This window comes from Rhodococcus sp. IEGM1339, assembly GCF_050321925.1.
Classification (GTDB): Bacteria; Actinomycetota; Actinomycetes; order Mycobacteriales; family Mycobacteriaceae; genus Rhodococcus; species Rhodococcus pyridinivorans.
Genome location: NZ_JBNQFT010000007.1, coordinates 1 through 115343 on the forward strand (window position 1 = coordinate 1; position 115343 = coordinate 115343).

Consider the following 115343-nt stretch of genomic DNA (forward strand, 5'->3'; position numbering starts at 1 on the left):
TCGTCCTGAGCCAGGATCAAACTCTCCGTTGAAGACTCACAATCACCCCCAAAAGGGGCAATCAGTCAAAGACAAAAGAGTCAAATCACTAGCAAAAAACTCAAACTAGCTCAAAAACACTGACCATCCCAGACGGAAGAATGAGACGATCAGCAAATACCCACCCCATCGAAACGATGGAGCGGAGTACCAAAAATATTTGGCACTGACATTCATCGGCACACTGTTGAGTTCTCAAAGAACACGCACACACCATCGCTCCCGAACCTTCCGGTTCGTTCACTCCGGGGTGACTGTTCATCCGAGGGCCTTCCGGCTCTCGGGCACGGCTCCAAACCTTACCAGAAGGTTTCGAACCAGTGAAATCTGCAGGCGCCTTCGTCCAACCTCGTTGTCCCGTTCCTCTCGGCCCGGGTCGGTGTCCGTGTCGCTCTGACCTGGAATAAGTTACGCGAACATCTCCGAGAACACCAAATCGCCAGGTCAAAGCTGGTTTATCGACTTACGAAGCGTCGTTGTGAGGGTGTTCAGGGGACCCAGTACTTCGCCGCGAGGTGCTGGACGATCGGATCGTCCTCGCCGGCCTGCTCCAGCATCGCGAGGTCGCTGCGGAGATCCATGAGGCGAGGGTCGTCCCCTTCGGCGTCGCCGATCGGCCGGCCTCCGTCCTCGGCGCGCTGCCGCAGGATCTTCTCCCGAACCCGGTCCTTCAACGACTCAGCCATGAGAGAAGCATGCTGCGCGGTGACGGGGTTGTCGAGGATTTCGGCGCCGTGTCCGAGACCGCTCTCGTGCGCGCCGATAGTCGCGGTCGCTTCGCGTCAACGGTCCTTGTCCCGGAAGACCCGGACGGCCATGGGCAGCACCACGGCGAGAGCACCGATGATCAGGACCAAGGAGAACAGTTCCATCAACATGTCTCCATCATCCGTGCGAATCGCACAGCGCGCAGAAACGTCGAAGGCCCCTCACCGTGGTGAGGGGCCTTCGTGGAGCTGCCTGTCGGAATCGAACCGACGACCTTTTCATTACGAGTGAAATGCTCTACCGACTGAGCTAAGGCAGCGAGCCTTTCGGCGTCCGAAGTCTAGCGGACTACCCCCACCCCGACGCAAACCGGCACTTCGGCTACCGGAACGCCGAGCTCAACCGGGCTGCGAGCGCCGCGAGAGCGAAGCGGGGTTTGACGTTCTGGGCGAGCGCCTCCCGGCAGTCGAGGATGGCCTCGATGCACTCGAGCAGCGACTCCGGCCGGGTCCTCGACGCGAGGTCGACCGCACGATCCGACATGTCGGGATGGTTGAGCGTGACCCGCGATCCGAAGGCGTGCACCAGCGCGTCCCGATACAGACCGGCGAGATCGATAAGCGCTCTGTCCATGATGTCGCGCTCGGTTCGCGTCTTCCGCGACTTCTGAGTGCGTTCGAGTTCCTTGAGGACCCCGGCCGAACCGCGAAGCGCACCCGCAGCCCCCTTGCCGGTACCGCCGGCACCGAGAGCGGTCCTGAGCTCTTCGGTCTCGTGCTCGTCGCGCTCCGCACTGATCTCCTTCGCCTCGGTCTCGGCACTGCGTCCGAGATCGTCGGCTGCGGAGTAGGTGGTGGCGGGGCGCAGGACCGCGCCGGCGACAGCGAGGGCACGTGTCCGGTTGTCGCGGGCGCCCTCGTCGGTGGCCAGCCGTCGGGCCCGACCGACGTGGCCTGCACTGACGGATGCAGCCCACTGCGCCGTCTTCGGATCGATGCCGTCGGTGGCCTCGAGGACGCGCGCGATGGCGTCGGCGCTGGGAGTGACCAACCCGACGTGACGGCAGCGCGAGCGCAGCGTCACCGAGATGTCCTCGGGATCGATCGACGGCGCGCACAGGAGGAAGACCGTTCGCTGCGGCGGTTCCTCGACCACCTTCAGCAGCGCGTTCGCGGCTCCCTCGGTGAGGCGGTCGGCATCCTCGATCACCACGACCTGCCATCGGCCCGTGCTGGGACGCCGCGACGCGACCTGCACGATGTCGCGCATCGACTTGACGCTGATCGTCAGTCCCTCGGGCACGACCCGCCGTACGTCGCCGTGGGTGCCTGCCATAGTGGTGGTGCAGGCGTGGCATCGCCCGCAACCGGGAGGCTCCTCGTCGGTGCACTGCAGAGCGGCTGCGAAACACAGCGCCGCGACCGAGCGACCGGACCCGGGAGGACCGGTGAACAGCCACGAGTGCGTCATCGCCGACCCGGTGTCGCCCCGACGGGCAGCTACCGCGGCCGCGACGAGTTCGGTCTCGACATCGCGTTGACCGACGAGACGATCGAAGACCCCGGACATGCGCTCAGCCTAACGACCGGGTCCGACGGGTCCGGATCACGTGTCCGAAACGTTCAAGACGGCCGCACGTGCTCGGCCTCGACCTGCCCACCGAAGCACCCGAGGTACCGCACTTCGAGGTCACTCTCCCCGGTGGTCTGCGCCTGATGTGGGACACCGTCGAGTCCGTCCGCAGCTTCGATCCGGAGTTCGAGCCGTCGTCCGGAAGCACAGCGGCACTCCCCTTCGACTGCGGTTCCCCCGAAGCGGTCGACGCGACACTTGCAGCGTTGGTCGAGGCCGGTGCACTTCGACGAAGACACCCTGGGACGCGTTCTGGGGACAGCGCTACGCGAGCGCGATCGATCCCGACGGAAACGCAGTACCCGCGACAACGTCTTCGGTCCGTATCCGTAGGCCCGGGCCGAGCGACGACGCAGTGTCCTGTCGCTCCAGCCGAGGGTCGCGGCGACTTCCGAGACGGCCGTGCCGGAGGCCGGCGCCAGCGCGAGGGCGGCCATCGGATCGTGTGCGTCGACCGCACCTCGGACGGCGTCGACCAGTGCAGCGACGGGATCGTCCTCGGCTCGAACCGCGAGGAGCCGCACACGACATGACGGCCACAGATCGTCGAGCGGAACCCGTCGATCGGTCAGCTCGCTCGCGTCGACGCCGAAGAACGGCGGTCCCAGGCCGGGTTCGAACCGGAACGCCGTCAGCGGCGATCGGCCGGAGAACTGTGACGTCGCGTCCGGACCGGCGACGGGGAAGCCGTCGGCGTGCCGGATGAGGTCCATGCATCCGTCCGGCAACACGTGGGTTCCCCCCCACGCAGGCACCGGCCCGGCTCGGATCGCCACAGTGTGACGCCGGGGATCCCCGACGGCAGTTCGCGGTCCACCCCGTGAGGTTATCCGCGTACGCCGACGGGAACCGTCAGTCCGTCGTCTTCTTCGCGGCGGCCTTCTTTGTCGTCTTCTTCGCCGCTGCCTTCTTGGCAGTGGTCTTCTTGGCGGCCGTCTTCTTGGCGGCCGTCTTCTTGGCGGCCGTCTTCTTCGCCGCTGTCTTCTTCGCGGTCTTCTTGACGGGACCGCGTGCCCGACGGTCGGCGAGCAGTTCGGACGCCCGCTCGTCGGTGATGGACTCGACCTCGTCGCCCTTGCGCAGGCTCGCGTTCGTCTCACCGTCGGTGACGTACGGACCGAACCGGCCGTCCTTGATCACCATCTGCTTGCCGCTGACCGGGTCGGTGCCCAGCTCGCGCAGCGGCGGCGTGGCGGCGGCCTGCCGGCCGCGGCGCTTCGGCTCCGCGTAGATCTTCAGCGCCTCGTCGAGCGTGATCGTGAAGATCTGCTCCTCGTTGGTGAGCGACCGCGAGTCGCTGCCCTTCTTCAGGTACGGACCGTAGCGGCCGTTCTGGGCGGTGATCTCGTCGCCGGACTCCGGATCGACACCCACCACGCGCGGCAGCGACAGCAGTTTCAGGGCGTCTTCCAGGGTGACCGTGGACAGGTCCATCGTCTTGAACAGCGAACCCGTGCGCGGCTTCGGACCGGTCTTCTTCGCGGGAGCCTTCTTCGCCGCCTTCTTGGCGACGGCCTTCTTGGTGGCGGCCTTCTTGGTGGCGGTCTTCTTGGTGGCGGTCTTCGTGCCGCCCTCTCCCTCCGAGCCGAGTTCATCGACGGGGATGGGCGTGACGTCCGGCTCCGGTTCGGGCTCGGGTTCCGGATCGGGGATCAGCTCGGTCACGTAGGGACCGAAGCGACCCTCCCGCGCGACGATCTCGTAGCCGGTCGACGGATCGACACCGAGGACACGTCCCTCCTGCGGCGTCGAGAAGAGTTTCTCGGCGTACTCGAGGGTGAGCTCGTCCGGCGGCAGGTCGTCGGGCAGGTTCGCGCGCTGCGAGGTCGGCTCGGCGTCGGGGTTGTTCGGGTCGGTGACCATCCGTTCGAGGTACGGACCGAAGCGGCCCACACGCACGTGGATCTCGCGACCCTCGGAGTCGTCGAACAGGCGGATGGAGTTGATCTCGCGGGCGTCGATGTCCTCGAGGTTCTCCCCCACCAGCTTCTTCAGGCCGCCCTTGCGCGCGACCGACTCCTCGTGACCGTCGTCGCTGCCGAAGTAGAACCGCGTCAGCCAGTCGGTGCGCTGCCGGTGACCGGAGGCGATCTCGTCGAGATCGTCCTCCATCCCGGCCGTGAAGTCGTAGTCGACGAGCTGGGCGAAGTGCGCCTCGAGCAGGCCGATGACGGCGAACGCCACCCACGACGGGACGAGCGCGCTGCCACGCTTGTAGACGTAGCCGCGGTCGAGGATGGTCTTGATGATCGACGCGTAGGTCGAAGGCCGGCCGATCCCGAGCTCTTCGAGCGTCTTGATCAGGCTCGCCTCGGTGTACCGGGCCGGCGGGTTGGTGGAGTGACCGTCCGGATCGAGCTTCGTCGCGGTGACCGAGGCACCCTCGGACAGGTTCGGCAGGCGCGACTCCGCGTCGTCCGACTGACCACCGGCTTCCTCGTCGACACTCTCGACGTATGCCTTGAGGAAGCCCGGGAACGTGATGGTGCGGCCCGACGACGAGAAGGTGCACTCCTCGCCGGTGCCCGCGGTGCCGGTGATGCGCAGCGTCAGCGTGGTGCCCCGCGCGTCGGCCATCTGGGAGGCGACGGTGCGCTGCCAGATGAGCTCGTAGAGCTTGAACTCGTCGCCGTCGAGGCGCGCGTGCAGCTCGCCGGGGGTCGCGAAGACGTCGCCGGCGGGACGGATCGCCTCGTGTGCTTCCTGCGCGTTCTTGACCTTGCGGGTGTACTGGCGCGGCGTCGGATGGACGAACTCGGCACCGTACAGCTGGGTGGCCTGTGCGCGGGCCGCCGCGATCGCCGACTCGGACAGCGTCGTCGAGTCGGTACGCATGTAGGTGATGTAGCCGTTCTCGTACAGACGCTGCGCGGTGCGCATGGTGCGCTCGGACGAGAACCGCAGCTTGCGGCCCGCCTCCTGCTGCAGCGTCGACGTCATGAACGGCGCGTAGGGCTTGCGGGTGTACGGCTTGCTCTCGGCCGACGACACCGTCAACGCGACACCGGCGAGTGCCTCCGCGAGGCGGCGGGCGCGGTCCTCGTCGAGGACGACGACACCGTTCGACTTCAGGTTCCCGTCGGGCCCGAAGTCGCGACCCGAGGCGACACGGGAACCGTCGACGTTGACCAGGCGGGCACCGAACGACCGGGGGCTCGCGTCGGCGCCGGCGTCCATCGTGGCCGCGATGTCCCAGTACTCGGCGGACTTGAACGCCATGCGCTCGCGTTCGCGCTGCACGATCACGCGGGTCGCCACCGACTGCACACGACCCGCCGACAGACGGGGCATGACCTTCTTCCACAGCACGGGACTGACCTCGTAGCCGTAGAGACGGTCGAGGATGCGGCGGGTCTCCTGCGCGTCGACCAGGTCGTTGTCGAGGTCGCGGGTGTTCTCGGCGGCCGCGCGGATAGCGGGCTCGGTGATCTCGTGGAAGACCATGCGCCGGACCGGCACCTTGGGCTTCAGGGTCTCGAGCAGGTGCCAGGCGATGGCCTCGCCCTCGCGGTCGGGGTCGGTGGCGAGGTAGAGCTCGTCGGCGTCCTTGAGCAGGCTCTTCAGCTCCGAGACCTTGGTCTTCTTGTCGGCGCTGACGACGTAGAGGGGTTCGAAGTCGTGATCGACGTCGACACCGAGGCGCGCCCACGACTCGCCCTTGTACTTGGCGGGGACGTCCGCGGCACCGCGCGGCAGGTCGCGGATGTGACCGACCGATGCCTCGACGACGTAGTCGCGGCCGAGGTAGGGGGCGATCTTCCTCGCCTTGGTCGGGGACTCGACGATCACGAGCCGACGCGTGCCCGACGAACCGCCCGCAGTGCTCTTCTCCCGTGCTGCCACCGTGCCGCCCGCACCTTCCCTCATTGCCGACATGTCGCCTTGTTCGAAGACATGTATACCGACCCGTTCCCCAGACGCGGCCATACACAGGGTCGCACATCCTCGGGGAACGGCTCTTCACAAGTGATGATCACCCGGTTCCACGTGCGGCCAGATCCGTCGTGCCGCGTCGGCGTCCGGAGGTGCACCGATGTTCTCGACGAGCCTCCTCAGACGCCTCCGGCCGGAGATCCTCAACCCCGGTCCACCGGTGCCGTGCGTACCGATCAGGGTCGGTGCGATGCCGGCGCGCATGAGCGCCTGCGCCAGAACTGCATGAGTGTCGGGAGCCGTCGCATCCAGACCGAGAACATACTGTGCTCCCTCGACCTCCATGCGACTGGACGCGAGGAACCACGCCCGCTGGGCCCGCGAGGACGGGACCCAGCCGGTCGGGACCGTCTTGCCGTCGTCGCTGCTTTACTGGGTCGCGAGCGGGACGAGAGCGGGGTCGACGGATGCGCTGACGGTGAACAGCTCGCCGTCGACGGCGATGTCCGCCTCGACTCCCGTGTCGGTCACGAGCTGCCCGATCGCACGGGCGCGCCATTCGGCGTCGACCTCCACGGTCAGCACGGCGCCGTCGTCGGTGAGACGCGCACGTCCGTGTGCCGCGAGCAGGCCGCTCAGGTCGGCCAGGGCCGGCGGCATCGTGTCGGCCCCGAAGAAGGACAGTTGACTCACGGGTCCTCCTCTCCCGGCTCCGTGAGCGCGACGAGGCGGTGAGGTCCCACGACCGGTTCGCGCACACGTCCCGGAAATGCATCGTCCCCCATCACCTGAGGCGACGGGGGACGATCGGGCGAGGTGGTTGACCTTGCCCGGTTGCTCGCTCGAGCGGGTGGATCAGAGTGCGCGCACGCCGGTGGCCTGCGGGCCCTTGGTGCCCTGACCGACCTCGAACTCGACTCGCTGGTTCTCCTCGAGGGTGCGGAAGCCGGAACCCTGGATCTCGGAGTAGTGAACGAACACGTCGGCGGAGCCGTCCTCAGGAGCGATGAAGCCGAAGCCCTTCTCCGCGTTGAACCACTTCACAGTGCCCTGTGCCATGCTTTTCCTTCTCTTTCTAACACCGGATTCGACGAACCGCCGGGTACGCGATCCGCCAGGTCCCGGTTCCGACCGCTGTACTTCTCGAGTCCCCCGTTGGAAGAGCTAAAGCACCGCGCTCGCAACCATCGATCCTGCGAGCGTGCACTTTTCCAAGTCTACGAACACAGAAGCTGCGACCGGGTGTCAGTCAACCACGTTCTGGGCACGCGCAACAGTAGGAATGGGCACAAACGTGCCAATTCCCTGATCTTGTTCATGTCTCGGTAGCATTACCCACGGGTAGCTGTTGCTCCCATGTTACGGGAGGCCACTGTGGCCCCACTCGTCCCGGACCCGGGTCTCCCGCATCCGACACAGCCTCGCCGTATCCGACACGTTCCTATCCGACAGACGTTTTCGACAGACACCTCGTCCGACCCAGCGGAGTACTGCGTGACCGGCTCGCCCTTCCTCCACAACGGCGACGCCACCGCCCCCACCTACGGTCGCGAGCTGCTCGACCGGCTGCTCGCCGGCTCCCCGACGGGCGAGTCACCGCTGACCCACGTCGCAGAGATCCCGGCCCGGCCCGCCCACCACAGCGACTGGCCGCAGTGGGCGCACGAGGACGTCGTCCGGGCCTTCCGCGACCAGGGCGTCGAGCGTCCCTGGCACCACCAGGCGAGCGCCGCCGACATCGCGGCCGGCGGGGAGAACGTGGTGGTGTCCACCGGCACCGCGTCGGGCAAGTCGGTCGCCTACCAGCTGCCCGTCCTGAGCGCGCTCGCCGACGACCCGCAGGCCACCGCTCTCTACCTGTCGCCCACCAAGGCCCTCGGCGCCGACCAGCTGCGCGCGGTCACCGAACTGACCTCCGACATCGACGGCCTGTCGACCGTGTGCGCGTGTGCCTACGACGGCGACACCTCCACCGAGATCCGGCAGTGGACGCGCCGGCACTCGCGCTGGATCTTCACCAATCCCGACATGCTGCACCTGTCGCTGTTGCCCGCCCACGCACGATGGGCCCGGCTGTGGCGCCGCCTGCGGTACGTCGTCGTCGACGAATGCCACTCCTACCGGGGTGTGTTCGGCTCGCACGTCGCCCTGATCCTGCGTCGGCTCCGGCGCGTGGCCCGCCGGTACGGCGCCGATCCCGTCTTCGTCCTCGCCTCCGCGACGACCGCGGAACCGGGGGCAGCGGCGTCCCGGCTCATCGGAGCACCCTGCCGCGAGATCACCGAGGACGGCTCGCCGCACGGACCCCGCACGGTCGCGATGTGGGAGCCGCCCCTGCTGCGCGAACTCACGGGCGAACACGGCGCCCCGGTGCGGCGGGCCGCCGGGACCGAGGCCGCGCGCCTTCTCGCCGACCTCGTCGTCGAGGGTGCCCGCACCCTGGCGTTCGTCCGGTCGCGTCACGGCGCCGAGCTCACGGCCATGGGTGCACGTCGGCTTCTCGCCGAGGCGGCACCGGATCTCGTCGACCGGGTGGCGGCCTACCGGGCGGGCTACCTCGCCGAGGACCGGCGCGACCTCGAGGCCGCGCTCTCCGACGGCCGTCTGCTCGGCGTCGCCAGCACCAACGCCCTCGAACTCGGCGTGGACATCGCCGGTCTGGACGCGGTGATCGTCGCCGGATTCCCGGGCACGGTCGCGTCCTTCCGTCAGCAGGGCGGTCGCGCCGGTCGCCGCGGGCAGGGTTCGCTCGTCGTGCTGGTCGCGCGGGACGATCCGCTCGACACCTATCTCGTGCACCATCCGCAGGCACTGCTCGACCGGCCGGTCGAGGCGACGGTCACCGATCCGAACAATCCGTACGTGCTCGGGCCCCAACTTCTCTGCGCCGCATCGGAACTGCCGATCAGCGATGCCGAGGTCGAGGAGTTCGGCGCGCTCGACGTCCTCACGGACCTCGCGGAGCAGGGACTGATCCGCCGCCGCCCGCACGGCTGGTTCGTCACCCCGGGAACGCAACCGCACGGTGATGTCGAGATCCGCGGCGGGATCGGCCGCCAGGTCTCGATCGTCGAGGGTGACACCGGTCGCATGCTCGGCACCGTCGACGCCGCCCGCGCCCCCGCGACCGTCCATCCCGGAGCTGTGCACCTGCACCAGGGTGAGACCGTCGTCGTCGACGAGTTGTATCTCGAGGACGGCATCGCCCTCGTGCACGCCGAGGACCCGGAATGGTCGACGAGCGCACGCGAGATCACCGACATCTGTTGCATCTCCGTCGACGAACACCGCGAGTTCGGACCCGTCACCGTCGCGTCCGTGGGGGTCGAGGTGACGCACCGGGTGGTCGGCTATCTGCGCCGCCTGCCGTCCGGAGAGGTGCTCGACCAGATTCCCCTCGACATGCCCGAGCACACGCTCGACACCCGCGCGGTGATGTACACGATCGACCCCGACCTGCTCGACCGGATCGGGGTGACCCCCGATCGCGTGCCCGGGGCACTCCACGCCGCCGAGCACGCCGCTATCGGCCTGCTCCCCCTGCTCGCGACGTGCGATCGGGGCGACATCGGCGGCGTCTCCACCGATCTGCACCCCGACACCGGGCTGCCCACCGTCTTCGTCTACGACGGACAGCCCGGCGGCGCCGGATTCGCCGAACGCGGATACCACCGGATCACCAAGTGGCTCAGCGCGACCCGCGATGCGGTCGCGGCCTGCGAATGTGCCGCCGGATGCCCGTCGTGCGTGTACTCCCCCAAGTGCGGGAACGGCAACGATCCGCTCGACAAGTCCGGGGCGGTCGCCGTCCTCGATGCCGTCCTCGCTGCGATCGAGGGGTGACGGCGATTCAGGCCACCGGCGCGCCTACTCGGCCGGATCCGGGACGGGAACGGCTGCCAGCAGCCGCTTCGTGTACGGGTCGGGCGGCAACCGCTGGATGCGAGCACAGGCAAGCAACGAGCGCGAATGCGCTGGATACGGCCGCGAGCGACCGCCGACGGGCCTCATCGGGCAGGACCGGCTCGCGCGACGGCCGTCGCCTCCTTGCCGCCGAAGAGAGCCGACACCTCAGCGGTGACCTCGACGAGCGCATCCCACTCTTCGATCTCGCAGCGCCGCAATCGCACTCGCATCCGTGTGGTGATCGCCTCGCTCGCCTCGCAAGCCTCCACGACCCCGCGGTCCAGTGCCGAGGCGACCGCCACCGCCGCCAGGTCGGCCGCCGCCTGCGCACGATGACGTGCGACGACGACCGACCCGACGTGCAGCAACGTGGCCGTGATCGCGATGAGTCCGGCCATCACGGCGCAGCCGATCACACTCGCGCTCCCGTCGTCGCCGAGGAGGGACGGGCCCGACCTCATCGCGTTCCTTCCGGCTCGCGCACCGCCACCGCCTCGGCCGTGAGGGTCAGCAACGGGAGCAGCGGACTCTCCGCAGTCACGACCGCCACGATCAGATCTCCTTCCTCGCGTACCGCCACGCGTGCGTCCGGAGGCGCGACTCGCGTGGCCACATCGACCGCCCTCGCTTGATCTCCCCGCGCGGCGAGGCGGGCGGCTTCACGGGCGGCGTCATGGCACCGCACCTGGTACGCGATGCCCAGCACCGCGCCGAGGCACAGCACGAGCACCGTGACCAGGCTTGCGACGGCGAGAGCCGCTTCGACGGTGACCCCGCCTTCGTCCTCACGAACGAAAGCGCGTAACCAGCGTCGTCCGAGCATCTTTCGCATGCGTCGGTATCACACCGCCGTGTTCAGGGCACGCTCGACGATGCCCGTCAGCGCGGACACGATCGAATCGCCGGTCACCACGGTGTACAGCACCGCCCCGAAAGCCGCCGCCGCAATGGTCCCGATCGCATATTCCGCCGTCGACATGCCGTCGTCCTGCACGACGAGCCCGCCGAGGCGACCACGCAGACCGTGTGCGAACGCTTCGGTCACTGTTCGTTTCCCCATCTTCCGTCCCTCCCATCCGAGCGGCGCGGACCGTCCGCGCCGACGTTCACATCAGCCCCGCACCCAGGACGTCCCGCGCCAGGCCGACGACGACCGGCACGATGCCCAGGCACACGAAGGCAGGCAGAAAGCACAGACCGAGCGGCCCGCTCACGAGTACTCCGGCCCGATCGATGTCGGCGGCGACCCGGTCCTCCGTCTCGGCGCGATGCCGGACCGCGAGTTCGGCGACGGTGTCCGACAGGGGCGCACCGGATTTCGCGGATCGTCTTGCCGCGCGGGCGAAATCGTCCAGCGCGTCGACCGCTCCCGAACCTCCCCACGCATCGGCCGGATCGGCTCCGAGCGCCAATCGGTCGGCACCTCTCCGCAACGCCGCCGCGAGGTCGGGCGGAGCGGATTCCGCGACGACCCGCGCCGCAGAACCGGCGGGCATCCCTGCGCGCAGGCACGCCGCGAAGAGATCGAAGGCAGCGGGAAACGCGTGCGGGTCGGTCTTGGGTTTAGTTGTATCCGACACGGCAACAAGGGTTCTCGTGGAGAACAAGCGGGTGGTTCCACGAGGGGTCGGTGCGACGACGAGAGAGGCCGCTCCCAGCAACACCGCCCACGTCGCGCTCATGCCCTCACCCGTGCCGCGATCCGGTCCGTCCACAGCAGACCCACACAGACCAGCGCAGTGCCGACCACGAGCATGACGCCGCCGAGCCCACCGGCGAGGAGGATGCCGAGCGGAGCAGCGCCCATGAGTTGCCCGAGACCCACCCCGAGCACCGGCAGTCCCGCCAGAACCGTCGCCGTGGCCCGAGCACCGGCAAGTCCGGCCTCCGTACGGGCACGGATCCGCATACGCGCGGCCAGATCGATACGCGCGGCCCCGAGCAGTTCGGCGAGGGCGAGACCGTGGCGGTCGGAGACGGCCCACGCATCGGCGACACGACCCAGACTGTCGGCGACACCATTCGAGGATGCTGTGGCCGAACGTAGTCCGTGTGCCGCCGACCCGCCGAGTCGCGCCCGGGCCGCAGCGACCCGGAAGGCATCGGCGACGGACCCGGCCGTCTCCCGGGCCGCCGTCTCGCACGCGTCGGCGGGATGCGTCCCCACCCGCAGATCGGCGATCACGGTGTCGAGTCCCGACAGCAACATCCGTCGTTGCCGATCGAGCTCAGCAGCGCGGCGCCGGGCTCGGCGACGCCACACCGCGGTCGTCGCGACGGTCGCGCCGGCCACAGCCGGTGTGATTCCCGCCCACACCACAACCGTCGCGAGCACGACGACCATCACCCCGACGACTAGGGCGCGCGGTATCGGGCGCGGCGCCGCGTCGGGCACCCCGCGTCGCAGTCGACGGCGGGCCGAGGACGACGGCAGGACGAACAGCGCCGCCGCGAGGCACAGGATCGTCGCGTTCACGGCGCATCCCGTCGACGCAGGATCCGCTCGAGGGCGTCCATGCCGTGCTCGTCGCCCCTGTCGTGGGTCCATGCCGGTGTGACGATCACGCCTGCAACGGGGTCCCGCTCGACCACGCCGATCCCCACGAGACGTCGCGCTCCGTCGCTGCCGCGGTGGACGTGCAGGATCACCTGCACCGCGGCGACGAGCTGGCTGTGCAGCGCCGCTCGATCGAGGCCGCCGAGTGCGGCGAGAGCCTCGAGTCGCGCGGGCACCTCGTCGGGCGAATTGGCGTGCACGGTCCCTGCGCCGCCGTCGTGACCCGTGTTCAGCGCGGTCAGAAGATCGACGACCTCGGCGCCTCTCACCTCGCCGATGACGATGCGGTCCGGTCGCATCCGCAGCGCCTGCCGCACGAGATCGCGGACGGTGACCTCGCCGACGCCCTCCACGTTGGGTGCCCGTGCCACGAGGCGCACCACGTGCGGATGGGCCGGGACCAGTTCGGCGGCGTCCTCGACACAGACGATGCGTTCGGTCGGATCCACCGCGCCGAGCAGCGCCGCGAGCATCGTCGTCTTGCCCGCACCCGTGCCGCCGACGACGAGGAAGGCCAGGCGCGCGCGGACGATGCGCAGCAGCAACCGATAGGCGACCTCGGAGACCGCACCGCGATCCCGCAGTGCTTCGAGTCCCTGGGTCGTGGGCCGCAGGACCCGCAGTGACAGGCACGTCCCGGCCTGCGCGACCGGGGAGAGCACCGCGTGCAGCCGGACACCGAACTCACCGTGCCCGGGCAACCTGCCGTCGACCCACATCTGGGCGTCGTCGAGCCGACGCCCGGCGAACAGCGCCAATCGCTGCGCGAGTCGTCTGACCGCGGCCTCGTCGGGGAAGGTGACCTCGGTCAGGTGCAGCCCGTTGCCACGATCCACCCAGACGCGATCGGGCGCGGTGACGAGCACGTCGGTCACGGCCGGGTCTGCCAGCAGATCCTCGAGCGGGCCCGCACCGGTCAGTTCGGTCTGCAGATGCCGCAGTGCCGCAAGCAGATCGGAGTCTCCGAGTACTCCACCGGATTCCGCGCGCAGGGCTGCGGCGACGCGGGTCGGAGTGAGCTCCCCGGTCTCGTCGGCCAGCCGGTCGCGGACCCGCGAAAGGAGGTCGTCCCCGAGGGTCCCGGTCATGCCGCACGTCCCGGGCCGGCGCGGTCGGCCCCGACGGCCGCCAGCACGTCGTGCGCCGCACCGAGCAACGGCGAGCGTGACCGCAGCCGCAGGCCCCCGCGTTCGAGCATCTCGCTCAAGCCCGGCTCGGGACGCATCGAGGTGAGCACGTCCAGGCCCACCGCGTCGGACACGTCGACGGCTCGCAAGCCACCGGGTGCGGGCCCGCGGACGACGACTCCGGCCGGTTCACCCCGCGCCGCGAGCGTGCGGGCGACCCGGGTAGCGGAGAGCACCGCACCGATCCGGGCCGGCACGACGACGACGGTGAGGTCGGCCAGTGCGATCACCGCGTCGGCGACCGGGTCGAAGCTGCGCCCCACATCGCAGACGACGGTTGCTCCCGCTCCGCGCACCCCGTCGACGACCGACTCTGCGGCGACGGCGGTGAGCCGATCGGTGTTCTCGCGGTCGGTGGACAGGACGCCCACCCCGGATGCCCATACGGGTACGGCGTCGCGCAGGGCACGCGCCGAGACCCGTCCACCGTCGACGGTGAGACCGGACCACCGCACTCCCGGACACTCCTCGAGACCGGTCAGGACGTCGAGTCCCGCGCCGAACGGATCGGCGTCGACGAGCAGGGTGTCGCGTCGTTCGTCGTTCCCCGCGGCCCAGGCGAGTGCGGCGGCGAAGGTCGACGCGCCCGCTCCCCCGCATCCTCCGACGACCGCGAGGACGGTGCCGGCACCCGTCGAGGGCTCGTCAGCGGCCGCGAAGATCGAGAGCAGTTCCACCTCCTCGGACGGGAGGGCGAGGACGTGTTCGGCGCCGACGGTCGCGGCGGCCTGCCAGTCCGCCAGGCCGGCCGTCCCGCTGCACACGAGGATCACGCCGGGGCGGCGGGGATATCCGGCCGCGCATGCCGCTGCGGCGGACGCATCGAGGACGACGATCGCCGCGTCGGTCCACGCCCTGCGGGGCACCGGCACGGACATCTCGTGCAGTGTGCGGTCGGCCGCCGCGACCACACGATGGAGGTCGGCGACCAGCGCGGGATCGTCGACCAGTCCGAGGATGTCGTTCATGCCCGACAGGCTGCACCGCTACGGGGTCGTGAGTGTCGCGGAAACGGCCTCGGAAGCCCCGCCTGTGGATGGATCAGGGGCCTGTGGACAACCCGGCCGTGCGCACCCTCGTCGCACCTGTGCGCAGGTCGGCGGGTGTAGAAGACAGTACGGAGACGTGCGGAAAAGGCCTCGGACAAAGCGACAGCCCTCGCCAGGGGGGAGGAGGCGAGGGCCGTCTGTGTTCAGCCCCGGGGGGTCGGGCTGAACACAACCCGAGTATCGACCCGGGCATTCGCGATAGTACACCGCTAGGCGCGACTGCTTGCAACTTCAAACACCGGCGCGGCGCGCCCCTATTGTGGTGGTCGTGACCGATACGTCCGTGAATCCGTCCCGACCGGCCCCGTCGACGGGGGGCTCACCGGACTCGGCTCGCATCGCAGCGTTCTTCGATCTCGACAAGACCGTCATCGCCAAGTCGAGCGTGCTGGCGTTCACCCGGCCGTTCTTCGAGGAGGGTCTCCTCAGCCGCCGGGCCGTGCTGCAGAGCACCTACGCCCAGCTCCTCTACCTGTTGTCGGCGGCCGATCAGGCCCGGGTGGACCGGATGCGAGAACACATCGCGCACATGTGCAAAGGATGGGATGTCGAGCAGGTCGGATCGATCGTCGAGAAGACCCTGCAGGACGTCGTGACACCGCTCGTCTACGCGGAGGCGAAGGATCTGATCGCCGATCACCGGGCCCGCGGTCACGACGTGATCATCGTGTCCGCATCCGGCCAGGAAGTGGTGACTCCGATCGCCCGGACACTCGGTGCCTCCCACAGCACGGGGAGCCGGATGCGGATCGTCGACGGCCGCTACGCCGGCGAGCTCGAGTTCTACTGCTTCGGGGAGGCGAAGGCGGTCGCGATCCGCGAGCTCGCCGAGCAGTACGGTTACGATCTCTCCCGCAGCTACGCGTACTCCGATTCGGCCACCGACCTGCCGATGTTGCTGGAGGTCGGCAATCCGCGCGCGGTCAACCCCGACCGCCCGCTGCGCCGGGAAGCAAACGAAAACGGTTGGCCTGTTCTCACTTTCGTCCGGCCCGTACCGCTCGGACGTCGTGCCCGTCCGTCGCCGCGCGCCCTGGCGACGCTCGCCGCGACCCTCGGAGCGACCGCACTGATACTGGGTGCCACCCGCCGACTGGCCAAGCGCCGGATGCGTTGACACTCAGGGTCACTCGCCGCGAAATCGAGAACAAACATTGCCGTCGGGGGCTTGCCGACATCTCACGGACGGGGTAGAAAGGAGTTACGGAAGGACGGAAGGCCAAGACCGAATCGGAAGAGAAGATTCGATCTCCCGACTGTTCTTCCCAGCACGGACACCGAGTACCCACGCGAAGCCGATGCCACTATAAGGGCACGAGTGTTGTGGGCCTGCGAGTTCCGGATTTTCGAAGACGAGTACCCCGCACCCGTTGCGAGGACGAATCGACGATACCCGGATCATCGCCGAGGCCGTTGAATCACAACCCATTTCAGCACGCATGGTAACTCGGACCGCCCGTGCTAGCGGGTGGCGGAATCGATCTCGATCGATATGCCACCCGCTTTCGCGTGCAGGGGGTTTCGCGTACAGGCCGCGATTCGGCCGGCGAAGCCCCGCCCGGCACTCAGCCGGCGAACGCCTCGGCGATCGAACCGGCCTCACGAGCCCCGGCCTCGAGCGACCCACAGCAGAAGAGCACCCAGCCGCCGACGCCCTCCACGGTTCCCGCCCCGAATCCGGCGACCCCGTCGCGGTAGGCCTGCAACCGGCGCATCCAGTGGACCTCCGGTACGCCCAGATTGCGCGTATCGAGTCCGGACGCGACGCACACGAGCCGGGACGCGGCCCGCGCCACGATGCCGTCGGCGACCCCGAAGGGCTTCAGGACGGACAGTTCACCGTGCACGACCGCAGCGAGAACGGGCGCCGGGGCGTTCGTCCCCCCGGTGACGAGTTGCGCGAGCCCGTCGAGACGCTCGGCGACCCCCGGCTCCGTCCGCGGACGACCCAGCTCCTCGGCGTCCTCCACGAGATCCGCGGCAGCGAGAAGGTGCAGGCGGGCCAGTGCCTGAAGCGGGGCACGTCGCCACGTCGCGACCATGTTGTCGAGCGCGTCGCCGTCGAGCGACTGCGCGACCCGCAGCGCTCCGGCCAGGATCGGATCGCCACTCTCCCCCGGCTGCGGAAGTTCCATCGACCCGCCGTCGATCGACGCCGAGGCGCGGGCGGCCCGCACCGATGCCTCCGCGGCGGTGTTCGCCCAACCACGCCGATTGGTTCGATGACGATGCACCTCCGCGAGCGCGTCGCGGGCACGGTCGGCGGCGTCGCGTACGCCCGGAAGGTCGACGAGAGGCTGAAGAGGGTCGGTCACGCCGACGACGGTACCGGCGCGCACGCGGTGGACGGACGAGAGGTTCACCGGTCGTGCCCGAATGCCGTTCGTCGCGCGAATTCGACCGATGAGCGAAAGTGACGGGGTTGCATATCGATGCAACGGTGCGGCGCCGGTCACAGATGATTACGCTCACAAGAGCCCGAATGGAACCATCCCGGAAAGAGGCCCCGCACCATGACGAGCGCAGCCCAGGAGCACGAATCGAAGGCGTACCCGCCGAGCCCGGAGTTCACCGCCACGGCCAACGCCGGTCCGGAACTGCAGGCCGCGGCCGACGCCGATCGGCTCGGATTCTGGGACGAACAGGCGAAACGACTCGACTGGGCGGAGCCCTGGACGGAAGTGCTCGACTGGTCGAACGCTCCGTTCGCGAAGTGGTTCGTCGGCGGCAAGCTCAACGTCGCCTACAACTGCGTCGACCGGCACGTCGAGGCCGGTAACGGCGATCGGGTCGCCATCCACTTCGAGGGCGAGCCCGGCGACAGCCGGTCGCTGACCTACAACGACCTCCTCGCCGAGGTCTCCCGCGCCGCGAACACCTTCACCGAGCTCGGCCTGGTCGCCGGCGATCGCGTCGCGATCTACATGCCGATGATCCCCGAGGCCATCGTCACCATGCTCGCGTGCGCGCGCCTCGGCCTGACCCACTCGGTGGTGTTCGGCGGCTTCTCGTCGTCGGCGCTGCGCTCGCGCATCGACGACGCGCAGGCCAAGCTGCTCGTCACCGTGGACGGGCAGTGGCGGCGCGGCCAGGCCGCGCCGCTCAAGAACGCCGCCGACGAGGCCGTCGCCGACGCAAAGTCGATCGAGCACGTGCTGGTCGTCGCGCGCACCGGCATCGACGTCGAATGGACCGAAGGGCGAGACCTGTGGTGGCACGAGACCGTCGAGAAGGCCTCCCCCGAGCACGAAGCGCAGCCGTTCGACTCCGAGCACCCGCTGTTCATCCTGTACACCTCGGGCACCACGGGTAAGCCCAAGGGCATCATCCACAGCTCGGGTGGCTACCTGACGCAGGCGTCGTACACCCACCACTACGTCTTCGACCACAAGCCGGGCAAGGACGTCTACTGGTGCACCGCCGACATCGGCTGGGTCACCGGCCACAGCTACATCGTCTACGGCCCGCTGAGCAACGGTGTCACCCAGGTCGTCTACGAGGGCACCCCCAACTCTCCGAACGAGCACCGGCACTTCGAGATCATCGAGAAGTACGGGGTGTCGATCTACTACACCGCCCCGACGCTGATCCGCACGTTCATGAAGTGGGGTCGCGAGATCCCCGACGCCCACGACCTGTCGTCGATCCGTCTGCTCGGCAGCGTCGGCGAGCCGATCAACCCGGAGGCGTGGCGCTGGTACCGCGAGGTCATCGGCGCGGATTCGGCCCCGATCGTCGACACCTGGTGGCAGACCGAGACCGGCGCGATCATGATCTCGCCGCTGCCCGGCATCACGGCCACCAAGCCCGGCTCGGCGATGGCGCCGCTGCCCGGTATCTCGGCGAAGATCGTCGACGACGAGGCCACCCCGCTCGGCGCGGGCGGTAACGGCTACCTGGTGCTCGATCAGCCGTGGCCGGCGATGCTGCGCGGCATCTGGGGCGACGAGCAGCGTTACCGCGAGACCTACTGGTCGCGCTACGCCGAGCAGGGCTGGTACTTCGCCGGCGACGGTGCGCGTTACGACGACGACGGAGCGCTGTGGGTGCTCGGCCGCGTCGACGATGTCATGAACGTCTCCGGTCACCGCATCTCCACCTCGGAGGTCGAGTCGGCGCTCGTGTCGCACCCGTCCATCGCCGAGGCCGCGGTCGTCGGCGCGGCGGACGAGACCACCGGTCAGGGCATCGTCGCGTTCGTGATCCTGCGCGAGCACGTCGAGAACACCGGCGACACGCTCATCAAGGAACTGCGCGATCACGTCGCGGTGGAGATCTCCCCGATCGCCAAGCCCCGTCAGATCACCGTTGTGCCGGAACTGCCGAAGACCCGGTCGGGCAAGATCATGCGCCGCCTGCTGCGCGACGTCGCCGAGGGCCGCGAGCTCGGCGACACCTCGACGCTCGTCGATCCGGCCGTCTTCGACGCGATCCGCGGCAAGTAGCCGAACGACGAAGGCCCCTTCCGGATCGGATCCGGAAGGGGCCTTTCGCGGTCGGTACGACTACACCTCGTCGAGCGACCGGTCGCGGGTCTCCTTGACGACGAGCAGCGCGACGAAGGTCGTCGCCGCGGCGATCAGCAGGTAGATGCCCACCCAGCCGACGCCGTAGCTCGTGGCCAGCCACGTCGCGATGAAGGGGGCCACCGCGGCACCGAGGATGCTCGACACGTTGTACGAGATTCCGGAACCCGTGTAGCGGACGTTGGTCGGGAACAGCTCGGGCAGGATCGCACTCTGCGGCCCGAAAGTCAGACCCATGAGCAGCATGCCGACGATGAGGAAGAACAGCATGCGTCCGGAGCTCATGCCGTCGCTCGACAGCAGGAACTGGAAGCACAGGCCGAACACCATGATCGCGCCCGTGACGACCAGCAGGGTCGAGCGGCGACCGTAGCGGTCGGCGAGCCACCCGGCGACGGGAACCGCCGCGGCGAAGAACAGCACCGCGACCAGCTGCAGCACGAGGAAGTCCGCGTACTGGAAACCGGCACCGTGGCCACCTTCCTCGGGGGTCTTGCCCGTTCCGAAGCTCAAAACCCAGGTGGTCATGATGTAGAAGAGCGTGTACGTCGCGAGCATGACGAAGGTGCCGATAATCAGCTCACGCCAGCTGTTCTTGAACACCTCGGCGAGAGGCGTCTTGACCTTCTTGCCCTCGGCGACGGCCTTGGCGAAGACCGGCGTCTCTTCGAGCTTGAGCCGCACGTACAGCCCGATGATCACCATGATCGCGCTGAGCAGGAACGGAATGCGCCAGCCCCATTCGAGGAAGGCGCTCGACAGGTCGGGGTCGCCGTTGTCGTGGCCGAGCGCCAGCGTGATGATCAGGAACAGGCCGTTGGCGCCGATGAAGCCGATGGGTGCGCCGAGCTGCGGCCACATCGCCGCCCAGGCGCGCTTGCCGGGTTCGGCCGTCTCGGTGGCGAGCAGCGCCGCACCCGACCACTCCCCACCGAGACCCAGGCCCTGGCAGAAGCGCATGAGCGCCAGCAACGCCGGTGCGATGAGCCCGGCCTGGTGATAGGTCGGCAGCAGGCCGATGAGGAAGGTCGCGATGCCCATCGTCAGGAGCGAGCCGACGAGCGTGACCTTGCGGCCGATGCGGTCGCCGAAGTGCCCGAAGACGACGGATCCGACCGGGCGGGCGACGAAAGCGATACCGAAGGTCGCGAGGGAGGCGAGCAGCGCGGTCGTGCTGTTGCCCTGCGGGAAGAACAGGTGCGGGAAGACCGAGACGGCGGCTGTCGCATAGATGTAGAAGTCGTAGAACTCGATGGACGTGCCGACCATGCTGGCGACGACGATGCGCCGGCGCGGAACGCCTGCGACGAGCGAGGAACCCCCGTCCTCGACTCCGACCGATGTGCTCACTGAACCATCCCCACTACCCCACTCACATTCTGAGACCAGATCCCACTTACTAGGAAAGTGAACACCCGAGTTTCCGCCCACCGCAAATCGGACACCCCTACGGACGCCCTCCGTCCGGCGTTAGACTCTTCCCCGGTGTGCCGGGAAGTCTGGTCGGCGACGGTTCGCCCGTGCCCGTATCCGCCCAGCGAAAGACGCCCGTGTCCGACACCTCCTCACCCACCTGGACCGCACCTCTGGGTCGCTTCCTCCGCACCGAGACGGTCGGCGGTTCACTGCTGCTCATCGCCGCAGCGATAGCGCTGATCTGGGTCAACTCCCCCTTCGGCGACTCCTATCTCGCTCTGCGGGACTTCGAGATCGGCCCGGAGTTCCTGCACCTGCACCTCTCGGTCGGCGACTGGGCCAAGGACGGCCTGCTCGCCGTCTTCTTCTTCGTCGCGGGCCTCGAACTCAAGCGCGAACTCGTCACAGGCGAACTCGCCGATCGCAGGAAGGCGATCCTGCCCGTGATCGCCGCATGCGGCGGCGTGATCCTTCCTGCCGTCATCGCAGCCGTCGTGGGCTGGGGTGCGCCGGGAATGGACCGGGGTTGGGCGATCCCCGTCGCGACCGACATCGCCTTCGCTCTCGGCGTGCTCGCCCTCACCGGTTCGCGCATCCCCACCAGCGCCCGGGTGTTCCTGTTGAGCCTGGCGGTCGTCGACGACCTCATCGGCATCGCGCTCATCGCGATCCTGTTCACCTCGGGACTCGCCGTCGCGTGGCTGCTCGCCACAGTGGCCGCAGCGGCGGCGTACTGGTTCGCGCAGCAGAAGCGCATCACCACGCCGTGGTTGTATGTGCCGCTCGCACTGTTCACCTGGTACGCCATGCACAACGCAGGCATCCACGCGACCGTCGCCGGGGTCCTCCTCGGCCTGTTCACCCGTGTCCGCACCGATCCCGGGGAGGACTACGCACCCGCCGAGCGGCTGGTCCACCACATCCAACCGTGGTCCGCCGGTCTGTGCGTCCCGCTGTTCGCCCTGTTCGCATCCGGTGTACCCATCGGTGCGGAGATGCTCGGCCAGGTGTTCACCGATCCTGTCGGCCAGTCCGTCGTCCTCGGACTGCTCCTCGGCAAGACCGTCGGGATCTTCGGCGCCACCTGGATCTCGATCCGGCTCGGTCTCGCCACCCGCCCGACCGGGCTGATGTGGGGAGACGTGCTCGCGCTCGCCGTGATCGGCGGCATCGGGTTCACGGTGAGCCTGCTCATCGCCGAACTTTCGCTCGGCGACATCCACGGTGGCGAGCCCGCCGAGATCGCCAAGGCCGCCGTGCTGGTGACATCATTGATCGCCTCTGTCCTCGGGTCGGCGCTACTGTTACGGCGTGGGCGCGCCCACCGCCAACGGAACGAACCAACCGAAGGGGTCGAGTAGTGAGCGTGACGAACGCGAATCGTCCGGAGAACGGAGTCCCGTCGAGCATTTCGGGCATCCCGTTGACGAAGGTGGACGCTCCGACACCCCGCGATGCCAGTGTGGGCGAACTGGTACGCGACGCAGCGACACAGCTGTCCACACTGTTCCGCGCCGAAGTCCAGCTCGCCAAGGCCGAGGTGACCGGCGAGGTCAAGAAGGGCGTGCAGGGCAGCCTGTTCTTCATCCTCGCGCTCGCCGTGCTGACCTTCAGTTCGTTCTTCTTCTTCTTCTTTCTCGCCGAACTCCTCGATGTCTGGGTGGCGCGCTGGCTCGCCTTCCTCATCGTCTTCCTGATCATGCTGGTGGTGACGGGCCTGCTGGCCCTGATCGGCTATATGCGGGTCCGGAAGCTGCGCGCACCGAACAAGACCATCGACTCGCTCAAGCAGACCGCGTCGATCCTCCCGAGCAGCCAGGACGGACACGATGCGGACGGCCCGCGCCACGCCGCGCCGCGCCGCGTCACCCGCTGACGAACCGGAACAGCCAGTGCCCGTCCCCGACCCGTCCACGGTCCGGTATCCCGGACCGTGGACGCATCGAGACATTCACGCCAACGGCATCCGCTTCCATGCCGTCGAAGCCGGTCCGCACGACCCGGACACACCTCTCGTGGTGTTCGTGCACGGCTTCGCCGACCTGTGGTGGTCGTGGCGTCACCAGCTCACCGCCTTCGCCGATCTCGGCTACCGGGCGGTCGCGGTGGACCTGCGTGGTTACGGCGACACGGACAAGCCGCCCCGCGGATACGACGGCTGGACGCTCTCGAACGACATCGCGGGACTGATCCGCGCGCTCGGGCACACCGAGGCGGTCCTCGTGGGCCATGCCGACGGGGGCCTCGTGTGCTGGGCGACCGCGGTGATCCATCCGCATGTCGTGCGGGCCATCGCGGTCGTCGACTCCCCGCACCCCATCTCGCTGCGCGACGCGACCCTGCGCGACCGCGCGCAACGCAAGGCTCTGGTGCCGACCTTCCTCGCCTACCAGCTGCCGTGGCGTCCCGAACGGAAGCTGGTTCGCGACAATGGCCTGGAGATCGAACGGCTGATGCGTGTGCGGTGCGGCCCGGACTGGCGACGCACCGACGAGTTCGCCGATGTCGTCGACCGGCTGCGCACCGCGATCCGCATCCCGGGCACGGCGCACCTGACCCTCGAATACCAGCGCTGGGCGTTCCGCAGCCAGTGGCGTCCCGACGGTCGCCGCTTCATGAAGGCCTTGGACGTCGAGCTCACCCTGCCGATCCTGCAGCTGCACGGCGCGCTGGATCCCTACGTGCTCGCCGCGACCCTCCGACGCTGCGTGCGGCACGCCCCCGGACGGATCCTGAAATTCGTCGACGGGGCCGGCCACTACGCCCATCAGGAGAAGCCCGAAGCGGTGACGGCACTGCTCGCCGACTTCGTCCGCGGACTCGACTGATCTGCCCGTCCGCCGGACGGGCAGACGTCAGACGATGCAGGCGCCGGTCGCAACCGGCTGATTCACCCCGGCCATCTCCAGCTGCCGGCTCACCTCTGCACCGGTGAGAACGAAACCGGTGTCGGTGTTGTCGACCGCCGCGCCGAAGACCATGCCGAGGACATCGCCGGACGGATCGACCAGCGGACCCCCCGAGTTGCCCTGCCGGATCGTGCCGCGCACCGTGTACACCTCGCGTTCGACGGTGCCGCCGCGGTAGATGTCCGGGCCCTGCAGGTCGAGCGTCTCGCGGATCCGCGCCGCGCTCGCCGTGTACGGACCGCCGCCCGGGTAGCCGAGCACGATCGCGTCGTCACCCGACTCCGCCGGCTCCGGGGCGAAATCCAGCGGCTGCGCGGTCAGTCCCGGCACCGCGAGGATCGCGACGTCCACCTCCGGATCGAACAGCACGACGGTCGCTTCGAGCGGGCCGCCGTCCGTATCGACGGTCACCGCTGCGGTTCCGGCCACGACGTGCGCGTTCGTCATCACCCGTTCGGGGGCCACGACGAAACCGGATCCTTCCAGTGCCTTCCGACAGCTGGGTGCGACACCGTTGATGCGCAGCACGCTCGTCTGCAGCCGGGCCGGGACCGATCCTTCGAGGAGACCGCCGTCGGGTGCCTCCACCTCGGCGATCGGGGTACGCCCGAACGGCCCGATCACCTCGGGCAGACCCGAGGTGTCGAGCAACGCCGAGAACTCGTTGGGGATCGCACGCATCCAGTCGGGGGCGACGTCGTCGACGGTCCCGAGCACCTGGGATCCCCGCACGGCTGCGGAGACGGCGGGCTGGGTCGTGGCGGTCAGCGGGATGGCGAGCAGCCACGCGGCGACGAGCACCGCGACCGATTGCAGACCGGCACCGACGACGCTGTCGACCGCCCGCGCACCCGGACTGTGGATGCCGCTGCGCGCGGCACGTCCGAGCACCATGCCGGCCACCTCGCCGATCACCACCAGCACCACGATCAGAGCGATGCCGGCGAGGATGCGCATGCGCGCATCGTCGATGTGCACGAGCACGTGCGGGGCGATGAGGATGCCCGCGACCGCACCGAGCAGCACACCCAGGAAGGCCAGCGCCGAGGCGACGGCGCCCTGCCGGAGCCCGGAGGACGCGGCGATCAGGACGATCACCACGATGATCAGATCGATCCAGCCCGATCCGGTCATGATTCGACCACCCCCGTCTCCAGTTCGGCGAGTACGACGTCGAGATCACGGACGTCGTGGTGATCCCACTCGATCTCCCACCCCGATACCGCGAACAGACCCGCGAGCACACCCGCGGTGAAACCCCAGACCAGCATCCCGTCCACCTGGAAGGCCGGGCCCTGATAGCCCAGACGGTGCCGGACCTGGAAACGGTTGTCGGGGTCGAGCAACTCGTGCAGCGACACCCGGACCACGCGGGTCGCCTCCTTCGGATCGACCACTCCGACCGGGCTCGGGGTCTCCCAGTAGGCGACCACGGGAGTCACGTCGAAGCCGGAAGGCGGGATGAACAGTTCGGGGAGCACGGCGAGCGGCCGGATCCCGGACGGATCCAGGCCGGTCTCCTCCTCCGCTTCACGAAGTGCGGTGTGGATGGCGCCGTAGTCCTCGGGGTCGGCGGCGCCTCCGGGAAAGGCCACCTGCCCGCTGTGCTGCCGCAGCGTCGCGGCGCGCTGGGTGAGCAGGACGTCGGCGTCGGCGGGAAGTCCGCCGCGGGCCATCGGATCGGCCTCCGGCGACCCGCCGAACAACACCAGCACCGAGGCCTGCCGCACCCGCGCGTCGCGCGGGGCGCGACGGTTCAGGATCGGGTTGAGACCGTGCGGGTCGGTCGGCGACACCGAGGCGACACGCCGGAGCCATTCGGGGATCATGCGGCCACCCCCAGATGCTCCTCGACGACCGAGGCGACCTCGTCGGCCGACCGGAACGGGATGGGGAGCACGGCGGCGACCGACCCGTCGGCGCGGAGCAGCACCGTCACGGGAAGGACGGCGGGCGCGCCGACCGCGGCCTGTACGCGACCCGAGCCGTCCTGCACACCCGGCAGGTGCACGTCGTAGTCGGCGAGCCGGCCGAGGGCGTTCGACTCGTTCGGGTCGGTGTGGACGGTGACGACGGTGACCTCCTCGCCCACCCGGGCGGCGTAGTCCTGGAGGACCGGCAGTTCCTCGGCGCAGGGAGCGCACCACCAGGCCCACAGGTTCACCACGGCGGGCCTTCCGGCGAGGGCGGCCGCGAGGTCGACGGAGGATCCGTCGCTCACGCACTCGAAGACCAGACCGGCGAGCGGACCGGCGGGAGCAGGCGTGGACCCGCCCGGCTGCGGGCACGGATCGAGTGCGGCGGTCTCCCGCAGCGGAGCGAGGGCCTGCGCGCCGTCCTGGGGCCGGCGGTCCACGGGTGCGGTCGAGGGTGCGGCCGGTCCCGGGCCGGTGGCCGGCGGAGGGTCGCTGCGGTCGCGCGGCCAGATGGCGACGATCAATGCGATGACGACGACGAGAGCTGCCAGGCTCCAGCGGCCTGCTGTGGAAGGACGCACTCCGTCACCGCCCGGCCAGCTCGAGCAGGTGCTCGGTCTCCGGTCCCTTCACCAGCGTGGCCGCGGTCTGCGGATCGGTGGGCCCGGTCCCGTAGGAAGGGCAGTCCTTCGCGAGGACACACACCCCGCATGCCGGCTTGCGTGCGTGGCACACGCGCCGACCGTGGAAGATCACGCGATGGGACAGCAGCGTCCATTCCTTGCGCTCGATGAGCACACCCACCGCGTGCTCGATCTTGACCGGGTCGGTCTCGTCGGTCCATTCCCAGCGACGCACGAGCCGCTGGAAGTGGGTGTCGACCGTGATACCCGGCACATCGAAGGCGTTACCGAGGATGACGTTGGCGGTCTTGCGGCCGATGCCGGGCAGCGCGACGAGATCCTTCAGCCGGGCCGGAACCTCGCCGTCGTGCCGCTCGAGCAGGGCCTGGCCGAGACCGATGAGCGAGTTGGCCTTGTTGCGGTAGAAGCCGGTCGAGCGGATGTACTCCTCGAGCTCGGCGCGGTCCGCCTCCGCGTACGCGCGGGCGTCGGGATACCGGGCGAACAGAGCGGGGGTCACCTGGTTGACCCGCACATCCGTGCACTGCGCCGACAGGATCGTGGCGACGGCGAGCTCGAGCGGATTCGTGAAGTCCAGTTCGCAGTAGACGTGCGGAAAAGCCTCGGCGAGGCGCCGGTTCATCCGTCGCGCGCGACGGACGAGGGCCAGTCGCGACTCCGGTCCGCGAGCCTTTCCGTTCGCTCGGCGCGGGGCAGTCTCGGGGCTCTCGGACTGGGAGGCATGCACCTGATCCACTCTACGTAAACACTCTCCCCAGGATCCGGCCCCGTGTCTCTTCCGAGACCTTGCGGGTGTTTACTTCCGGGTATGCAAGCTCTTGCTGTGGTCCTCTTCCCGGTGCTGCTCATGTTGTTCGCACTGTCCATGGAACGTGTCGAAGCGCGCTTGAGCCGGTTGTCCGTCCGTGAGCAGGAAGTGGAAGAGTTCCTCGACAAAGCGGACCAGGCCGATGTCGCGGCACTCGCTCGTGAAGGTTTCCCCGGGGCTTTGGCCCGCTTCCAGCGTCGCCGCCGCCGCGGACCGAGCACCGACGGAGCGGACGATTCGGACGGTCATCTGCGCGCGCGCCGCGCCAGCTGAACGACTACTTGCCGGTAGCCTCGAGGTACCGATGATCGGGTTCGTCGATCGTTTCCGTGGTATCGGTCACTCACTCGTGCAGCGCGCACGATAGACTGGGCGCTCGTACGCCTGACAGGTGACCTGCCCAGGAAGTCCGTCGACGTGCAGACCCGGCAGTAGATGACGAATCATTCCCAAAAGGAGCGCACGTGGACGAGGTCCTGGCCAGAGCAGGCATCTTCCAAGGAGTCGAGCCCTCGGCGGTTGCGGCGCTGATCAAAGAGCTTCAGCCTGTAGATTTCCCGCGCGGCCATGTCATCTTCAACGAGGGTGAGCCCGGCGACCGGCTGTACATCATCGTTTCCGGCAAGGTGAAGCTCGGACGTCGTTCGCCCGACGGTCGCGAGAACCTCCTGACGATCATGGGCCCGTCCGACATGTTCGGCGAGCTGTCGATCTTCGACCCGGGTCCGCGCACCTCCACCGCCACCACCGTCACCGAGGTGCGAGCCGTGAGCATGGACCGCGATGCGCTCAAGGCGTGGATCGACCAGCGCCCCGAGATCGCCGAGCAGCTCCTCCGCGTGCTGGCCCGTCGTCTGCGTCGCACCAACAACAGCCTCGCCGACCTGATCTTCACCGACGTCCCCGGTCGTGTCGCCAAGGCACTGCTCCAGCTCGCCCAGCGTTTCGGCACCCAGGAGGCCGGCGCCCTGCGTGTCACGCACGACCTGACGCAGGAAGAGATCGCGCAGCTCGTCGGCGCGTCCCGCGAGACCGTGAACAAGGCCCTCGCCGACTTCGCGCACCGCGGCTGGCTGCGTCTCGAGGGCAAGAGCGTGCTGATCTCCGACTCGGAGCGTCTGGCGCGTCGCGCTCGCTGACCCACGCACATACGAAAGGCCGGGACGCTCGCCGCGTCCCGGCCTTTCGTATGTGCGTATCCCAGCCGTAGCTGCTTCGACCCAGCCGTCCGGCTACTTCGACCCAGCCGTCCGGCTGCTTCGACTCAACCGTGGCTGCGCAGGTACTCCAACTGCACGTTGACGGACTTCTCCGCCGCACCCCACAACGAGGGGTCGACGTCGGCGTAGACGTGCTCGACGACCTGCCGTGCGGTGGCTTCGGCGCCGAGGGTGCGCAGCGCACCGCGCACCTGCTCGAGCCGACCCTCCCGGTGCGCGAGGTACTCCCGCGCGATCGTCTCGAGGTCGGGCAGCTCGGGGCCGTGCCCGGGCAGCACCGTGTAGCCACCGCCGAGACCGATGAGCGACCTCAACGACCGCAGGTAGTCGCCGAGGTCGCCGTCGGAGTCGTCGAGCACGGTCGTGCCGCGGCCGAGGATGGTGTCGGCAGTGAGAACACTACGGTCCTGCTCGATCACGAACGACAGCGAATCGGCGGTGTGCCCCGGGGTCGCGACGACCCGGATGCGCAGACCCGCCGCCTCGACGACGTCACCGCCGGACAGTTGCTGCCCACCGCCGTGGCGGTGTTCCGGCAGCACTGCGTGCACCGGGCATTCCGCGAGTTGCGAGAAACGCTCGGCACCCTCGGTGTGGTCGAAGTGGCGGTGACTGATGAGGGTCGCCGCCACCGGCACCTGCGCGATCCGCTCGAGATGGCCTTCGTCGAGGGGACCCGGATCGACCACGACGCACTCGTCGCTGCCGGGGGCCCGGAGGATCCAGGTGTTCGTTCCCTCGAGGGACATGATCGAGGGGTTCTCGGCCAGGATCACCGCGGCGTTCTCGGTGACCTGGCGCAGCTGCGCGTAGGCGGGGTGGACCAGCGCCATCACATGTGCCTCTCGTGTCGGATCCGTCGGGAGCCGCCTCCGATCGGGGAGGGTGGCGTCAGCGTACTTCCACCATCAGCTCGACCTCGACGGGAGCGCCGAGGGGCAGTTCGGCGACGCCGACGGCCGAGCGGGCGTGCGCGCCGACCTCACCGAAGATCTCCCCGAGCAGTTCCGACGCGCCGTTGATGACGCCGGGCTGTCCGGTGAAGCCCTCGGCGGACGCCACGAAGCCGACGACCTTCACGACGCTCGCGATGTTGTCGAGTCCGACGAGACCGTCGACTGCGGCGAGCGCGTTGAGCGCGGCGGTGCGGGCCGCGGTCTTCGCCTCCTCCGCTGACACCTCGGCACCCACCTTGCCGGTGTGCGTCAGCTTCCCGTCGGCCAGCGGCAGCTGACCGGAGGTGTAGACGACGTCGCCATTGCGGACGGCGGGTACGTAGGCCGCCACCGGGGCGGCGACCGGCGGCAGGGTGATGCCGAGTTCGGTCAGGCGTTCGCTCCAGGTGTTGTGCGACACCGATCAGCCCTTCGGACGCTTGAGGTAGGCGACGTGCTGCTCACCGGTGGGGCCGGGCAGGACGGTGACGAGCTCCCAGCCGTCGGCACCCCACTGGTCGAGGATCTGCTTGGTCGCGTGCGTGAGCAGCGGCACGGTTGCGTATTCCCATGTGGTGGTTTCACTCATATCCTGACCTTATCCGGCACCGTTCACCGTCCACGACTTATAGGCTCGTGATCGTGGCATCTCCGACATCACATTCCGGCGAATGGCCGGCAGGCGCCGCCCAGGCGCGACTGCACTTCGTGTCCGGCAAGGGTGGCACCGGGAAGTCCACCGTGGCCGCGGCGCTCGCACTGGCGCTCGCCGCCGGAGGTCGCAAGGTTCTGCTCGTCGAGACCGAGGGACGTCAGGGCATCGCGCAGCTGTTCGACGTGCCGCCGCTCCCGCCGGTCGAGACGAAAATCGCGACCGCACCGGGTGGCGGTGAGGTGTCGGCTCTCGCGATCGACATCGAGGCGGCCTTCCTCGAGTACCTCGACATGTTCTACAACCTCGGATTCGCAGGTCGCGCGATGCGACGGATGGGAGCGATCGAGTTCGTGACCACGCTCGCGCCGGGTCTGCGCGACGTCATCCTCACCGGCAAGATCAAGGAGACCGTGGTACGGACCGACGCGTCGGGCGCACCCGTCTACGACGCGGTCGTCGTCGACTCCCCGCCCACCGGCCGCATCGGCAGCTTCCTCGACGTCACCAAGGCCATGGCCGATCTCGCGAAGTCCGGTCCGATCCGGTCGCAGAGCGAGGGTGTGGTCCGGCTGCTGCACTCCGACCAGACCGTCGTCCATCTGGTGACCCTGCTCGAGGCTCTGCCCGTGCAGGAGACGGCCGACGCGGTGGAGGAGCTCGAGGCCGCCGATCTCCGGATGGGGACGGTCATCGTCAACCGCACCGCTCCCGAGCACCTGCCCGAGGAACTCGTCGACGACGTCGCCGCCGGCCGCATCGCCGGGCCCGCGATCCGGACGACGCTGGAGAAGGTGTCCATCAAGCTCTCCGACGACGATTTCGCCGGCCTGCTGACCGAGACCATCGAGCACGCCGCGGTACTCCAGGCGCAACAGGTGAGCGCCGCTCAACTCGACGAAGTGAAGGTGGCACGCATGTCCCTACCGGCCCTCGCCGACGGTGTCGATCTCGGTGGCCTCTACGAACTCGCCGACGTCCTCGCCGAGCAGGGTGTCCGATGAACGCACCGATCCGGAAGGTCCTCGACGTCGCCCGCATCCTGGACGACCGCTCGTCCCGGGTGATCGTGTGCTGCGGGTCGGGAGGTGTCGGCAAGACGACCACCGCCGCGGCGCTCGCGTTGCGCGCGGCCGAGCGGGGCCGTAGCGTCGTGGTGCTCACGATCGACCCGGCGCGGCGACTGGCACAGGCCCTCGGGGTCGCCTCGCTCGACAATTCACCGCAGAAGGTGGAGCTCGGGCCGGAGGCGAAGGGCGAGCTGCACGCGATGATGCTCAACATGCGTCGCACCTTCGACGACATGGTGCTCGAGCACTCGACGCCGGAGAAGGCCCAGCAGATCCTCGACAACCCCTTCTATCAGACCGTGGCGTCGTCTTTCTCCGGCACGCAGGAGTACATGGCGATGGAGAAGCTCGGTCAGCTCGCGCAGAGCGACGAATGGGATCTCATCATTGTCGACACCCCGCCGTCCCGGAACGCGCTCGACTTCCTCGACGCTCCCCAGCGGCTCGGGGCCTTCCTCGACGGGCGGATGATCCGGATCTTCACGGCACCCGGGCGTGGCTTCGGCCGCCTGGTGACCGGCGCGATGGGGCTCGCGCTCAAGGCGGTCTCGACGATCGTCGGGAGCCAGATGCTGTCGGATGCGTCGGCCTTCGTGCAGTCGCTGGACTCGATGTTCGGGGGCTTCCGCGAGCGCGCCAACCGCACCTACCGGTTGCTGCAGCAGCCGGGAACCCACTTCATGGTGGTCGCGGCACCCGAACCCGATGCCCTGCGCGAGGCGTCGTTCTTCGTCGAACGACTGTCGGGCGATCGCATGCCGCTGTCGGGCCTGGTGCTCAACCGCACCCATCCGACACTGTCGGCGTTGCCGTCCGATCACGCCCTCGCCGCGGCGGACCAGCTCGCCGAGGAGGAGGGCGTGGACGCGAAGGCCGCTGAGGCCGTTCTCCGCATCCACGCGCACCGGGCCGTGATCGCCAAGCGGGAGCTTCGGTTGCTACGCAACTTCACCGCGGCGAACCCTGCCGTCCCCGTGGTCGGGGTGCCCTCGCTGCCCTTCGAGGTCTCGGATCTCGAGGCGCTGCGGGCGGTGGGCGAGCAATTGACCCGCGAGGCGTGATGTCTCGCGGGTCATGATCTCGGCGGTTCGTGTACCGGTGAGGTGGTGACTAGACCGCGCTCTGGTGCTGTCGCTGCGCCTGGAAGAAATCGGCCCAGGACTCGACCTCGGGATGCTGCTTGAGGAGAGCACGACGCTGCCGCTCCGTCATGCCTCCCCACACGCCGAACTCGACACGGTTGTCGAGGGCGTCCGCCCCGCACTCGAGCATCACCGGGCAGTGCCGGCAGATCACCGCAGCCTTGCGCTGCGCTGCGCCACGCACGAACAGTTCATCTGGATCGACTTCGCGGCAGCGAGCCTTGGAGACCCAAGCGATACGCGCTTCGGCCTGGTCGACGTCGAGTCGGGTCGTCGGGGTGGTCATGTGCATTCAGTTGCCCCTTTACTTTCCGAACGCCGGTTCGCGGTGTTCGAGGTCTGCACCGTCCGTGTGCCGCAACGGCGCAAAACCTGCCCGTCAAGGTGTTATCTGCGTCACACTGATGTCTCAATCTAGGTAAACTGATGCCCACGCGCAAGGCGAACGAAACCTTTTCTGGTACGCACGTACAAAGTCCCACGTCGGAGGCGTTTTCACCTCGCCCGTCGTGCCACGCCCGCTCCCTGGAAACGGCCGGCCGGTCCCTCGCCACGTAGTGTGTAGGCGTGTCGATCCGAAGAACGGTGGCGAAGCTCGCTGGTTGCACGGCCCTCGGCGGCGTTCTCGTAGCAGGGATGCTCTTCCCGGCCGCGGGTGGTTTCGGGTACGTCTCGAACCGAGCCGCGGACACCGTCGACAACAGTTCCGCAGAGCTCGTCGAAGGTGTCGTCCCAGCCGTGACGACCATGGTCGACAAGGCGGGCGAGCCGATCGCGTGGCTCTACGACCAGCGTCGCTTCGAGGTGCCCAGCGACCAGATCTCCAACGAGATGAAACTGGCGATCGTCTCGATCGAGGACAAGCGGTTCCCCGAGCACCAGGGCGTCGACTGGCAGGGCACCATCCGCGCGTTCCTCACCAACACCACGAGCGGTCAGGTCGAGCAGGGCGCCTCCACGATCGACCAGCAGTACGTCAAGAACTACCTGCTCCACGTGATCGCGAAGACCGACGCCGAACGCCGCGCGGCGATCGAGACGACGCCGGCCCGCAAGATCCGTGAGATCCGCATGGCGCTGACCCTCGACGATCAGCTCACCAAGGACGAGATCCTCACCCGCTATCTGAACCTCGTCCCCTTCGGCAACGGTTCGTTCGGCATCCAGGACGCCGCCCAGACCTACTTCGGCATCGACGCCAAGGACCTGAACATCCCGCAGGCCGCGATGCTCGCGGGCATGGTGCAGTCCAGCTCGGCGCTGAACCCGTACACCAATCCCGACGGCGTGCTCGCCCGTCGCAACATCGTGCTCGACACGATGATCGACAACATCCCGGAGCGCGCCGACGAGATCCGCGCCGCGAAGGAACTGCCGCTCGGCGTGCTGCCCGAGCCCAACACGCTCCCCCGCGGCTGCATCGCTGCCGACGACCGCGGTTACTTCTGCGAGTACGCGCTGCAGTATCTCGAGAACTCGGGCCTGTCGCGCGAGCAGATCGACCGGGGCGGATATCTCATCCGCACGACCCTCGACCCCGAGGTCCAGAACTCCGTCAAAGAGTCGCTCGACCGGTTCACCAGCCCCACCGTCGACGACGTGGCCTCGGTGATGAACGTGATCGAGCCGGGCCAGGATTCGCACAAGGTCCTCGCCATGGGGTCGAGCCGCAAGTTCGGTCTCGACGCCGAGGCCAAGGAGACGGTCCAGCCGCAGCCCTACTCGCTGGCCGGTCACGGCGCTGGGTCGATCTTCAAGATCTTCACCGTCGCCGCCGCCATGGAACAGGGTCTCGGCACCTCCGCCGTGCTCGACGTCCCGTCCCGCTACAACGCCCGCGGTCTGGGCGACGGCGGTGCCCGCGGCTGCCCGGCCAACTACTACTGCGTCGAGAACGCCGCGCCGTATCCGTCGCGACTGTCGGTGACCGACGCGCTGGCACAGTCACCGAACACGGCGTTCGTCAAGCTCATCGAGGCGACCGGCGTCGACGCGGTTGTCGACATGTCGGTGCGCCTGGGTCTGCGGTCGTACCTGCAGCCCCGCACCTCCGGCTTCGGCGACCAGTCGATGGCCGAGATGCAGAAGAACCAGCACCTCGGCTCGTACACGCTCGGCCCGACGTGGATCAACGCGCTGGAGCTGTCGAACGTCGCGGCAACCCTCGCCTCGCACGGCAAGTGGTGCCCGCCCACCCCGATCGAGGGGGTGTTCGACCGCGAGGGCAAGCCCGTGCCGATCACGCAGCAGGCGTGCGAGCAGGCCGTCGAGCCCGGTCTGGCCGACACCCTGACGACGGCGATGAGCAAGGACACCGCCGCCGGCGGTACCGCTTCGGGTGCCGCGGGGTCGGTGGGCTGGAACCTGCCGGTCGCGGCGAAGACCGGTACTACCGAGTCGCACATGTCCTCGGCATTCCTCGGCTTCACCAACCGGTTCGCCGGCGTGGTCTACACCTACGGCGACTCCCCCACTCCCGGCGAGATCTGCTCGGGTCCGGTCCGCCCCTGCTACGACGGCAACCTCTTCGGCGGTACCGAACCGGCGCGGACATGGTTCTCAGCGATGCTGCCGGTGGCGAACAAGTTCGGCCCCATCGAACTGCCCGCCCCCGATCCCCGGTACGTCCGCGGCGCGGGCAACGCCCAGGTTCCGGACGTGACGGGCCTGTCGAAGGACCGCGCGGTGCAGCGACTGCAGGACGCCGGATTCTCGGTCTCGGAGGCGACGATCGCCGGTGAGGAACGCGCCGGAACGGTGACGGGTACGTCCCCGAGCGGCTCGGCCGTCCCGGGATCGACGGTCACGCTGTTCATCAGCGACGGATCGGTCCGCGTCGCTCCCACCACGAGCGCCACCCCGGCCCGCCCGCGCGACCGCGAGGTGCCCGACACGACCCGCCGGTCGACGCCCGCGCCCATCCCGGGACGTGAGCTCGAGCAGAGCGAGTCGAGTCCGCCGGCGGAGGAGGAGTCCACTCCCACGACGACACCGAGCCGCCCCGACAACTGAGCCGCAGGGCTTCCACGGTCGGTTTACAGGCGTGAACGCACGGCTGCGGACAGGCGCTTGCCGTCGGCCTTGCCTGCCGCGATCTCGGTGGCGGCCTTCATCACCTGGCCCATGTTCTTCGGACCCGGCCGCGTGCCGAGTTCCTCCGCAACGCGCGCGAGGGCGGTGTCGACGACGTCGACGAGTTCGGCATCGGTGAGCGGGGTGGGCAGGTACTCGTCGATGATCCGTGCCTCGGCGTGCTCCTTGGCCGCGAGCTCTCCGCGTCCGTTCTCGGTGTAGACCTCGGCGGCCTCGCCGCGCTTCTTCGATTCCTTCGCGAGGACCTGGAGCACCTCGTCGTCGGACAGCTCACGCGCCTCCTTGCCGGACACCGCCTCGTTCCGGATCGCCGCGAGCAGCATCCTGAGGGTCTCGGTCCGCAGCTTGTCCTTGTCCTTCATCGCTGCGGTCAGGTCGGTCCGCAGCCTGGATTCGAGGGAGGATGTGGTGTCGCTCATGCCGGAAACGCTACGCGGGGCAGGCGAACCACGTGCGAGGACCACGCACGGCGGTACGCTGGAGAAGTGCCTGACCTGTCTGCAATTCGCCGCGTAACCCTCGGTGCTGCCGGCGCCGCCGCTCTCGGCCTCGGTTACGCCACGCTGATCGAACGGAACGCGTTCACCCTTCGCGAGGTCACGGTGCCGGTGCTCGCGCCCGGCGCGTCGACACTGCGGGTCCTGCACATCAGCGACCTGCACATGACTCCCAATCAGAAGCTGAAACAGAACTGGTTGCGCGAACTCGACGGCCTCGAGCCCGATCTCGTCGTGAACACGGGCGACAACCTGTCGCACCCGAAGGCCGTTCCGGCCGTCGTCCAGGCCCTCGGCGGACTCCTCGCCCGCCCGGGTCTGTTCGTCTTCGGGAGCAACGACTACTTCGCTCCCGTGCTGAAGAATCCGCTGGCCTACTTCGACAAGGACCACGACCGCGTCTACGGGCCTCCGCTCCCGTGGGGCGACCTGCGTGCGGCGTTCACCGAACGTGGCTGGCAGGACATGACGCACGTGCGCCGCGACATCGAGATCGGCGGCGTGCGCATCGCCGTCGGCGGTGTCGACGACCCGCATCTCGACCGCGACCGGTACGAGACGATCGCAGGTGCGGCCGATCCCTCGGCCGATCTGCGACTGGGCATGACTCACTCCCCCGAGCCGCGGGTGCTCGATCGCTTCGCCGAGGACGGCTACGACCTCGTTCTCGCGGGCCACACCCACGGCGGCCAGCTGTGCTTGCCGTTCTACGGCGCGCTGGTGACCAACTGCGGGATCGACCGGTCGCGGGTGAAGGGCGCGTCGCGCTGGGGTGCCCACATGCGACTGCACGTCTCCGCGGGTATCGGCACGTCGCCGTTCGCTCCCGCCCGGTTCTTCTGCCGTCCGGAGGCCACCCTGCTGACCCTCGTTCCGGCCTCGCGCGACACCGCGCAGCAGGCCAGCGGTGATTCGGCAGAGCGCGCCGGGTTACGTCGCTGACCAGCCGATTTAATCTTCTGCGGACTCTTGTTGTAAGCTGACCGAGGTTCAATACGGGGTGTGGCGCAGCTTGGTAGCGCGCTTCGTTCGGGACGAAGAGGTCGTGGGTTCGAATCCCGCCACCCCGACTCGTGGAAGAACTCGTCAGGGCACTTTCTCCTCACGGAGAAGGTGCCCTGACCGCATTCCGGGGCACTTTGTTCACCTCTCCGGAAAAGGACGTCCCCTCCCATCACAAAAGATTCTTCAAGTCGGTTTTTAGGGATTAAAACAGACTTGAATACCCTAAACTGAAAGGCGGTACCGCACTCGCGAGACGCCTCGGCTCTGGTCGGGCGGGAACGGACTCGGCGGATGACGCGACGACACAGGGCCTCCCGGCAGGACGCACCGGAGAATTCCGGAGGTTCCACACTCACCAGACCACGCACCCGGCGACGACGGTGGCTCGCCGTCCTCGTGCTCGTCGCGTGCGCGTTCATCGCCGCGGGCCTTCCCGTCTACGTGGCCCCGCAGATCGAGATCGAGAACCTCAGCCCGTATCGCCGGGCGGACGCGATCTTCGTCCTCGGCGGTGCGATCTACGAGCGCTATCCCTACGCGCTCGAACTCGCACTCGAAGGCTTCGCACCCGAGGTCGTGGTGTCGAATCCCAACGGCACGAAGGACGTCTGGCTGACGGACCTGTGCGACCACCCGCGCTACGAATTCCCCGTCACGTGCTTCGAACCGGACCCGCCGACCACGCGCGGTGAGGCCATGGAACTGCGTCGTCTCGCGGAGCAGCGCGGCTGGAACAGCGTCATCGTCGTGACGTTCGTGCCGCACGTCTCCCGCGCGCGCTTCATCCTCGACCGATGCTTCGACGGCGAACTCATCATGGCCGCCAGCCCGGCCGACATCGCCCTGTCGTACTGGGCATGGGCGTACGCCTATCAGACCGCCGGCTACATGCGGGCCTTCTCGCACACGGGGTGCTGAGCGAGCCTGCTGCGGCGCATCCGGGTCCTGACGAGCTACTCACGTGCACCGTGAAACATCGGAGCCGTTCCCTTCGATGTGTCCGTAGCGCTCGATATCGCGCGCACGACCGACACTGGAACGAAGGTGCCCCCGATGGATTTCCCGGTTCTCGTCAAGGGGCAGAACATGCCGCTTCCGACAGACGTCTCGCAAGTCGACATCGTCCTGGGCTGGACGGAAGCGGACACCGAGGTCGACGCCTCGGCGCTGCTCCTCGCCGATTCGGGCAAGGTGAGGTCCGACGCGGATTTCGTCTTCTACAACCAGCCGGAATCGGCCGACGGTTCCGTCCGGTTCCTGGGGAACGGAGCGACGGAGGAAGGCGCGCAGGCACGCATCAGCATCGATCTCGCGACGGTGCCCGACGATGTACACACGATCGCCTTGGCAGGCAGCCTCTACGACGGCACGTTCGGCGACCTCGGCAAGCTCACTCTGCGGGTCGTGGATCCGACCGGGCGTCCCGTGGCCGAGTACGTCACTGCGGATGCGGACACCGAGTCCGCATTCGTGTTCGGCGAAGTCTACCGCCGGGACGGCGCCTGGAAGGTCCGTGCGGTCGGACAGGGATGGGCGTCCGGTCTGGCAGGACTCGCACAGGACTACGGCGTGGAGGTGGATGACGGCGGCGAGGTTCAGGAACCGTCCCCGGTCGATCCCTCCCCTACCGACGCGGAGAATCCGGTTTCTGCGCAGATTCCCGAGCCCGCCCCTGTCGCGACGACCGCCCCTACCGCGCGGCAGAAATCCGGCGTACGTACGACCAAGCGAGCTGCCCGGAAGCCGAAGCCGATCACCTTCTCCCAGGCCGAGCAGGAGAGCTGGCAACCCGCCCGTCTCTTCTCCGTGGCCGGAATCGGCGCGGGAGACGAGCAGGAGCGTCGAGCGACTTCCGCGCTCGTCGCGACCATGCAGGCAGTGCCCCCGTTCGCTCGTGCCGTGTGCCTTCGTCTCGGCGCTCCCGCCGGCGCTTTCGAGGGTTACCTGGAGGTGCCGTACGAGCGAGGTGAATCGCGGGTGGTACCCGATGCGGTACTCAAGGTCGCGCGAGGAAGCCGACGGTGGACGGGCCTGGTCGAGGTGAAGACGGGCAACGGCAAACTCAAGCGTGAACAGCTCGAGAACTATCTCGATGTCGCGCGTCGCAAGAAGTACGACGTCGTCGTCAGCATCTCCAACGACATTCCCGCGTCGGCGGGGGAACTGCCCGTCGCAGTGGACCGGCGCAAGCTCGCCAAGGTCTCGCTTCGGCACATCGCATGGGCGGAGATCGCTCACGAAGCACGCATGGTGCTGTCCCACGGCGAACTGGAAAGCGATCTCCAGGACTGGATCCTGCGTGAGTTCCTACGCTATATCGATCACCCTCGCAGCGGGGTCTCGGAATTCGTCGATATGGGACGTCACTGGGTCGCTGTTCGCGACGCCGTCACCGCGGGCACACTCCGGGCCGGTGACTCCAAGGCGCTCGCCGTTGCGAGCACCTGGGTCGCGTTGGCTCGCCACCTGGCACTCCGGTTCACCGCAGAACTCGGGGTCCCGGTGACGCATGTGCTGCCGCGCCGCTTCGCGACCGATCCGGACGCACGGAACGCCCACGTCGCCGACCGCCTCGCGACCGACGGAGTCTTCGAAGCCGTGCTGCGAATTCCGGATACCGCAGGCGATCTCGCGGTCTCGGCGGACCTGCGTACCAACAAGGTCCGCTGTCGCACGACCGTCGATGCGCCCGACGAAGGCACATCACGCAAGCGGGTGTCGTGGCTGGTCAAGCAGTTGAAGACCGCGCCTGGGAACGTGCAGCTCGAAGCGGTGTTCTCCGAGCGTGGCAACGAAGCGTGTGAACATCTCGACACCGTGCGTACCGACCCTCGAGTCCTCACCGAGGGTCGCGTCGGCGACATCGTGTCCTTCACTCTCGAGCAGACGTTCCCGCTGGGCAGTCGCCGCTCGTCCGGTACCGCGACGGGCTTCATCACGAGCGTGACGTCGTCGGCCGACGCCTTCTACGGCGAGGTGGTGCAGCCGCTACGGGTATGGGTTCCCGCCGCTCCCCAGCAGACGGCGCAACCGGGACCGTTACCGATGGACTCCGACGAGGACTGATTTCATCGTTCGTCGACGGTCAGGGCAGCAACCGGTCGAGGAACCGGTTGCTGAACACCCGGTGCGGGTCGTACTGCTCGAAAGCCGCGAGCGCGGCGTCCCAACCCTGCCCGGACGGTAGGCCGGTGCGGTACATGGCCGGCACCGTCTCACCGAGGAAACCGGGGTCGCGGTAGCCGCCCTCGTCGTCGAACGCCCAACCCTTCGACCACTCGGACCGGAAGGTCGCGTAATCGCCCGAGTAGTGGGCGGCCATCCACTGCTCCATCTCGCGGAAGAAGGCCGGCATCCCGGCCGTTCCGGGGATGGAGACGACGTTCATCCAGATCGCGGTGTCCCAGTCGGGCCGGTCGGGGCGGGGACGCACCGGCGACAGGTCGGGCACACCGGCGGCGTCGACGAGCACCTCGTCGGCGTCGTCGACCTTGCACAGACGTACCTCGAACGGCATGTTCACGGGGTACTGCCCGAGCGAGGCGTAGTGCGTCATCCGCTCGTGCAGCCACGTCGTGAACTCGTTGATGACGCGGGCGATGTTGTCGCGTCTCGTCACGACGACACCGCCACCGGCGACCACGCGCAGGGTCGCGGCGCGCAGGTAGAACAGCAGGTCCTTGGACCAGCCCCACAGATCTTTCGTGCCGGTCGCTGCGAGTCCCGCTGCCACCGCACCGAACTGCGACGCACCGAAGGTCGGTGTGACGCCCTGGGCGCCACGCACGACCTGTCCCAGCAGGTCGGTGAGTTCCTCGGGCAGACTGTCCGAGAAGTAGTAGTTGTACGGATCCTGCACCTCGCGGGAGGCGGCGGGCTTCTCCGGGGAGACCGACCAGATCTTGAGCCAGGGTGTCTCGGTGAAGGGGAACCAGATCGCCTCGACCCGCCCGTGCTCCTCGACGTAGCGCTCGAAAGTGCGCCCCGGCGAGCCGGGCGGGGCGAACAGTTCGCGCCACGGGATGTCGGTGAAGCTCTGGCAGCGCACCCGGTAGTTCGCTCCGGCCTGCAGCGTCACCGAAGTGACGAAGGTGCGTCCGAGGTGGGCGAGCAGGGGTCTGATCTCCGGTTCGGCGCGGCGGAACTCGCGGAGTTCGTAGGCAGCGGCCGACGGGTTCCACACCACGGCGGTCAGAGCCAGGACGAGATTGGACAGGGAGCCGAACGACTGGCCGGGGATCACCGTCTCCCCCGCCGCCGGGTAGGTGGCTCCGTGGGCACCGATCGACAGTGCCCCCGCGATGGAGATGTCGCCGATGGCGGGCGAGTTGGCCCAGCCCAGTCCGTTCGCTTCGAGCGTGGTGAGGATGGATTCGATGCTCGCGCCCCCTCCGGCCGTCACGCGCGGAGGTGCGGCGTCCGCGTCGACGACGACCTGGTTCAGCTGCGACATGGTGTCGACCAGCACGACGTTCTCGATGTCCTGTCCGGCCTCGAGGGTGAGCGGACTCCAGCTGTGCATCGATCCGCGGGGACGGATGCGGAAGCCGTGGGCGTGCGCCCAGTTCGCGAGGCGGACGACGTCGTCGGCGGTGCGCGCGGTCGCGGTCCACACCGCGTCGAACCGGATGGTCTTCGCCCAGTTGACGAACTGTTGCTGCGAGAGCGGGATGTCGGCCGGGAAGTCCGGCGGCGCCGGGATCGTGGCTGCCGGGTCGCCGAGCGGTACCGCACCCGCGAGCGTCCATCCCGTGCCTGCAAGGACGGCTGCTCCGGCGGCTGCTCCGAGAAGACCGCGACGGCTGAGGGTGGGACCAGAGGCTCGAGCGCTCACGAGGGCGGGTTCCGTTCTGTTCTGCGGGCGCGGACTCCGCGAAAATAGAACAAGTTCTCTCTATTCTCCAGTACCGCTACCGGTGTGCGGCACCCTCGCTCCAGAACGACAGACCCGACGCCTCCAACGTGCCGAGGATGTGTTCGGGAGCGCCGTCGACCGACCAGACCGCCATCGCGACCGCCGCCACGGTGAGGGCCGGACCGAGGATGCCGAGCTCGAACGGGCCACCCGCACGGATGGACAACGCCGACGGCAGCTTGATCTCCCACCAGCGCGACCCGCGCCAGGGCACGAACGGAGCGAGGAAGGGGATTCCCTCCTTGGTGATGGCGTCGCCGAGACAGTGCGTCGCGCATCCGAGGGCCACCGCGACCCCCAGGCCCGTCGACGCAACCTCCTGAGGGAACCACGTCCACGACAGGATCGACAGCACTGCCGCGCTCAGGGTGACGACCACCCACCCGCGCTTCTTCGCCCACGACCCGAACAACCCGCGCAGTGCGAGACCGAGAGTGACGAACAGGACCCCGATGATCGCTTCCCTGCCGAAGCTCGCGACGAGTGCCGAGACTCCGGCTCCGAGCAGTGCCGCGAACAGCGCGGTGTGCGTCATGGTGCGGTGCCCGCCGCGCCGCTTCCGGTCGCGGCTGCCCTTCGTGAGCGAGTAGTAGCCGAGCGAGACCGCGTCGATGCCCCTGGCGAAGGTCTGGCTCACGGGCCCGAACGACCTCGCGACCGTCGACTGTGCCGTGTCGAGATCCGGAAGCAGGGCCGCCCCCGAACACACCGCCGCGAAGGCGAAGGTCTCCGCGGTGGACGCGGGTCCACCCCAGTCGGTAGGAAGCAGATCTGCGACGACGAGCCCCACCAGCGCCCCGGATACTGCATGGGTAGGACCCATCACCATGTCGGACAACACCTTTCGACGAACGAGCGCGAACCCGACCCGGCGTGACGACGCCGGCCTCGGCTCTCCAACCTAACAACCACAGCCGACACACCTGTCACACGCGTGTTCGAACAGCCGATATGCTCGGCAGACGCCGGCAGGGCCGCCCACCGGAGAGGTGGACGGCCCTGGCGGCTGTGCCGGATTCCTCGTTTGCGAGGAAGATGGAGTTGTCGTCGTCGGATGGAGGGAGAGCGACATGGACACCACGCTGATCGTGCTGGCGCTGGCAGCCCTGATCTACTGGTGGGGACTGCTCTGATCCCGCCGCATCTCCCCCGGTGACGGGTCAGGCTCCGGCGCGCACGCCCGCCTCGACCCGCTTGCCGAGCTCCTCGTCGACGTTGCGCCAGTACTCGAAGATCCGCTCGTAGAGCGCCTCCGAGGTGCCGCCGAGGACGTGTCCGACGATGTTGTTCACGAGGCGTTCGCGCTCCGCGTCGTCCATCACGTCGCGGACGAGGGTGCCCGCCTGACCGAAGTCGTCGTCCTCTGGGTGCTGCACGTAGCCCGCGCGCACGGCCTCGGTTCCGAAGTTCCACAGACCTTCGTCGCCGGCCCGCTCGGGATCGGCATGCGGACCACCGAAGCTGTTCGGTGCGTAGACCGGGGTCTGCGGATCGTTGAAGGTGAAGGCCATGTTGCCCTCCTTGCTGTAGGAGTCGACACGGGCGGCCTTCGCGGAGTTCACCGGCAACTGTGCGTGGTTGACGCCGATGCGGTAGCGGTGGGCGTCGGCGTAGGAGAACACGCGGCCGAGCAGCATCTTGTCGGGCGAGAAACCGATGCCCGGCACGACGTTCGACGGGGCGAACGCGGCCTGCTCGATCTCTGCGAAGAAGTTGCGCGGGTTGCGGTTCAGGGTCATCGTGCCGACCTTGATCAACGGGTAGTCCTTTTGCGACCACACCTTGGTCAGGTCGAACGGGTTGAACCGGTAGTTCTCCGCCTCCGCGACCGGCATGATCTGCACGTGGAGCGTCCAGCTCGGGAACTCGCCACGCTCGATCGCCTTGTAGAGGTCGGCGCGGTGGTAGTCGGGATCCGAGCCGGCGAGGCGGTCGGCCTCGTCCTGGGTGAGGAACTCGATGCCCTGGTCGGTCTTGAAGTGGTATTTCACCCAGAAGCGCTCACCGTCGGCGTTGATCCATTGGTAGGTATGCGAACCGAAGCCGTCCATGTGGCGCCACGTGCGCGGCAGGCCACGGTCGCCCATCAGCCAGGTGACCTGGTGTGCGGTCTCGGGGCGCAGGGTCCAGAAGTCCCACTGCATCGTGTGGTCGCGCAGGCCGGAGCCGGGCAGGCGCTTCTGCGAGTGGATGAAGTCGGGGAACTTGATCGGGTCCTTGATGAAGAAGATCGGCGTGTTGTTGCCGACCAGGTCGTAGTTCCCGTCCTCGGTGTAGAACTTCAAAGCGAAACCGCGCGGGTCGCGCCAGGTGTCGGGGCTGCCCTGTTCACCGGCGACCGTCGAGAAGCGTGCCAGCATCTCGGTTTTCACGCCCGGCCGGAACAGCTTGGCCTTCGTGTAGGCGGAGACGTCCTCGGTGACGACGAGCTCACCGAACGCGCCGGCGCCCTTGGCGTGCACGACGCGCTCGGGCACCCGCTCGCGGTTGAAGTGCGCGAGCTTCTCGACCAGGTAGTGGTCGTGGAGCAGGATCGGCCCCTGGGTGCCCGCGGTGAGCGACTCGTTGTCGCTGGCGACGGGGATACCGACGTTGTTCGTGGTGTAACGGGCATTCGTCATGGTGACCTCCGTATACGGATGTTCCGGGTCTCGGGACACGAAGCCGGTGGTTCGGCCCGCGGAGGGGCCGGACCACCGGTGAAGCGAGTGGGCGCTAGTCGGCGCGGCAATCGGGGCACAGGCCCCAGAAGGTGACCTCTGCTTCGTCGATGACGAAGCCGTGGTCGTCGGACGGTGTCAGGCAGGGCGCGGCCCCGACCACGCAATCGATGTCGACGACCGTGCCGCATGCGCGGCACACGAGGTGGTGGTGGTTGTCGCCGATGCGGGTTTCGTACCGCGCGGGTGATCCGGCCGGTTCGATCCGGCGGAGCAACCCGTTCCCCACGCATGCCTTGAGTACGTCGTACACGGCCTGCGTCGACACCGAGCCGAGTTCGTCGCGCACGTGGGCGGCAATTCCGTCCGCATCGGAATGCGGATGCTCGGCAACGGTTCTCAGTACGGCAACGCGGGGAGCGGTCACCCGCAGACCCACGGAGCGCAGTTGCTCCTTGGGATCGAAGTGATGCTCGTGTCCTTGTTGCATGACACCAAGTATGCCCCTTTTCTGGAACAAGTCAAGAAAAGGATCGGTGCGGTGCCCGTCACGCCTACTTCGGGTCTCCGATCGGATCAGAGGTCGGTGTGGTCGGCGCCCGTCGGCGCCCGGCGCGCCTCGGTCGTCTCTCCGCACGGCCGGATCCTCACCGAGTGTCGAATCGGGAAGTGCGAGCTAGTCTTTCGTCAGGAGATCGGTCCGCACGTATCCCGGTTCGATCAGATTCACCCCGATACCGAGATCGGCGACCTCCGCGGCGAGCGCTTCCGTCAGGGCCTCGAGCGCGAACTTGCCCGCACTGTAGAGCCCCCAGCCCGGGAAGGTCGTGAGCACCAGGATCGACGAGACGTTGACGATGTGCCCGCGACGGTTGCTCCTGAACACCGGAAACGCCGCCCCATCACGTTCAGCACCCCGAAGATCTGCACGTCGAACATCGCGTGTGCGTCGGCATCGGCGATCTCCTCGACGGCGGAGAGACCGGCTGACCTACATGCGCGACACGACTCGCGACGCGCCCGTGGACATCTGCCCGGAGGTGATGACGATGCCGTGGTGGGTGCCCGGGCGCAGCCAGTGGCTCAGCGTCGGCCCCTCCGCCGCGACGGTCACCCGCGCGTAACGGAACTTCCCCCGCAGCCGGGCGGTGGCGCGTTCGACGGCGCCGCCGGGGATCGGCTGGGCGAAGGTCAGTCCACCTGCGATCGGCAGTTCCGGGCCCTTCGGCGCGGCCGAGGTGGCCACGCTCCATCGGGCGCCGGTCGCGGAGAAATCGCCGAGGACGTCGCCGTCGAACTTCGCGAGCACCTTCGGCAGCTTCCAGTGTTCGCGACCACCGTGCACCGACGGCTCGGAGTCGACGGCGATGAACGGCACCGCCATCGCCGGGATCAGGTCGCGGCGCAGCACCGGGCTGGCCAGCACCTCGCGGTACGGCCCGACCGGCGAGTCGAGGTAGTCGACCATCATCGCGAGGGTGATGGGCAGGGTCGCGCCGGTCGGCCCGTACTGGGAGGCGTCCGGGGTGCTGCGATGCCACCACAGGGCGGCCCGCACGGAGGCCGGCCATGGCGGTGGCGGCGAGACCGGATAGTCGGTGCGTTCGTCCTCGCTCTCAGGCACTGTCCAGAGCACGGGCGCTCTCCTTCCGAACGGGGGTGATGGGCAGTCGCAGCGCCGCCGGGGCCTCGACGGGCACGACCGGACGCACGGGCTGCACGGGCTGCACCGGTTCGTAGGCCGACCCGAGCGGAGGCCGGTTGTCCTTCTCCCCCTTGTTCGGCCACAGCGCCAGCGCACGTTCGGCCTGCGCGGTGATCGTGAGGGACGGGTTCACGCCGAGGTTGGCGCTCACCGCGGAGCCGTCGACGACGTGCAGACCCTTGTGCCCGTAGACACGCAGATACGGGTCGACGGTGCCGGTACGCGGCGAATCGCCGATCGCGCACCCGCCGAGGAAGTGCGCGGTCATCGGGATGTCGAACAGGTCGGCGATCGAACCACCGGCGTCGCCGTCGATCTTGTCGGCGACGCGGCGGACCGCTTCGTGGCCCACCGGAATCCACTCGGGCGGCGGAGTGCCCGGCCCCTGCTTGCTGGTCAGGCCCCGGCCGATCGGCGTGCGCCGGGTCGCGAGCTCGAGAGAGTTGTCGTCGGTCTGCATCACGAGAGCGATGACCGTGCGCTCAGACCAGTTCCGGACCGACAGCGAGCGGAGGAAGGCGGCGGGATTCTTCGCGGCGACACCGAAGAACTTCAGCAGTCGCGGCATCCGCGTGCCACCGTCGACGAGCAGCGCCTGGAGCAGACCGATCAGGTTGCTGCCCTTGCCGTACCGCACCGGTTCGATGTGGGTGTGGTCGTCCGGGTGGAAGGACGACGTGATGGCCACGCCCTTCGTGTAGTCGACGACGCGATCCTGCGCGGTCGCGGCGAGCACCGCCTCGGAGTTGGTGCGCACCACGGTGCCGAGGGCCGGAGACAGGTTCGGCAGGTCGCCGGTCTCGCGGCTCGCGAGCAGCAGGCGCGCCGTACCGTAGGTACCGGCCGCGATCACCACCTGGTCGGCGGTGAAGACCTTGCGGCGCTTCCTGATGCCGTTCGTGCTGCGGGTGTGGACCTCATACCCGCCACCGGTACGGGGCACCACACGGGTCACCGTCGTGAGGGCGTGGATGTGCGCGCCGGCCTTCTCCGCGAGGTAGAGGTAGTTCTTGACGAGCGTGTTCTTCGCTCCCACACGGCAACCCGTCATGCAGCTGCCGCACTCCGTGCAGCCGGTGCGGTCGGGGCCGGCTCCACCGAAGAACGGGTCGGGCACCGTCCTGCCGGGCTCGTCGAAGAACACACCGACCGGGGTGGTCGTGTAGGTGTGGCCGACACCCATCTCGTCGGCGACCTGGCGCATCACCTCGTCCGCGGGCGTGATGCTGGGATTGGGGCGGACGCCGAGCATCCGTGCCGCCTGGTCGTAGTACGGCGTCAGTTCCGCTTCCCAATCGGTGATGTGACCCCACTGCGGGTCGCGGAAGAAGGGCGTCGGCGGCTTGTACAGGGTGTTGGCGTAGTTCAGCGACCCGCCGCCCACACCGGCTCCCGCCATGACGAGCACGTTGGGCAGCAGGTGCATGCGCTGTACCCCGTAGCATCCCACCTGCGGCGCCCACAGGTACTTGCGCAGCCGCCAACTCGTCTCGGGGAGCTCGTCGTCCTCGAAACGCCGTCCGGCCTCGAGAACTCCTATCTTGTATCCCTTCTCGGTGGCGCGCAGTGCTGCGACGCTGCCGCCGAATCCGGATCCGATGACGAGGACGTCGTAATGGGTCATGCGCCCGCTCCTGCCGTCGCTCTGCTTCATGCGCCCGCTCCTGCCGTCGCTCGGTGTTCCGTGTAGCTCTCCGGGTCGAACTGCTTGGTCCGCGCCCGGTACTGCCACGTGAAGGTCGGCCACATCACGGAATTGCGGCCCTTCTCGTCGATGTACCAGCTGCTGCAGCCACCCTGGTTCCAGACCGTGTTGTTCAGCGCCGGGTCGAGATCGGCGGTGTAGCGGCGCACCGCGTCGTCGCGCACCTCCACGGCCGAGATGCCGTGACGCTCCATCGTGCGCAGCGCGTCGGAGATGTAGTTGGCCTGGGATTCGAGCATGTACACGATCGAGCTGTGGCCGAGATTGGTGTTGGGGCCGTACATGAGGAACAGATTGGGGAAGCCGGGCACGGTGATGCCGAGATAGGCCGAGGGGCTGCCGTCCCAGGTCTCGGCGAGGGTGCGGCCGTCGCCACCGCGGATATGGTGCGCGACCGGCGGTTCCGTCGGCGTGAAACCGGTACCGAAGATGATGGTGTCGACCGGGTACTCGGTGCCCTTGTCGTCGACGACACCGTTCTCGGTGACCGCCGCCAGACCGGAGGACACCACGTCCACCTTCGGGCGGGTGATGGCCGGGAACCAGTCGTTGGACAACAGGATCCGCTTGCAGGTGATCGCGAAATCGGGGGTCAGGCGCTTGCGCAGCTCAGGATCGCGCACGTTCTTGCGCAACACCTGGCGTGCCCGGACCTCGAACAGCGGCAGGAGGTACTTGCGGGCGAAGGGCTTCGTCATGCCGACGACGTAGATCTCCCTCTGCCCGTACACGAATCCGCGCATGAGCTTCTGAGCCAGGGAGAAGCGCCGGTAGAGCGTGCGGACCGACCGCGCGATGACGTGGTCGTGCTTGGGCATCACCCAGGAGGCCGTGCGCTGGAACAGCGTGAGATGTTCGACGCGGTCGACGATCGCCGGCACGAACTGGATGGCCGACGCGCCGGTACCGATGACGGCGACACGCTCACCCGTGAGGTCGTGGTCGTGATCCCACTCGGCCGAATGGAACTTCTTGCCGCGGAACAACTCCAGGCCGGAAACCTTCGGATGGGTGGGTGTGGAGAGGGCACCGGTCGCGGCGACGAGCACGCCGGCCGTCAGGTCGCCACGGGAGGTGGAGATCCGCCACACGGCACGCTCGGCGTCCCACTGCGCCGCGCGCAGTTCGCACCCGAACATCGTCCGGTCGGTCACGCCCTGCTCACGTGCAACACGGCGGAGGTACGCGTAGATCTCCTCCTGGGTGCCGTACGCTCGCGACCAGTCGGGTTCGGGCGCGAAGGAGAACGAGTACAGCGCGCTCGGAACATCGCATGCGGCACCGGGATAGGTGTTCACGCGCCAGGTTCCGCCGACGTCGTCACCGCGCTCGAGGACGAGGACGTCGGTGTCGGGGTTCTCGCGCAACAGCGTTGCGGTCATACCGATGCCACCGAAGCCCGCGCCGACGACGAGTGTGTGCACGTGATCGGGAAGCAGTGCGAGACTCATTTCATCACCAGCGCCTTCCAGACCGGGAGCAGGCGCTCCCGGAATTCTCGATCGGATTCGGGGGTACGCATCAGGGCCGAGACGGCGAAGCCCCGGGCGATCTCGATGCTGAGGTCGATGTGGTCGGGCGAGACCCGGTCGCCCATGATCTCCAGGCAACCCGTGCGGAGCGCGTCCGACACCTTGCGTTCGAGCGGGATCATCGCCTCGTGCAGGGACGGATCGGTCCGCGCCGCGACCCACAGTTCGAGCGCTGCGGCGAAGAGCGGGCCGGAGAAGGCATCCATGAGCGTTTCGAAGCCGTGCTCCGGGTCGGGTCGTGTCTCGAGGATCTCCTGCAGCCGCCTGTCGACGAGGTGCCCGACCGCCGCGACGACAAGGCTCTCCTTCGTCGGGAAGTGGTGGAGCTGGGCGCCTCGCGAGACTCCGGCACGTTTGGCGATGCCCTGCGTGCTGGTTCCCGAATAGCCATGCTCGACGAGCGAGTCGACCGCGGCGTCGAGCAGCTTGGCTCGCGTCGCGGCTGTGCGTTGCGCCTGGGTGCGACCACCGTTCGGCGCAGTGTCCTGGATCACGCATCGCAGCGTAACGGGAAAACAACAAACAGTCCAGACTGCTTGTAAATATTTCTCGGGTATACCGGATCCGGCCCGAAACGCGACGGAGCGGGTGGACCCGAAGAGGTCCACCCGCTCCGTCGAGAAGGTCGGAAGGTCGCCTAGACGAGCAGCTCAGCGATCTGGATGGTGTTGAGAGCAGCACCCTTGCGCAGATTGTCGCCCGAGACGAAGAGCGCGAGACCGCGGCCCTCAGGAGCACCCGGATCCTGACGGATGCGGCCCACGAGCGAGACGTCGTCGCCCGCTGCGGCGAGCGGGGTCGGCACGTCGACGAGGCGGACGCCCGGAGCGTTCGCGAGCAGCTCCTGCGCACGCTCGACCGACAGCGGCCGCTCGAACTCGGCGTTGATCGACAGCGAGTGGCCGGTCACGACGGGAACGCGCACGCACGTGCCCGACACGAGCAGGTCCGGCAGGCCGAGGATCTTGCGCGACTCGTTGCGCAGCTTCTGGTCCTCGTCGGTCTCACCCGTTCCGTCGTCGACGATCGAGCCGGCGAGCGGCACGACGTTGAACGCGATGGGCGCGACGTACTTGTTCGGGGCCGGGAAGTCGACGGCGTCGCCCGCGTGGACGAGCTTGTCGGCCTCGTCGGCGACGGCACGCACCTGGCCGACGAGTTCCTCGACGCCCGCCAGTCCGCTACCGGAGACCGCCTGGTAGCTCGACACGATCAGGCGCTGGAGTCCGGCCTCGTCGTGCAGTGCCTTGAGCACCGGCATCGCGGCCATCGTGGTGCAGTTCGGGTTGGCGATGATGCCCTTCGGTGGGTTCTTCACCTGCTCCGGGTTGACCTCGCTGACGACGAGCGGAACCTCGGGGTCCTTGCGCCATGCCGACGAGTTGTCGACGACGATCGCACCGGCGGCCGCGAAGCGCGGAGCCTGTTCCTTGGAGAGGGTGCCACCGGCCGAGAACAGCGCGATGTCGATGCCCTTCAGATCCTCGTCGGAGGTCGCCGTGACGTCCTCGACCACGATCTCCTCACCGCGGAACGGTAGCTTCTTGCCGGCCGAGCGGGCCGACGCGAAGAACCGGACCGTGTCGGCCGGGAAGTTGCGCTCCTCGAGCAGGGTGCGCATGACGATACCGACCTGCCCCGTGGCGCCTACGACCGCAATGGTCTTGCCCGTCGCTTCGCTCGCCTGATTGGTGGTCACGATTACCGCCCCGTTCCTGCGTGCACGACGGCCTCTTCGTCGCCGCCGAGCTCGAATGCCGCGTGCAGAGCGCGCACGGCGTCGTCGAGTTCGTTGTCATCCACGAGCACGGAGATGCGGATCTCCGACGTCGAGATCAGGTCGATGTTGATGCCGGCGTCGGCGAGAGCCTCGCAGAACTTGGCCGTGACGCCGGGGTGGCTCTTCATGCCGGCACCGACGAGGGAGACCTTGCCGATGTGGTCGTCGAAGAGGACCTGGGTGAAGCCGATGTCGCCCTGCTGCTTGGTGAGGAGCTCGACCGCGCGCGGGCCGTCACTCTTCGGGCAGGTGAAGGTGATGTCGGTCTTGCCGGTCTCGACCTTCGAGATGTTCTGCAGCACCATGTCGATGTTGATCTCGGCGTCGGCGACGGCGCGGAACACCTTGGCGGCGTAACCGGGGGTGTCGGGGATACCGACGACGGTGATCTTCGCTTCGCTGCGATCGTGCGCAACGCCGGTGATCAGGGCCTCTTCCACAGGGATGTCCTCCATCGATCCGGACACCATGGTGCCGGGCTTGGTGGTGTACGACGAACGAACGTGCACGGGCACGTTGTAGCGGCGGGCGTACTCCACGCACCGCAGCATGAGAACCTTCGCGCCGCACGCGGCGAGCTCGAGCATCTCCTCGAAGGAGACCTTCTCGAGGCGCTGCGCGTCCTTGACGATGCGCGGGTCCGCGGAGAACACGCCGTCGACGTCGGTGTAGATCTCGCAGACGTCCGCGTTCAACGCGGCGGCGAGTGCGACGGCGGTCGTGTCCGAACCGCCACGACCGAGAGTCGTGATGTCCTTGCTGTCCTGGCTCACACCCTGGAAGCCGGCGACCAGCACGATGCTGCCCTCGTCGAGGGCGGTGCGCACACGGCCGGGGGTGACGTCGATGATCTTCGCCTTGCCGTGACTGCCCGTGGTGATCACGCCCGCCTGGGAACCGGTGAACGACCGGGCCTCGGCGCCGAGCGAGTGGATCGCCATCGCGACGAGGGAGTTGGAGATGCGCTCACCGGAGGTGAGGAGCATGTCCATTTCGCGGGCCGGCGGGGCCGGGCACACCTGCTGTGCGAGATCGAGGAGTTCGTCGGTCGTGTCTCCCATAGCCGAGACGACGACCACGACGTCGTTGCCCGCCTTCTTGGTCTCGACGATCCTTTCAGCGACGCGCCGGATCCGCTCGGCCGTCGCGACCGAGGATCCTCCGTACTTCTGGACGACGAGTGCCACGCTGGCCAACCTCCGGGTCTCGGGAACAAGTCCAGTGGCCCAGCTTACCGACCGCGGCTTCCATCGACCCGGGGCGTCTCAGGAAAGTGTCGTGCGCAACAGGATGACGTTGTAGTCGCCCCACCGCGAGGCGGTGAAGTAGAGATCCGTATCCGTGGACCACGGGTGGATGAACGGAGCGTAGAGACCACCGATCTCGCGGTGGGGGACCAGCACGCGGGCCTCGCTCCACGGCCCCTCGGGTCTCGCGGACGTCCTCATCTCGATCGTACCGTTCGCCTCGTTGCCGTAGAGCATGACGAACTCACCGCCCAGGAACTGCACCGACATCTCCCCGACGGCGGGTGGCACGTCCGGTGTGGCAGCTGCTGCACCGTTCGCGGGAGTGCCCCGAGCCGCGGTCCTGATGATCCCGTGCCGGTGATCCCGTGCCGAAGGATCCGGAGCCCGAACCCGAGCCGGGGAGTTCCCGAGTCGCAGGGTTGGGCGTGCGCCGCGGGGGGCGGAGACCGCTATGAGTCCGAGTGCGAGCAGTGCAGGTACCGCTGTCAGGCACCTTCGTATCGATCGGGTCACGACATCACCGCCGCCCGGTCACACGGGACGCATGCGTGTGGGAGGTGCCACTTGGTCGAGGTGGGGTATGGCGCGATACACTGCTGGGCATGCAGCGCGTGCTTCTCCTCGGCCGCCGCGGCGGGATCTGACCAGACCGGCTTCCCGTCGCGGGGTTTCGACGCGCCGGTCGATATTCGATCTGGGCCCACAGGTCCCCTTTTCTCTTTGGAGTTACGTCATGTCACCCGCCGACGCTTTCACCTCCGGCTCGCGCACCATCACGCCGCCGAGCAAGCCGGCCCCGGCCGACCAGCCGTCGTGGAACAAGCAGAAGAACTCGTCGATGCCGACCTACCGGTACCGGCCGTTCGCCGAGGAAGTCGAGTCGATCTCGCTGCCCGACCGCACCTGGCCCGACAAGATCATCGATCGCGCCCCGGCGTGGTGCGCCGTGGACCTGCGCGACGGCAACCAGGCGCTGATCGACCCGATGAGCCCCGCCCGTAAGCGGCGCATGTTCGATTTGCTCGTACGCATGGGCTACAAGGAGATCGAGGTCGGTTTCCCGTCCGCGAGCCAGACCGATTTCGATTTCGTCCGCGAGATCATCGAGGACGGCGCGATTCCCGACGATGTCACCATCCAGGTGCTGACGCAGTCCCGCCCCGAACTGATCAAGCGCACCTTCGAGGCGTGCGCCGGGGCGCAGAACGTGATCGTGCACTTCTACAACTCGACGTCGATCCTGCAGCGGCGCGTGGTGTTCCGCGCCGACAAGGAGACCGTCGAGAAGATCGCGACCGACGCCGCGGAGCTGGTGCTCGAAGAGGCGAAGAACCACCCCGACACCAACTGGCGCTGGGAGTACTCCCCCGAGTCGTACACCGGAACCGAGCTGTCGTACGCCAAGGATGTCTGCGACGCGGTCGTCGAGACCTTGGGCGCGACCCCCGAGAACCCGGTGATCATCAACCTGCCTGCCACCGTCGAGATGGCCACCCCCAACGTCTACGCCGACTCGATCGAGTGGATGCACCGCAACCTGGCGAAGCGCGACTCGATCATCCTGTCGCTGCACCCGCACAACGACCGCGGCACGGGTGTCGCCGCGGCCGAGCTGGGCTACCAGGCCGGTGCCGACCGCATCGAGGGCTGCCTCTTCGGCAACGGTGAGCGCACCGGCAACGTCTGCCTGGTGACCCTGGGCATGAATATGTTCAGCCGTGGCGTCGACCCGCAGATCGACTTCTCGAACATCGACGAGATCCGCCGCACGGTCGAGTACTGCAACCAGCTGCCCGTCCACGAGCGCCACCCCTACGGTGGCGACCTGGTCTACACCGCCTTCTCCGGCAGCCACCAGGACGCGATCAACAAGGGCATCGACGCGATGAAGGTCGACGCCGAAGCCGCCGGTGTCGACGTCGACGACCACACCTGGGCCGTGCCCTACCTGCCGATCGACCCGAAGGACGTCGGCCGCACCTACGAGGCCGTGATCCGCGTGAACTCGCAGTCCGGCAAGGGCGGCATCGCGTACATCATGAAGCACGACCACGGCCTGAACCTGCCGCGTCGCCTGCAGATCGAGTTCTCGCAGGCCGTGCAGAAGGTCACCGACGGTGATGGTGGCGAGGTCAGCCCCAAGGAGATGTGGGACATCTTCCACGAGGAGTACCTGGCCCCGGTCTCGCCGCTCGAGCGCATCCGGCAGAAGGTCACCGCGGCCGAGACCGACGACGGTGAGGACAGCATCGCCGCCGTGCTGAAGGTCGACGGCGTGGAGAAGGAGATCTCCGGCAGCGGCAACGGCCCGCTGGCGGCCTTCGTGGACGCCCTCGAGTCGCTGGGTTACCAGGTGGCCGTTCGCGGTTACGCCGAGCACGCCATGTCCGCCGGCGACGACGCCAACGCCGCGGCCTACGTCGAGGCCGACGTCACGCGTCCCGACGGCACGACCGTCCTGGTGTGGGGCGTGGGCATCGCCCCGTCGATCACCACGGCGTCGCTGCGCGCGATGGTCTCCGCGGTGAACCGCTCGCACCGCTGATCCGTCTCCGAACCGAATGCGGTGGACCCATGAGGGTCCACCGCATTCGTCGTTTTCGGGGATTTTCACCCCGACAATTCATCTCGCAAATACCGTTTCGGGCAATTACCGCACTCTCCGGAAAGATACAGTTCCGAATGTTCGACGAGAACGAACCCGTTCACGGGTGATATCCGTCGAATTCCGCAATTCTCGTCCCGCAGAGTCGTTCTGCTCGAACCCGGAGTGTGCGTATGGAGTTCATGAACATCATCTGGTACATCATCGTCTGCTTCGCATTCATCGCGTACCTCATCATGCTGTGGATGATCATCGGGGATCTGTTCCGCAACCGCGAACAGTCCGGCTGGGTCAAGGCGATCTGGATCGTCTTCCTGTTCGTCTTCCCGTGGCTCACGGGCCTGATCTATCTGATCGTCCACGGCACCGGAATGGCAGAGCGCTCCGCGAAGGAGGCCGCGCAGTACAAGGCCGTGCAGGACGACTACATCCGCTCGGTCGCCGGCAAGTCGCCCGCCGAACACATAGCCGACGCGAAGAAGCTGCTCGACGAGGGTGTCATCGACCAGGCCGAGTTCGACGCACTGAAGGCCAAGGCACTCGCCTGATCCCGCGCGACCACCCGTTCGTTCACATCGACAGCTTCCGTGCCGCTGCGGTCCGGAAGCTGTCGAGCACGGCACCCACGGCTGGCCGTCGCGCCGCTCCCGGGCGGGTGACGAGCTCGTAGATCCGCGCCGCACGTACACCGGCCAGCGGCAGGCGCACCAAGGCGGGATGCAGAACCGAGTACCGCGGCAGCAGGGCCACCCCGTGCCCCGCCGCGACGAGTTCCTCGATGACACGGAAGTCGTTGATGCGGTGCACAACCCGAGCACGGATGCCCGTCACCGCCGCGACGGAGAGCAACACGTCGTCGACGGGGAATCCACCCCGCACGCTGATCCAGCGCTCCCCCACCAGTTCGTCGACCTGCACGCGGTCCTGCGCCGCGAGCCGGTGCCCGGGAGGGAGGACGACATCGATCGGTTCGCGCATGAGCGTCTCGACGTGGACACGCGGCCCGGACAGCGGAGCCGAACGCTCGTCGCGGTGGGTGAGCACCACGTCGTAGTCGGCGAGCAGTGCGGGCGCGGCCGAGGCCGGGACGTCCTCGTCACTCACGTCCAACTCGACGCCGATCGCCCCGGCCGCCTCGAGCACGGCCGGCAGCAGGAGTGCTGCCCCGGAGGGGAACGACGCCACGCGCACCCGTCCGCGGGGCGACCGCGCATAGGCGGTCATCTCGTCGGCGGCCCGGTCGAGGGCGCCGAGCACCTCGTCGGCGCGCACCACGAGCGCACGACCCGCATCGGTGAACCGCAGGCGTCGGCCGTCGGGTTCGAGCAGGGGCACTCCCGCCTCCCGGGCGAGCACCTTGAGCTGCTGCGAGACGGCTGACGGTGTCATCGACAACGCTGCGGCTGTCGCAGCCACGGTTCCGCGGTCGGCGAGTTCGCGCAGTATCCGCAATCGCACGACGTCCATGTAGTAAAACTACACACTTTCTTCAGGAACATTCGCTTGTCCTGATTGTTTCCTGCGCAAAGAATTGACGGCATGTCGTTCCGGGACCGTCTGCTCGCGTTCACCGTCGTGGTGCTCTGGGGATGCAACTTCCTCGCGATCAGACTGGGCCTCGACCACTTCCCGCCGTTCTTCTTCGCCGGACTGCGCTTCGCGATCATCGCCGTCCCGGTCCTGCTGTTCGTCCCACGACCCGCCGTTCCCCTGCGCTGGCTCCTGCTCTACGGCGCCGGGTTCGGCTTCGCCCAGTTCGCCTTCCTGTTCTGGGCGATGGAGGCCGGTCTACCCACGGGCCTCGCGTCGCTCGTACTGCAGTCGTCCGCGCCCTTCACGGTCCTGCTCGCCGTATTGTTCCTGCGCGAACGGCTCGACGGTGTCCGCCTCGCCGGTCTCGTCGTCGCCGTGTCCGGCATGGTGATCGTCGCCGTGGGGCAGGGCGCCGCGGACGCGAGCCTGCTCCCCATGACCCTCGCCGTGCTCGCCGGTCTGTCGTGGGCGGTCGGCAACATCGCGACCCGCAAGGCGGGCGCCGCCGGCCCCATGCGCCTGATGCTGTGGATGTGCGTCGTGCCCGTGCTCCCCTTCTTCGGGATCTCCTGGTTCGCCGAGGGCCCGCAGGCGTGGTCCACCCTCGGCACCGCCGTCACCACCCTGGACGGGGGCCTGGCGCTGGCCGGACTCATCTACGTCGTCCTGGCGGGCACGATCACCGGCACCGGCATCTACGCCTCGCTGCTGTCGCGCTATCCCGCCGGGGCCGTCGCGCCGCTCTCCCTCATGGTGCCGGTCGTCGGGTTCACCGTCGCGTGGATCACGCTCGGCGAGCGACCGGCACCGTCCTCCCTGATCGGCGGTGTGATCGTCATCGTCGGAGCCCTCGCCGCCCAGGGCGGACACCGCAGTGTGACGAGCAGGACGCTCCTCCGGCGACACAACGCTCCCGCGCCTGTGGAACACTCGCCGACGTGGGAACCAGCACAGGAATCACCGCACGCGGACGGCTCGCATTGCGCGCAGCCCGAGCCGCCGCGTGGGCGTCCCAGAAGGCCGGACGCGGTAAGGGCTCGATGATCGGAGGGCTCGTCGCCCTGAAGATCGACCCGGCACTGATGAAGCAGCTCGGCCACGGCCGGCAGACCGTGCTCGTCACCGGGACGAACGGCAAGTCCACAACGACCCGTATGACGGCCGCCGCGCTCGAGACGATCGATTCGGTCGTCACCCAGGCGGACGGCGCGAACATGGACGCCGGGATCGTCGCCGCGCTCGCCACCGATCTCCGGGCGCCGCTCGCCGCGATCGAGGTCGACGAACTTCACACCCCGCACGTCGCCGACGCCCTCGAGCCCCGCGCGATCGTGCTGCTCAACCTCACCCGCGACCAGCTCGACCGGGTCGGCGAGATCAACATGATCGAGCGGAAGCTGCGTGAGGGCCTGAAGCGGCATCCCGACGCCGTGATCGTCGCGAACTGCGACGACGTGCTCGTCACGTCCGCCGCCTACGACAACCCGAACGTCGTGTGGGTCGCCGCCGGCGCCGGCTGGGCCAACGACTCGGTGAGCTGCCCGCGCACGGGCGAGCCGATCGCTCGCGAAGGCGACCACTGGTACAGCACCGGCTCCGACTTCGCCCGGCCGACACCGGACTGGTGGGTCGACGACGAGAACCTGTACGGACCGGACGGCCTCGTCCTCCCGCTGAAGCTGACCCTCCCCGGTCGCGCCAACCGGGGCAACGCCGCCCAGGCGGTCGCGGCCGCCGTCGCCCTCGGTGCCGATCCGGCGAAGGCCGTCGCTGCCGCCTCGGTCGTCGAAGAGGTCGCCGGTCGCTACAAGACGGTGCAGGTCGGACCGCATTCGGTGCACATGCTGCTCGCGAAGAACCCCGCCGGCTGGCAGGAGGCCCTGTCGATGATCGACCCGACCGTCGACGGCCTGGTGATCGCCGTCAACGGTCAGGTGCCCGACGGTGAGGACCTGTCGTGGCTGTGGGACGTCCGCTTCGAACACTTCGAAGGTGTGCAGGTGGTGGCAGCCGGAGAACGCGGCACCGATCTCGCCGTCCGCCTGACCTACGCGGGTGTCGAGCACACGCTGGTGCCGGATCCGCTGAAGGCCATCGCCTCGTGCCCTCCCGGCCGCGTGGAGGTGCTCGCCAACTACACCGCGTTCCGCGATCTCAACACCGCCATCGCCAGGAGAGCTGCCCATGTCTGAGTCGACCGTCCGCATCGGACTCGTCCTGCCCGACGTGATGGGCACCTACGGCGACGGAGGCAACGCCCTGGTGCTGCGCCAGCGCCTGCGGATGCGCGGTCACGACGCCGAGATCGTCGAGATCGGACTGAACGATCCCGTCCCCGAGTCCCTCGATCTCTACACCCTCGGTGGTGCCGAGGACGCCGCGCAGCGACTGGCCACGCGGCACCTGCAGCGTTATCCGGGTCTGCAGCGCGCCGCCGAGCGCGGAGCGCCCGTGCTGGCCATCTGTGCCGCGATCCAGGTGCTCGGCCACTGGTACGAGACGTCCTCGGGCGAACGCGTCGACGGTGTCGGCATCCTCGACGCGACCACCTCGCCGCAGCAGACCCGCGCGATCGGCGAGATCGTCATCCGCCCCACCCTCTCCGGCCTCACCCAGCCGCTGACGGGATTCGAGAACCACCGCGGTGGAACGACTCTCGGGTCCGATGCCACCGGACTCGGCCGCGTCGACCGCGGTGTCGGCAACGGCGTGGGCGACGGACTCGAAGGTGCCGTGCAGGGTTCGGTGATCGGCACCTATCTGCACGGTCCCGTGCTCGCCCGCAATCCCGAGCTCGCCGATCATCTCCTGATGCGCGCTCTGGGAGTCGACTCGCTGCCGCCGCTGGATCTGCCCGAGGTCGATCTGCTGCGGCAGGAACGGTTGCGCGCCTGAGTGATCAACCGTGCGCGGCGATGTGTTCGAGGACCAGCCGCGCGAGCTTCTCCGGCTCCTCGTCGGGAATCCAGTGGCTCGTACCGACGAGCGTTTCCCGTCGGTACGGCCCACTGACGTAGTGGGCCGTCGCGTCGACCCCGGCGGATCCGATCGCCCGCTGGTGAAGAACGAGCGCATGAACGCCGTCGGATGCGGAACGGACACCGCCGTCACGGTGCGGACGAGATCGGGACGATGCGCCGCGAGCACCCCCGCGACGGCAGCTCCCCAGTCGTGGCCGACAACGTGCGCGCGACCACCGGGTACCGACTCGATGAGCGCCGCGACGTCGCCGACGAGCAGGTCGAGGCCGTAGTCACGGCGGCGGGGTGGTGGGGCGCCGGGCGAGTAGCCGCGCTGATCCGGGGGGAAGGTGCGAACCCCGCGGCGTGCAAGTGGGGCGCGACCGCCTCCCAGACGCCCTGTGCAACCCCTGCTGCAGTCGCGGCGATCGGCCGCGAAACCTCCCCTGAACAGGGGTTCGGCCCGGTGATTCGCTTTACGCGTTCTCCGGGCCGGATCTCTGCTTCACGAGCTTCTCTCTGTCGTCCGCGGACGTCTCATAAGCTCGATTCGCACCTTCGATGTTAGCTACGTCACAGTGCGAACGCAAGCCCTTTCACGAGGCCGGCCGGACCGGGGCGAGGGGGAATCCCAGAGTCGCCCAGTCGTGCAGTCCCCCGCGGTAATAGGCGAGCGCGGACGAGGGATATCCGGCATCGATCAGCTTCCGGATCGCATCGGGCGACTGAGGGCACTGGGGACCGTTGCAGAAGACGATCGTCGTCCGGGCGGGGTCGAGCTCACCCCTCCTTTCGACGATATCCTCGTGCGGGATGTTCACGGCACCGGGGAGGCTCACCCCGCTCCGGGAATCGGGCACCCGCGTGTCCACCAGCGCAGCGCCCCGGTCGAGCAGTTCGATCACCTCGAGTTCACCGACGGTCGCCACGCCCGCCACCACCTGCATCGGCTGCACCTCGCCCCAGGTCGTCTCCACCACCGTGCGGTCGGCTTCACCCTCCAGCGGGCGGGGAACGTTCTGGGGATCGCCGTCGCGCGTACGATCGGCACGCCTGATCTGCTGCTCGTTCGTCACGAGCCGGACTCTACGGGAGAGCAGTCGCGCTTCGCGGGATTGCCGGAATCCCACTCCCGCTGGGCGAGCATCGCCGTACCCATCCATCGTCGCAGGTAGCGGCGCAGATCGTCGTCGGAGCGTGGCGGGGTTCCCGGCGAGACGAAGAACGACTGCATCGTGCGCAGCACGTACTCGACCAGCTCCGCGAGGGAGTCGTCGTCGTAGCCGTGTTCCTCCCAGTCGACGTCGAACCGCTTGATCATCGCCATGCCGAACATCCACGCCTCCTCCGAGGCGATCGCTTCGGGATGCGGGTTCGAATAGGTGCTCGACAGCAGGATGCCGAGATGCGGGGTGCGACGCACCTCCGCGAGCGTGTAGACCACACCTTCGGTCATGGCCTCGACCGGATCGTCGAGTCCCGCGACCTGCCGGGTGAGTCGTTCCAGGAATCCTTCGACCGAGGCGATGGCGGCCGCACGCATGAGGGCGTCCGCGCTGGGGAAGTAGCGGTAGACCGTCTGGCGGATCACCCCGAGGGACTGGGCCACATCGGCGATGTTGATCTCCGCGCCGGTCCGGTCGATCAGGTCGACGGCAGCGGCAACGATCCGCTGCGACGCCTCTTCGTCGTCGGCGGGAGGACTCCCACCCCACCCACGTCTACGTGCCACTTCGCGCTTCCTCGAGCCGTCGCCTGGAGAAGGCCCGACGGTAACACAGCCGACCTCGGTGGATGTGGTGCGAAACGGGCTCCCGCGGGCGAATGGGACACCTATCATACACATGACGCATTTCGTGTATGGTCACGCCGATCGGGGCCTCCCGGCTCGTTAGAGGTCCTCCCGACCGTGTCCCGAAACAGGTCCCCAGCCAGCCCGGCGTCGACGAGACGAGGTACCGCCCCATGACGAACCTGCAGGTCCGCAAGATGCGTTTCGCATTCGCGGATTACGACGTGCCGTTCCTGTGGAACGAGGAGAACCCGGCCTTCTCGAGCATGGCCAACGCCGTCTCGTTCCTCGCGATCGGCTTCGAGAAGATGATCGTCAACATGATCCGCGAGATCACCCCGCGCATCACCGATCCCGAGGTCCTCGAAGAGGCCAACGCCTTCATGTACCAGGAGGGGCAGCACTCCACCGCCCACCGGCAGCACGTGAAGGGACTGATCAAGAGCTATCCGGAGTTGCAGGAGACGCTCGACGACGTCATCGGCGCCTTCGACAAGCTCACCGCCGAGACTTCCCCCGAATACCGCCTCGCGTACACCGCCGATCTCGAGGCGACCTTCACTCCCGTCTTCAAGCTCATGCTCGACAACGACGCGGCGCTCTTCCGCCCCGGCGACGACCGGGTCGCCTCGTTGTTCATCTGGCATTTCGTCGAGGAGGTCGAACACCGCAGTTCGGCGCTCATCATCTTCGACGCGGTGGTCGGCAGCGATCTGTACCGCATGCGGCAGGCCCCCTCGGTGTTCAAGCACGTGCTCGACGTCATCGCCATCGCGTGCGAGGGCTTCAACAAGCATGTGCCGCTGCAGGAACGGAAGATCGACACGATGTCGATGTTCGCGTCGCACCGCCGTAAGCAGAACCTGCGGCGCCGGTTGCCGTTCCTCCAGTACCAGGATCACGGCCCGATGCCGCGCGCCTTCGACGTCCTGCCGCTCGGCGAACAGCTCGTCGCGCTGGTGGGCATCATCCGCAGCCAGATGCCCAAGCACAATCCCGACCACGAGAAGCTGCCGGCCCTCGCCGACGTGTGGTTCCGTCGATTCGACGAAGGCTACGACGTCTCGCACTGGTACACGGCGGAAACCGTGGGCGGGAGGAACAACTGATGTCGGACCTGTGCTCGCCCACCTTCGAGGACCTCTCGACCCGCCTCGGATTCTCGTGCGACGAAGCCGGGGGGATCTTCGAACTGCGCAGTCCGTTCGAGCTGGAGAACTGGACGCTGCCCGTCCTCGAGCTGACCATCGTGCTCGGGGCGGTGCTGATGCTCGTGTACGCGATCGTCCGGTTGCGGCGCACCGGTGACGCCACGAACCTCGTCGTCTGGCTCGGCACCCTCGCGTTCCTGTTCATCATCGAACCGCTGCTGTACTTCCCCGACGCCTTCGGCGTGGAGGACTACCTCGACACGATGTTCGCGCACAACGTGTTCACCGTCGAGTTCATGTGGGGACGCCTGCCGCTGTACATCATCGCGATCTACCCGATGATGGCGACGATCGCGTTCGACATCGTTCGGATGCTCGGGGTGTTCCGGCAGTACGGCACCGTCGTCGGCGCCGTCTGCGTGGGCTTCGTCCACCACGCCTTCTACGAGATCTTCGATCACCTCGGACCGCAGCTGCGGTGGTGGGAGTGGTCGCTCGACAACCCGATCAACCAGCCCTTCTTCGACTCCGTTCCGCTCCCGAGCGTCGTGGTCTTCGCTGCCCTGTGGCCGATGTCGCTCGCATTCTGCGCGCAGTTCTTCGTCGGCCGGCACATCGACGCCGGTCGCACCTTCGGCGGGCTCGAACTGACCTGGCGCACGATCACCGTCGGACTACTCGCGTCCGTGGGTGTGGTGATCCTCCCTGCGCCGGCGACCGTCATCGGCATGGGCAGCACGACGGTTCGGGCAACGATCTACGCGGCCGAACTCGTGATCCTGTCGATCGTGGCGATCTACGTGCTCTCACGCCAGTGGTCCCGGCTGCGGAGTACACCCACGGATCGGCCCTATTCGAACGACCTCGTCCGCTGGTACGCCGTCGCCTATCTCGTCGTGATGACCGTGCTGTGGATCGGTGCTCTGCCCGACTGGTTCTCCGCCGTCGACGGGGTCACCGAGGCAGGCGACCCGATCGGTAGCCTGTGGTACACAGTCGCATGCTTCGCGGTCGCAATCGCCTGTGTCGCTGCGGCCTTCACCGTCCCGCGCAGGGCCGATACGAGCCCGGACGACACCGCGTCGAAGACGCTCACCGAGACCTGACGAATTCGGTGGTGCCCGACGTTCCGCTACGACGGAAGCCGGCCCGCGCTACCGCGCGTCGGCTCCGTCGAGCAACCACCGGTCGTCGACCCTCTTCAACGTGATGACGAAGCGGGTCGCGTCGGTGCGTCCCTCCGGCACGACGACGAACGCGGACACGGACCGCAGTGGTCCGGTCCCCGTTCGTTCGTACGAGGAGTGAGCCGGGGATCAGCCCTGGGCGACGGCGGGGAGACCGCCGCGGAGTTCACCCTTGACGACCTTGCCGCTCGCGTTGCGCGGCAGGGCGTCGACGATCACGACCTCCTTGGGGTGCTTGTACCGTGCGAGGTGCTCGTCCAGGTACGGCTGGAGCTCGTCGAGGGTGAGGTCGTCGTTGCCGGGCTTCAGCGCGACGACGGCGACGGGCACCTCGCCCCACTTCGCGTCGGGGCGACCGATGACCGCGGCCTCGAGCACCTTGGGGTGCCCGAACAGGACGTTCTCCACCTCGGCGCAGTAGATGTTCTCGCCGCCCGAGATGATCATGTCCTTCTTGCGGTCGACGACGTAGACGAAGCCCTCCTCGTCGACGCGCACGAGGTCGCCGGAATGGAACCATCCGCCGTAGAATGCCTCGCTGGTAGCGGTGGGGTTGTTCCAGTACTCGCGCATCATGGTGGGACCGCGGTAGACGATCTCGCCGACCTCACCGGGAGCGACGTCGTTCATCTCGTCGTCGACCACACGCGCCTGGATTGTGGGGATGACCCGGCCCACGGAGCCGAGTTTGCGGATGGCGTCGTCGCCGTCGAGCACGCAGGTGATGGGCGACATCTCGGTCTGGCCGAAGACCGCCACGTTGAAGGCATCGGGGAAGGTCTCCGCCATGGCCCGCAGGATCGTGTCGGAGCTCGGCGCTGCACCCCAGGAGATGTTGCGCAGCTTCAACTTCCGTGGCTCGGCCTGCTGCGCGGCGCACATCGCCTGCCACTGCACCGGCACGAGGAACAGGCTGGTGACGTTCTCGGCCTCGAGCACGTCGAGCAGTTCCTCCGGGTCGAAGGCGCCGACCGGGTGGATGACGGTGGGCGTGCCGAGCATCAGGCTCGGCGCGATCGAGCCGAGGGCCGCGATGTGGAACATCGGCGACGCGCAGAAACCGATGCCCGATTCGTCGAACAGACGGAAGGCCCGGATGCAGGTGAGCGACTGCGCTTCGAGATTGGAGTGGGTGAGCACGGCGCCCTTGGGCCGGCCCGTCGTGCCCGAGGTGTACATGATGAGCGCGGGCGTGTCGTTCGGGATCTCCACCGGCGGGTGGGGTTCGCCCTCTTCGGCGACGAGTGCCTCGTAGGAGAGCGAGTCGCCTTCCGGCTCGACTCCGACCGTGATGGACAGTTCGATGCCCTCCGCCTGGCCACGCGCGGCGGCGGCGAGCGGGACGAGCGGCCCCTCCGCGACGATCGCCGAGGCGCCGGAATCGCCCACGAGGAAGGCGACCTCGGGCGCGGTGAGGCGGAAGTTCACCGGCACGGCGATGGCACCGAGGGCGTTGGCCGCGAGCACGATCTCGACGTACTCCGGACGGTTGAGCATGAGGATGATGATGCGGTCGCCGAAGCCGATGCCGCGACGCGAGAGTGCATCGGCGAGCTTCTCGACACGCGTGTCCAGCTGCGACCAGGTAATGGTCTCGCCGCGGAATCGGAAGGCCGTGCGATGGGGAATCATCAGGGCGTGGCGCGCCACCTGATTGTTCCAGTTGTTGCTACGGAAGCGGGTGGCGTCGGAGCCGACCGCTTCGGAAACGACAGAGGGGGGAACCATCGATGATCCTCTCGTGACGTGGCGGGAGTGCGGGCACGGCCTGTTCCGAGCCGTCGATGTGTGAGGCACATTACAGACCCGGAACGGTTTGGGCCAGAGCTTTTGTTAACGGAGATTCCACGAATGCGGACCGCCTCGCTCCAGGCGTCGTCGCCGAGCGAGAACGGGTGAAAGAGGCAGAAAACACTGGTCGAGCGTTGGTTTCACCGGACGGGAGCGGGTGTTCGACGAGCACGTCGGTTCCTGCTCCCGTCCGAAAGTTCCTTGTTGATCCTCCTAGAACCATGCCGGGAAGGATCGTCCCGTCAGGCGAAGCGAGCGGGACGCTTGTCCAGCATCGCAATGGCACCCTCCGCGAAGTCGGCTGAGCCGAGGAGCTCGACCTGACCGTCCTTCTCCCGCGCGAGCGCCGCGTCGAGCTCGCCGAGCGTCGAGGCGTTGAGGGCCCGCTTCGTCAGTTCCAGGGCACGTCGCGGACCGGATGCGGTCCGCGAGGCGACGGCGTCGACGTGCGCGGCGAGTTCGGCGTCGGGCAGGGTGCGGGCGACCAACCCGAACCGGTCGGCGTCCTGCGCGGACACCCGCTCGCCGAGCAGTGCCATCTCGGCGGCCCGGGCCCGCCCGATCGCGGCCGGAACCAACAGGCTCGCGCCGCCGTCGGGCATCAGTCCGATGTTGACGAAGGCGAGCAGGAAGTACGCGCTCTCGGCCGCGTAGGTGAGATCGGCCGCGAGGGCGATCGAGACACCGACGCCCGCCGCGGGACCGTTGACCGCCGCGACGACGGGCACCGGGACGGATGCGATCGTCCGGACCAGTTCGTTGGCGGTGTCCATGACGACACCGGGGTCCTGCGGATCCGCCGCTCCCGCAGCCAGGTCCGCGCCCGTGCAGAACGCCGATCCCCCACCGGTGACGACGATCGTACGGACGCGTTCGTCGTCGCCGGCCGCCTTCACCGCGTCGCTCAGCGTCTTCATCGTGGTCAGGTCGATCGCGTTCATCCGGCGCGGACGCGTGATGGTCAGTCGCAGGATGCCGTCGGCGAGTTCGGACCGCAGGCTCTCGGTGGTGGTCGAGGTCATGCGCGCACCGCCCGATCTGCACCGGCGATGTCGTTCAGGCGACCCGTGATGATGGCCTCCGCCTCGGCGACCATGCGGTCGACCAGTTCTCCGACGGTGGGGATGTCGTGGATGAGCCCCTGGCTCTGCCCGGCCGTCCAGATGCCGGCGTCGAGTTCGCCGTCCTCGAAGACCTTGCGGCCTCGGGCGCCGGCGACCAGGTGGGCGATGTCGCCGAATTCGGCTCCGCGCGATTCGATCTCGACAACCTCTTCGCTCACCGCGTTGGTGGCGACACGAGCGGTGTTGCGCAGCGTGCGGAAGATGAGCTTCGTGTCGAGTTCGGTGTTGCGGACGATCTGCTCCTTGACCTCGTGGGCCACGGGCGATTCGACCGTGCACATGAAGCGGGTGCCCATGTTGACACCGTCGGCGCCGAGCGCGAGTGCCGCCACGAGCCCGCGGGAATCGGCGATGCCGCCCGACGCGATCACGGGAATGCTGAGCTTGCTCGTCGCGGCGGGGATGAGGATCAGGCCCGGAACGTCGTCCTCGCCCGGGTGCCCGGCGCACTCGAAGCCGTCGATGCTCACGGCGTCCACGCCGATGCGCTCGGCCTTGACCGCGTGCCGCACGCTCGTGCACTTGTGGATCACCTTGATGCCGGCGTCCTTGAAGTGCGGCAGGTGGTCGGCCGGGTTGAAGCCGGCGGTCTCGACGATCTTCACGCCCGAGTCGATGATCGCCTGGCGGTACTCGGCGTACGGCGGCGGATCGATCGACGGCAGGATCGTGAGGTTGATGCCGAACGGCTTGTCGGTGAGTTCGCGTGTCCGTTCGATCTCGCGGACGAGATCCTCCGGGGTGGGCTGGGTCAGTGCAGTGATGAAGCCGAGCGCTCCCGCCTCCGCCACGGCGGCCACGAGTTCGGCGCGGCCGACCCACATCATGCCTCCCTGGACGATGGGATGCTCCACCCCGAAAATCTCGGTGAATCGGGTTCTCACGAGTCCTCCTCGGTCCTTCGAAAAGTGCCGCTGTCGTGACGGTTCCGTATGCGCCCAGCGGTGACGCAGCTGAAGAATTGGTGCTAACTTTGCGGTCTGGGTGCTGGCTTGTCAATACGTTCTGCCCTGCAGTTTTGGCCATTCTTACCCACAAGTAGTGTTTCTCCGCAGGGGGTTCGACTGTTACCTTTGAGGCCGACGAACATTCACCGCGACATCGCGGCCGGCAACAGGATCCACGACGAGGAGGCAGGGTGCCCGAACAAGCGCAGGCCGGGGCACGCACAGCCGCCAAGACCGGCACCCCGACCCCCACCGTGCGGCGCCGGCCGAAGAACCGCAAAGCACAGATCGCCACGGTCGCGGCCGAGGCGTTCAGCGAACGCGGCTACCACGGCGTGAGCATCGACGAGATCGCCACTGCCGTCGGCATCTCCGGCCCCGCCCTGTACCGGCACTTCCCGAACAAGTACGCCCTGTTCCACCACGCCGTGGTCACCCTCGCCGACGCCCTCGGTGCCGCCCTCGCGGAGTTCGACGAGCAGAGCGGAGCGAACGCCACCGGACTCGCCGCCGCCGAGGAGCTCGAACGCAAACTCCTCGCGCTCATCCGCACCACGATCGAGAACCGCCGGACGGGCGGGTTGTACCGCTGGGAACGCCGCTACCTCACGGGTGAGGACCACAACGAGATCCGCTCGAAGACGCGGGCACTCAACCGCCATCTCGCCCGCACGGCCGCGCGGCTGCGGCCCGATCTCACCGACGACGACTACGTGCTGCTCAGCAGCGCGATGCTCAGCGTCATCGGCTCCATCACCACTCACCGCGTTCCGCTGTCCAACCAGCGCCTGCAGCAGCTGCTGCTCGACGCGTGCACAGCGGTCGCGGCAACCGACCTGGTGCCCGACATCGACGAACCCGCACCGACTCCCGAGCCGGGCGGGTTGTCCGTGGCGAATAAGCGCGAGGTCCTCCTGCACGAGGCCGTGCTGCTCTTCGACGCCCGGGGCTATCACGAGGTGAGCATCGAGGAGATCGGTGCTGCGGCAGGTATCAACGCGTCCGGCGTCTACCGTCACTTCGCGAGCAAGGCCGATCTGCTCGCCGCCGCCTTCCACCGGGCCGGTGATCGCGTCGCGATGATCATCGGCGAAACGCTCACCGACTCGACGACCTCCGCGCAGGCCCTCGACGTCCTCACCGAGGCGTACGTCCGGATGTCGTTCGAGAACAGCGAACTGATGTCGGTGTACTTCGCCGAGATCGGCAACCTGCCCGCGCACCATCGCAGCGACCTGCGGAACATCCAGCGGCTCAACATCGAGGAATGGGCCCGTCTGGTCGGGGAGCTCCGCCCCGAGCTGCCCGCCGTCGAATGCCGTTTCCTCGTGCACGCCGCGCTCAACCTCGTGCTCGACACCGGCAACCTCGTGCACTTCCTGCCCACCCCCTCCCGGCAGCGCAGGGTGCAGCAACTGATGCTCTCGGTACTGCTCGGCGACACCGGTTCGCCGGAGGCGGTGGGATGACCCGCACCAGGGCCGCAGCGGTACTCCGCGAGTACGGTGCACCGCTGAGGCTCGAGACCGTGACCGTGCCCGAACTGCGCGACGACGAAGTGCTCGTACAGATCCACGGGGTCGGGATCTGCCACACCGACCTCACCGCCGCCACGGGAGGCGTTCCCGTCCCGAGGCCCGTCGTACCGGGACACGAGGGTGCCGGAGTCGTCACGGAACAGGGTTCGACGATCGTCGTCTTCGATCTCGGCGCCGTCGGCACGGCCGCGGTGATGACAGAACGGATTTCCTTGTGCGAGAACATCATCGTCGTCGCCCCCGATCCACGACGGCACGGGCTCGCGCGATCGCTCGGGGCCACCGAGGTCCTCTCCCCCGACGATCACGACGACCTCGGACGCCATCTGCGTCGCCTCACCGGCGGTGGCGCCGGCGATGCGGTGGAGTCCGTGGGCGCCCAATCCGTGATCCGGCAGGCACTGTCGTCGCTGACCAGCCCCGGTGTCTCCTTCCCGAGCTGGCCGCGCCGTGGCGCGACGGGCACTTTCCACTCGACGAACTCGTGCAGACCTTCGATTTCACGAAACTCGACGACGCTCTCGCCGCTGTCGCCTCCGGCGAGATCATCAGAGCCGTAATCACCTTCGACATCCAGGGGAACACATGAACGTCGTCCAGCGACTCGAGGAACTGCGCGCCCGCACCGACCGGATCGATCCTCGCGAGCTCGATGCCCTCTGGGAGCATCTCGCTCCGGCACGCCTCGACGATCTCGTCGGATACCGGTGGAAGGGTTACAGTTTCGACACCGGGCACCGCACCCACACACTGCTCGGCAGGTCGCGGTGGTACGGAAAGACGTTCGCGTCGGTGTCCGAGGTCCAGCCGCTCGTGTGCTACGGCGAGGACGGCGAGTTGTTCTCCGACACGAAGACCGGACGCGGCGAAGCGAGCCTGTGGGAGATCGTCTTCCGCGGTGAGATGACGGCGACGATGGTCTACGACGGCATGCCGGTCTTCGACCACTTCAAGAAGGTCGACGACGACACCGTCGTCGGGGTGATGAACGGCAAGGGCTCGCTGGTGTTCGACGACGGCGAGCACTACTGGTTCGGTCTCGAACGCGACACCGCCGTGTGACCGTCGGACGGGAAACGCACAGTGGCCGGACGCGCGTCCGGCCACTCGACGTTCTCGGCGGAGAGCTCAGATGACGTGTCCGTGCGCCTTCATCCGGCGGCGCATGTCGTTGAGGTAGTAGGTGGCCGACAGCTGTCGGATCGGCCTGGGCACCGCGCGGTAGATCGGCGGGACCACCTTCCAGAACAGGTCGAAGCGCCGCTGGTCGCGCGGGCTCCACGGCAGCGCGACTTCGTCGCGCATGCGTTGCGGGAGAAGACCGATCGTCATGAAGCGCTGCAGCGGCACGAGGGCGCGAACGGGAAGCGGAGCGTCACCGCCGGTGAGGAGATCGCGGGTGAACGAACGCACCTTCCGGTCGACCTCGAAGGTCGCGATCATCTCGTCCCAGTACCTGTCGAACTCCTCCCGCGTCTTCGGCCACATGTCGTCCTCGACCTGCAGGGCCGTGCCGTAGACCGCGGACTGGCGGTAGATGCATTCGATGTCGGCATCGGTGACAGGCCCGAACATCCGCCGGTACATGTCGACACCGTTACGTGTACAGCGTTGCGGCGACCCACAACTGGAGTTCGGGATCGAAGGCGTTGTAGGCCTCCGAGCGCACCGGGACGTGCGCCTTGTTGACCATCCGGACGATCTGCTTCTTCTCCTCGGGAGTACCGAGCGTGACCGCGTAGACGTAGGTCATCGTGGTGCGCAACCGGTCGAGCGGCCGCTGCAGGGTGGTGCTGTGATCGGCGACGCCGTGCCCGACACCGCGCGATGCCAGCTGCAGGAGGACCGTCGCGCCGGCGCCGAGCAGGAGCATCGACTCTCCGACGAAGTCGGCCAGTTCGACCGAGCCCGCCGGAAGCGGAGCGGGGGTCGCCACCGGTTCGTCGGTGGTGACGGTGGGGACGCGCTCTTCGGCGTGGGTCGTCATCGGAGGTCTCCTGACGATGAAAGCACTGGTGCAGCACTGTCATACGAATTGTGCACACCCGTACTCAGATATGCAAGTGCCTATCCGGGAGGCGAATCGACACCCGCTCGCTCGCGGTGGACGACCAGACGCGCGGCCGCGTCCTCGAACTGCACCAGCGTCTGCGTGATCACCTCGCTGTGGTCCTGCGCGGCGATCGCCTCGATCAGCTTCGTGTGCGATCGGATGGCGAGCGTTCCCCACTCGGCGTCGCGCGCGTAGAGGCGGTACGGAATCGTGCGCGCGGCTGCGTTGAGGAACCACGCGAGCTTGGGGCTGTCGGCGATGCGGTTGAGCTCACGATGGAGGTCGAACTCCGCGTCGGCGATCCGCTCGATGTCGGGTGCCACTCCCTCCGGGGCAACGACGAGCCTGCGCAGCCTCTCGTTGAGTTCGGCCAGACGCTCGAGGTCGGCCGGCGTAGCACGGTCGACCGCTCGGAGCGCGAGCTCGACGGCGATCTGCCCCTGCAGCCAGAAGATGTCGTCGATGTCGCCGCGCGTGAGGGGCGAGACCCGGTAGCCGCGGTTCGGGGCGGATTCGACCATCCCCTCCCCGCGCAGCGTCAGCAGCGCCTCCCGGACCGGGGTGACGCTGACGCCGAGTTCGACGGCGGTCTCGTCGAGCCGGATGAAGTCGCCCGGACGCAACACGCCGGACATGATCGAGCCGCGGAGGTGACCGGCCACCTCGTCGGAAAGCTGCGGACGGCGCCGTACGGCCCCCTCCGAACGTCGGGATGCCGCAGCGTGATCCGCCGCTGTCCCGGGGCTACGTGTCGGTGCCGCCATCGTGTCTCCTGTAGGAATCCGGACAACTGCGCACGGGGGTTGTCCAATTGTCCCGCGAACGCCTAATGTGATGTCCACTACAGCTATCACATCAAATATATGTGATGTGGTTCACCAGGAAGTGTCGAACATGACCCAGAACCTCACCAGTCCGAAGAACGCGAAGAGCAGCTCGGACAAGGCATCCACGGCAGCGAACACCGACACCTTCGCCAGCCTCGACCCCCGGAACGGCGAGATGATCGCCGAGTATCCGGTCGCCGACGAGGCCGCCGTGGGCGCGGCCGTCGAGCGCGCCCGCGTCGCCGCGCGCTGGTGGGAGGCGCAGGGCTTCCGCGGCCGCCGCGACTGGCTCCTCGAGTTCAAGAAGGCCATCGCATCCGACGCGACCTCGCTCGCATCGGTGGTGGCGAAGGAGACCGGTAAGCCCTTCGGCGACGCCTTCCTCGAAGTCATGCTGGCGGTCGAGCACCTCGACTGGGCGGCCAAGAACGCCAAGAAGGTGCTCAGGCCCCGCAAGGTGCCCGCGGGCGTCGCGAGCTTCAACCAGGCCGCAACCCTCGAGTACAAGCCCCTCGGTGTCATCGGCGTGATCGGCCCCTGGAACTACCCCGTGTACACCCCGATGGGTTCGATCGCCTACTCGCTGGCCGCCGGCAACGCCGTCGTCTTCAAGCCGAGCGAGCTCACCCCCGGTGTTGCGAAGTGGCTCGAGGACAAGTGGAACTCGATCGCCCCCACCCAGCCGGTCTTCCAGGTCATCACCGGTCTCGGTGAGACGGGTTCGACGCTCGTGCGTTCGGGTGTCGACAAGGTCGCCTTCACCGGCTCCGGCCCCACCGCCCGCAAGGTCATGGCGGTGTGCGCCGAGTCGCTCACCCCGCTCGTCGCCGAATGCGGCGGCAAAGACGCGATGATCGTCGCGGCCGACGCGAACATCGACGAGGCCGTCGAGTTCGCCGCCTTCGGCGCCTTCGGCAACGCCGGCCAGACCTGCGCGGGCGTCGAGCGCATCTACGTCGAGGAGCCTGTCTACCGCGAGTTCCTCGACAAGCTCACCGCCACCGTCCGGCGCGCGAAGCCGGGCGGCGACGAGGACTCCACCTACGGCCCTATGACGCTTCCGCGCCAGGTCGACATCGTGCGCAGTCACATCGAGGACGCCCTGAAGTCCGGTGGCAAGGCCGTCCTCGGCGGACTCGATTCGGTGCAGGAGCGCATCGTCGAGCCCGTCATCCTCACCGACGTGCCCGAGACCTCGGCCGCGGTGTGCGAGGAGACCTTCGGCCCGACGGTCGTCGTCAACAAGGTTCGCGACCTCGACGAGGCCGTCGAACGCGCGAACGGCACGAACTACGGTCTCGGTGCGTCGATCTTCACGCGCAACAAGAAGAAAGGCCGTCAGCTCGCCGAGCGCCTGCGCAACGGCATGGTGTCGGTCAACTCGGTGCTCGGCTTCGCCGCCATCGCCTCGTTGCCCTTCGGCGGCATCGGCGAGTCCGGCTTCGGCCGCATCCACGGCGCCGACGGCCTGCGCGAGTTCAGCCGTCCCAAGTCGGTCACGGTGGCGAAGTTCAGCTCGCCGCTCAAACTCATGAGCCTCGAGCGTCCGGAGCGCGATCTGAAAATCTCGCGAGCGATGCTCCAGTTCATGCACGGAAGGTGAGCCGATGACGACCACTCCCCCGCGCACTCGCAGCCGAAAGGCCGCCGTCGTCGCGAAGCCCGAGGCACGCATCGAGAAGGCCGGTACGTTCCCACCCCCGAACAGGGACCCGCACCCGAAGCGTGGGCGGATGGGCTGGGTCGAGGTGATCGAGGAGCTCGACCCGGTCACGCAGCACCAGGACATCGTGCGGATCACCGCCGGTTACGAGTTCCCGTGGGACTACCAGCGGTCGCTCGAGTTCGCCCTCTTCCGCACGTACTGTGTGCCCAGCATCTCGGAGTTGCTCGCCCGCACCGGCGAGTTCGAGAAGCGGCCGCAGAAGCGGTACGACGACACGGCGCTGCTGATGGCCGAGCTGGTCGAGCACGGCTACGACGCCGAGCGGGGACGCGAGTCGCTGCGCAACATCAACCGGATGCACGGCAAGTACTCGATCGACAACGACGACATGCTGTACGTCCTGTCGACCTTCGTGTACGACCCGCTCGACTGGATCGACCGCTACGGGTGGCGTCGCCTGCACCCGAAGGAGCGGCTGGCGTCGTTCTACTTCTACCGCCAGGTGGGCATCCGGATGGGCATCAAGGACATCCCGGAGTCGTTCCAGGAGTTCCACCGGTTCAAGCTCGAATACGAGCGCGAGAAGTTCACCTACAGCGACGACAACCACGCCATCGGCACCTACACGCTGCGCCTCTTCCAGTCGTGGTACCCGAAGGTGCTGAACAAGGGCATCGAGAAGGTCGTTTTCGCGCTGATCGACGACCGCATGGCGTCGGCGTTCGGTTTCCCGAAGAGCTCACCGCAGGTGACGGAGATCGTCGAGGGCGCGCTGCGGGCACGGTCGGCGTTCGTGCGGCGACTGCCGAAGCGACGCGTGTCGCTGTCGGCGGGCAACGCCACCAACCGGACGTATCCGGGTTACCCCCTCGGTTACCGTCCGAACGATCTGGGCGTCGAACACTGACGCACCGACAGACCTGGGGGACAGGAGGGGCGGCCCCGCATTCCGGTTTCACCACCGGGGTGCAGGGCCGTAACTGTTCCGGGAGGGCGGGCCGGGGTCAGTTCTCGACGGGCCGCAGGGCCTGCTTCGACGGGAGTGCGAAGCCCGAGACGAAGACGACCACGGCGCAACCGGCGCACACGAGGTAGGCGATCACGAAGCCCGCGGTGCCGATGCCGAGCCCGCCCCCGAGGGTGTGAGCCGCGAGCACCGAGGCGACGACCGCGCTGCAGACGGTGCTGCCCACGGTGCGGAGCAGGACGTTGACGCCGTTCGCCGCGGCGTTCTGCGACAGCGGCACCGCGCCGAGGAGGAGCACCGGCAGCGTGCAGTACACGAGCGACGTGCCGATCGCCGCGACGAAGATGGCGGCGACGACGAGCCACAGCGGCTTGCCGGGCACCGCGTGGACGCTGTAGCCGGCGAGCAGGAAGACCGCTCCGGTCATGATCGTGATCTTGGGTCCGAAACGTTCGGTGATCCGGGAGGCCACGATCGCGAAGATCATCATCGCGAAGCTCGCGGCGAGCTGGCAGGCCGCGGCCTGGAGGATGGTCAGGTCGTATCCGGCTCCGTGCCCGGACGGCGCCTGCAGCAACTGTGTGGTGATGAGGGTGTTGCCGTAGAAGGCGAACCCGACGAGCAGTGCCGACAGGTGCGGCGCGAGGACGGAACGGCGGGCCGAGACACGCAGGTCGACGAGCGGGTTGCGGTTGCGCAGCTGCTGCACTCCCCAGAGCACGAACAGCAGCACCGACGCGGCGAACGAGAGCAGCACTGCGGGGCTCGTCCAGCCCCACGTGCTGCCCTGGGTGATGGGCACGAGCAGGCACACCAGGGCGGCGGACAGGCCGGCGGCGCCCACGGCGTCGAAGCGACCGCCGGTGCGGGTGTCCGATTCCGGGATGACGATCCACGCCGCGAGGGCGACACCGGCGCCGATGGCGGCGGTGGTCCAGAAGAGCAGGTGCCAATCGGCGAACTGGACGATGGCGGCAGCGAACGGGATACCGACCGCGGTGCCGATGCCGAGGGTGGAACTGAGCATCGCGATCGAGCGCTCCACGTGCTCACGGGGCAGGACCTCGCGAAGGATCGCCATGCCGATCGGCAGCACCGCCGCGCCGGCGCCCTGCAGGCCACGGGCGACGATGAGCAGTCCGATGTCCGAGGTCAGCGCGCAGATCAACGAGCCGAGTGTCATAAGCGAGAACGCGATGAGGAGCATCCGCTTCTTGCCGATCATGTCGGCGAGACGGCCGAAGATGGGCGTCATCACCGCACCGACCAGCAGGGTGCTCGTCACCAGCCACGAGACGGCGGTGGTTCCGGCGCCGGTGAAGCCCGGCATGCTCGGCAGGAGCGGCACCATAACGGTCTGCATGATGGCCTGGAAGACGGCGCCGACCGCGAGAACCGGGAAGACGAGATGCCGCAGGTTGCGCGTCTTCTTCTCCGCCGGTCCGCTCACCTTCGTCGTTCCGGACGCTGAGCGCGTCGGCGCGGCGGCGGACCTACCCGCCACGTGCAGGCGCAGGGGGAGCGAGATCGACATCGACACCCCCTCTCGCCAAACAGGTAAATAGCCGTTCACCACATTAGGTGAACGGCTATTTACCCTCAAGAGTAGTGACCAAGGTCATTCGTGCCGCTAAGAACCGTCTCCGTCGAGCAACCGCTGAACCAGCGGCGCGTACATGGCCACAACTTCCTCGACCGTGCCGGTCGCGCGCTCCTGCATCATGCGGCGCCGCATGATCGCCAACCCCATCACCGCCGACATCGCCAGCTCGGCCCGGAGACGGGCATCCGACCCCGGCAGCCGCGCGGCGAGCGCGTCGACCATCTGCGCGGAGTAGTTGTCGCGGAGCATGCGGTTGCTCTCCTCGCTGCCCCCGCTCATGAACAGGATGTTCATCGACAATGGCTTGTAGGGTTCGAGCGGGCGGGCGAGCATCGCGACCATCCGCTCCCCCAGGCTCTCGAGCGGCCCGTCGAACAGCACCTGCGCGCCGTACTGGAAGTCGACGAGCTCCTCGTACAACTGCTCCTTCGAGCCGAAGTACTTGATGATCAGCGGGGCGCTGACCCCCGCTTCCTCCGCGATGTCCTTGAGCGTGATGTCGCGGTAGGGGCGCGTCGCAAACGCCTTCCCCGCAGCCTCGATGATCAGCTTCCGGGTCTCGTCGGAAGTCCGGCGACGCTTCTCGGGCTCACCCCGGTGCGATGCCTCCGTGCTGCGCACGGTCACATCGCCCGCCTCCCCGACAACGCTCGCCCGAGCGTCAGCTCGTCGGCGAACTCGAGATCGCCGCCCATCGGCAGACCCGACGCGAGGCGGGTGACGCTCAGCCCCGGGAAGTCGCGCAGCATACGCACCAGATAGGTGGCCGTCGCCTCGCCCTCCGTATTGGGGTCGGTCGCGATGATCACCTCGGAGACGTCGACGCCGTCCTCCTGGTTGCCGATGCGGGTGAGCAGTTCGCGGATGTGCAGCTGGTCGGGGCCGACGCCGTTGAGCGGGTCGAGCGCACCACCGAGGACGTGATAGCGCCCCCGGAACTCCCGGGTGCGTTCGATCGCCTGCACGTCCTTCGGTTCCTCGACCACGCAGATCACCGTGCGGTCGCGGCGAGGATCGGAGCAGATGCGGCAACGCCGCTGGTCGGAGACCGTTCCGCAGACCTCGCAGAACTGCACGCCGTCGCGGATCCGCTGCAGCGCCGCCTGCAGGCGGTCGATCTCGGGCGGCTCGACCGAGAGCAGATGGAACGCGATGCGCTGGGCACTCTTCGGGCCGACGCCCGGAAGCTTGCCCAGCTCGTCGATGAGGTCCTGTACCGGTCCTTCGTACAACGCCGACCTCTAGAAACCGGGCAGGCCGGGGATTCCGCCGCCGAGCCCACCCGCGAGCGGACCGAGCTTCTCGGCCGCGATCTCCTGGGCCTTCGCCGAGGCGTCGGCGATCGCACCGACCACGAGATCCTGCAGGGTCTCGACGTCCTCGGGGTCGACGACCTTCGGATCGATCTTCACGGACACGACCTCGCCCGTGCCCTTCACCGTCGCCGTCACGAGGCCACCGCCGGCCTGGCCGGTGACCTCCGCCTGCGCCATCTCGTTCTGCGCAGCGACGAGTTGCTGCTGCATCTGCTGGGCCTGAGCGAGGAGTTGCTGCATGTCGGGCATTCCACCACCGGGTTGCACGGCACGTCCTTTCTGCACGTTTGTGATGCCAGCCTAGTCGCCGCGCATCGGGGTGGACACAGACGCCGAGGTCGACCGAACCGGGCTCAGTCGACTTCCTTCTTCAGGTTCTCGAGCACCTGCTGCTGGATCTTCTTCAGGCCGAGCGGCGCGAACGTCTTCTCGAAGAAGCCCTTGACGCCCCCGGCACCCTTCCACTGAGTGAGCACGACGACCGTCGAACCCGTCCCGTTCGGCACGACGCTGTAGGTCGTCACGAGCGTCGAGTTCGCGTCCGTCTCCGTGACGGTACTGCCCTTCACCGACACGGTGGCCTGCACGTCGCGCTGACGCTTCTCCGTGGCCTGGAGGATCCAGTGCACGACGGTGCCGTCGCCGCGACCACCGGAGATCACGCGGTAGTCGCGGTAGTGCTCGGTGAGGATGCGCGGGCGCACGGTCTCGTAGTCGGCCAGGGCGGTGAGCACCGCCTCGGGAGCTGCCGCCAACTGGATCGAACTGCTTGCGCTGACCTGTGCCATGAACGACTCCTTCTGCTTCTTCCGCGCTGATGCGGGCTCGAATGTGCCTGTGACGACAGCATCCATCCTGCCCTGCGCGTTCCGGGACGGATGCGACCGCCGGGTCTATTGTGGACGTGCCACTGATGCGCCGCTCCGGAGGAGTCGAATGCAGATGCCGAGATCGTCAGGTGTCAAGGTCCCGTACGGGGAGGCGGTACACCGCCAGGGTGTAGACCGCCTGCTGCGCTCGTACAGCGCGATTCCGGCCGACGCGCCCGTGCGACTCGCGAAGAAGACGTCGAACCTCTTCCGGGCACGCGCCGCGGCGAACGCGCCGGGGCTCGACGTCTCCGGTCTCGGCGGTGTCATCTCCGTCGACCCGCAGGCCCGCACCGCCGACGTCGCCGGCATGTGCACCTACGAGGACCTCGTCGACGCGACCCTGCCCTACGGCCTCGCACCGTTGGTCGTCCCGCAGCTGAAGACGATCACGCTCGGCGGCGCCGTCACCGGGCTCGGCATCGAGTCGACGTCCTTCCGCAACGGCCTCCCCCACGAGTCCGTGCTCGAGATGGACATCCTGACCGGGTCCGGCGAGATCATCACGGCCCGCCCGGAGGGTGAGCACGCCGATCTGTTCCACGGCTTCCCCAACTCGTACGGTTCGCTCGGGTACGCCACGCGCCTGCGCATCGCACTCGAACCGGTGAAACGTTTCGTCGCACTGCGTCACCTGCGTTTCGACACGATCGCCGATCTGCAGTCCGCCCTCGCGCGGATCGTCGACGAACGGACCTGGGACGGCACACCGGTCGACTATCTCGACGGTGTCGTCTTCTCCGCAGCCGAGAGCTACCTGACGCTCGGCACACAGACCGACGAGCCGGGTCCCGTCAGCGATTACACCGGGCAGGACATCTACTACCGGTCGATCCAGCACGTCTCCGTCAACCGCCCCAAGGAGGATCGGCTCACGATCCGCGACTATCTGTGGCGGTGGGACACCGACTGGTTCTGGTGCTCACGCGCGTTCGGCGCCCAGAACCCGAAGATCCGCCGGATGTGGCCGAAGCAGTTGCTGCGCAGCAGTTTCTACTGGAAGCTCATCGCGCTCGACCACAAGTATTCGGTGGCAGACCGGATCGAGGCACGCAAGGGCAATCCACCCCGCGAGCGCGTCGTGCAGGACATCGAGGTTCCGCTCGAACGCACGCAGGAGTTCGTCGAGTGGTTCCTCGACGAAATTCCCATCGAGCCGATCTGGTTGTGCCCCTTGAAGTTGCGCGACATCGAGTCGTCCCCGGACGCCGGCCGTCCGAGCACCTCGGACGCCCAGCGTCCCTGGCCGCTGTACCCGCTCGAGCCGAAGCGCGCCTATGTGAACGTCGGGTTCTGGTCGTCCGTTCCCATCGTGCCCGGCGCCGAGGAGGGCGCCGCCAACCGGCTGATCGAGAAGAAGGTCGCCGAACTCGACGGGCACAAATCGCTCTACTCGGACTCCTACTACTCGAAGGACGAGTTCGAGAAGCTCTATTACGGCGGCGGTGAATACCCCGCTCTCAAGCAGAAATACGACCCTCGGTCCCGTCTACTGGACCTGTTTTCGAAGGCGGTGCAACGAAAGTGACCATATTCAAGACCGAGAACGATCGGTCCACCGAGGACAAGCTCGCACTCGCCCAGATCGTGGAGATCGTGACCGGCGGCGACATGCCGTTGCGCTTCACGGCCTACGACGGATCGGCGGCCGGTCCCGAGGACTCTCCCTACGGTCTACATCTCGCGTCGCCCAAGGGCGCGACGTACATCGCCACGGCCCCCGGCGATCTGGGTATGGCACGGGCGTACATCTCGGGCGATCTCCAGGCGAAGGGAGTGCATCCCGGCAACCCCTACGAGTTGCTCGCCTCGCTCGGCGACCTGCACTTCGAGCGTCCCCCGGCACGTATCCTCGCGCAGATCGCCCGGTCGCTCGGCACCGAACTGCTCAAGCCGATCGCACCGCCGCCGCAGGAGCACCTGCCGCGCTGGCGCCGCATCGCCGAGGGTCTGCGGCACTCGAAATCGCGCGACGCCGAGGTCATCCATCACCACTACGACGTGTCCAACGAGTTCTACGAGTACGTTCTCGGCCCCTCGATGACGTACACCTGCGCCGTCTTCGAATCCGAGAATCAGAGCCTCGAGGACGCCCAGGAGAACAAGTACCGTCTGGTCTTCGAGAAGCTGCGGTTGAAGCCGGGCGACCGCCTGCTCGACATCGGTTGCGGCTGGGGCGGGATGGTGCGTTACGCCGCTCGGCGCGGTGTGAAGGCCCTCGGCGTGACGCTCTCCAAGGAGCAGGCCGAATGGGCGCAGAAGGCCATCGTCGAGGAGGGCCTGAGCGACCTGGCGGAGGTCCGGCACTCCGACTACCGCGACGTGCCCGAGGAAGGATTCGACGCCATCTCGTCGATCGGCCTGACCGAGCACATCGGTGTCGCCAACTATCCGGCCTACTTCCGGTTCCTCCACGGCAAACTGCGGGTGGGCGGTCTGCTGCTCAACCACTGCATCACCCGGCCGACCAACAACACCCGCGCCAAGGCCGGCGGGTTCATCGACCGGTACGTCTTCCCCGACGGGGAGCTCACCGGTTCGGGTCGCATCATCACCGAGGCGCAGAACATCGGCTTCGAGGTGATGCACGAGGAGAATCTGCGCGAGCACTACGCCCTGACGCTGAAGGGCTGGTGCGAGTACCTCGAGAAGCACTGGCAGGCCTGCGTCGCCGAGGTCGGTGAGGGCACGGCCCGCCTGTGGGGCCTGTACATGGCAGGCTCGCGCCTCGGCTTCGAACGCAACGTGGTCCAGCTGCACCAGGTGCTCGCGGTCAAGCTCGGCGACGACAAGAAGCCGCAGACGCCGCTGCGCCCCTGGTGGGTCGCCTAGCCGACCCCATCGGCACGAAAACAGAAGAGCGCGAACGGGAAGGGCTCCCGACGCCGTGGCGTCGGGAGCCCTTCCGTGCAACCGTCGTGTGCGTCAGCTGCGCAGCGACGCCGGCGGGTTGAAGCGCTCGCCGTACTTGGCGGCGAGTTCCTCGGCGCGCTTGACGAAGCCTTCCTTGCCACCCGGGTAGCCGACGATGTACTGAGCGACACCACCGGTCCAGGCCGGGAAGCCGATGCCGAAGATCGAGCCGATGTTGGCGTCGGCGGTGGTCTCGAGAACACCCTCGTCGAAGCACTTCTGGGTCTCGATCGCCTCGGCGAAGAGCATGCGGTCGATCAGATCCTGCAGCGGCACATCGAGGGTCGCCTCGGTCTTGAAGTGATCGCGCACACCCTGCCAGATGCCCTGACGCTTGCCGTTCTCGTCGTACTCGTAGAAGCCGGCCTTCTCGAGACGACCCGGACGACCCTGCTCGACCATCCAGTCGACCACGTCGAGTGCGGGATGACGCGTGGTGCCGAGCTTGGTGTCGCCCTGCTTGGCGGCCTCCTCGGATTCCTTCGCGATCTTCTGCATGAGCTTCATGTTCAGCTCGTCGGTCAGCTGCAGCGGCGGAGCCGGGTAACCCGCCTGCGAACCGGCCTGCTCGATGGTCGCGGGCTCGATGCCCTCGCCGAGCATGGCGATGGCCTCGTTGACGAAGGTGCCGATCACACGCGAGGTGAAGAAGCCGCGACTGTCGTTGACGACGATCGGAGTCTTGCGGATCGCGAGCGTGTAGTCGAACACGCGGGCCAGGGCCTCGTCGGAGGTCTTCTCACCCTTGATGATCTCGACCAGAGGCATCTTGTCGACCGGCGAGAAGAAGTGGATACCGATGAAGTCCTCGGGACGCTTGACGCCGGTCGCGAGACCGGTGATGGGCAGCGTCGAGGTGTTCGAGCCGAGCAGCGCGTCGGGATCGACGATGTCTTCGATCTCCTGGAACACCTTGTGCTTGAGCTCGGTGTTCTCGAACACTGCCTCGATGACGAAGTCGACGCCCGCGAAGTCGGCGGGGTCGGCCGTCGGCGTGATGCGGTCGAGCAGAGCCTTCGACTTCTCCTCGGTGGTCTTGCCACGCGAGAGAGCCTTCGTCTCGATCTTCTCCGAGTAGTTCTTGCCACGCTCGGCGGCCTCGAGGGTGACGTCCTTGAGGACGACCTCGTAACCGGCCTTGGCGGAGACGTAGGCGATGCCGGCGCCCATCATGCCCGCACCGAGAACGCCGAGCTTCTTGATCTCGCGCTTCGGCACGTCCTTCGGACGCGAAGCGCCCGAGTTGATGGACTGCATGTCGAAGAAGAACGCCTGGATCATGTTCTTCGCGACCTGGCCGGTGGCGAGTTCGACGAAGTACCGCGACTCGATGGTCGACGCATTGTCGAAGTCCACCTGCGAGCCCTCGACGGCGGCGGCCATGATGGCGCGCGGAGCCGGCATCGGGGCGCCCTTGATCTGCTTGCGCAGGTTCGCGGGGAAGGCCGGAAGGTTCGCGGCGAAGGCCGGGCTGGAAGGGGTGCCGCCGGGGATCTTGTAGCCCTTGACATCCCACGGCTGGATGCCGCCCTCGGGGTTGGCCTTGATCCATTCCTTGGCGGCCGGAACGAGTTCCTCGACGCTACCCACGACGTCGTGGACCAGGCCGATCTCCTTGGCCTTGACCGCGTTGTACTTGTTGCCCTGCAGCAGAACCGAGAGCAGCGCCGTCTGGATGCCGAGCAGGCGCACGGTGCGGGTGATGCCACCGCCACCGGGGAGCAGGCCGAGGCTGACCTCGGGCAGACCGATCTGCACGCCCTTGACATCGGCAGCGATGCGGCGATGCGTCGCGAGGGCGATTTCGAGGCCGCCACCGAGAGCCGCGCCGTTGATGGCGGCGACGACGGGCTTACCGAGGGTCTCGAGACGACGCAGGTCGGCCTTGATGCCCTGAACCTCGTCGAACGCGACCTGCGCGTCGTCGGGGCCGATCGCGATGATGTTGCGCAGGTCGCCGCCGGCGAAGAAGGTCTTCTTCGCGGAGGTGATCACCACACCGGTGATGGAGTCCTGCTCCTCGTACAGACGGTCGACGGTGGCCTTCATCGACGCCTTGTACAGCTCGTTCATCGTGTTGGCGCCCTGGTTCGGATCGTCGAGTGTCAGCACAACGATGCCGTCGGCGTCCTTATCCCAGGAAATCATGTTGTCGCTCACTGTTTTTCGAATTCCTTCCGGTGTCAGACGCGCTCGATGATGGTGGCCACACCCATGCCGCCACCGATGCACAGGGTGACGAGGGCGCGCTTGGCTCCGCGGCGCTCGAGCTCGTCGATCATGGTGCCGGTGATCATGGCACCGGTGGCGCCGAGCGGGTGGCCCATCGCGATGGCGCCGCCGTTGACGTTGAGCTTCTCGTCCGGGATGTTCAGGTCCTTCTGGAACTTCAGGACGACGGAGGCGAACGCCTCGTTGATCTCGAACAGGTCGATGTCGTCGACCGTCAGGCCCGCCGAAGCGAGAACCTTGTGCGCGGCCGGCGTGGGGCCGGTGAGCATGATCGTCGAGTCGGCACCGGAGGTGGCCGTGGCGACGACGCGGGCACGCGGGGTCAGACCGAGGTCCTTGCCGGCCTGCTCGGAACCGACGAGCACGAGTGCCGCGCCGTCGACGATGCCCGAGCTGTTGCCGCCGTGGTGGACGTGATCGATCTTCTCGACGAAGTGGTACTTCTGCTGCGCCACGGCGTCGAAGCCGCCCATCTCACCGATGGTCGCGAACGACGGCTGCAGCTTGGCCAGACCCTCGAGGGTCGTGTCCGGACGCATGTGCTCGTCCTGATCGAGGATGGTCAGGCCGTTCTGGTCCTTGACCGGCACGACCGACTTGGAGAAGTAGCCGCCCGACCAGGCTGCCGCCGCGAGCTGCTGCGAACGCAGTGCGTAGGCGTCGACGTCCTCGCGGGTGAAGCCCTCGATGGTCGCGATGAGATCGGCGGAGATGCCCTGGGGAACCAGGTAGCTGTCGTAGTTGGTGGCGGGATCGAGCATCCACGCGCCACCGTCGGAGCCCATGGAGACACGCGACATGGACTCGACGCCGCCGGCGAGAACGAGCTCGTCCCAGCCGGAGCGGACCTTCTGCGCAGCCATGTTGACGGCCTCGAGGCCCGACGCGCAGAACCGGTTGATCTGCACGCCGCCCGTGGTGGCCGGCAGGTTCGCGATGGTGACAGCGGTGCGGGCGATGTCGGCACCCTGATCGCCGACGGGGCTGACGACACCGAGGATCAGATCGGAGATACGGTTCTCGTCGAGATCGGGGAATCGAACACGCAGCTCGTCGATCAGGCCCGTAACCAGGGAGATCGGCTTGACGGAGTGCAAAGAGCCCGTCTTCTTGCCTCGGCCGCGTGGTGTTCGGATGGCTTCATAGATGAATGCCTCGGTGGTCACAGTGCGCAGGTTCCTTCCCGTGCTTGCGGAGCGACGGCACCCACGGCCCTGCAGAGGGCCGCCGTGCCCAACCTCTCCTACGGTAGAAGCGGGCACCCCTCGGCCGTAAGGACCGAAGCGATCGGTGTCCGTGACCGAACCGAACGTCCGCAAACCCCTTACGGGACCACCGCCGCCCGCAGGCGCGGCGCCGCATACAGGACTTCTCGCAGCGCATCGAGGGGGACGGGGGTGCCGACGAGCCCGCGAGCACCAGGCGCCCGCCCACATCGAGGCGGACACCAGCGACGCGATCGCATCCGCCGAACCCGAGAAGTCGAGAGCGATATCGGCAGGACCACCGTCGTCGAGAACCGCGCCGAACCGGTCGGCGCGTGCCGCGTGCTGCGGGTCGGTGTCCATGATCATGACGTCGGCGCCGGCTTCGGCACACATGGCGACCGCCGTGACGCCGAGCATCCCGGCACCGCACACCACGACCCTGCGGCCGTCGAGATCGCCGGCCGTCTCAACCACCGCGACAGCCGTCGCGGTCGCACACGAGGCCGGAGCTGCGACGACGTCGGGCACCGCGGCCGGCACGGGCACGGTCGTCACGCCCGCGGGTAGCACGATGTACTCGGAGTAGGTACCCACGTCGCCCTGGTCGACGAATCGGGGCGTCCGGTTCCGGGATGTCAGAGGCCGAGCAGGTCGGCGGTCTCCTCGCCGAGATAGAGGCCGAGGGTCATACCGCGGCCACCCGGGCCGGCGACGACCCATACGTCTTCGTCGGCCTTCGCGCGGTGCACGAGCGCGTGGGGTCGATGCACTGGCTGTACACACCGGCCCAGAGCGCCGGACGACGCGCGGCAGTCGGCGGCCGAGGAACTCCTCCGTCACTGCGACGAGGTGGTCGTAGGGTTCTTCGTCGACGTCGAAGTCGAACGGTTCGTCGTAGGCGTGGGTGTCGCCGATGGTGAGGCCGCCGTGCAGACGCTGGACGCACAGCAACTGCATGCGATGCTGCGCGGCGACGGGTCGTTGCTCCTCGGAGGCGGTGAGCTCGTCGAGGGCGGTACCGGCGAATCCCGGGTAGTAGCGCAGGCTGTCGCAGTCGGCGATCGACGTGGTGAGGTCTTCGCCGAGCGGTGCGGTCTGCATCATCTGCAGCCGGACCCTGCGCAATGGCAGGTCGCGGGCGAGGCCACCGAGTGTCGCGCCGGGACAGACGAGAACGAGGTCGGTCTCGTGCACGGTGCCGTGGTCGTCGCGCACTGCACGGTCCCGCGGGCCGTGCGGGAGACGTCCCGGGCCTCTGTGGACAGCAGGAACAGGTAGCGGCCCGAGATGGCGAGATGTTGCCGGATCGCCGGGAGCGCGATGCGGGATTCGACGGCAGCGTCCGTGCTGCAGTGCAGTGCCGCGAGGAAGTTACCGCGTAGCGCGGGGTTACGGCGGCGCGTCTCGTCCGCATCGAGCAGGGCGAATCCTCGTCGCTGCGCGTCGTCGCGTGCGACCGCTTCCTCCGCGACGGCGACCCCGGCGGCGGTGCGCGGCAGCGTCAGCGTCAGCGAACCGTTCGCGCGGAAACCGACGTCGGGAACGCGGGCGCCGAGGTCCTCCCACAGCTCGCGGGACCGCAGGGTTAGGGCCGGTTCGTCGAACTCCCGGTGAAACAGTTGGTGTAGAACGGAATTCGGTTACGCTGGATGTGTGGCCACCGTCGTTCGCGAAGCGCGCACCCTCAAGCACCAGATCGTGCGCCGCCAGGTCGAGTGCCTCCTCGACCAGCTCAGTGTGGGAGATCAGGTCCCCTCCGAACGCGATCTCGCCACCCGGTTCGACGTCGCCCGCGAAACCGTCCGCCAGGCACTGCGAGAACTGCTCGTCGACGGCCGCATCGAACGGCGGCGCCGCAGCACCGTCGTCGCCGGCCCGAAGATCGTCCAGCCCCTCGTCATCGGTTCCTATACCGAAGCCGCCCTGCTCGAAGGGCGCAGCGCTGGGCGTGTGCTCGTCGCGTGGACCGACCTCGTCGCCGACGACGAACTGGCCTGCCGCCTCGGTCTCGAACCCGGCGATCCCGTCCTCGAACTCGAACGTGTCCTGCTCACCGACGGAGTGCATGTCGGACTCGAACGCACGCGCCTTCCCGCACACCGCTTTCCGGATCTGCGCCGGACGCTCGATCCGTCGTCGTCGCTGTACGCCGCGATCCGTTCCTACGGGATCGCGTTCGCGCGGGCGGTCGAGCGGATCGAGACCACGCTGCCGGACGCGCGCGAGGCGGCGCTGCTCGACGCCGACACCCGCACACCGATGCTGCTGCTCGAGCGGATCTCCTACGACGAGAACGACGTCCCGATCGAGCATCGCCGGTCGCTCTACCGCGGCGACCGGATGTCGTTCGTCACGACCGTCACTCCCTGAGCAGCAGGTCAGTCGACACCCAGGCCTGCTTCCCGCGCACGGACGATCGCGCTCGCCCGGTCGGCTGCACCGATCTTGCCGAGGATGTTGGACACGTGGTTGCGCACCGTCTTCTGGCTGAGCACGAGTCGGCGGGAGATCGCGGCGTTGTCGAGTCCGCGGGCCACGAGGTCGAGGATCTCCCGCTCCCGTCCGGTCAGATACGGGAAAACCGCCGACGTGTTGCGGGAGTTCGCGACCGCCGCAAGGGCTTTCGCCGCGACTGCCGCACCGACGATCATCTCACGGTCGGCCACGGCCCGGATCGCCCGTTCGACCCCCGACGGATCGGCCCCTTTGACGAGATAACCCGAGGCACCGGCACGGATGGAGGCGATGAGGATGTCCTCGTCCTCGTGCATCGTGACCATCAGGATGCGGGTGCCCGGCGACTTCCGGAGGATGCTGCGGGTCGCGTCGATCCCCGATCCGTCGCCGAGTTCGATGTCCATGAGCACGGCGTCGACATCGCCGGTCACGACCTCGAGGGCCTCCCCCACCGAACTCGCCTGGCACACGACATCGATCCCGTCGAGAGTGCCCAGCAGTGCCGCCATACCGAGGCGGAAGACGGGATGGTCGTCGACGACCGCAACGCGTATCGCTCCGTTGTCGCTCATGATTCGGACCAGGGTAGCCGCGCCCGCACCACGACACCGCGCGGGTCGCCGGGTTCGATGCCCACCGTTCCGCCGACCTCCCGGGCCCGTTCCCGCATGCTCTGCGTCCCCACACCGATTCGTGCGTCGGTCGCGAGTCCTCGCCCGTCGTCGACGATGTCGAGGGCCAGCACGTCGCCCTCCGCCGCGACCCGCACCGTGCATTCGTCGGCACCGGAATGCCGTCGCGCGTTGATGACCGCCTCGGAGGCGATGCCGTAGGCGGCCCACGCGATCGGCCCGGACATCCCGGCGGGGAGGTCGGACCGCAGGTCGACGCGGAATCCCGCGCGGGCGTGGGTGATCACGAGTTCATCGAGTGCGGCGGTGAGGCCGAGTTCGTCGAGAACCGGGGGCAGCAGACTGCGCGAGAGCTCGCGGACACCGTCGACTTGCCGATCGAGTTCGCGGAGCAGTTCGTCGACGAGTCCGGCCGCGGCGTCCGGGTCGGTGGTGACGAGATTGCGTGCGCCCTGCAGGCCGAGCCGCACCCCGGCGAGCGACGGGCCGAGACCGTCGTGCAGTTCGCGGCGGATGGTGCGGCGTTCCTCGAGTCTCACCTCGGTGAGGCGGCGACGCGCGTCTTCGAGGTCCTCCGCCGACCGCAGGACGACGAGTCCGGCGTCGACGACGGTCGCGAGTTCGGTGAGCGCCCGCCGGCTGCGTGCCCCGAGCGATTCGCCCGGAGGTGCGGTGACGGCGAGGGCGGCGTCGCCGTTACCGACCGGAACCTCCTCGACGGGTCCGGTCGCGGTCCCCCAGCGTGCGATCACGTCGCCACCGCGGCGCACCTCGACCGATTCGAGACGCAGTGCGGTGCCGATTCCGGCGGCGAGTTCGCCCAACAGCAGGTCGGGCGAATCGGCACCGGCGAAGTGCCGCCCGAGGATCCGGACGGCGCGTGCCGGGTCGACGCCGTCGCCGTAGACGAGGCGGTGCACCTTCCGGCCGAGCCACATCCGCACCGGCTGCACGGCCAGGGCGACGGCGGTGGCGGCGACCGCCTGGGCGAAGACCGATTCGTTCGGGAGCACCAGCGACACCGCGACCGTCACCGCGAGATAGGAGGTGACGAGCACGGCGGTGAGACTGCCGGCGAGCGCGGCGCGACCCACCGCGAGGTCGATGCCCCAGAGTCGTTGGCGCAGCACGACGGCGAGGATCGCGACGGGATAGAAGGCCTGCGTCGCGAGGTGGAGCAGCGGTGTGAGCATCCACGGCACGTCCGGGACCGCCAACGGGATGTACGAGGCTGTCATCAGGGCACTGCCGAGCGCGAGCCATCCCGTCCCGGATCGTTCGCCCGCCGAGGCGTGACGGCGACGCCACTCGACGTGCCCGGAGGTCAGGAAACCCACGGCCACAACGGGTCCGACGAACCAGATGTCGGCGATGTCGGTGAAGGTGCGCGCCCAGAAGAACCAGGCGATCGTCAGGACACCGACGCCGATCCCGGCCCGCACCACGGGATCGGCCGGACGGTCGCGGACGAGCCACGGCACCACCAGGAACAACGCGAGTGTCCCGGGGATCCAGGTGGTGTTCTGCAGCGGACCGAGGAATCCGACGGGCAGTTCGGGGCGGACGAGGGCGAGCTGGGTCCAGCTGTAGGACATCGCTGCCACACCGACGCCGATCGACGCGACGGCGAGCAGGATCGGCACGGCGTGGACCCGGCGGGCGAGGATCACCCCGGCGACCGTCCCGTAGACGGCGGCTCCGACGACGTCGACGAGGAAGAACAGCTGGTCGGAATCGAGCGCGGGCCGTGCCGCGACGAACACGACGACGGCCGCCACGGCGAGCAGCCAGGAGACGACGGCCACGACGGCGGCGGGTACCGGAGCCCCGGTACCCGCCGATCCGGTCGTCGTGACGGTGTCCTTCATGGTGCGGTGAGTATGCACCGCCGTGTCCTTGACGCGGCAGGTATACGCCGCTGGGTCGCTCGCAGTGGCACTGACGTGCACGCCGGTCCGCGAGGGCGAAGCCGACTCCGGCCACCAGCACCCACACCGGGCCGGTGAAGCCTGCCATGTACTGCAGTGGGGAGATGCCGAGGAGCAGTGTCAGACCACCGAGGACGATGCTCGCCCAACCGATCCACCGGGGCGCCGCGCGGTGATGCAGGACCGCGACCGCGACCGCGACGCCGCTGACACCGGCACCGACCCACAGCCATGGGATGGTGCCCATCCAATGCGAGGCGAAGACCGCCACCTCGGGCACCATCTGATCGGTGTTGCCGAGGCCGAACAGCAACTCGGTGTCGAGTCCGGTGCCCATGAGGGTCGCGACCGAGGTGAGCACGAGACCGAATGCCGCGACCGTCGGCACGAGGCTGAATTCCGGAGTGCCTGCGCGCAGTCGACGCTGCAGTCCGGCGGCGAAGACGAGCAGCAGCGTCGTCGACACCATCAGCGTCAGGTGCATGACGAGCATGGGCGTGCGCTGCCCGGCGAACTCGGTCATGATCGCCGCCGCGTTGCCGGCGGTGCGCTCGTTGTATGCCGCGCTCATCGCCATGCTCGCCTGGATGCCCACGACGCCGGCGAGGCCGGCGACCGCACCCGTCCACGCCCAGAGCGAACCGGGGCCACGACGATCGGGAGCGATCGGCGCGAGGGGTTCGGTCTCGGTGCCGAGAGTGTTCATGAAGGTCCCTTCGGATCGATGCGACGCCCTGCGCGTCGTAAAGGAACGATCCGGTGCCCGATGTCCCGGGTGGAAGGGACGACTGTCCCGACCTTCCGGGATCGCCGCCGGCGTCCCTCGTCGGGCAGACGTCGTGCACCTACCACAACCGAGGGGAGGTTGTGTGCGATTCTCCCGACGGAAACGCACACAACCTCCCCCACGACCGAGGATGCCGATGCGGATATTTCCGCGGGCTGCCGGATCCGCGTCGCCCCGAATTCACTCAGGGATTTCGGGTGCGACGCTCGTCCGCCGAATGAAGAGCGGCGACGGACGCGAAGGCCGCAGCCAGTACCAGTAACAACAACACAACATTGAGTGCCATGGAATGTCCTTTCACGGGGCCGGGTGAATTTCTCCCGACTTCGAAACAGGCGCTCCCCTCTTCTATCCTATTTACGAGAAATATGCGAGTCGACGCATTTTCCACCGGCGAATTCGATACGTTCGCAATTCGCACGCCGCGGAATTCCGGGTCGGATATTCCGTGGGGAAATGCGGCGGATCAGCCCAGTGACCTGCGCCTCATGCGCGCCTGCCGGCGGTAAGCAGTGCCCCGTCGGTTCCTAGGGTGGTACGACGTGGCGGAAGCGAGCGGAGATCATCGGGTCGTCGACCTTCCGCTGCCCACCCCCGCCCCGTTGCGGACGGCGATGCTGTCGGTTCCCCGGCAAGGACGCCGGTGGCCCGGCGCCGCGCGCGCAGCCGCCACGGTCGCGGTGCCCGGTCTCGTGGGCGTCGCTCTCGGATTCGGCGCCGTCTCCGCGATCGCCACACTCGGCGCTTTCGCCGTCGTCTACGGCGAGCAACGCCCCTATCGCGTCCGTGCCCGAGCGGTCGCCGTCATCGGGACGGTGCTCGTGACACTGGCGACGATCGGCGCCCTAGCAGGTTCGGTCGTCCACCACGAACTGGCCGCGGGCGGGTCGGCGTGGTGGTACCTGGTGGTCGTCGCGGCGATGACCGCGACCGTCGCGGTGTGCGCCTTCGTCGTCGACGCCCTGCGGATGGGTGCGCCCGGCGCCTTCCTGATGTTGCTGTCCCTCGAGATCGCATCCGCTCTCCCCGCGCTGGGAGTGTCCGTCCCGACGGTCTCGGCGTGGACCGCGATCGGCGCCGGAACGGCCGTCGTGGCCTCCATGTCCGGTGCCCCGTTCCGGCCGCGAACCCCGGAACGCACCGCCGTGGCCGCGGCGGTCGCTGCCGTCGACGCGGTCTTCGAGGAGAACTCACCCGGCAATCGCCGCGCCGCGGTCCACGATCTGCACGCGGCCTGGCAGTGCCTGCACGACGCCGGACTCATCGATTCGGGGCATCCGCTGGAGCAGACGCTGCGCGCGGCGCACCTCCGATGCGCGGAGACACTGGACGAGCGTCCGCGGGACGAGGCAGTTCCCGAGGACGATCTGCGACTGCGGACCCCGCTGCGACGCCCCTCCGTGCGGTACCGCCTCGCGCGCGCCGCGCACCTGCGCAGCCGGTCGGCGACGATCGCGGTGCGCCTGCTCGTCGCGGGACCTCTCGCCGGGACGATCGCCATCGCGCTGGGCGTCGGACGTCCCGACTGGGCGGTCATCACGGCCGCGATGATCCTGCATCAGGGACCGGATCGGATCCTCGGCTCCTACCGGGCGGCGCACCGCTTCCTCGGCACCGTGCTCGGACTCGTCCTGGTGGCCTGCCTGACGCCTTTCCATCCCGGTGGTGTCGCCCTCGTCGTGGTGCTGGCCGCGGTGATGGCCGGCACGGAGATGTTCCTGGTGCGGAACTACGGCCTGGCGATGGTCTTCATCACCCCGCTCGTCGTCGTCCTCGGCGGGTTGGGTGCCCCCGGCGATCTGGTGACGGTCGCGCGCGACCGCTTCCTCGAGACCGTTGTCGGCGTCCTCGTCGCGCTCGCGGTGCTGTGGGGCGTACTTCCCCGGGCCCACCGTCGCGTCCTCGACTTCGCCGACGGCCGCGTCCGCGACGCCGTCACGAGAATCGCCGCGTCGACAGACGTCCGCGAGCTGCCCGAACTGCGCCGCGACCTCGAGTTCGACCTGCACGCCTCCACCACCGCGGCCGTCATCGCCGCGCACACCGAGCCGGCGTGGACCCGGGAACGCTGGATCGAGCACCGCCGTCTCCACGAACTCGGCTACCGGATCCTGACCCTCCCGGAACGACCGGGCCCCTGAAGCAGGGACCCGGTCGCTTCCGTCGGAATACGCGCCGTCGTCAGAACACCAGGACTGCGAAGACGGTCGAGAGGATCAGCCCCGCCATCACCGGCAGGAAGCACTTGCGGGCGAGATCGAGCACGGGCACCCGGGCGAAACCGGCCACCGCGACCAGCGAGGACCAGGCGATGATGACGCCGCCACCGGACCAGATGTTGCCCATCTGACCGATCGCCGCGAGCGTCGAGGGGTCGACGTCGACGGCCGGTCCGAGAGCACCCGACAGCGCACCGGTGAGGGGCAGTCCGCTGAATCCGGACCCGTCGAGCCCGGCGACGAGGCCGATGAGCAGGATGCCGAAGGACGTGATGAAGGCGTTCTGCGGAAGGTGCGACTGCACCGTGGTCACGAGGTCGAACAGGATAGCCGGGCCTGCGGCGTCGGCGGAGATGCCGAGGATCGGTCCCGCGAACTCCGGATTGCCGATGAAGAAGAAGCCGGCGATCGGGAGGACGCAGCCCATGGCCTTGAAGGCGAAGACCAGGCCGTCGACGAGATGGTCCGAGGTGGTCTCGAGGAAACCTCCGCGGTCGGTCGACGCTGCGGCGGCGAACAGGATCAGCGCTGCGATCCCACCCACGATCGCGGCGGCGTCACCACCCTGCAGTGGCGGCACGACCTCGGTGAACTTGCCCAGCATCAAGTAGACGATGAACGCGAGGTAGGCGAGCGGCACGAGCATCGCGAACGCCTTCGCGGTACCGCGGCGTTCCTTCTCCGCCGCGGAGTCGGGGTCGGCGATCGGGTCGGACGGCGCCACGAGCACCGCCGTGGCCGTCGCCGCCTGCTCTCCGCCGCCGCTGGGGCCACCGGCGGGTTCCGGCCGACGCGGAGGACGGGAGCCACCCCCGTCGCCCGAGGAGTCGTCACGGGTCTCGCCGATGCCGCGGTCGGCTGTGTCACCGATGCCGCGGTCGGCTGTGTCACCGATGCCGCGGTCGGCTGCGGCCTCCCACTCGACGAGGAGGTCGGGGGACGGTGCACGCCAATGCCGCTTCTGCACGAGGTAGGTGATCAGCAGAGCCGTGCCGCCGACGATCAGGGACAGGACCATGGCTTTGTCCGCCACGGCGTCGGCCTCGACGCCGGCCGCCGATGCGGAGATACCGGGCGCCACCTTGATGATGTAGTCCGAGGACAGCGCCATGCCCTGGCCGCAGATCGCGATGACCATGCCCACCGACAGCGGGGACATGCCCGCGCGGATCGCGACGGGGATGAGCACCGCGCCGACGAGGGGCACGGCCGGGGTGGGCCAGAAGAACAGGGAGATCACGTAGGTGACCGCGGCGAGGACGAGGAAGCTGCTGGTGCCCGCACGCATGACCCGCCGGAACGGCGCGACCATCATCCGGTCGGCGCCGAGCTGGCGCAGCGCGCCGAGCATGGCCGTGACCATCGCGATGATGAGGAAGATGTTGAACAGTTCCTTCGCCGCGACGAGGCTCGCATTGAAGATGGCCGACAGTCCCGTGACGATGCTGCCGGAGAACGTCAGTGCGGTCAGGAAGGTTGCGACGACTGCAGGAACGACGATGTTCTTCCGCAGGGCCATGGTGGCCAGGATGACGAGGATGCCGGCCAGGTAGACCCAGTGCGCGGCGGTGAGTTGTACGTCCAAGGCGATTCCTTCGACAGGGGGTGGAACGAGTCGGGCTGTGTTCGTGGACGGTGAATGGGAACTCGATGTATTGGGGGAACTTTCCGCTACGGCCCGTGCTCGGTCAACGAGAACGGTGCACAGTGCCCGCCACGCTAGTTGTGCACTGTGTTCCACTTTTGCGATTTCGTGACGACGAAGCGCTCCGGTGTGAAATATTGCTACGAACATGTGTCGCGCGCCCCGCGCCGCCCTCACGACGTCGTCGAATATGCACCCTGCACCGGCTTACGCGGATCCGATGTGCACCTTCACTCCGCGATGGCGATGCATCCGACGGTAGCGCAGTGCGAAAGTGGTTCGACGGTACGAACCGTGCCGCGCAGTTCCCCGAGGTTCCGGAGAGTTCGATGACCACTCGCACCGATACACCGGCAGCGCCGGCAGCCGAGACGGATACGGGCACTCCCCTGGCCCTGTCCGCCCTGCTCGCCGGAACCCTCGTCGGGACATTGAGCAACAACATCATCAATGTCCCACTGCCACAGATACTTTCCGACTTCGACGCGAGCCTCGAAGACGGCGCACTCCTGGCCGTCGGCTTCCTTCTCACTTTTGCTGCGACAATGCCCCTTGCAGGGTACATCGGTGACCGATACGGTCGGCGTCGCGTCTACTGCGGTGCCCTGCTCGGCACCGCGATCTGTGCGGCCGGAGCGGCGACGGCGCCGACCCTCGAGATCCTCGTGGTCTGGCGCGCCCTCGGCGGAGTCGCGGCTGCTGCATTTGCGCCTGCTGTCATGGGGTTGATCGCGTGGCTGTTCGGCGCGCATCGACGCGCACGCGCGGTGGGCGCGTGGGCCACCGTGAACGGACTCGGTCAGGCCATCGGCCCCACCCTCGGCGGTTTCGTTGCGGGACATTGGGGTTGGCGATGGGTATTCGTCCCGATGATCCCGATTGCACTGATCGGTCTTGCCGGGACGTTGCGCTGGATCCCGATCTTCCCCGGCCGCCGGATGACCCTCGACGTGCCCGGTGCGATCGCACTGACCCTCGGTTCCGCCGGAGTCGTGCTGGGACTGAGCATGTTCGGACAAGCAGGTGTTCCCACGTCCGTCGCGGGGATCGCCCTGGCGGTCTCGATCGTCGTACTGGTCGGTTTCGTCGTGCACTGCCTACGCGCGGACGTGCCGTTCGTCGACGTCCGACTGTTGGTCGAGAGCAGATTCGCGCGGAGCGCGGCCGCCGCCTTCGCGCAGATGTTCTGCCTGGGCGCCGCTCTGCTGGCGGTGCCGCTGCGGTTGCACGCGACGGGCGCGTCGACGGCCACGGCCGGGGCGATCCTGTTCGCACTGCCCGCAGTCATGGCGGTCCTCGCACCGGTGGTCGGCCGCACTGTCGATCGCGTCGGCGGACGGCACATGTTGCGGGCGGGACTGGTGGTGCTGCTCGTCGGTCAGATCGCGCTTGCCGTCGTCCTCTCGGCGGACGAACCGCGGCTGTGGCTCGTCGCGACCGTCCTGGCGATCACCGGTGCCGGCATCGCCGCCGTGCAGACCCCCGCGGCGGCCGGCTCGACGCGGTCCCCGGCGGGCGAGCGCGGGACGGGCCTGGGGGTGTTCAACCTGATCCGCTTCGGCGGCTCCGCCGTCGGGGCCGCGTGGGTGACCGTCGCGCTCGGTTCGTGGACGGTCGGACCGCTCTTCGCGGTGTGCGCCGTGGTCGTATGCGCGGGGTTCGCCGCGTCGTTCCTGGGGGCCGACCCCGAGGATCACGCACCGACCGGCTCCGAGTCGACCGCTCTCAGCGGTAGTTGATCTCGTTCTCGACCGAGGTGCGCAACCGGTCGAGAAGCTCGAGGCGGACGGCGAGCCAGGCCGTGAACTGGTTCTCCGGCAGCCGGACGTCCATCCCCATCGCACGGGAGATCCGGTCCAGCTTCGACAGCATCGTGTTGCGGTGGACCGACAGCTCCCGCGCCGCCGCGTTGACGTTCCCGCCGGCCGCGAGATAGGCCAGCAGGGTGTCGTACAGGTCGGTGCCGGGCTTGAGCGTCCCGAATACGTCGCCGACGAATCTGCGGCTGCGATCGGTCTCGGCGACCAGCTCGAGCACACCGTAACCCCGCAGGTCGCGGTAGGCCACCGAACCCGACATCCCGAGCCGCTGCCCGATGCCGAGCGCCACGCGGGCCTGCCGGTAGCTCTCCCGGATCTGGTCCACGCCGACGGCCGGAGCGCCGTGGGCGACGGGCACCGGACGCACGCGCCGGCGGGACAGGTCCTGCGACACCGCGTCGGCGTATTCGGCGATCTCGAGTTCGACGTCGCTCGGGTCGCGGTAGCGGAGCGACCGCACCACCACCAGGACGTCGCCGATCACCGTGACATACGAGCGCACCGACGGGTGGGGCAGGACGCTCGCCGCGTACCGGGCCAACCGCAACAGTCCACCGGATTCGTCGCCACCCGGACCGGCCGGGTTCTCCCCGTAACCGGGCGCGACGAAGACCGCGAACGACGAGGTGAGATCGATGTCGTGGTACTCGGCGCGCGCCTGCATGTCGTGCTGGCTGGTGAAACTGCCGTGCACCAGCGCCTGCACGAAATCGCCGCGGGCCCGTTCCTCGGCCTCGTCGACACTGCGTTGCCGCAGCATCTCCGATCCGATGATCGCCGTCGCCTGTTCGGTGACGACCGCGTGCTGGGCCAGCTCGTGCGGTCCGGGAGACGCGCCCGAGGCGAGCACGACCACCCAGCCCTCGAACCGTTTGCCGAGCCGGATGGTGCTGGCCGTGCACGTCCAGGGTGTGCCTCCGACGACCTCCTCCAGCACGCGGGTGTCGTGGGGGGCGTGACGTTCCGCGGCCGTCACCGTCGACAGCTGCTTGTGCAGTATCTCCGAGATCTCTTCCGCCCGAATGGCATCCACGCCGTGGAAGGCGACGGCCTGACCACGTGCATCGAGTGCGATCGCCGGATGCTGTGCGAGCGCCGAGACCTCCTTGACGAGCAGGGTCAGTCCCGCGCCGCGGTGCAGCAGACCGGCGAGCGTCGAGTGCACGTGCGCGGAATAGCGCATGACGTGCACTTCCTGCATCAGCGACCGCTCGGCGAGCAACCGGTTGAGTGCCGCGAATCCGACGGGCAGGTCGAGTTCGATCACCACCAGTCCTGCCGGCCAGGACATTCCGGCGGGCACCGCGCCGTCGACGACCAAGGCCGCCGCGTCGCGGGCCGCGAGCGCGGACAGGGCGTGCGCGCTGTCGGCCAGCGCCTCCGGCCGCATGTACACGGCGACGCCGGTGAGATCATCGAATCGGCCGACGACCTCGCCGAACGGCAGCACCCAGGTGAGCGCCCGGTCGAGATCGGCCTCCCGATCCACGACCCGGGCGCCCTCCATGAGCGGTTCGTCGAGCAGCCCTCGGACTGTCAGACGCGGGCTCGATTCCATGGGGACCTGCTTCCATCGGGAGCATCGGCGGGCTGTGAGGGGGTGGGCCCGTCGACACCGTGGCGGTGTGCACTTTCTACACCAGATACCAGAGTCATGCGCCCCAGACGCATGTGCACTGTGTACACCGAATCCCGAAAACGACGGTGATCCTGACCGTCCCCATCGGCGCACGGCCCTGTTAGAAATGAGCCACGCCGGACACACCGCTCCACCGCTCCGGCACCCGCCGACACTTCAGCGACGCGACATCGGCGGGACGCACATGGATCCCGACGCGGACCAGGAATCGTCCGACTCTCCGACCCGACTCCGAAAGTGGAGACCAATGCATCGAATCCACCGCATCACCCTCGACGACGCACTCCCCCTGCTGGCCGCCGGCCGCGCGAAGGCCGAGGAGATCGGCGTGAAGCAGACCCTCTGCGTCTGCGACGAGAGCGCGAACGTCATTGCTCTGCACCGGCTTCCCGGCGCCCGCCTCACCGGCGTCGAGATCGCCATGGCGAAGGCGTTCACCGCCGCCGGCCACGAGCGCGCCACCCACCTGTTCAACGAGGGTCCCAACGGACCCGCACTCCCCGGCAACGAAGCGTTCGGCATCAGCCACATGCTCCCCGGGAAGTTCGCGATCTTCGTCGGCGGCTTCCCCCTCGTCTACGACGGACAGATCGTCGGCGCCGTCGGCATCAGCGGCGGCAACGGCGAGCAGGACAAAGCGGTCGGCGCCGCCATGATCGCCGAATTCGAAGCCCTGACCTCCGCGATCAACGCCTGATCGCATCCCCCCGCACGACCTCCTCATCGAAAGGCATCATCATGACCGAACTGCTCGGACGCGACGAATTCCGCGCCGCACTCGAAGACGCCATCAAGGGACGCGAAGCGAAGAACGCATCGTTCAGCAAGGCGTGGGCCGAGGGCAAGCTCGAGAAGCACCACTTCGCCCGGTGGGCCGAGAACCACTACCACTACGTCGGCCCCTTCGCCGACTACCTGGCGAACATCTACTCCAACACCCCCGATCACTTCACCGACGCCAAGGACTTCACCCTCCAGAACATGTACGAGGAGGAGCTGGCCGACATCCGGCACACCGACCTGCTCATCAAGTTCGCCGAGGCGTGCGGCACCACCAAGGAGCGCGTCGAGGATCCGAACAACATGAACGCGGTCACCCGCGGACTGCAGGCCTGGTGCTACGCGGTGTCGCAGCGCGAACACTTCGTCGTCGCCACCGCGGCCCTGGTCGTGGGCCTCGAATCGCAGGTGCCGAGCATCTACAAGAAGCAGATCGTCCCGCTCCGCGAGGTGTACGGCTTCACCGAGGACGAGATCGAGTTCTTCGACCTGCACATCACCTCGGACGTGGTGCACGGTGAGCGCGGCTACCAGATCGTCCTCGACTGCGCCGACACCCCGCAGCTGCAGCAGCGCTGCCTGCAGCTCGTTCGCTGGGGAGCGGAGATGCGTTTCTCGTACACGAAGGGCCTGTACGACACGTACGTCGCCCCCGATCTGGAGCTGGCGTCCGCCTGATCCGATGCGCGGGAGCGGAAGTCGCTCGCGGCTTCCGCTCCCGGTCTCGCACACGAGCGAAGGAGAAGCATGTCCACCGAAATCATGGGCAGCGGGACCGCCGGCACCGACACCGCCGCGGAGTCCCCGACCTGGGTCGCCGTCGCCACGGTGAAAGAGGTGACCCGCCGCCGCAAACTCCGCGTGGAGGTCGACGGCCTCGCGATCGCACTGTTCCATGCGAACGACCGCATCTACGCCTTCGCCGACCTGTGCATCCACCAGGACCGTTCGCTCGCGAAGGGCACGCTTCTGCACGGCCGGGTCATCTGCCCCGGCCACCAGTGGCGCTTCGATCTCGAGACCGGATACGAAGAGGACCAGGACCTCTGCCAGCCGGTCTATCCCGTCCTCGTGCGCGACGAGACCGTCCTCGTCGACCCCACCCCGCGTCCGGCACCGGCCGCATCCGGAAAGGAGTGCTCGGCATGACCGTTCGCACCGTAGTCACAGTGGGCGCCGGCCAGGTCGCCGCCGTCGCCGCACGCACCCTGCGCCGCCGCGGCTTCGACGGACGCATCGTGCTGCTCGGCGACGAGCAGCACGCCCCCTACCAGCGCCCACCCCTGTCGAAGGAATTCCTCGCAGGCCGCGAAGGAGTCGACTCCCTCGCACTGCTGACCCGGAAATGGCTCGACGCCAACGACATCGACATCCGAACGGGTGTGTCGGTTCAGCGCATCGACACCGCGACCCGCACCGTCGAGTTCGACGGCGGCGAGATCGCCGCCGACGCGATCGTCCTCGCCACGGGCGGACGCCCCCGCACCCTCACCACCACCGGATCCCGGCCCGATCTCGTCCACTACCTGCGCACCCTCGACGACGCGACCGCCCTCGCAGCCCGCCTGACCCCGGGTTCGAGTCTCGCGATCGTCGGCGGCGGCTTCATCGGACTCGAGATCGCAGCGACCGCAAGATCTCTCGGCGTGACGGTGACGGTCCTCGAACAGGCCGAACACCTCCTCGGAGGCATCCTCGGCGAGCAGGTCGGCCGGCACTGCGCCGAACTGCACCACCGCAACGGTGTCGACCTGCGCGCCGGCACGGGCGTCGCCTCGGTGACCACCTCCGATGATGGCGTGCGGATCGAGACCACCACCGGGATCGTCGAGGCCGACGCCGTGGTCGTCGGCATCGGCATCGTCCCCAACACCGACATCGCGGCGGCGAGCGGACTCGCCGTCGACGGCGGGATCGTGGTCGACGCCACCGGGCGCACCTCGGTCGAGAACATCTACGCGGCAGGCGATGTCGCGAAGCGGTTCTTTCCGCGCGAAGGCCGGCACGTGCGCGTCGAACACTTCGACAACGCGAACCGCCAGGCCGCGGTGGTCGCCGACACGATCGTCGGGCGGCAGTCGCTCTCCGACGACCCGCACTGGTTCTGGTCCGATCAGTACGACACCAACATCCAGTTCGCCGGATCAGCTTCCGGAACAACCGAACTCGTCGTCCGCGGTGACACCGACAGCGGAGAGTTCACGGTCTTCTACCTCGCCGGCGACGTTCTGACCGCTGCCTTCGCGATGGACCGCGGCGAGGACATCATGGCGGCCCGCGAACTCATCGGCCGCAGGGTCGACGCAGCGCTGCTCGCCGACGAGGACACCGATCTGTGGGAGATGTACGAGGAGGCCGAACCCGCATGACGATCACCGGACTGAACCACATCGACGGCAACTGGGTACCGGCCGCCTCCGGCGCGGTCTTCGAACGCCGCAACCCCGCCGACGAGACCGATCTGATCGGCACCTTCCCGGACTCCGACGCCATCGACGTCCGCAACGCGGTCGATGCTCTCGACAAGGCCGCGCCCGAATGGGCCGCCGCCCCGCCCGAACGCCGCGCCGCGATCCTCGAAGCAGCCGCCGACCACCTCGCCGCACACTCGGCCGAACTCGTCGACGAACTGATCCGCGAAGAGGGCAAGACCCGCGCCGAGGCGTCGATGGAGGTGACTCGCACCCCCATGAACCTGCGCTTCTACGCAGGTGAGGCACTGCGCGCCACCGGTGCGACCTTCCCGGCCCCCGGATCCACGACCATCTACACCGTGCGCGAACCGATCGGGATCGTCGGTGCGATCACGCCGTGGAACTTCCCCCTCAACATCCCCTCCCGCAAGCTCGGGCCCGCGCTCGCCGCCGGCAACACGGTGCTGTTCAAGCCGTCCGAGATCACCCCACTGATGGGACAGCGACTCGTCGAGGCCCTGCTCGCCGGCGGTCTGCCGGCGGGCGCGATCGCGCTGATCCAGGGCGACGGCAAGGCCGGTGCGGCGGTGTCCGGCGACGAGCGGATCGCAGCGGTGACCTTCACCGGGTCCACCGAGGTCGGACGCGCCATCCACCGCAGCGTCGGCCCCGACCGGCGCGTGCAGCTGGAGATGGGCGGTAAGAACCCCGTCGTTGTCCTGGACGACGCCGACCTCGACGCGGCGGCCGCGCTGATCGTCAAGGGCGCCTTCGGGTTGTCGGGCCAGGCGTGCACCGGCACCAGCCGGGTCGTCGCCGTCGACGCGATCCACGACGAACTGCTCGAGAAGGTCGCCGAACGCACCCTCGCACTGCGGGTGGGACCAGGTTCGGGTGCCGCCGTCGATGTCGGCCCGCTCGCGGGTCGCGGTCAGCTCGACAAGTTCCTCGAGTACGTCACCATCGGCACGGACGAAGGCGCACGGCTCGTGTGCGGCGGCGTGCGATGCGAGGACGACGCGCTGCGAGACGGATTCTTCGTGCGGCCCACAGTGTTCGCAGACACCGCCCCGGGGATGCGCCTGCTCACCGACGAGATCTTCGGCCCGGTCCTGGCCTTCCAGCGCGCCGGCTCCTTCGACGAGGCCCTGGCTCTGGCGAATGACACCGCCTTCGGGCTCAGCGCCTCGGTCGTCACCCGGAGTCTGTCCGCTGCACAGCGTTTCATCGCCGGGTCGCGGACCGGGCTCGTGAAGGTCAACCAGCCCACGACGGGAATGGCCATGAACGCGCCGTTCGGCGGCTACAAGCAGTCGAGCACGCAGACCTTCAAGGAACAGGCCGGCCCCACGCTCATGCAGTTCTACCAGTCCGAGAAGACCGTCTACCTGTCCCCCGACGCCTGACCGGCGACACCGACCCTCGACAAGCCTGGAGGAAGACCATGGAGTTCAAGCGAGTGGCCCGATCCGGGCAGGTGCCCGAAGGCATCGTCCGCCGGTTCTACGCCGAGGACTACGAGTTCGCCATCTCCCGACTGGACGGCAAGGCGTACGCGACGTCCAACTACTGCTCACACCTCGACTGCCTGCTGTCGTCCGGCAAGCTCGTCCAGGACGGCATCGGATGCTCCTGCCACGGAAGCGCATTCGACCTCGAGACCGGTGAGCCGATCTGCCCGCCGGCCACCGAGCCCATCAAGACCTATCCGTGCGAGGAGCGCGACGGCGAGATCTTCGTCGGGATCGACCCCGCCGAGCCGCCGGAAGGACCCCGTCGACGTCGGATGCGGTCGGCATGAGTCGGCGCGCGACACGACCGGCGACGCTCGCGACCGGAGGCATGGTCGCGTCGAGTCATCCGCTCGCGAGCCTCGCCGGGGTCCGCGTCCTCGAGGACGGTGGCAACGCCGTCGACGCGGCCCTGGCGATGGCAGCGGTCACGTGGCTGACCCTGCCCGGGCAGTGCGGCATCGGTGGCGACGCGTTCGCCGTGGTCCGCGAGCCCGACGGGTCGGTGTGGACCGTCAACGGCAGCGGTTACGGACCCGACGGCGGTACACCGGATTTCTACCGGGCACGGGGACTCGACGCGATCCCACTCGACGGGGCGCTCGCCGTCGCCGTTCCCGGCGCACCCGCCGCGCTGGCGGCACTGCACCGGCGGGGAGCGAGCAGGTCGCTGCCCGAGCTGTGGGCGCCGGCAGCCCGGATCGCCGAGAGCGGCCTGCCGTGCTCGGCGAAGACCCGAACCGACGTGCAGACCGCTCTGCATGCGATCCGCGACGACGCCGGACTCGCCTCGGTGTACGCACCGGGCGACCGGGTCCCGCGCCTCGGCGACGTGCTTCCCCAGCCCGATCTGGCACGCACGATCCGTGCCCTGGCCGAGGATCCGGCATCGTTCTACACCGGCACGCTCGCCGAACGCTGCGTGGCTGCGCTGCAGGGGGGCGGAGCACCGTTCAGCGGCGACGAATGGCAGGCCGGGGCGTCAGTGGACGCGGAGGCGGCGCTCACCGGCAGCTATGCCGGTCACGTCGTGCACCAGACCCCGCTCCCCACACCGGGATGGATGGTGCTGCACCAGGCCGCCCTGTGCGACGACGCGCTCGGCACCCGCCCTGTGCTCGGCGCGGCATCGATCGACCGGATGGCCCGCGCGGCCACCGTCGCCTTCGAAGACAGGCTCCGCTGGTGCTCGTCGGACAACGACGGGGTCGCACGGGTGCTCGATCCCGCGAACATCGCAGCCGGTCGCGCACGGATCGACGGGCGTGCACCGGCCGAGGCGTTCGCCGTCTCCGCCGGGGACACGACGTCGTTCGTCGCCGTGGACTCCGAGGGGCGGGCGGTGTCGTTCATCCACTCGCTGGCGTTCACCTTCGGAGCGAAGCTCACCGTGCCCGGCACCGGCATCGTGCTCAACAACCGGCTCGGTCGCGGTGCCTACCTGATCGACGGGCATCCGAACGAGGTGGCGCCGCGCCGCAAGCCCCTGCACACGCTCAACGCGTGGATCGTCACCGACTCGGCGGGCGAGCTGCGGCATGTGGGCAACACGCCCGGCGGCGACGGCCAGGTGCAGTGGAACATGCAGTTGCTGTCGCACCTGCTCGACCACGGTCTCGACCCCCAGGAGGCGGTCTCGGCGCCGCGCTTCACCGTCTTCCCGGGATCGGACGCCAACGTGCTCGGCGAACCGACCGCATTGCGGATCGAAGGCGACGTCGCCGACGGTGTGTGCGACGAACTGCGCCGGCTCGGTCACCTGGTGGAAGTGCTCGAACCACTCGACGCCGAGGGCAGCGCGCAGGTGATCTCGATCGACGACCGCGGGGTGCTCTCCGGCGGCAGCGATCCACGACAGGAGGGGGTGGCTCTGGGTGTCCTCTGACATTGCTTCGCAATGGGTGTCCACTGATGTGACCGCTGTCGCACCGCGTCCGCAGGGGCGATACGTCCCGGCCGTGTTGGCCGGCGACACCGTCCGCACGGCGGGCATGACCCCACGGCGAGACGGCGAGCTGATCCTCACCGGACGGGTCGGCGCGGAGGTCACCGTCGAACAGGCCCGGGCCGCCGCGGTCGTCGCGGTGGGCAACGCGTTGGCAGCGATCCGCGCGACGCTGCCCGAGGGCACGTCGTTCCGGCCGGTCGAGATGGTCGTCTACGTCGCGAGCGCGCCCGGTTTCGTCGATCTGTCGGTGGTCGCGGACGGCGCGTCGGACCTGATCGAACGCGAACTCGGTGTGGATGCGCTACCGGCGCGCACCGCCGTCGGCGTCCACACCCTGCCCGGCGGGGCACCGCTCGAGATCGCGCTGACCGCCGTGTGCGGATAGACGGAGGTTCACAATCCTGGTGGTCGACCATCAGGGTTGTGAGCCTCGTTTCTCGGTTGTGAACCTCGGGGACGAGTGCTCAGCGCTTGGCGCCGATGTCCTCGAGTTCGGCTGCAAGATCGACACTCTCGGACGGTCGCTGCCACCGATACACTCCGCCACCCTGGGCGTAGGAGAGGTGACCGCCGAGAGCGCCACCGACTCCGACCGCGCCGAGACCGATCAAAGTCCACATCGTCCCCGTCCGGTCGTGGCGGGCACGTCGCGCGCGATAGGACGTCGCCATGCAGATCACCCCGATCGCGTTGGACACGGCGTGCACCGCACCGACCCTGCGCTGAGGGGCATCCTCCAGGGTGGAGAAGTCGGTGTAGCCGGTGACGATCGTCGGGACCGCCGCGCCCAGTCCCAACGCGACGAGTCGCCGGGACGCGGTGCGCTGCCCGGGCAGCGCGTCCAACGCCGCCGCGGACACCCACGACCCGATCGGGACGGTGACGAGGAGCGGATGGACGGGGTGTCCGAGCCAGGAACCTCGGAGCAGGTCGTCGACGACGGAGCCGTCGAGGACTCGCCGTATGCGCTGCGCGATGCGCTCGGCGGGCCGATCCACAGCGTCGAACGATTCGACGGCGCGCAGGAGTTCGTGCAGGTTCATGATGAGGCGATACCCGTCGGCAACAGATACGAATCGCCGGGTGAGCGCGATGCGACGGCACCCTTCGATCGCTGGCCATGACGACGTCGGCATTCGTATTTCTGTCGTATCCCGAGGGCACCATGTGGCCGTGACCGAGAAGACCATCGGCTTCCCGAGGACTATCCGCAATTCCTGGACGAACTCGAAGCACAGGTTCGTCGAGCGCGTCTACGGGCTACACGCGCCGCGAATACCGAACTGCTGATCCTGTACTGGACGCTCGGGCACTCCCTTCTCGAGCGTCAACGTGTACACGGCTGGGGATCGAAGGTCGTCGACCAACTGGCCAGGGACCTGCGCTCCGAGTTTCCACACATGCGCGGTCTCTCGCGCCGCAATCTCTTCTACATGCGGTCCTTCGCGGACGCCTGGCCCAGGAAATAGTGCAACAGCCTGTCGCACAATTGCCATGGGACATGTGACGGTCCTTCTCGAGAAGCCCGACAACCGAGAGCTTCGCGACTGGTACGCAGCTCGCGCAGCAGAACACGGGTGGTCGCGTCACGTTCTGACTCATCAGATCGTCGGGCAGTTACATCGCCGTGTAGGTGCCGCGCCGTCGAATTTTCCGGACCATCTTCCTCCACAGGACTCCGACCTCGCACAGCAACTCGTCCGCGGCCCGTACATTTTCGATTTCCTCGATCTCGACGAGCGGGCCGCGGAACGAGAACTCGAAGCGGCACTGATGACACGCCTCGAACAGGTACTCCTCGAACTGGGGCACGGGTTCGCGTTCGTCGGCCGCCAGTACCACTTCACCGTCGACCACGACGACTTCTACCCGCAGAGCTGATACTGCTCGTCGGCAACTCCAGGCCCGGTACGACTACTTCTCGTCGAGCGGTTTCGCTCCCAGCACGTCCTTGAGCAGTTCGATCGCGACTTCTTCAGGATCGCGGCGCGTCGACGGGTCGCCGGGCGTGGCGGCCTCGGCGAACATCTCCTCGACGTCCGCCTCCGTCATCTGCGACGGGTCGGGCGGCGGCGCGTCGTAGCCGGGGCCCGGGTCGTCGGGAAGATCGGGGGCTTCGGGCGGCGGGATGTCGTCGACGCTCTCCACGGACGGACGCGTGAACGTCGGGGCAGCCGACGGTGCGGCCACCGGTCGCTGCGGCGCGGCGGGTGCGGGCGGCGCGGCATTCTTCGCCTGGCTCGGCCGGGAGAAACGCGGTTGACCCGCCGGATGCGAATTCTTTTCGGGCGCCAGGGTTCTGGCAGGCGCCTCCGCAGCAGCGGATCCGTGGACGCAGGTGACCTCGAACTCTCCACCGAAGACCGCCTTCAGCGCATCGGCGATGACCGTGGCGTTGCGCGCGTCGGCGAGTCGCTTCGCGAGCGGAGCGGAGTCGTGCACGAGAACGACGCGGGTGCCGTCGACCGATCGGACCGTGGCGCCCGAGAGCATCACCTCGACGGTGCGGCTGCGTTCGCGGACCTTCGCGCGCACCTCCGACCACACGCCCCGCATCTGGGCTGCGTCGGGACCGCCTGCCGCGCGGGCGGGTTCGGGCTCGGGTTCGGGAGCAACCGGCTCCTCGGGGGCGGGCGGCGGAACCTCCTGCGCGGCAACCTCGTCGGGCACACTCTGCGGCTGTGGAGCCTCCGGGACGACGGGAGGTTGCGCGGCGGCGGGAGGCGGTGTCGGGGCAGGTGCCGGCTGGGCCGGTTCGGGCTGCACCGGTGCCTGCTGGGCAGGGGGTTGCTGGGCAGCTTCCGGCTGCGGCTGAGCGGCCTCGCGGGGCTGAGCAGTCTCGCGGGGCTGAGCAGTCTCGTTGGACGGTGCGGCAGGCGCCACCTCCGCTGCCCGGCGCTGGGAGGGACGCTGGAAACGTGCCGCGGGTTCGTCGGGCGAGATGGGCGGTGCGGCAGGCGCGGCGGGTACTGCCACCGGCTTCGGCGCGACACCTCCCGCCGGGGCTGCGACGATGCCCTGCTCGAGTCGTTCGAGGCGTTGCAGGACAGCGGTTTCCGCGTCGGACGCCGCGGGGAGCAGCATGCGCGCGCACATCACCTCGAGCAGCAGACGCGGCGACGTCGCACCGCGCATCTCGCCGAGCCCGGCGTGCACGATCTCGGCGTAGCGGGTGAGGGTGGCCGGGCCCAGGCGGGTCGCTTCGTCGCGCATCCGCTCGAGGACGTCGCCGGGTGCGTCGACGAGTCCGCGCTCGGCGGCGTCGGGGACGGACTTCATGAGGATGAGATCGCGGAGCCGTTCGAGAAGGTCGACGGCGAAGCGACGCGGGTCGTGCCCGGCGTCCATGACCTTCTCGACGGTGCCGAACAGCGCCGCGCCGTCGCCGGCCGCGAGCGAATCGACGGCCTCGTCGATGAGAGCGACGTCGGTGACGCCGAGCAGCGACAGGGCGCGCTCGTAGGTGACGCCCTCGGGGCCGGCACCGGCGAGGAGCTGGTCCATCACCGACAGCGAGTCGCGGGGGGATCCACCGCCGGCACGGATGACCAGCGGATAGACCGCGTCCTCGACCGGCACGTTCTCCTGGCCACAGATCTGCTCGAGCAGACCCCGCATCGCCGTGGGAGCGAGGAGCCGGAAGGGATAGTGATGCGTGCGCGACCGGATGGTGGGCAGCACCTTCTCGGGCTCGGTGGTCGCGAAGACGAAGATGAGGTGCTCCGGCGGCTCCTCCACGATCTTGAGCAGGGCGTTGAAGCCCTGCGTGGTGACCATGTGTGCCTCGTCGATGATGAAGATGCGGTAGCGCGATTCGGCTGGAGCGTAGAACGCGCGGTCGCGGAGTTCGCGGGTGTCGTCGACACCGCCGTGGCTCGCGGCGTCGAGTTCGGTGACGTCGAGGTTGCCTCCACCGCCCGGGCCGAGCGACACGCACGACCGGCACGTTCCGCACGGAGTGGACGTGGGGCCGGTCTCGCAGTTGAGCGAGCGGGCGAGGATGCGCGCCGAGGACGTCTTGCCGCATCCACGAGGACCCGAGAACAGGTAGGCGTGGTTGATGCGGCCCGTGTCGAGCGCCGTGCTGAGGGGCACGGTGACGTGCTCCTGCCCCACCACCTCCGCGAAGGTCGCAGGTCGATACTTCCGGTACAGAGCCACGCGCCGAGCGTACCGGCGGCTCCCGACATGCACGGAGGTCGGTCCGTTGACATCTGTGGCCGAGACCACTGTTGCGTTAACGATATATCGAGATCTATCGTGACCGTATCGACATAGAAGGAGACGCACAGATGCGAACACACGAACATCCCCGCGGCCGTCGCCGCGCCATGCACGATCGAAATCTTCCCGGCGGCCCGTTCCGCGCCGACGGCCCCCGCCGTCGCGGACACCACCCGCACGACGAACCCGGCTTCCGCCCGCACCGCGGTGGCGGCGGACGGGGACACGGCGGCCCGCGAGGAGGACGACGCGGCCGAGCACAGCGAGGCGACGTCCGCGCGGCCGTGCTGCGCCTGCTCGGCACCGAACCGATGCACGGCTACCAGCTCATGGAAGCGATCGCCGAACGGACAGGCGGCGCCTGGCGCCCCAGCCCCGGCGCGATCTACCCGACGATCTCCCAGCTCGAGGACGAAGGACTCGTCACCGTCGAGAAGGAGGGCGGACGCAAGCTCGTCTCACTGACGGATGCGGGCCGCACGTACATCGACGATCCGGAAAACGAGCTCCTCGACCCCTTCGCCGCTCACGATCCCGATTCCGACGCCCCCGACCTGCGACTCGCACTGCGCGAACTGCAGGTCGCGACGCGGTCGGTCGCGATGAGCGGTTCCGACGCCGAGGTCGCCGCGGCACACGCGGTCCTCACCGGAGCCAAGAAGTCGCTGTACCGGATCCTCGCCGGCGACATCGACACGTCCGATCAGGCGTGAAGGCTCAGCCGCGGGCGAAGAGGCGGATGCGCTGCTCGCGGCTGCGCTCGAGATGAGCACGCATGTGTTCGCGGGCCGCGGACTCGTTCCGCGCCCGCAAGGCGTCGAGGATCTGCGCGTGCTCCCGGTTGAGCAGATCGGGCTCGCCGTAGTTGGACGGCGGCCCGGAGTCGTAGATCCGCAGCTGGGTGGTCAGACGCACGAGCAATGTCGTGATCGTCGTGTTGTGCGCGGCCTGCCACAGCGCCTCGTGGAACCGGAAGTTCCCGATGCGCACCGCGCCGTCGTCGGTGGCTGAGCAGCACGAATCGTGCAGTCGCTCGAGCCGGGCCATGTCGAGATCGGTGTGCCGGATCGCCGCGGCGCCGGCCGCCTCGGATTCGAGCGCGACGCGCGCCGCATAGATCTCGATGACGTCCTCGGGGGTGCCCGAACGCACCCGGAAGCCGCGACTGGCCCGTTCGAGCAGACCGTCGTGCGCGAGCCAGTTGAGCGCCTCGCGGATGGGGGTGCGGGACGCCCCATAGGTCTCGCTGAGCTGGGTCTCGTGCAGAGCGGCGCCGCGTGGGAACTTCCCCGCGAGGATGTCCGAGCGCAGGCGCAGGTACTGCTTGGAGGTCTGGTCGTCGCGCCCGGTGGGCGATTCGACGAGAAGAGAGCTCTCCAGCTCGGCCGTCGCGTCCTGCTCGGTCATCTACACCCTCCGTAGGCATGCCGTTTACGTGCGCCGATTATGCCACCGTGGACTTACGAATACTTGCGTATACGTTATTCGTCGTTTAGCGTCGCTCCTCGAACACAACGAGAGGACCCAACGCGTGACCGAGGCGGCTTTCCGGGACGAACAGGTGCTGATCAGCGCCGAAGAGCTCGCGAGCGACCCCGGCGCCCACACGGTCCTGCACGCGACGGTCACCTTCCCGAAGCCCCGTTTCGACGGCGACTACCGTCCGGAATCCGGCTACGCGACCTGGCGCGCCGCGCACATCCCGGGCTCCGTCCACGCCGACCTGCTCGGCGGATTCAGCGCCCCCGGCACCGACCTGCACTTCTCCCGCCCCGCCCCGGACGACCTCGCGGCCGCCCTGACCGAACTCGGCGTGACCCCCGACACCGACCTCGTGATCTACGACGACGGCGGCATGACCTGGGCGTCCCGGTTGTGGTGGATGCTGCGCAACATCGGTGTCTCCGCCCGCGTCCTCGACGGCGGCCTCGCCCGTTGGACCGCACTCGACCTGCCCGTGGAAACCGGCGACGCCGCCGAGCGCACTGCCATCTCATCCCGGACCGGGCTGCCCGACCACGGCCTGTGGCGCGATCGCGACGACGTGCTCGCCGTGGTGTCCGGTGACGCACCGGGCACCCTCGTCTGCGCGCTCGACGCCGAGCAGTTCGCAGGCACCGCCACCACTCGTTACGCGCGCCGCGGGCACATCGGCGGGAGCCGGAACCTGCCGGCCAAGAGCCTGCTCGCCGACGGCGTCCTGCGGAGCACCGATCGGATCGCCGAGCTGGCCGAGCAGGCCCTCGCCGATACCTCCCGGCCCCTGATCCTCTACTGCGGTGGCGGCGTCTCGGCCTGCCTGGTGGCGCTCGCACTGGTCCGGACGGGCCACGACGACATCGCCGTCTACGACGGATCCCTCGAGGAGTGGACCGCCGACCCCGCACTCCCCGTGCGGACACTCGTAGAAGGGAAGGGCGACGCATGATGCGATGTCCGCGATCCTGACCCGCTTCGTCCCCTCCCCTCCTCCCGACAGGATCTCCCGTGACCACGACCCCCACCGTCGATGATCTCGCCGTCACCCTCGACGCCCTGCGCGCGCAGACGCCGCTGGTGCACTCGCTGACCAACATCGTCTCGGCCAACTTCCTCACCAACGTACTGCTCGCCGCAGGCGCCAGTAACGCGCACATCGACAACGCCCACGAGGCAGGCGATTTCGCGCGCATCGCCGGTGGAGTGCTCGTCAACCTCGGCACGCCCTTCGACGAGACCTCGGTGGCCTTCACCCGCGCGGCCGAGGCCGCGCACGACGCCGGCACCCCGTGGGTCCTCGATCCCGTGGGCGTGGGCGGACTGGCGTGGCGCACCTCTCTCGCCGCCGACCTGCTGAAGTTCCGTCCCACCGCGATCCGCGGCAACGCCTCCGAGATCATCGCGCTGGCCGGTCTGGGCGGTGACACGCGCGGCGTCGACAGCGCCGACGAAGCCGCTGCTGCCGTGCCTGCCGCGCTCGCGCTGCTCGACCGCGCGGACGCCGTGTCGGCCTCCGGTCCCGTCGACTACCTCGTCGGCCGCGACCGCGACGGCGGGATCGTCGGATTGCGCATCGCCGGCGGCAGCGCCATGTTGCCGCGCGTGACCTCCACCGGATGCTCCCTCGGTGGACTCGTCGCGGGCTATCTCGCGGTCGCGGAGACCCCTCTCGTCGGCCTCGCGGCCGCCCACACGCACGTCGCCGTGGCGTCCGAGATCGCCGAGGAGAACTCCACCGGCCCCGGCTCCTTCGCCGTCGCCTACCTCGACGCCCTGTTCGCCGTGGACGCCGGCACGCTGCGCGCCCGCGCCCGCGTCGAACCGTTCGAACTCCCCTCGAAGGACACGAAGTAATGCCCATCAAGACCTTCTGGTATCTCACCCAGGCCGACGGCGACTACCCCTGGAGCCCCGGCGGGTTGTACCCGGTGGACGGGCAGCGGCAGATCGAACTCGCGAAGACCATCGACGACGGCGGCTTCGAAGGTGCGCTCGTCGCGACCTGGCCGAACGACCCCTTCATCTCGGCGACCTGGGCTGCGGCGCACACCAGCCGGATGAAGTTCCTCGTCGCGATCTACGCGAACATGACGCCCGCGCGACTGCTCGCCGAGAAGGCCCTGACCTTCGACGCGTTCAGCGGCGGTCGCCTGATGATCAACTCGGTCAACGGCCGGGAGAACATCCTCACCAAGTACGACATGAACGTCGAGCACGACCGTCGGTACGAGCTCGGTGAGAAGTACTGGGCGGAGTTCCGGCGCATCTATGCCGAGGGCACCGCGTCGAACTTCCCCAACACCCCGCTGCGCATCGATGCTCCTGCGGACCACTCGGTCCCGCTGTGGGGAACGGGCGACTCCCCCGCCGGTCTGCAGAACGCCGGCAAGGTACTCGACGCCTACCTTATCATGCTGCGCGAGACCTCGTTCGTCACGGAGAAGCTCACCGCTGCAAGCGAATCCGCTGCAACGGAGGGGCGCGAGTACACCGATTTCGGCGCTCTGTCCGGCGTCATCGTGCGTCCGAATCGGGACGAGGCACTCGAACGGTTCCGGTCGCTGTTCGAGAAGGCCGGCATCGAGCAGATCCAGGACGTGCTCGACCGGGCGGTGCGCCGCCGCACGCACGGCAAGCAGGATCTGAAGACCTTCACCGCGCGCGACGCGCAGCGGCAGGGCTGGGTCGACACCATCAACGCCGGCAAGCTGCCCGAACCCGAGGACCTGTATCTCGGCGACGGCCTCTACGCGGGCATCACCGCGTGGTCACCGCTGGACATCTTCGCCACGGGATCGTCGGCCGTCTACTACGTCGGCGACCCGGACGAGATCACCGGCCATGTGCGCACCCTGCGCGATGCGACCGGACCGACCTCCCTCATCCTCGCCGGATGGCCGCTCATCGACGAGGCGAAAAACGTTGCCGAACACCTGATTCCACGTTTCGAGAAGCTCTGACGGTAACGCGGGCGGGATCGGTCAGGGGGTGTCGACGAGACGGAACCCCGAGCCGATCCCGTCGCGCGCGTCGATCTCGGCGAGGATCCGGTCGGCCCGCTGGTAGGCGGCGAACCTCGTGTCGGGAACCTGCCGGTCGTCGGAGACCGCGGTCTGCGGGAACCGGTAACCCACCGACAGTCCCATCCATTCGCCCGTCTCGGTACGCACGAGCGGCCCGCCGGAATCGCCCGGTCGCATGAGCAGCGGCGAGGACATCAGGTTCCCGTCCACCCGCACATCGCCGGTCGCGCAGGCCACCGACGTGCTCCGCCCTGCCGCGCAATGTGTTCCGGCCGGCAGCTCGCCTTCGCCGAACGCCGCGACCGATTCGAGCACGACTCGCTCTCCCCGGTCGTTGGGCACCGACGTGTTCGATCCCCGCACGCGGGTCTCGTCGAGCAGGACCACCGCGTAGTCGGCAATCTCGTCGGTGGGAAATCCCAGCTGATCGACCGAACCCGTACTCGCGACGTCCGTTTCGGTTCCGATCGGCCCGCGGTGCTGCTCCTCGACCTTCCAGACGGGCGACGATCCCGTCTGATAGCAGTGCCCCGCCGTGATCGCGACGAGCCGACCCGCGTCGTCGTGCCCGACCGCCGCCACCGAACACCAACCCGGTGTCGGCTCCGCGGAGAACACGATCCCGTCGCCGGGCCGGAGGACGACCCGGTCGTCTCCCCCGCCGGCCGAGGCCACGCCCACGGTTCCCCCGGCGAAGGCGACGGCGGCGCCGCACACCGCTGCGACGCGTCTCATGACTTCTTCGCTACCTTCATCGACTTCTTGAACTCGCGCACCTCGCGCAGCGACTGCTCGTCGACGACGTCGGCGATCGACCGGCGCGCATCCTCGTGCCCATAGTCGCCGGCGGCCTCGCGCCATCCCTCGGGCCGCACACCCATCTGCTTGCCGAGCAGCGCCAGGAAGATACGTGCCTTCTGGTCGCCGTAGCCCGGCAGCTTCTTCAGCCGCCGCAGCACTTCCTTGCCGTCCGGGTCGCCGGACGTCCACAGTGCGGAGGCGTCGCCGTCGTAGTCCTCGACGATCGCCGCGCACAGCGCCTGGATCCGCTGTCCCATCGACTTGGGGAACCGGTGGACGGCCGGTTGCTGCGCGCACACCGCGACGAACTCGTCGGGGTCGGCCGACGCGATGCGGTACACGTCGAGACCGCCGAGACGGTCGGCGAGCTTCTTCGGTCCCGCGAACGCGACCTCCATCGCCACCTGCTGGTCGAGCAGCATGCCGATGAGAAGCGCCAGCGGGTTCTCGGCCAGCAGTGCGTCGGCGTCGGGATCTCCGACCAGGTTCAGCGTCGAGGACATGCAGACGATCATGCCCTGCGCGTCAGGGGCGGCGCCACACGACCACCGCGATCACGATGCCCAGGGTGAGCGCGATCGACGTGGTCAGAGCATGCAGCCAGTGCGGGAACAGCGTCGGTTGCGAGGTGTCCGGAACGGCGGCCAGGGCGGCGAACAACGCCACGACGGCGATGACCGACGCCGCCGCGGACCAGCCCTTGGCCAAGCGGGTATGCCTCGCACCGCGCAACTCGGCACTGCGCAGCAGGGCGTGCTCGACGATGTCCACGGCCTCGGACAGTTCCGCGTCGAGTTCGGCCAACTCGTCGGCGACCCGGCCGGCCATGAGTGCTCGCAGCTGGGTGGGTTGCGTCCACGAGTGGAACCGGTCGTCGTGGATCGATTCCTTGCGCAGCAGGGCCCGTTCCATCCGGCGCGCCTGCATGATCGCGATGTCGTCGAGGACCGCGGCCAGCCGATCGCCGCCGAGCCCGTCGGGGTGGCGCAGATGCTCCATGGTCGTCCAGTAGTCGGCGGAGGCCCGGGCCCGCACCGCCACCCACGGGATGAGCCCGTAGATCATCTCGCGGGTGCCGTGCCCGACATAGTCGCTGCCGAGGGCGGTGGCCTCGAGGTCGAACAGCACCGCACCGGAGTCCTCCCGCACGGCGATGGTGGCTCCCGGCTGCACGGGCCGGTCCACCAGCGGAACCCGGTCCCACTTCCACAACACACCCCAGGACCGTGCCGCCGCGCGGGCCTCCGGTCCGATGCGCGGGCCGTCGACGAGCGAGCGGACGCGTTCGCCGCCGCTCGAGACCACTTCCACGACCATGCCCTCGGCGACCTCGCGATCGCCGACTCCCCGGTGGCGGTGGACGACGAGTTCGTGCAGGGGCTGATAGGTCGTCGGCGCACACAACCGCCTGTTCAGTCCGGGA

Annotated in this window: 106 protein-coding genes, 2 tRNA genes and 4 pseudogenes (1 of these 112 running past the window's edge); 46 read left to right on the forward strand and 66 right to left on the reverse strand. The window is 68.2% G+C overall.

From position 1 onward, the window contains the following. Positions 1-527: 527 nt before the first annotated feature. The 7 genes and pseudogenes from ACQR3U_RS09685 to ACQR3U_RS09715 all read right to left on the reverse strand — a co-directional run bounded on the left by ACQR3U_RS09685 (position 528) and on the right by ACQR3U_RS09715 (position 7311). Complete coding sequence (locus tag ACQR3U_RS09685) at positions 528-725, reverse strand: hypothetical protein (protein ID WP_006552400.1); 198 nt, start codon at positions 723-725, stop codon at positions 528-530. A gap of 265 nt (positions 726-990) precedes the next feature. Next, a tRNA-Thr gene (locus tag ACQR3U_RS09690) sits at positions 991-1066 on the reverse strand. Between the two features lie 62 nt (positions 1067-1128). After that, a complete protein-coding gene (locus ACQR3U_RS09695; RefSeq protein ID WP_019290210.1) occupies positions 1129-2316 on the reverse strand; it encodes a DNA polymerase III subunit delta' in 1188 nt (395 codons plus the stop codon). A gap of 53 nt (positions 2317-2369) precedes the next feature. Beyond that, positions 2370-3092, reverse strand: a complete 723-nt coding sequence (locus tag ACQR3U_RS09700; RefSeq protein ID WP_230810426.1) for a hypothetical protein — start codon at positions 3090-3092, stop codon at positions 2370-2372. A 139-nt stretch (positions 3093-3231) separates the two neighbouring features. Further along, positions 3232-6246: a type I DNA topoisomerase gene (gene topA, locus ACQR3U_RS09705; protein WP_372477571.1), complete on the reverse strand. Its 3015-nt coding sequence runs from the start codon at positions 6244-6246 to the stop codon at positions 3232-3234. Between the two features lie 93 nt (positions 6247-6339). Then, positions 6340-6945, reverse strand: a pseudogene (locus ACQR3U_RS09710) (hypothetical protein). A 162-nt stretch (positions 6946-7107) separates the two neighbouring features. Further along, positions 7108-7311 (reverse strand): cold-shock protein, encoded by a 204-nt coding sequence (locus ACQR3U_RS09715; RefSeq protein WP_003935252.1) that lies wholly within the window; start codon positions 7309-7311, stop codon positions 7108-7110. Positions 7312-7746: 435 nt separating this feature from the next. Between ACQR3U_RS09715 and ACQR3U_RS09720 the strand changes: the two genes are divergently transcribed. Further along, on the forward strand, positions 7747-10095 hold the full coding sequence (locus tag ACQR3U_RS09720; protein ID WP_230810428.1) for a DEAD/DEAH box helicase: 2349 nt from the start codon (positions 7747-7749) through the stop codon (positions 10093-10095). Between the two features lie 164 nt (positions 10096-10259). On the opposite strand, the gene ACQR3U_RS09725 is transcribed toward ACQR3U_RS09720, so the two are convergent. From ACQR3U_RS09725 to ssd, 7 genes are all read right to left on the reverse strand, one after another. Then, positions 10260-10619 carry an Rv3654c family TadE-like protein gene (locus ACQR3U_RS09725; RefSeq protein WP_024102822.1) on the reverse strand — a complete coding sequence of 120 codons (360 nt, stop codon included), beginning with the start codon at positions 10617-10619 and terminating at the stop codon, positions 10260-10262. Continuing rightward, on the reverse strand, positions 10616-10990 hold the full coding sequence (locus ACQR3U_RS09730; protein ID WP_100167921.1) for a TadE family type IV pilus minor pilin: 375 nt from the start codon (positions 10988-10990) through the stop codon (positions 10616-10618). The genes ACQR3U_RS09725 and ACQR3U_RS09730 overlap by 4 nt, the downstream gene beginning before the upstream one ends. Positions 10991-10999: 9 nt before the next feature. Further along, the gene (locus ACQR3U_RS09735) at positions 11000-11203 is read right to left on the reverse strand and encodes a DUF4244 domain-containing protein (protein ID WP_006552409.1); all 204 of its coding nucleotides are present in this window, start codon (positions 11201-11203) and stop codon (positions 11000-11002) included. Between the two features lie 61 nt (positions 11204-11264). Then, positions 11265-11840, reverse strand: a complete 576-nt coding sequence (locus ACQR3U_RS09740) for a type II secretion system F family protein (protein ID WP_230810429.1) — start codon at positions 11838-11840, stop codon at positions 11265-11267. After that, complete coding sequence (locus ACQR3U_RS09745) at positions 11837-12634, reverse strand: type II secretion system F family protein (RefSeq protein WP_019290218.1); 798 nt, start codon at positions 12632-12634, stop codon at positions 11837-11839. The genes ACQR3U_RS09740 and ACQR3U_RS09745 overlap by 4 nt, the downstream gene beginning before the upstream one ends. Continuing rightward, positions 12631-13803: a TadA family conjugal transfer-associated ATPase gene (locus tag ACQR3U_RS09750; RefSeq protein WP_024102820.1), complete on the reverse strand. Its 1173-nt coding sequence runs from the start codon at positions 13801-13803 to the stop codon at positions 12631-12633. Before ACQR3U_RS09750 ends, ACQR3U_RS09745 begins: the two co-directional genes overlap by 4 nt. Continuing rightward, positions 13800-14870, reverse strand: a complete 1071-nt coding sequence (ssd, locus tag ACQR3U_RS09755; protein WP_230810430.1) for a septum site-determining protein Ssd — start codon at positions 14868-14870, stop codon at positions 13800-13802. Before ssd ends, ACQR3U_RS09750 begins: the two co-directional genes overlap by 4 nt. Positions 14871-15213: 343 nt before the next feature. Between ssd and ACQR3U_RS09760 the strand changes: the two genes are divergently transcribed. Beyond that, the gene (locus tag ACQR3U_RS09760; RefSeq protein ID WP_372477572.1) at positions 15214-16068 is read left to right on the forward strand and encodes an HAD family hydrolase; all 855 of its coding nucleotides are present in this window, start codon (positions 15214-15216) and stop codon (positions 16066-16068) included. Positions 16069-16516: 448 nt separating this feature from the next. Here ACQR3U_RS09760 and ACQR3U_RS09765 read toward each other — a convergent pair whose 3' ends face one another. Further along, a complete protein-coding gene (locus ACQR3U_RS09765) occupies positions 16517-17266 on the reverse strand; it encodes a hypothetical protein (RefSeq protein WP_033097956.1) in 750 nt (249 codons plus the stop codon). A gap of 198 nt (positions 17267-17464) precedes the next feature. Between ACQR3U_RS09765 and acs the strand changes: the two genes are divergently transcribed. Then, positions 17465-19396, forward strand: a complete 1932-nt coding sequence (gene acs / locus ACQR3U_RS09770) for an acetate--CoA ligase (protein WP_006552416.1) — start codon at positions 17465-17467, stop codon at positions 19394-19396. A 60-nt stretch (positions 19397-19456) separates the two neighbouring features. Here acs and ACQR3U_RS09775 read toward each other — a convergent pair whose 3' ends face one another. Next, complete coding sequence (locus ACQR3U_RS09775; protein ID WP_006552417.1) at positions 19457-20827, reverse strand: MFS transporter; 1371 nt, start codon at positions 20825-20827, stop codon at positions 19457-19459. Between the two features lie 200 nt (positions 20828-21027). Between ACQR3U_RS09775 and nhaA the strand changes: the two genes are divergently transcribed. Genes nhaA through ACQR3U_RS09790 form a run of 3 tightly spaced genes read left to right on the forward strand, consistent with a single transcriptional unit; the run spans position 21028 to position 23721 of the window. Then, positions 21028-22254 carry a Na+/H+ antiporter NhaA gene (nhaA, locus tag ACQR3U_RS09780; protein ID WP_230810431.1) on the forward strand — a complete coding sequence of 409 codons (1227 nt, stop codon included), beginning with the start codon at positions 21028-21030 and terminating at the stop codon, positions 22252-22254. Continuing rightward, a complete protein-coding gene (locus ACQR3U_RS09785) occupies positions 22254-22769 on the forward strand; it encodes a phage holin family protein (RefSeq protein ID WP_006552419.1) in 516 nt (171 codons plus the stop codon). The genes nhaA and ACQR3U_RS09785 overlap by 1 nt, the downstream gene beginning before the upstream one ends. 16 nt (positions 22770-22785) lie before the next feature. Continuing rightward, positions 22786-23721: an alpha/beta fold hydrolase gene (locus tag ACQR3U_RS09790; protein ID WP_230810432.1), complete on the forward strand. Its 936-nt coding sequence runs from the start codon at positions 22786-22788 to the stop codon at positions 23719-23721. Between the two features lie 27 nt (positions 23722-23748). On the opposite strand, the gene ACQR3U_RS09795 is transcribed toward ACQR3U_RS09790, so the two are convergent. The 4 genes from ACQR3U_RS09795 to nth are packed head-to-tail and all read right to left on the reverse strand — an operon-like array spanning position 23749 to position 27098. Beyond that, positions 23749-24936, reverse strand: a complete 1188-nt coding sequence (locus ACQR3U_RS09795; protein ID WP_230810433.1) for a MarP family serine protease — start codon at positions 24934-24936, stop codon at positions 23749-23751. Next, positions 24933-25631 carry an NUDIX hydrolase gene (locus ACQR3U_RS09800; protein ID WP_006552422.1) on the reverse strand — a complete coding sequence of 233 codons (699 nt, stop codon included), beginning with the start codon at positions 25629-25631 and terminating at the stop codon, positions 24933-24935. The genes ACQR3U_RS09795 and ACQR3U_RS09800 overlap by 4 nt, the downstream gene beginning before the upstream one ends. Beyond that, positions 25628-26299, reverse strand: a complete 672-nt coding sequence (locus ACQR3U_RS09805; protein ID WP_039586637.1) for a TlpA family protein disulfide reductase — start codon at positions 26297-26299, stop codon at positions 25628-25630. Before ACQR3U_RS09805 ends, ACQR3U_RS09800 begins: the two co-directional genes overlap by 4 nt. A 4-nt stretch (positions 26300-26303) precedes the next feature. Beyond that, positions 26304-27098: an endonuclease III gene (gene nth, locus ACQR3U_RS09810; protein WP_230810434.1), complete on the reverse strand. Its 795-nt coding sequence runs from the start codon at positions 27096-27098 to the stop codon at positions 26304-26306. 72 nt (positions 27099-27170) lie between these two features. On the opposite strand from nth, the gene ACQR3U_RS09815 reads away from it, so the two are divergent. Both ACQR3U_RS09815 and ACQR3U_RS09820 read left to right on the forward strand, forming a co-directional pair. Then, positions 27171-27443, forward strand: a complete 273-nt coding sequence (locus ACQR3U_RS09815; protein WP_033097906.1) for a hypothetical protein — start codon at positions 27171-27173, stop codon at positions 27441-27443. Positions 27444-27634: 191 nt separating this feature from the next. Beyond that, complete coding sequence (locus ACQR3U_RS09820; RefSeq protein WP_006552426.1) at positions 27635-28309, forward strand: Crp/Fnr family transcriptional regulator; 675 nt, start codon at positions 27635-27637, stop codon at positions 28307-28309. Positions 28310-28434: 125 nt separating this feature from the next. On the opposite strand, the gene ACQR3U_RS09825 is transcribed toward ACQR3U_RS09820, so the two are convergent. The 3 genes from ACQR3U_RS09825 to ACQR3U_RS09835 are packed head-to-tail and all read right to left on the reverse strand — an operon-like array spanning position 28435 to position 29914. Beyond that, positions 28435-29223, reverse strand: a complete 789-nt coding sequence (locus ACQR3U_RS09825; protein ID WP_019290225.1) for an MBL fold metallo-hydrolase — start codon at positions 29221-29223, stop codon at positions 28435-28437. Between the two features lie 58 nt (positions 29224-29281). Beyond that, the gene (locus ACQR3U_RS09830) at positions 29282-29746 is read right to left on the reverse strand and encodes a RidA family protein (RefSeq protein WP_006552428.1); all 465 of its coding nucleotides are present in this window, start codon (positions 29744-29746) and stop codon (positions 29282-29284) included. A 3-nt stretch (positions 29747-29749) separates the two neighbouring features. Further along, a complete protein-coding gene (locus tag ACQR3U_RS09835) occupies positions 29750-29914 on the reverse strand; it encodes a DUF4177 domain-containing protein (RefSeq protein WP_006552429.1) in 165 nt (54 codons plus the stop codon). 50 nt (positions 29915-29964) lie between these two features. Between ACQR3U_RS09835 and ACQR3U_RS09840 the strand changes: the two genes are divergently transcribed. Both ACQR3U_RS09840 and ACQR3U_RS09845 read left to right on the forward strand, forming a co-directional pair. Next, positions 29965-30981 carry an ArsA family ATPase gene (locus ACQR3U_RS09840; protein ID WP_371683113.1) on the forward strand — a complete coding sequence of 339 codons (1017 nt, stop codon included), beginning with the start codon at positions 29965-29967 and terminating at the stop codon, positions 30979-30981. Then, positions 30978-32108, forward strand: coding sequence for an ArsA family ATPase (locus tag ACQR3U_RS09845; protein WP_006552431.1), 1131 nt, complete (start codon positions 30978-30980; stop codon positions 32106-32108). Before ACQR3U_RS09840 ends, ACQR3U_RS09845 begins: the two co-directional genes overlap by 4 nt. Before the next feature lie 49 nt (positions 32109-32157). Here the strand turns inward: ACQR3U_RS09845 and ACQR3U_RS09850 are convergent, their stop codons facing one another. Further along, positions 32158-32481 carry a WhiB family transcriptional regulator gene (locus ACQR3U_RS09850; RefSeq protein ID WP_006552432.1) on the reverse strand — a complete coding sequence of 108 codons (324 nt, stop codon included), beginning with the start codon at positions 32479-32481 and terminating at the stop codon, positions 32158-32160. A 293-nt stretch (positions 32482-32774) separates the two neighbouring features. Between ACQR3U_RS09850 and ACQR3U_RS09855 the strand changes: the two genes are divergently transcribed. Continuing rightward, positions 32775-35201, forward strand: coding sequence for a penicillin-binding protein (locus ACQR3U_RS09855; RefSeq protein ID WP_269572348.1), 2427 nt, complete (start codon positions 32775-32777; stop codon positions 35199-35201). Between the two features lie 23 nt (positions 35202-35224). Here ACQR3U_RS09855 and ACQR3U_RS09860 read toward each other — a convergent pair whose 3' ends face one another. After that, positions 35225-35701: a GatB/YqeY domain-containing protein gene (locus tag ACQR3U_RS09860; protein WP_006552434.1), complete on the reverse strand. Its 477-nt coding sequence runs from the start codon at positions 35699-35701 to the stop codon at positions 35225-35227. 66 nt (positions 35702-35767) lie between these two features. Here ACQR3U_RS09860 and ACQR3U_RS09865 point away from each other — a divergent pair, with 66 nt between their 5' ends. The 4 genes from ACQR3U_RS09865 to ACQR3U_RS09880 all read left to right on the forward strand — a co-directional run bounded on the left by ACQR3U_RS09865 (position 35768) and on the right by ACQR3U_RS09880 (position 39850). Continuing rightward, entirely contained in the window at positions 35768-36721 is a 954-nt protein-coding gene (locus ACQR3U_RS09865; RefSeq protein WP_006552435.1) for a metallophosphoesterase, read from the forward strand. Between the two features lie 54 nt (positions 36722-36775). Beyond that, positions 36776-36849: transfer RNA gene (locus ACQR3U_RS09870), tRNA-Pro, on the forward strand. Positions 36850-37180: 331 nt separating this feature from the next. Continuing rightward, entirely contained in the window at positions 37181-37702 is a 522-nt protein-coding gene (locus tag ACQR3U_RS09875) for a YdcF family protein (RefSeq protein WP_308251507.1), read from the forward strand. 135 nt (positions 37703-37837) lie between these two features. Further along, positions 37838-39850, forward strand: a complete 2013-nt coding sequence (locus tag ACQR3U_RS09880) for a TerD family protein (protein WP_230810436.1) — start codon at positions 37838-37840, stop codon at positions 39848-39850. A gap of 19 nt (positions 39851-39869) precedes the next feature. Here ACQR3U_RS09880 and ACQR3U_RS09885 read toward each other — a convergent pair whose 3' ends face one another. From ACQR3U_RS09885 to ACQR3U_RS09940, 12 genes are all read right to left on the reverse strand, one after another. Then, positions 39870-41618 carry a cholesterol oxidase substrate-binding domain-containing protein gene (locus tag ACQR3U_RS09885; RefSeq protein ID WP_024102808.1) on the reverse strand — a complete coding sequence of 583 codons (1749 nt, stop codon included), beginning with the start codon at positions 41616-41618 and terminating at the stop codon, positions 39870-39872. Positions 41619-41694: 76 nt separating this feature from the next. Next, entirely contained in the window at positions 41695-42528 is an 834-nt protein-coding gene (locus tag ACQR3U_RS09890) for a metal-dependent hydrolase (protein ID WP_230810437.1), read from the reverse strand. A 331-nt stretch (positions 42529-42859) separates the two neighbouring features. After that, positions 42860-44320, reverse strand: coding sequence for a catalase (locus ACQR3U_RS09895; RefSeq protein WP_019290231.1), 1461 nt, complete (start codon positions 44318-44320; stop codon positions 42860-42862). Between the two features lie 94 nt (positions 44321-44414). Beyond that, positions 44415-44849, reverse strand: a complete 435-nt coding sequence (locus ACQR3U_RS09900; RefSeq protein WP_024102806.1) for a Fur family transcriptional regulator — start codon at positions 44847-44849, stop codon at positions 44415-44417. Between the two features lie 186 nt (positions 44850-45035). After that, positions 45036-45245, reverse strand: a complete 210-nt coding sequence (locus ACQR3U_RS09905) for an SDR family NAD(P)-dependent oxidoreductase (RefSeq protein ID WP_230810438.1) — start codon at positions 45243-45245, stop codon at positions 45036-45038. A gap of 105 nt (positions 45246-45350) precedes the next feature. Continuing rightward, a complete protein-coding gene (locus ACQR3U_RS09910) occupies positions 45351-45983 on the reverse strand; it encodes a hypothetical protein (RefSeq protein WP_006552441.1) in 633 nt (210 codons plus the stop codon). After that, the gene (locus ACQR3U_RS09915) at positions 45976-47688 is read right to left on the reverse strand and encodes an FAD-dependent oxidoreductase (protein WP_006552442.1); all 1713 of its coding nucleotides are present in this window, start codon (positions 47686-47688) and stop codon (positions 45976-45978) included. The genes ACQR3U_RS09910 and ACQR3U_RS09915 overlap by 8 nt, the downstream gene beginning before the upstream one ends. Positions 47689-47714: 26 nt before the next feature. Continuing rightward, the gene (locus tag ACQR3U_RS09920) at positions 47715-49220 is read right to left on the reverse strand and encodes a flavin-containing monooxygenase (protein WP_230810439.1); all 1506 of its coding nucleotides are present in this window, start codon (positions 49218-49220) and stop codon (positions 47715-47717) included. Beyond that, entirely contained in the window at positions 49217-49795 is a 579-nt protein-coding gene (locus ACQR3U_RS09925) for a TetR/AcrR family transcriptional regulator (protein ID WP_064061142.1), read from the reverse strand. The genes ACQR3U_RS09920 and ACQR3U_RS09925 overlap by 4 nt, the downstream gene beginning before the upstream one ends. 143 nt (positions 49796-49938) lie before the next feature. Then, on the reverse strand, positions 49939-51000 hold the full coding sequence (locus ACQR3U_RS09930) for an aspartate-semialdehyde dehydrogenase (protein WP_269572345.1): 1062 nt from the start codon (positions 50998-51000) through the stop codon (positions 49939-49941). Positions 51001-51002: 2 nt separating this feature from the next. Then, entirely contained in the window at positions 51003-52268 is a 1266-nt protein-coding gene (locus tag ACQR3U_RS09935) for an aspartate kinase (protein WP_006552446.1), read from the reverse strand. A gap of 78 nt (positions 52269-52346) precedes the next feature. After that, positions 52347-52844, reverse strand: coding sequence for a DUF4185 domain-containing protein (locus tag ACQR3U_RS09940; protein ID WP_308251506.1), 498 nt, complete (start codon positions 52842-52844; stop codon positions 52347-52349). Between the two features lie 220 nt (positions 52845-53064). Here ACQR3U_RS09940 and leuA point away from each other — a divergent pair, with 220 nt between their 5' ends. After that, positions 53065-54876, forward strand: a complete 1812-nt coding sequence (leuA, locus tag ACQR3U_RS09945) for a 2-isopropylmalate synthase (RefSeq protein WP_024102798.1) — start codon at positions 53065-53067, stop codon at positions 54874-54876. A 233-nt stretch (positions 54877-55109) separates the two neighbouring features. Then, positions 55110-55484 (forward strand): SHOCT domain-containing protein, encoded by a 375-nt coding sequence (locus ACQR3U_RS09950; RefSeq protein WP_230810440.1) that lies wholly within the window; start codon positions 55110-55112, stop codon positions 55482-55484. Between the two features lie 22 nt (positions 55485-55506). Here ACQR3U_RS09950 and ACQR3U_RS09955 read toward each other — a convergent pair whose 3' ends face one another. Next, on the reverse strand, positions 55507-56403 hold the full coding sequence (locus ACQR3U_RS09955; RefSeq protein WP_019290244.1) for a LysR family transcriptional regulator: 897 nt from the start codon (positions 56401-56403) through the stop codon (positions 55507-55509). Positions 56404-56475: 72 nt separating this feature from the next. On the opposite strand from ACQR3U_RS09955, the gene ACQR3U_RS09960 reads away from it, so the two are divergent. The 3 genes from ACQR3U_RS09960 to ACQR3U_RS09970 are packed head-to-tail and all read left to right on the forward strand — an operon-like array spanning position 56476 to position 59364. Next, entirely contained in the window at positions 56476-57513 is a 1038-nt protein-coding gene (locus tag ACQR3U_RS09960; protein WP_230810441.1) for an EamA family transporter, read from the forward strand. Beyond that, positions 57408-58661 carry a Mur ligase family protein gene (locus tag ACQR3U_RS09965; RefSeq protein WP_024102795.1) on the forward strand — a complete coding sequence of 418 codons (1254 nt, stop codon included), beginning with the start codon at positions 57408-57410 and terminating at the stop codon, positions 58659-58661. The genes ACQR3U_RS09960 and ACQR3U_RS09965 overlap by 106 nt, the downstream gene beginning before the upstream one ends. Then, positions 58654-59364 carry a type 1 glutamine amidotransferase gene (locus ACQR3U_RS09970; protein WP_006552453.1) on the forward strand — a complete coding sequence of 237 codons (711 nt, stop codon included), beginning with the start codon at positions 58654-58656 and terminating at the stop codon, positions 59362-59364. Before ACQR3U_RS09965 ends, ACQR3U_RS09970 begins: the two co-directional genes overlap by 8 nt. A gap of 147 nt (positions 59365-59511) precedes the next feature. Here the strand turns inward: ACQR3U_RS09970 and ACQR3U_RS09975 are convergent. The 3 genes and pseudogenes from ACQR3U_RS09975 to ACQR3U_RS09985 all read right to left on the reverse strand — a co-directional run. Continuing rightward, a pseudogene (locus ACQR3U_RS09975) lies at positions 59512-59883 on the reverse strand (alpha/beta fold hydrolase); the annotation flags it as partial. A 142-nt stretch (positions 59884-60025) separates the two neighbouring features. Further along, entirely contained in the window at positions 60026-60505 is a 480-nt protein-coding gene (locus ACQR3U_RS09980; protein ID WP_230810442.1) for a rhodanese-like domain-containing protein, read from the reverse strand. Then, on the reverse strand, positions 60502-61161 hold the full coding sequence (locus ACQR3U_RS09985) for a TetR/AcrR family transcriptional regulator (protein ID WP_006552456.1): 660 nt from the start codon (positions 61159-61161) through the stop codon (positions 60502-60504). The genes ACQR3U_RS09980 and ACQR3U_RS09985 overlap by 4 nt, the downstream gene beginning before the upstream one ends. A gap of 233 nt (positions 61162-61394) precedes the next feature. Between ACQR3U_RS09985 and ACQR3U_RS09990 the strand changes: the two genes are divergently transcribed. Next, on the forward strand, positions 61395-62330 hold the full coding sequence (locus tag ACQR3U_RS09990; protein ID WP_193902993.1) for a metal-dependent hydrolase: 936 nt from the start codon (positions 61395-61397) through the stop codon (positions 62328-62330). Beyond that, positions 62330-63478, forward strand: coding sequence for a hypothetical protein (locus tag ACQR3U_RS09995; RefSeq protein WP_230810443.1), 1149 nt, complete (start codon positions 62330-62332; stop codon positions 63476-63478). Before ACQR3U_RS09990 ends, ACQR3U_RS09995 begins: the two co-directional genes overlap by 1 nt. Before the next feature lie 210 nt (positions 63479-63688). Here ACQR3U_RS09995 and fadD5 read toward each other — a convergent pair whose 3' ends face one another. From fadD5 to ACQR3U_RS10010, 3 genes are all read right to left on the reverse strand, one after another. Continuing rightward, positions 63689-65287 (reverse strand): fatty-acid--CoA ligase FadD5, encoded by a 1599-nt coding sequence (fadD5, locus tag ACQR3U_RS10000; protein ID WP_230810444.1) that lies wholly within the window; start codon positions 65285-65287, stop codon positions 63689-63691. Positions 65288-65592: 305 nt separating this feature from the next. Further along, positions 65593-66372: an enoyl-CoA hydratase gene (locus ACQR3U_RS10005; protein WP_230810445.1), complete on the reverse strand. Its 780-nt coding sequence runs from the start codon at positions 66370-66372 to the stop codon at positions 65593-65595. After that, on the reverse strand, positions 66369-67358 hold the full coding sequence (locus tag ACQR3U_RS10010) for an NAD(P)H-dependent flavin oxidoreductase (RefSeq protein WP_019290253.1): 990 nt from the start codon (positions 67356-67358) through the stop codon (positions 66369-66371). Before ACQR3U_RS10010 ends, ACQR3U_RS10005 begins: the two co-directional genes overlap by 4 nt. Before the next feature lie 254 nt (positions 67359-67612). On the opposite strand from ACQR3U_RS10010, the gene ACQR3U_RS10015 reads away from it, so the two are divergent. Genes ACQR3U_RS10015 through ACQR3U_RS10025 form a run of 3 tightly spaced genes read left to right on the forward strand, consistent with a single transcriptional unit; the run spans position 67613 to position 70021 of the window. After that, positions 67613-68890, forward strand: coding sequence for a TetR/AcrR family transcriptional regulator (locus ACQR3U_RS10015; protein ID WP_230810446.1), 1278 nt, complete (start codon positions 67613-67615; stop codon positions 68888-68890). Then, positions 68887-69519, forward strand: coding sequence for a zinc-binding dehydrogenase (locus tag ACQR3U_RS10020; RefSeq protein ID WP_006552463.1), 633 nt, complete (start codon positions 68887-68889; stop codon positions 69517-69519). Before ACQR3U_RS10015 ends, ACQR3U_RS10020 begins: the two co-directional genes overlap by 4 nt. 25 nt (positions 69520-69544) lie before the next feature. Next, positions 69545-70021: a DUF4334 domain-containing protein gene (locus ACQR3U_RS10025; protein ID WP_039586668.1), complete on the forward strand. Its 477-nt coding sequence runs from the start codon at positions 69545-69547 to the stop codon at positions 70019-70021. Positions 70022-70087: 66 nt separating this feature from the next. Here ACQR3U_RS10025 and ACQR3U_RS10030 read toward each other — a convergent pair whose 3' ends face one another. The 3 genes from ACQR3U_RS10030 to ACQR3U_RS10040 form a co-directional block, all read right to left on the reverse strand. Beyond that, positions 70088-70546 (reverse strand): oxygenase MpaB family protein, encoded by a 459-nt coding sequence (locus tag ACQR3U_RS10030; protein ID WP_269065594.1) that lies wholly within the window; start codon positions 70544-70546, stop codon positions 70088-70090. Between the two features lie 10 nt (positions 70547-70556). Then, entirely contained in the window at positions 70557-70946 is a 390-nt protein-coding gene (locus ACQR3U_RS10035; RefSeq protein ID WP_269065595.1) for an oxygenase MpaB family protein, read from the reverse strand. 80 nt (positions 70947-71026) lie between these two features. Continuing rightward, positions 71027-71776, reverse strand: coding sequence for a GntR family transcriptional regulator (locus ACQR3U_RS10040; RefSeq protein ID WP_269065596.1), 750 nt, complete (start codon positions 71774-71776; stop codon positions 71027-71029). Positions 71777-71906: 130 nt separating this feature from the next. On the opposite strand from ACQR3U_RS10040, the gene ACQR3U_RS10045 reads away from it, so the two are divergent. Further along, positions 71907-73442, forward strand: coding sequence for an aldehyde dehydrogenase family protein (locus ACQR3U_RS10045; protein ID WP_230810447.1), 1536 nt, complete (start codon positions 71907-71909; stop codon positions 73440-73442). 4 nt (positions 73443-73446) lie between these two features. Beyond that, positions 73447-74412 carry an oxygenase MpaB family protein gene (locus tag ACQR3U_RS10050; RefSeq protein ID WP_006552468.1) on the forward strand — a complete coding sequence of 322 codons (966 nt, stop codon included), beginning with the start codon at positions 73447-73449 and terminating at the stop codon, positions 74410-74412. Between the two features lie 97 nt (positions 74413-74509). Here the strand turns inward: ACQR3U_RS10050 and ACQR3U_RS10055 are convergent, their stop codons facing one another. From ACQR3U_RS10055 to ACQR3U_RS10075, 5 genes are all read right to left on the reverse strand, one after another. After that, on the reverse strand, positions 74510-76006 hold the full coding sequence (locus ACQR3U_RS10055) for an MFS transporter (protein WP_230810448.1): 1497 nt from the start codon (positions 76004-76006) through the stop codon (positions 74510-74512). 96 nt (positions 76007-76102) lie between these two features. Beyond that, entirely contained in the window at positions 76103-76702 is a 600-nt protein-coding gene (locus tag ACQR3U_RS10060; RefSeq protein WP_006552470.1) for a TetR family transcriptional regulator, read from the reverse strand. Beyond that, positions 76699-77307, reverse strand: coding sequence for a recombination mediator RecR (recR, locus tag ACQR3U_RS10065; protein WP_019290261.1), 609 nt, complete (start codon positions 77305-77307; stop codon positions 76699-76701). The genes ACQR3U_RS10060 and recR overlap by 4 nt, the downstream gene beginning before the upstream one ends. A 9-nt stretch (positions 77308-77316) precedes the next feature. After that, positions 77317-77640, reverse strand: a complete 324-nt coding sequence (locus tag ACQR3U_RS10070) for a YbaB/EbfC family nucleoid-associated protein (protein WP_019290262.1) — start codon at positions 77638-77640, stop codon at positions 77317-77319. Positions 77641-77744: 104 nt separating this feature from the next. Further along, entirely contained in the window at positions 77745-78179 is a 435-nt protein-coding gene (locus ACQR3U_RS10075; RefSeq protein ID WP_026061346.1) for an SRPBCC family protein, read from the reverse strand. Between the two features lie 148 nt (positions 78180-78327). Between ACQR3U_RS10075 and ACQR3U_RS10080 the strand changes: the two genes are divergently transcribed. Continuing rightward, complete coding sequence (locus tag ACQR3U_RS10080) at positions 78328-79788, forward strand: FAD-binding oxidoreductase (protein ID WP_230810449.1); 1461 nt, start codon at positions 78328-78330, stop codon at positions 79786-79788. Next, positions 79785-81092, forward strand: coding sequence for a class I SAM-dependent methyltransferase (locus ACQR3U_RS10085; RefSeq protein ID WP_024102776.1), 1308 nt, complete (start codon positions 79785-79787; stop codon positions 81090-81092). The genes ACQR3U_RS10080 and ACQR3U_RS10085 overlap by 4 nt, the downstream gene beginning before the upstream one ends. Before the next feature lie 93 nt (positions 81093-81185). On the opposite strand, the gene ACQR3U_RS10090 is transcribed toward ACQR3U_RS10085, so the two are convergent. The 3 genes and pseudogenes from ACQR3U_RS10090 to ACQR3U_RS10100 all read right to left on the reverse strand — a co-directional run. Then, entirely contained in the window at positions 81186-83333 is a 2148-nt protein-coding gene (locus ACQR3U_RS10090) for a 3-hydroxyacyl-CoA dehydrogenase NAD-binding domain-containing protein (RefSeq protein ID WP_230810450.1), read from the reverse strand. A gap of 23 nt (positions 83334-83356) precedes the next feature. Next, complete coding sequence (locus ACQR3U_RS10095; protein WP_006552477.1) at positions 83357-84571, reverse strand: acetyl-CoA C-acetyltransferase; 1215 nt, start codon at positions 84569-84571, stop codon at positions 83357-83359. A 677-nt stretch (positions 84572-85248) separates the two neighbouring features. Then, positions 85249-86211 (reverse strand): annotated as a pseudogene (locus ACQR3U_RS10100) (FAD-dependent oxidoreductase); the annotation flags it as partial. A gap of 55 nt (positions 86212-86266) precedes the next feature. Here ACQR3U_RS10100 and ACQR3U_RS10105 point away from each other — a divergent pair. Continuing rightward, positions 86267-86983, forward strand: a complete 717-nt coding sequence (locus ACQR3U_RS10105; protein WP_230810451.1) for a GntR family transcriptional regulator — start codon at positions 86267-86269, stop codon at positions 86981-86983. Between the two features lie 8 nt (positions 86984-86991). On the opposite strand, the gene ACQR3U_RS10110 is transcribed toward ACQR3U_RS10105, so the two are convergent. The 3 genes and pseudogenes from ACQR3U_RS10110 to ACQR3U_RS10120 all read right to left on the reverse strand — a co-directional run. Then, positions 86992-87642, reverse strand: a complete 651-nt coding sequence (locus ACQR3U_RS10110; protein WP_230810452.1) for a response regulator transcription factor — start codon at positions 87640-87642, stop codon at positions 86992-86994. Next, entirely contained in the window at positions 87639-89570 is a 1932-nt protein-coding gene (locus tag ACQR3U_RS10115; RefSeq protein WP_230810453.1) for a sensor histidine kinase, read from the reverse strand. The genes ACQR3U_RS10110 and ACQR3U_RS10115 overlap by 4 nt, the downstream gene beginning before the upstream one ends. Positions 89571-89643: 73 nt before the next feature. Continuing rightward, positions 89644-90336, reverse strand: a pseudogene (locus tag ACQR3U_RS10120) (hypothetical protein); the annotation flags it as partial. Positions 90337-90959: 623 nt separating this feature from the next. On the opposite strand from ACQR3U_RS10120, the gene ACQR3U_RS10125 reads away from it, so the two are divergent. Next, positions 90960-92558, forward strand: coding sequence for an FUSC family protein (locus ACQR3U_RS10125; RefSeq protein WP_033097930.1), 1599 nt, complete (start codon positions 90960-90962; stop codon positions 92556-92558). Positions 92559-92598: 40 nt separating this feature from the next. Here the strand turns inward: ACQR3U_RS10125 and ACQR3U_RS10130 are convergent, their stop codons facing one another. Next, positions 92599-94221: a hypothetical protein gene (locus ACQR3U_RS10130; protein ID WP_230810454.1), complete on the reverse strand. Its 1623-nt coding sequence runs from the start codon at positions 94219-94221 to the stop codon at positions 92599-92601. Positions 94222-94547: 326 nt separating this feature from the next. Between ACQR3U_RS10130 and ACQR3U_RS10135 the strand changes: the two genes are divergently transcribed. Further along, positions 94548-96020, forward strand: coding sequence for an MFS transporter (locus tag ACQR3U_RS10135; RefSeq protein ID WP_006552486.1), 1473 nt, complete (start codon positions 94548-94550; stop codon positions 96018-96020). On the opposite strand, the gene ACQR3U_RS10140 is transcribed toward ACQR3U_RS10135, so the two are convergent. After that, positions 96007-97659, reverse strand: a complete 1653-nt coding sequence (locus tag ACQR3U_RS10140) for a PucR family transcriptional regulator (protein WP_230810455.1) — start codon at positions 97657-97659, stop codon at positions 96007-96009. The genes ACQR3U_RS10135 and ACQR3U_RS10140 overlap by 14 nt on opposite strands. A 328-nt stretch (positions 97660-97987) precedes the next feature. On the opposite strand from ACQR3U_RS10140, the gene ACQR3U_RS10145 reads away from it, so the two are divergent. The 8 genes from ACQR3U_RS10145 (at position 97988) to ACQR3U_RS10180 (ending at position 104778) form a co-directional block, all read left to right on the forward strand. After that, positions 97988-98437 (forward strand): GlcG/HbpS family heme-binding protein, encoded by a 450-nt coding sequence (locus ACQR3U_RS10145; protein WP_006552488.1) that lies wholly within the window; start codon positions 97988-97990, stop codon positions 98435-98437. Positions 98438-98478: 41 nt separating this feature from the next. After that, entirely contained in the window at positions 98479-99198 is a 720-nt protein-coding gene (locus ACQR3U_RS10150) for a TenA family transcriptional regulator (protein ID WP_006552489.1), read from the forward strand. An 84-nt stretch (positions 99199-99282) separates the two neighbouring features. After that, the gene (locus tag ACQR3U_RS10155; RefSeq protein ID WP_051121625.1) at positions 99283-99669 is read left to right on the forward strand and encodes a Rieske (2Fe-2S) protein; all 387 of its coding nucleotides are present in this window, start codon (positions 99283-99285) and stop codon (positions 99667-99669) included. Then, the gene (locus ACQR3U_RS10160; RefSeq protein ID WP_230810456.1) at positions 99666-100889 is read left to right on the forward strand and encodes an NAD(P)/FAD-dependent oxidoreductase; all 1224 of its coding nucleotides are present in this window, start codon (positions 99666-99668) and stop codon (positions 100887-100889) included. Before ACQR3U_RS10155 ends, ACQR3U_RS10160 begins: the two co-directional genes overlap by 4 nt. Further along, complete coding sequence (locus tag ACQR3U_RS10165; RefSeq protein ID WP_230810457.1) at positions 100886-102340, forward strand: aldehyde dehydrogenase family protein; 1455 nt, start codon at positions 100886-100888, stop codon at positions 102338-102340. The genes ACQR3U_RS10160 and ACQR3U_RS10165 overlap by 4 nt, the downstream gene beginning before the upstream one ends. A 38-nt stretch (positions 102341-102378) precedes the next feature. Then, entirely contained in the window at positions 102379-102735 is a 357-nt protein-coding gene (locus ACQR3U_RS10170; protein WP_006552493.1) for a Rieske (2Fe-2S) protein, read from the forward strand. Beyond that, the gene (locus tag ACQR3U_RS10175) at positions 102732-104330 is read left to right on the forward strand and encodes a gamma-glutamyltransferase family protein (protein ID WP_230810458.1); all 1599 of its coding nucleotides are present in this window, start codon (positions 102732-102734) and stop codon (positions 104328-104330) included. The genes ACQR3U_RS10170 and ACQR3U_RS10175 overlap by 4 nt, the downstream gene beginning before the upstream one ends. Positions 104331-104358: 28 nt before the next feature. After that, a complete protein-coding gene (locus ACQR3U_RS10180) occupies positions 104359-104778 on the forward strand; it encodes a RidA family protein (protein ID WP_006552495.1) in 420 nt (139 codons plus the stop codon). A 79-nt stretch (positions 104779-104857) separates the two neighbouring features. Here ACQR3U_RS10180 and ACQR3U_RS10185 read toward each other — a convergent pair whose 3' ends face one another. Then, positions 104858-105436, reverse strand: coding sequence for a DUF2231 domain-containing protein (locus ACQR3U_RS10185; RefSeq protein ID WP_230810459.1), 579 nt, complete (start codon positions 105434-105436; stop codon positions 104858-104860). 243 nt (positions 105437-105679) lie between these two features. Between ACQR3U_RS10185 and ACQR3U_RS10190 the strand changes: the two genes are divergently transcribed. Then, positions 105680-105862: a DUF1016 N-terminal domain-containing protein gene (locus ACQR3U_RS10190; protein WP_269065610.1), complete on the forward strand. Its 183-nt coding sequence runs from the start codon at positions 105680-105682 to the stop codon at positions 105860-105862. A gap of 34 nt (positions 105863-105896) precedes the next feature. Continuing rightward, positions 105897-106274: a PDDEXK nuclease domain-containing protein gene (locus ACQR3U_RS10195; protein WP_006552496.1), complete on the forward strand. Its 378-nt coding sequence runs from the start codon at positions 105897-105899 to the stop codon at positions 106272-106274. Between the two features lie 33 nt (positions 106275-106307). On the opposite strand, the gene ACQR3U_RS10200 is transcribed toward ACQR3U_RS10195, so the two are convergent. Continuing rightward, complete coding sequence (locus ACQR3U_RS10200; protein WP_230810460.1) at positions 106308-108554, reverse strand: DNA polymerase III subunit gamma and tau; 2247 nt, start codon at positions 108552-108554, stop codon at positions 106308-106310. A 131-nt stretch (positions 108555-108685) separates the two neighbouring features. On the opposite strand from ACQR3U_RS10200, the gene ACQR3U_RS10205 reads away from it, so the two are divergent. Then, positions 108686-109330 carry a PadR family transcriptional regulator gene (locus ACQR3U_RS10205; protein WP_230810461.1) on the forward strand — a complete coding sequence of 215 codons (645 nt, stop codon included), beginning with the start codon at positions 108686-108688 and terminating at the stop codon, positions 109328-109330. 4 nt (positions 109331-109334) lie between these two features. Here ACQR3U_RS10205 and ACQR3U_RS10210 read toward each other — a convergent pair whose 3' ends face one another. Further along, positions 109335-110024, reverse strand: a complete 690-nt coding sequence (locus tag ACQR3U_RS10210; protein WP_006552499.1) for a GntR family transcriptional regulator — start codon at positions 110022-110024, stop codon at positions 109335-109337. Between the two features lie 124 nt (positions 110025-110148). Between ACQR3U_RS10210 and ACQR3U_RS10215 the strand changes: the two genes are divergently transcribed. Genes ACQR3U_RS10215 through ACQR3U_RS10225 form a run of 3 tightly spaced genes read left to right on the forward strand, consistent with a single transcriptional unit; the run spans position 110149 to position 113056 of the window. Continuing rightward, complete coding sequence (locus ACQR3U_RS10215; RefSeq protein WP_230810462.1) at positions 110149-111045, forward strand: sulfurtransferase; 897 nt, start codon at positions 110149-110151, stop codon at positions 111043-111045. 59 nt (positions 111046-111104) lie between these two features. Further along, a complete protein-coding gene (gene thiM, locus ACQR3U_RS10220; RefSeq protein WP_230810463.1) occupies positions 111105-111950 on the forward strand; it encodes a hydroxyethylthiazole kinase in 846 nt (281 codons plus the stop codon). Then, a complete protein-coding gene (locus ACQR3U_RS10225) occupies positions 111950-113056 on the forward strand; it encodes an LLM class flavin-dependent oxidoreductase (protein ID WP_230810464.1) in 1107 nt (368 codons plus the stop codon). The genes thiM and ACQR3U_RS10225 overlap by 1 nt, the downstream gene beginning before the upstream one ends. A gap of 21 nt (positions 113057-113077) precedes the next feature. On the opposite strand, the gene ACQR3U_RS10230 is transcribed toward ACQR3U_RS10225, so the two are convergent. The 3 genes in view from ACQR3U_RS10230 to ACQR3U_RS10240 are tightly spaced (at most 22 nt apart) and all read right to left on the reverse strand, a layout consistent with a single transcriptional unit that may run on beyond the window. Beyond that, positions 113078-113854, reverse strand: a complete 777-nt coding sequence (locus ACQR3U_RS10230; protein ID WP_006552503.1) for a trypsin-like peptidase domain-containing protein — start codon at positions 113852-113854, stop codon at positions 113078-113080. Then, the gene (locus ACQR3U_RS10235; RefSeq protein ID WP_006552504.1) at positions 113851-114423 is read right to left on the reverse strand and encodes an HhH-GPD-type base excision DNA repair protein; all 573 of its coding nucleotides are present in this window, start codon (positions 114421-114423) and stop codon (positions 113851-113853) included. The genes ACQR3U_RS10230 and ACQR3U_RS10235 overlap by 4 nt, the downstream gene beginning before the upstream one ends. Positions 114424-114445: 22 nt before the next feature. Continuing rightward, on the reverse strand, positions 114446-115343 hold the 3' portion of the coding sequence (locus ACQR3U_RS10240; RefSeq protein ID WP_269572346.1) for a hypothetical protein. It continues 452 nt past the right edge of the window; only the last 898 of its 1350 coding nucleotides appear in the window; its start codon lies beyond the right edge, outside the window — the gene reads right to left on this strand; it ends in the stop codon at positions 114446-114448.

What these genes read in the sequence shown, in the direction of transcription:
- ACQR3U_RS09685 (WP_006552400.1), bottom strand. Translation starts at nt 725, where the DNA reads ATGGCTGAGTCGTTGAAGGACCGGGTTCGGGAGAAGATCCTGCGGCAG.
- ACQR3U_RS09695 (WP_019290210.1), bottom strand. Translation starts at nt 2,316, where the DNA reads ATGTCCGGGGTCTTCGATCGTCTCGTCGGTCAACGCGATGTCGAGACC.
- ACQR3U_RS09700 (WP_230810426.1), bottom strand. Translation starts at nt 3,092, where the DNA reads ATGGACCTCATCCGGCACGCCGACGGCTTCCCCGTCGCCGGTCCGGAC.
- topA (WP_372477571.1), bottom strand. Translation starts at nt 6,246, where the DNA reads ATGAGGGAAGGTGCGGGCGGCACGGTGGCAGCACGGGAGAAGAGCACT.
- ACQR3U_RS09715 (WP_003935252.1), bottom strand. Translation starts at nt 7,311, where the DNA reads ATGGCACAGGGCACTGTGAAGTGGTTCAACGCGGAGAAGGGCTTCGGC.
- ACQR3U_RS09725 (WP_024102822.1), bottom strand. Translation starts at nt 10,619, where the DNA reads ATGAGGTCGGGCCCGTCCCTCCTCGGCGACGACGGGAGCGCGAGTGTG.
- ACQR3U_RS09730 (WP_100167921.1), bottom strand. Translation starts at nt 10,990, where the DNA reads ATGCGAAAGATGCTCGGACGACGCTGGTTACGCGCTTTCGTTCGTGAG.
- ACQR3U_RS09740 (WP_230810429.1), bottom strand. Translation starts at nt 11,840, where the DNA reads ATGAGCGCGACGTGGGCGGTGTTGCTGGGAGCGGCCTCTCTCGTCGTC.
- ACQR3U_RS09750 (WP_024102820.1), bottom strand. Translation starts at nt 13,803, where the DNA reads ATGACCGGGACCCTCGGGGACGACCTCCTTTCGCGGGTCCGCGACCGG.
- ssd (WP_230810430.1), bottom strand. Translation starts at nt 14,870, where the DNA reads ATGAACGACATCCTCGGACTGGTCGACGATCCCGCGCTGGTCGCCGAC.
- acs (WP_006552416.1), top strand. Translation starts at nt 17,465, where the DNA reads ATGACGAGCGCAGCCCAGGAGCACGAATCGAAGGCGTACCCGCCGAGC.
- ACQR3U_RS09795 (WP_230810433.1), bottom strand. Translation starts at nt 24,936, where the DNA reads ATGACCGGATCGGGCTGGATCGATCTGATCATCGTGGTGATCGTCCTG.
- ACQR3U_RS09800 (WP_006552422.1), bottom strand. Translation starts at nt 25,631, where the DNA reads ATGATCCCCGAATGGCTCCGGCGTGTCGCCTCGGTGTCGCCGACCGAC.
- ACQR3U_RS09815 (WP_033097906.1), top strand. Translation starts at nt 27,171, where the DNA reads ATGCAAGCTCTTGCTGTGGTCCTCTTCCCGGTGCTGCTCATGTTGTTC.
- ACQR3U_RS09825 (WP_019290225.1), bottom strand. Translation starts at nt 29,223, where the DNA reads ATGGCGCTGGTCCACCCCGCCTACGCGCAGCTGCGCCAGGTCACCGAG.
- ACQR3U_RS09835 (WP_006552429.1), bottom strand. Translation starts at nt 29,914, where the DNA reads ATGAGTGAAACCACCACATGGGAATACGCAACCGTGCCGCTGCTCACG.
- ACQR3U_RS09845 (WP_006552431.1), top strand. Translation starts at nt 30,978, where the DNA reads ATGAACGCACCGATCCGGAAGGTCCTCGACGTCGCCCGCATCCTGGAC.
- ACQR3U_RS09850 (WP_006552432.1), bottom strand. Translation starts at nt 32,481, where the DNA reads ATGCACATGACCACCCCGACGACCCGACTCGACGTCGACCAGGCCGAA.
- ACQR3U_RS09860 (WP_006552434.1), bottom strand. Translation starts at nt 35,701, where the DNA reads ATGAGCGACACCACATCCTCCCTCGAATCCAGGCTGCGGACCGACCTG.
- ACQR3U_RS09880 (WP_230810436.1), top strand. Translation starts at nt 37,838, where the DNA reads ATGGATTTCCCGGTTCTCGTCAAGGGGCAGAACATGCCGCTTCCGACA.
- ACQR3U_RS09890 (WP_230810437.1), bottom strand. Translation starts at nt 42,528, where the DNA reads ATGGTGATGGGTCCTACCCATGCAGTATCCGGGGCGCTGGTGGGGCTC.
- ACQR3U_RS09895 (WP_019290231.1), bottom strand. Translation starts at nt 44,320, where the DNA reads ATGACGAATGCCCGTTACACCACGAACAACGTCGGTATCCCCGTCGCC.
- ACQR3U_RS09900 (WP_024102806.1), bottom strand. Translation starts at nt 44,849, where the DNA reads ATGCAACAAGGACACGAGCATCACTTCGATCCCAAGGAGCAACTGCGC.
- ACQR3U_RS09915 (WP_006552442.1), bottom strand. Translation starts at nt 47,688, where the DNA reads ATGACCCATTACGACGTCCTCGTCATCGGATCCGGATTCGGCGGCAGC.
- ACQR3U_RS09920 (WP_230810439.1), bottom strand. Translation starts at nt 49,220, where the DNA reads ATGAGTCTCGCACTGCTTCCCGATCACGTGCACACACTCGTCGTCGGC.
- leuA (WP_024102798.1), top strand. Translation starts at nt 53,065, where the DNA reads ATGTCACCCGCCGACGCTTTCACCTCCGGCTCGCGCACCATCACGCCG.
- ACQR3U_RS09950 (WP_230810440.1), top strand. Translation starts at nt 55,110, where the DNA reads ATGGAGTTCATGAACATCATCTGGTACATCATCGTCTGCTTCGCATTC.
- ACQR3U_RS09955 (WP_019290244.1), bottom strand. Translation starts at nt 56,403, where the DNA reads ATGGACGTCGTGCGATTGCGGATACTGCGCGAACTCGCCGACCGCGGA.
- ACQR3U_RS09960 (WP_230810441.1), top strand. Translation starts at nt 56,476, where the DNA reads ATGTCGTTCCGGGACCGTCTGCTCGCGTTCACCGTCGTGGTGCTCTGG.
- ACQR3U_RS09970 (WP_006552453.1), top strand. Translation starts at nt 58,654, where the DNA reads ATGTCTGAGTCGACCGTCCGCATCGGACTCGTCCTGCCCGACGTGATG.
- ACQR3U_RS09990 (WP_193902993.1), top strand. Translation starts at nt 61,395, where the DNA reads ATGACGAACCTGCAGGTCCGCAAGATGCGTTTCGCATTCGCGGATTAC.
- ACQR3U_RS09995 (WP_230810443.1), top strand. Translation starts at nt 62,330, where the DNA reads ATGTCGGACCTGTGCTCGCCCACCTTCGAGGACCTCTCGACCCGCCTC.
- fadD5 (WP_230810444.1), bottom strand. Translation starts at nt 65,287, where the DNA reads ATGGTTCCCCCCTCTGTCGTTTCCGAAGCGGTCGGCTCCGACGCCACC.
- ACQR3U_RS10005 (WP_230810445.1), bottom strand. Translation starts at nt 66,372, where the DNA reads ATGACCTCGACCACCACCGAGAGCCTGCGGTCCGAACTCGCCGACGGC.
- ACQR3U_RS10020 (WP_006552463.1), top strand. Translation starts at nt 68,887, where the DNA reads ATGACCCGCACCAGGGCCGCAGCGGTACTCCGCGAGTACGGTGCACCG.
- ACQR3U_RS10025 (WP_039586668.1), top strand. Translation starts at nt 69,545, where the DNA reads ATGAACGTCGTCCAGCGACTCGAGGAACTGCGCGCCCGCACCGACCGG.
- ACQR3U_RS10030 (WP_269065594.1), bottom strand. Translation starts at nt 70,546, where the DNA reads ATGTACCGGCGGATGTTCGGGCCTGTCACCGATGCCGACATCGAATGC.
- ACQR3U_RS10035 (WP_269065595.1), bottom strand. Translation starts at nt 70,946, where the DNA reads ATGACGACCCACGCCGAAGAGCGCGTCCCCACCGTCACCACCGACGAA.
- ACQR3U_RS10040 (WP_269065596.1), bottom strand. Translation starts at nt 71,776, where the DNA reads ATGGCGGCACCGACACGTAGCCCCGGGACAGCGGCGGATCACGCTGCG.
- ACQR3U_RS10045 (WP_230810447.1), top strand. Translation starts at nt 71,907, where the DNA reads ATGACCCAGAACCTCACCAGTCCGAAGAACGCGAAGAGCAGCTCGGAC.
- ACQR3U_RS10050 (WP_006552468.1), top strand. Translation starts at nt 73,447, where the DNA reads ATGACGACCACTCCCCCGCGCACTCGCAGCCGAAAGGCCGCCGTCGTC.
- ACQR3U_RS10055 (WP_230810448.1), bottom strand. Translation starts at nt 76,006, where the DNA reads ATGTCGATCTCGCTCCCCCTGCGCCTGCACGTGGCGGGTAGGTCCGCC.
- ACQR3U_RS10070 (WP_019290262.1), bottom strand. Translation starts at nt 77,640, where the DNA reads ATGCCCGACATGCAGCAACTCCTCGCTCAGGCCCAGCAGATGCAGCAG.
- ACQR3U_RS10075 (WP_026061346.1), bottom strand. Translation starts at nt 78,179, where the DNA reads ATGGCACAGGTCAGCGCAAGCAGTTCGATCCAGTTGGCGGCAGCTCCC.
- ACQR3U_RS10080 (WP_230810449.1), top strand. Translation starts at nt 78,328, where the DNA reads ATGCAGATGCCGAGATCGTCAGGTGTCAAGGTCCCGTACGGGGAGGCG.
- ACQR3U_RS10110 (WP_230810452.1), bottom strand. Translation starts at nt 87,642, where the DNA reads ATGAGCGACAACGGAGCGATACGCGTTGCGGTCGTCGACGACCATCCC.
- ACQR3U_RS10115 (WP_230810453.1), bottom strand. Translation starts at nt 89,570, where the DNA reads ATGAAGGACACCGTCACGACGACCGGATCGGCGGGTACCGGGGCTCCG.
- ACQR3U_RS10140 (WP_230810455.1), bottom strand. Translation starts at nt 97,659, where the DNA reads ATGGAATCGAGCCCGCGTCTGACAGTCCGAGGGCTGCTCGACGAACCG.
- ACQR3U_RS10145 (WP_006552488.1), top strand. Translation starts at nt 97,988, where the DNA reads ATGCATCGAATCCACCGCATCACCCTCGACGACGCACTCCCCCTGCTG.
- ACQR3U_RS10150 (WP_006552489.1), top strand. Translation starts at nt 98,479, where the DNA reads ATGACCGAACTGCTCGGACGCGACGAATTCCGCGCCGCACTCGAAGAC.
- ACQR3U_RS10155 (WP_051121625.1), top strand. Translation starts at nt 99,283, where the DNA reads ATGGGCAGCGGGACCGCCGGCACCGACACCGCCGCGGAGTCCCCGACC.
- ACQR3U_RS10160 (WP_230810456.1), top strand. Translation starts at nt 99,666, where the DNA reads ATGACCGTTCGCACCGTAGTCACAGTGGGCGCCGGCCAGGTCGCCGCC.
- ACQR3U_RS10165 (WP_230810457.1), top strand. Translation starts at nt 100,886, where the DNA reads ATGACGATCACCGGACTGAACCACATCGACGGCAACTGGGTACCGGCC.
- ACQR3U_RS10170 (WP_006552493.1), top strand. Translation starts at nt 102,379, where the DNA reads ATGGAGTTCAAGCGAGTGGCCCGATCCGGGCAGGTGCCCGAAGGCATC.
- ACQR3U_RS10175 (WP_230810458.1), top strand. Translation starts at nt 102,732, where the DNA reads ATGAGTCGGCGCGCGACACGACCGGCGACGCTCGCGACCGGAGGCATG.
- ACQR3U_RS10185 (WP_230810459.1), bottom strand. Translation starts at nt 105,436, where the DNA reads ATGAACCTGCACGAACTCCTGCGCGCCGTCGAATCGTTCGACGCTGTG.
- ACQR3U_RS10205 (WP_230810461.1), top strand. Translation starts at nt 108,686, where the DNA reads ATGCGAACACACGAACATCCCCGCGGCCGTCGCCGCGCCATGCACGAT.
- ACQR3U_RS10210 (WP_006552499.1), bottom strand. Translation starts at nt 110,024, where the DNA reads ATGACCGAGCAGGACGCGACGGCCGAGCTGGAGAGCTCTCTTCTCGTC.
- ACQR3U_RS10225 (WP_230810464.1), top strand. Translation starts at nt 111,950, where the DNA reads ATGCCCATCAAGACCTTCTGGTATCTCACCCAGGCCGACGGCGACTAC.
- ACQR3U_RS10230 (WP_006552503.1), bottom strand. Translation starts at nt 113,854, where the DNA reads ATGAGACGCGTCGCAGCGGTGTGCGGCGCCGCCGTCGCCTTCGCCGGG.
- ACQR3U_RS10235 (WP_006552504.1), bottom strand. Translation starts at nt 114,423, where the DNA reads ATGTCCTCGACGCTGAACCTGGTCGGAGATCCCGACGCCGACGCACTG.